At 45.1% G+C, this 115,343-nt stretch carries 92 protein-coding genes (1 of these 92 running past the window's edge); 44 read left to right on the forward strand and 48 right to left on the reverse strand.

What is annotated here, in order from left to right; translation table 11 throughout:
* Together P0M28_RS18860 and P0M28_RS18865 are read left to right on the forward strand one after the other, a co-directional pair.
* Positions 1 to 339, forward strand: partial view of an ABC transporter permease gene (locus P0M28_RS18860; protein ID WP_302204234.1) — the final stretch only. It extends 2,130 nt beyond the left edge of the window; the window shows 339 of its 2,469 coding nt (coding positions 2,131-2,469); its start codon lies off the left edge, out of view; its stop codon occupies positions 337 to 339.
* Between the two features lie 81 nt (positions 340 to 420).
* The gene (locus P0M28_RS18865; protein ID WP_302204236.1) at positions 421 to 2,871 is read left to right on the forward strand and encodes an ABC transporter permease; all 2,451 of its coding nucleotides are present in this window, start codon (positions 421 to 423) and stop codon (positions 2,869 to 2,871) included.
* A gap of 52 nt (positions 2,872 to 2,923) precedes the next feature.
* On the opposite strand, the gene P0M28_RS18870 is transcribed toward P0M28_RS18865, so the two are convergent.
* Positions 2,924 to 3,289, reverse strand: coding sequence for a four helix bundle protein (locus P0M28_RS18870; protein WP_302204237.1), 366 nt, complete (start codon positions 3,287 to 3,289; stop codon positions 2,924 to 2,926).
* Positions 3,290 to 3,374: 85 nt separating this feature from the next.
* On the opposite strand from P0M28_RS18870, the gene P0M28_RS18875 reads away from it, so the two are divergent.
* The gene (locus P0M28_RS18875; protein ID WP_302204239.1) at positions 3,375 to 5,771 is read left to right on the forward strand and encodes an ABC transporter permease; all 2,397 of its coding nucleotides are present in this window, start codon (positions 3,375 to 3,377) and stop codon (positions 5,769 to 5,771) included.
* Positions 5,772 to 5,804: 33 nt separating this feature from the next.
* Here the strand turns inward: P0M28_RS18875 and P0M28_RS18880 are convergent, their stop codons facing one another.
* Entirely contained in the window at positions 5,805 to 6,368 is a 564-nt protein-coding gene (locus P0M28_RS18880) for a transposase (protein WP_302204240.1), read from the reverse strand.
* A 157-nt stretch (positions 6,369 to 6,525) separates the two neighbouring features.
* On the opposite strand from P0M28_RS18880, the gene P0M28_RS18885 reads away from it, so the two are divergent.
* Both P0M28_RS18885 and P0M28_RS18890 read left to right on the forward strand, forming a co-directional pair.
* The gene (locus P0M28_RS18885; RefSeq protein WP_302204241.1) at positions 6,526 to 8,946 is read left to right on the forward strand and encodes an ABC transporter permease; all 2,421 of its coding nucleotides are present in this window, start codon (positions 6,526 to 6,528) and stop codon (positions 8,944 to 8,946) included.
* A 130-nt stretch (positions 8,947 to 9,076) separates the two neighbouring features.
* Positions 9,077 to 10,654 (forward strand): sulfatase family protein, encoded by a 1,578-nt coding sequence (locus P0M28_RS18890; protein ID WP_302204242.1) that lies wholly within the window; start codon positions 9,077 to 9,079, stop codon positions 10,652 to 10,654.
* 22 nt (positions 10,655 to 10,676) lie between these two features.
* Here the strand turns inward: P0M28_RS18890 and P0M28_RS18895 are convergent, their stop codons facing one another.
* Complete coding sequence (locus P0M28_RS18895) at positions 10,677 to 11,141, reverse strand: hypothetical protein (protein ID WP_302204243.1); 465 nt, start codon at positions 11,139 to 11,141, stop codon at positions 10,677 to 10,679.
* A gap of 208 nt (positions 11,142 to 11,349) precedes the next feature.
* Positions 11,350 to 11,703 carry a hypothetical protein gene (locus P0M28_RS18900; RefSeq protein ID WP_302204244.1) on the reverse strand — a complete coding sequence of 118 codons (354 nt, stop codon included), beginning with the start codon at positions 11,701 to 11,703 and terminating at the stop codon, positions 11,350 to 11,352.
* Between the two features lie 333 nt (positions 11,704 to 12,036).
* Here P0M28_RS18900 and abc-f point away from each other — a divergent pair, with 333 nt between their 5' ends.
* Positions 12,037 to 13,977: a ribosomal protection-like ABC-F family protein gene (gene abc-f / locus P0M28_RS18905; protein WP_302204245.1), complete on the forward strand. Its 1,941-nt coding sequence runs from the start codon at positions 12,037 to 12,039 to the stop codon at positions 13,975 to 13,977.
* 22 nt (positions 13,978 to 13,999) lie between these two features.
* Complete coding sequence (locus P0M28_RS18910; protein WP_302204246.1) at positions 14,000 to 15,334, forward strand: type IX secretion system plug protein; 1,335 nt, start codon at positions 14,000 to 14,002, stop codon at positions 15,332 to 15,334.
* Positions 15,335 to 15,337: 3 nt separating this feature from the next.
* On the opposite strand, the gene P0M28_RS18915 is transcribed toward P0M28_RS18910, so the two are convergent.
* From P0M28_RS18915 to P0M28_RS18930, 4 genes are all read right to left on the reverse strand, one after another.
* Complete coding sequence (locus P0M28_RS18915; protein WP_302204247.1) at positions 15,338 to 16,159, reverse strand: CRISPR-associated endoribonuclease Cas6; 822 nt, start codon at positions 16,157 to 16,159, stop codon at positions 15,338 to 15,340.
* 191 nt (positions 16,160 to 16,350) lie between these two features.
* On the reverse strand, positions 16,351 to 17,445 hold the full coding sequence (ychF, locus tag P0M28_RS18920) for a redox-regulated ATPase YchF (RefSeq protein ID WP_302204248.1): 1,095 nt from the start codon (positions 17,443 to 17,445) through the stop codon (positions 16,351 to 16,353).
* 178 nt (positions 17,446 to 17,623) lie between these two features.
* On the reverse strand, positions 17,624 to 18,712 hold the full coding sequence (locus P0M28_RS18925; RefSeq protein ID WP_302204249.1) for an AI-2E family transporter: 1,089 nt from the start codon (positions 18,710 to 18,712) through the stop codon (positions 17,624 to 17,626).
* Between the two features lie 101 nt (positions 18,713 to 18,813).
* Positions 18,814 to 19,182, reverse strand: a complete 369-nt coding sequence (locus P0M28_RS18930) for a DUF3276 family protein (RefSeq protein ID WP_302204250.1) — start codon at positions 19,180 to 19,182, stop codon at positions 18,814 to 18,816.
* 265 nt (positions 19,183 to 19,447) lie between these two features.
* Between P0M28_RS18930 and P0M28_RS18935 the strand changes: the two genes are divergently transcribed.
* Positions 19,448 to 20,350: a DUF58 domain-containing protein gene (locus tag P0M28_RS18935; RefSeq protein ID WP_302204251.1), complete on the forward strand. Its 903-nt coding sequence runs from the start codon at positions 19,448 to 19,450 to the stop codon at positions 20,348 to 20,350.
* A gap of 87 nt (positions 20,351 to 20,437) precedes the next feature.
* The gene (locus P0M28_RS18940) at positions 20,438 to 21,328 is read left to right on the forward strand and encodes a helix-turn-helix domain-containing protein (RefSeq protein WP_302204253.1); all 891 of its coding nucleotides are present in this window, start codon (positions 20,438 to 20,440) and stop codon (positions 21,326 to 21,328) included.
* A 75-nt stretch (positions 21,329 to 21,403) separates the two neighbouring features.
* Here the strand turns inward: P0M28_RS18940 and P0M28_RS18945 are convergent, their stop codons facing one another.
* The gene (locus P0M28_RS18945; RefSeq protein ID WP_302204254.1) at positions 21,404 to 22,141 is read right to left on the reverse strand and encodes an SDR family NAD(P)-dependent oxidoreductase; all 738 of its coding nucleotides are present in this window, start codon (positions 22,139 to 22,141) and stop codon (positions 21,404 to 21,406) included.
* 154 nt (positions 22,142 to 22,295) lie between these two features.
* On the opposite strand from P0M28_RS18945, the gene rsgA reads away from it, so the two are divergent.
* Together rsgA and P0M28_RS18955 are read left to right on the forward strand one after the other, a co-directional pair.
* Complete coding sequence (rsgA, locus tag P0M28_RS18950) at positions 22,296 to 23,363, forward strand: ribosome small subunit-dependent GTPase A (RefSeq protein ID WP_302204255.1); 1,068 nt, start codon at positions 22,296 to 22,298, stop codon at positions 23,361 to 23,363.
* Positions 23,364 to 23,378: 15 nt separating this feature from the next.
* On the forward strand, positions 23,379 to 24,605 hold the full coding sequence (locus P0M28_RS18955) for an effector binding domain-containing protein (RefSeq protein ID WP_302204256.1): 1,227 nt from the start codon (positions 23,379 to 23,381) through the stop codon (positions 24,603 to 24,605).
* Positions 24,606 to 24,887: 282 nt separating this feature from the next.
* Here P0M28_RS18955 and P0M28_RS18960 read toward each other — a convergent pair whose 3' ends face one another.
* From P0M28_RS18960 to rfbB, 6 genes are all read right to left on the reverse strand, one after another.
* Entirely contained in the window at positions 24,888 to 26,390 is a 1,503-nt protein-coding gene (locus P0M28_RS18960) for a glycine--tRNA ligase (protein WP_302204257.1), read from the reverse strand.
* Positions 26,391 to 26,488: 98 nt separating this feature from the next.
* The gene (locus tag P0M28_RS18965; protein ID WP_302204259.1) at positions 26,489 to 27,073 is read right to left on the reverse strand and encodes a Uma2 family endonuclease; all 585 of its coding nucleotides are present in this window, start codon (positions 27,071 to 27,073) and stop codon (positions 26,489 to 26,491) included.
* A 61-nt stretch (positions 27,074 to 27,134) separates the two neighbouring features.
* On the reverse strand, positions 27,135 to 27,302 hold the full coding sequence (locus P0M28_RS18970) for a hypothetical protein (RefSeq protein ID WP_302204260.1): 168 nt from the start codon (positions 27,300 to 27,302) through the stop codon (positions 27,135 to 27,137).
* Between the two features lie 5 nt (positions 27,303 to 27,307).
* Positions 27,308 to 27,511 (reverse strand): hypothetical protein, encoded by a 204-nt coding sequence (locus tag P0M28_RS18975; protein ID WP_302204261.1) that lies wholly within the window; start codon positions 27,509 to 27,511, stop codon positions 27,308 to 27,310.
* Positions 27,508 to 27,987: a hypothetical protein gene (locus tag P0M28_RS18980; RefSeq protein WP_302204262.1), complete on the reverse strand. Its 480-nt coding sequence runs from the start codon at positions 27,985 to 27,987 to the stop codon at positions 27,508 to 27,510. The genes P0M28_RS18975 and P0M28_RS18980 overlap by 4 nt, the downstream gene beginning before the upstream one ends.
* 55 nt (positions 27,988 to 28,042) lie before the next feature.
* The gene (rfbB, locus tag P0M28_RS18985; RefSeq protein ID WP_302204264.1) at positions 28,043 to 29,098 is read right to left on the reverse strand and encodes a dTDP-glucose 4,6-dehydratase; all 1,056 of its coding nucleotides are present in this window, start codon (positions 29,096 to 29,098) and stop codon (positions 28,043 to 28,045) included.
* A gap of 241 nt (positions 29,099 to 29,339) precedes the next feature.
* Here rfbB and gldD point away from each other — a divergent pair, with 241 nt between their 5' ends.
* From gldD to P0M28_RS19025, 8 genes are all read left to right on the forward strand, one after another.
* On the forward strand, positions 29,340 to 29,927 hold the full coding sequence (gldD, locus tag P0M28_RS18990) for a gliding motility lipoprotein GldD (RefSeq protein ID WP_302204266.1): 588 nt from the start codon (positions 29,340 to 29,342) through the stop codon (positions 29,925 to 29,927).
* A gap of 61 nt (positions 29,928 to 29,988) precedes the next feature.
* Positions 29,989 to 31,167: an XRE family transcriptional regulator gene (locus P0M28_RS18995; protein WP_302204267.1), complete on the forward strand. Its 1,179-nt coding sequence runs from the start codon at positions 29,989 to 29,991 to the stop codon at positions 31,165 to 31,167.
* Positions 31,168 to 31,170: 3 nt separating this feature from the next.
* On the forward strand, positions 31,171 to 31,668 hold the full coding sequence (locus tag P0M28_RS19000) for a DUF4411 family protein (protein ID WP_302204268.1): 498 nt from the start codon (positions 31,171 to 31,173) through the stop codon (positions 31,666 to 31,668).
* Position 31,669: 1 nt separating this feature from the next.
* Entirely contained in the window at positions 31,670 to 33,781 is a 2,112-nt protein-coding gene (recG, locus tag P0M28_RS19005; RefSeq protein WP_302204269.1) for an ATP-dependent DNA helicase RecG, read from the forward strand.
* Positions 33,782 to 34,209: 428 nt separating this feature from the next.
* Positions 34,210 to 38,748 (forward strand): glutamate synthase large subunit, encoded by a 4,539-nt coding sequence (gene gltB / locus P0M28_RS19010; RefSeq protein ID WP_302204270.1) that lies wholly within the window; start codon positions 34,210 to 34,212, stop codon positions 38,746 to 38,748.
* Positions 38,749 to 38,821: 73 nt separating this feature from the next.
* Positions 38,822 to 40,303, forward strand: coding sequence for a glutamate synthase subunit beta (locus P0M28_RS19015; RefSeq protein WP_302204271.1), 1,482 nt, complete (start codon positions 38,822 to 38,824; stop codon positions 40,301 to 40,303).
* A 67-nt stretch (positions 40,304 to 40,370) separates the two neighbouring features.
* Positions 40,371 to 41,504: a DinB family protein gene (locus P0M28_RS19020; RefSeq protein WP_302204273.1), complete on the forward strand. Its 1,134-nt coding sequence runs from the start codon at positions 40,371 to 40,373 to the stop codon at positions 41,502 to 41,504.
* A 160-nt stretch (positions 41,505 to 41,664) separates the two neighbouring features.
* Positions 41,665 to 44,193 carry a M14 family metallopeptidase gene (locus tag P0M28_RS19025; RefSeq protein WP_302204274.1) on the forward strand — a complete coding sequence of 843 codons (2,529 nt, stop codon included), beginning with the start codon at positions 41,665 to 41,667 and terminating at the stop codon, positions 44,191 to 44,193.
* 10 nt (positions 44,194 to 44,203) lie between these two features.
* On the opposite strand, the gene P0M28_RS19030 is transcribed toward P0M28_RS19025, so the two are convergent.
* The 11 genes from P0M28_RS19030 to P0M28_RS19080 all read right to left on the reverse strand — a co-directional run bounded on the left by P0M28_RS19030 (position 44,204) and on the right by P0M28_RS19080 (position 56,277).
* Positions 44,204 to 45,088, reverse strand: a complete 885-nt coding sequence (locus P0M28_RS19030; RefSeq protein WP_302204275.1) for an alpha/beta hydrolase — start codon at positions 45,086 to 45,088, stop codon at positions 44,204 to 44,206.
* Positions 45,089 to 45,143: 55 nt separating this feature from the next.
* A complete protein-coding gene (locus tag P0M28_RS19035) occupies positions 45,144 to 47,060 on the reverse strand; it encodes a D-apionate lactonase family protein (RefSeq protein ID WP_302204276.1) in 1,917 nt (638 codons plus the stop codon).
* A 314-nt stretch (positions 47,061 to 47,374) separates the two neighbouring features.
* On the reverse strand, positions 47,375 to 48,772 hold the full coding sequence (gene hemN / locus P0M28_RS19040; RefSeq protein ID WP_302204277.1) for an oxygen-independent coproporphyrinogen III oxidase: 1,398 nt from the start codon (positions 48,770 to 48,772) through the stop codon (positions 47,375 to 47,377).
* 30 nt (positions 48,773 to 48,802) lie between these two features.
* Positions 48,803 to 49,510 (reverse strand): sulfite exporter TauE/SafE family protein, encoded by a 708-nt coding sequence (locus P0M28_RS19045; protein WP_302204278.1) that lies wholly within the window; start codon positions 49,508 to 49,510, stop codon positions 48,803 to 48,805.
* Positions 49,510 to 49,944, reverse strand: a complete 435-nt coding sequence (locus tag P0M28_RS19050; RefSeq protein ID WP_302204279.1) for a FixH family protein — start codon at positions 49,942 to 49,944, stop codon at positions 49,510 to 49,512. Before P0M28_RS19050 ends, P0M28_RS19045 begins: the two co-directional genes overlap by 1 nt.
* 68 nt (positions 49,945 to 50,012) lie before the next feature.
* Entirely contained in the window at positions 50,013 to 51,431 is a 1,419-nt protein-coding gene (ccoG, locus tag P0M28_RS19055) for a cytochrome c oxidase accessory protein CcoG (protein ID WP_302204280.1), read from the reverse strand.
* A gap of 47 nt (positions 51,432 to 51,478) precedes the next feature.
* The gene (locus tag P0M28_RS19060) at positions 51,479 to 52,390 is read right to left on the reverse strand and encodes a cbb3-type cytochrome c oxidase N-terminal domain-containing protein (RefSeq protein WP_302204282.1); all 912 of its coding nucleotides are present in this window, start codon (positions 52,388 to 52,390) and stop codon (positions 51,479 to 51,481) included.
* Positions 52,387 to 52,575: a CcoQ/FixQ family Cbb3-type cytochrome c oxidase assembly chaperone gene (locus tag P0M28_RS19065; protein ID WP_302204283.1), complete on the reverse strand. Its 189-nt coding sequence runs from the start codon at positions 52,573 to 52,575 to the stop codon at positions 52,387 to 52,389. Before P0M28_RS19065 ends, P0M28_RS19060 begins: the two co-directional genes overlap by 4 nt.
* Before the next feature lie 86 nt (positions 52,576 to 52,661).
* Positions 52,662 to 54,836 carry a cytochrome-c oxidase, cbb3-type subunit I gene (ccoN, locus tag P0M28_RS19070; RefSeq protein WP_302204284.1) on the reverse strand — a complete coding sequence of 725 codons (2,175 nt, stop codon included), beginning with the start codon at positions 54,834 to 54,836 and terminating at the stop codon, positions 52,662 to 52,664.
* 3 nt (positions 54,837 to 54,839) lie between these two features.
* Positions 54,840 to 55,028, reverse strand: coding sequence for a cbb3-type cytochrome oxidase assembly protein CcoS (gene ccoS / locus P0M28_RS19075; protein ID WP_302204285.1), 189 nt, complete (start codon positions 55,026 to 55,028; stop codon positions 54,840 to 54,842).
* A 91-nt stretch (positions 55,029 to 55,119) separates the two neighbouring features.
* Positions 55,120 to 56,277: an ATP-binding protein gene (locus tag P0M28_RS19080; protein WP_302204286.1), complete on the reverse strand. Its 1,158-nt coding sequence runs from the start codon at positions 56,275 to 56,277 to the stop codon at positions 55,120 to 55,122.
* A 177-nt stretch (positions 56,278 to 56,454) separates the two neighbouring features.
* On the opposite strand from P0M28_RS19080, the gene P0M28_RS19085 reads away from it, so the two are divergent.
* Together P0M28_RS19085 and P0M28_RS19090 are read left to right on the forward strand one after the other, a co-directional pair.
* Positions 56,455 to 56,787, forward strand: a complete 333-nt coding sequence (locus P0M28_RS19085; RefSeq protein ID WP_302204287.1) for a PadR family transcriptional regulator — start codon at positions 56,455 to 56,457, stop codon at positions 56,785 to 56,787.
* 35 nt (positions 56,788 to 56,822) lie between these two features.
* A complete protein-coding gene (locus P0M28_RS19090) occupies positions 56,823 to 59,495 on the forward strand; it encodes an ABC transporter permease (RefSeq protein WP_302204288.1) in 2,673 nt (890 codons plus the stop codon).
* Between the two features lie 40 nt (positions 59,496 to 59,535).
* On the opposite strand, the gene P0M28_RS19095 is transcribed toward P0M28_RS19090, so the two are convergent.
* Together P0M28_RS19095 and P0M28_RS19100 are read right to left on the reverse strand one after the other, a co-directional pair.
* A complete protein-coding gene (locus tag P0M28_RS19095) occupies positions 59,536 to 60,306 on the reverse strand; it encodes a DUF2490 domain-containing protein (RefSeq protein ID WP_302204289.1) in 771 nt (256 codons plus the stop codon).
* Positions 60,307 to 60,378: 72 nt separating this feature from the next.
* On the reverse strand, positions 60,379 to 62,805 hold the full coding sequence (locus P0M28_RS19100) for a heavy metal translocating P-type ATPase (protein ID WP_302204290.1): 2,427 nt from the start codon (positions 62,803 to 62,805) through the stop codon (positions 60,379 to 60,381).
* Positions 62,806 to 62,966: 161 nt separating this feature from the next.
* On the opposite strand from P0M28_RS19100, the gene P0M28_RS19105 reads away from it, so the two are divergent.
* Both P0M28_RS19105 and P0M28_RS19110 read left to right on the forward strand, forming a co-directional pair.
* Complete coding sequence (locus tag P0M28_RS19105) at positions 62,967 to 63,683, forward strand: Crp/Fnr family transcriptional regulator (protein ID WP_302204292.1); 717 nt, start codon at positions 62,967 to 62,969, stop codon at positions 63,681 to 63,683.
* Between the two features lie 107 nt (positions 63,684 to 63,790).
* Positions 63,791 to 64,543 carry a hypothetical protein gene (locus P0M28_RS19110; protein ID WP_302204293.1) on the forward strand — a complete coding sequence of 251 codons (753 nt, stop codon included), beginning with the start codon at positions 63,791 to 63,793 and terminating at the stop codon, positions 64,541 to 64,543.
* Between the two features lie 83 nt (positions 64,544 to 64,626).
* Here P0M28_RS19110 and P0M28_RS19115 read toward each other — a convergent pair whose 3' ends face one another.
* Positions 64,627 to 65,499: a diacylglycerol/lipid kinase family protein gene (locus tag P0M28_RS19115; RefSeq protein WP_302204294.1), complete on the reverse strand. Its 873-nt coding sequence runs from the start codon at positions 65,497 to 65,499 to the stop codon at positions 64,627 to 64,629.
* A 36-nt stretch (positions 65,500 to 65,535) separates the two neighbouring features.
* On the opposite strand from P0M28_RS19115, the gene P0M28_RS19120 reads away from it, so the two are divergent.
* Positions 65,536 to 66,504, forward strand: a complete 969-nt coding sequence (locus tag P0M28_RS19120) for an App1 family protein phosphatidate phosphatase (protein ID WP_302204295.1) — start codon at positions 65,536 to 65,538, stop codon at positions 66,502 to 66,504.
* Between the two features lies 1 nt (position 66,505).
* Here P0M28_RS19120 and P0M28_RS19125 read toward each other — a convergent pair whose 3' ends face one another.
* From P0M28_RS19125 to P0M28_RS19135, 3 genes are read right to left on the reverse strand one after another with little or no spacing between them, the layout of a single operon-like run.
* Positions 66,506 to 67,390, reverse strand: a complete 885-nt coding sequence (locus P0M28_RS19125; protein ID WP_302204296.1) for a phytanoyl-CoA dioxygenase family protein — start codon at positions 67,388 to 67,390, stop codon at positions 66,506 to 66,508.
* Between the two features lie 47 nt (positions 67,391 to 67,437).
* Positions 67,438 to 68,883 (reverse strand): DUF1501 domain-containing protein, encoded by a 1,446-nt coding sequence (locus P0M28_RS19130; protein WP_302204298.1) that lies wholly within the window; start codon positions 68,881 to 68,883, stop codon positions 67,438 to 67,440.
* A 4-nt stretch (positions 68,884 to 68,887) separates the two neighbouring features.
* Positions 68,888 to 72,139: a DUF1553 domain-containing protein gene (locus P0M28_RS19135; RefSeq protein ID WP_302204299.1), complete on the reverse strand. Its 3,252-nt coding sequence runs from the start codon at positions 72,137 to 72,139 to the stop codon at positions 68,888 to 68,890.
* A gap of 162 nt (positions 72,140 to 72,301) precedes the next feature.
* On the opposite strand from P0M28_RS19135, the gene P0M28_RS19140 reads away from it, so the two are divergent.
* From P0M28_RS19140 to P0M28_RS19150, 3 genes are all read left to right on the forward strand, one after another.
* On the forward strand, positions 72,302 to 73,192 hold the full coding sequence (locus P0M28_RS19140) for a helix-turn-helix transcriptional regulator (protein WP_302204300.1): 891 nt from the start codon (positions 72,302 to 72,304) through the stop codon (positions 73,190 to 73,192).
* Positions 73,193 to 73,470: 278 nt separating this feature from the next.
* Entirely contained in the window at positions 73,471 to 73,863 is a 393-nt protein-coding gene (locus P0M28_RS19145; RefSeq protein WP_302204302.1) for a hypothetical protein, read from the forward strand.
* A 68-nt stretch (positions 73,864 to 73,931) separates the two neighbouring features.
* Entirely contained in the window at positions 73,932 to 76,532 is a 2,601-nt protein-coding gene (locus P0M28_RS19150; protein WP_302204303.1) for a DUF4132 domain-containing protein, read from the forward strand.
* Positions 76,533 to 76,596: 64 nt separating this feature from the next.
* Here P0M28_RS19150 and P0M28_RS19155 read toward each other — a convergent pair whose 3' ends face one another.
* Positions 76,597 to 78,045 (reverse strand): DUF1501 domain-containing protein, encoded by a 1,449-nt coding sequence (locus tag P0M28_RS19155; protein WP_302204304.1) that lies wholly within the window; start codon positions 78,043 to 78,045, stop codon positions 76,597 to 76,599.
* 3 nt (positions 78,046 to 78,048) lie between these two features.
* Complete coding sequence (locus P0M28_RS19160; protein ID WP_302204305.1) at positions 78,049 to 81,234, reverse strand: DUF1553 domain-containing protein; 3,186 nt, start codon at positions 81,232 to 81,234, stop codon at positions 78,049 to 78,051.
* Positions 81,235 to 81,375: 141 nt separating this feature from the next.
* Between P0M28_RS19160 and P0M28_RS19165 the strand changes: the two genes are divergently transcribed.
* The gene (locus tag P0M28_RS19165; protein ID WP_302204306.1) at positions 81,376 to 82,395 is read left to right on the forward strand and encodes a zinc-binding alcohol dehydrogenase family protein; all 1,020 of its coding nucleotides are present in this window, start codon (positions 81,376 to 81,378) and stop codon (positions 82,393 to 82,395) included.
* A gap of 118 nt (positions 82,396 to 82,513) precedes the next feature.
* Here P0M28_RS19165 and P0M28_RS19170 read toward each other — a convergent pair whose 3' ends face one another.
* Positions 82,514 to 82,852: a hypothetical protein gene (locus tag P0M28_RS19170; RefSeq protein ID WP_302204307.1), complete on the reverse strand. Its 339-nt coding sequence runs from the start codon at positions 82,850 to 82,852 to the stop codon at positions 82,514 to 82,516.
* Positions 82,853 to 83,008: 156 nt separating this feature from the next.
* Here P0M28_RS19170 and P0M28_RS19175 point away from each other — a divergent pair, with 156 nt between their 5' ends.
* Positions 83,009 to 84,697, forward strand: a complete 1,689-nt coding sequence (locus P0M28_RS19175; RefSeq protein ID WP_302204308.1) for an amidase — start codon at positions 83,009 to 83,011, stop codon at positions 84,695 to 84,697.
* Here the strand turns inward: P0M28_RS19175 and P0M28_RS19180 are convergent.
* The 3 genes from P0M28_RS19180 to P0M28_RS19190 all read right to left on the reverse strand — a co-directional run bounded on the left by P0M28_RS19180 (position 84,694) and on the right by P0M28_RS19190 (position 87,853).
* Positions 84,694 to 85,668 carry a glycoside hydrolase family protein gene (locus P0M28_RS19180; protein ID WP_302204309.1) on the reverse strand — a complete coding sequence of 325 codons (975 nt, stop codon included), beginning with the start codon at positions 85,666 to 85,668 and terminating at the stop codon, positions 84,694 to 84,696. The genes P0M28_RS19175 and P0M28_RS19180 overlap by 4 nt on opposite strands.
* A gap of 62 nt (positions 85,669 to 85,730) precedes the next feature.
* On the reverse strand, positions 85,731 to 86,618 hold the full coding sequence (locus tag P0M28_RS19185) for a hypothetical protein (RefSeq protein ID WP_302204310.1): 888 nt from the start codon (positions 86,616 to 86,618) through the stop codon (positions 85,731 to 85,733).
* 80 nt (positions 86,619 to 86,698) lie between these two features.
* Positions 86,699 to 87,853, reverse strand: coding sequence for a DUF819 family protein (locus P0M28_RS19190; protein WP_302204311.1), 1,155 nt, complete (start codon positions 87,851 to 87,853; stop codon positions 86,699 to 86,701).
* Between the two features lie 173 nt (positions 87,854 to 88,026).
* Here P0M28_RS19190 and P0M28_RS19195 point away from each other — a divergent pair, with 173 nt between their 5' ends.
* The 9 genes from P0M28_RS19195 (at position 88,027) to P0M28_RS19230 (ending at position 94,321) form a co-directional block, all read left to right on the forward strand.
* Positions 88,027 to 88,593, forward strand: coding sequence for a Crp/Fnr family transcriptional regulator (locus P0M28_RS19195; RefSeq protein ID WP_302204312.1), 567 nt, complete (start codon positions 88,027 to 88,029; stop codon positions 88,591 to 88,593).
* Positions 88,594 to 88,665: 72 nt separating this feature from the next.
* Positions 88,666 to 89,229, forward strand: a complete 564-nt coding sequence (locus P0M28_RS19200; protein WP_302204313.1) for a hypothetical protein — start codon at positions 88,666 to 88,668, stop codon at positions 89,227 to 89,229.
* A gap of 5 nt (positions 89,230 to 89,234) precedes the next feature.
* Complete coding sequence (locus P0M28_RS19205; RefSeq protein WP_302204315.1) at positions 89,235 to 90,332, forward strand: DUF418 domain-containing protein; 1,098 nt, start codon at positions 89,235 to 89,237, stop codon at positions 90,330 to 90,332.
* A 95-nt stretch (positions 90,333 to 90,427) separates the two neighbouring features.
* Complete coding sequence (gene trpB / locus P0M28_RS19210; protein WP_302204316.1) at positions 90,428 to 91,636, forward strand: tryptophan synthase subunit beta; 1,209 nt, start codon at positions 90,428 to 90,430, stop codon at positions 91,634 to 91,636.
* 83 nt (positions 91,637 to 91,719) lie between these two features.
* A complete protein-coding gene (locus P0M28_RS31120; RefSeq protein WP_367281876.1) occupies positions 91,720 to 91,878 on the forward strand; it encodes an AraC family transcriptional regulator in 159 nt (52 codons plus the stop codon).
* A gap of 47 nt (positions 91,879 to 91,925) precedes the next feature.
* Positions 91,926 to 92,393 (forward strand): GNAT family N-acetyltransferase, encoded by a 468-nt coding sequence (locus P0M28_RS19215; protein WP_302204318.1) that lies wholly within the window; start codon positions 91,926 to 91,928, stop codon positions 92,391 to 92,393.
* A gap of 52 nt (positions 92,394 to 92,445) precedes the next feature.
* Entirely contained in the window at positions 92,446 to 92,634 is a 189-nt protein-coding gene (locus P0M28_RS19220) for a type II toxin-antitoxin system VapB family antitoxin (RefSeq protein ID WP_302204319.1), read from the forward strand.
* Positions 92,635 to 92,742: 108 nt separating this feature from the next.
* Positions 92,743 to 93,360 carry a hypothetical protein gene (locus P0M28_RS19225; RefSeq protein WP_302204321.1) on the forward strand — a complete coding sequence of 206 codons (618 nt, stop codon included), beginning with the start codon at positions 92,743 to 92,745 and terminating at the stop codon, positions 93,358 to 93,360.
* Positions 93,320 to 94,321, forward strand: a complete 1,002-nt coding sequence (locus P0M28_RS19230) for a DNA-methyltransferase (protein ID WP_302204323.1) — start codon at positions 93,320 to 93,322, stop codon at positions 94,319 to 94,321. Before P0M28_RS19225 ends, P0M28_RS19230 begins: the two co-directional genes overlap by 41 nt.
* Positions 94,322 to 94,339: 18 nt before the next feature.
* Here the strand turns inward: P0M28_RS19230 and P0M28_RS19235 are convergent, their stop codons facing one another.
* On the reverse strand, positions 94,340 to 94,552 hold the full coding sequence (locus P0M28_RS19235; RefSeq protein WP_302204324.1) for a hypothetical protein: 213 nt from the start codon (positions 94,550 to 94,552) through the stop codon (positions 94,340 to 94,342).
* Between the two features lie 75 nt (positions 94,553 to 94,627).
* Between P0M28_RS19235 and P0M28_RS19240 the strand changes: the two genes are divergently transcribed.
* The 3 genes from P0M28_RS19240 to P0M28_RS19250 all read left to right on the forward strand — a co-directional run bounded on the left by P0M28_RS19240 (position 94,628) and on the right by P0M28_RS19250 (position 97,389).
* Positions 94,628 to 95,497: an ATP-grasp domain-containing protein gene (locus P0M28_RS19240; RefSeq protein ID WP_302204326.1), complete on the forward strand. Its 870-nt coding sequence runs from the start codon at positions 94,628 to 94,630 to the stop codon at positions 95,495 to 95,497.
* Between the two features lie 39 nt (positions 95,498 to 95,536).
* Complete coding sequence (trpA, locus tag P0M28_RS19245; RefSeq protein WP_302204327.1) at positions 95,537 to 96,322, forward strand: tryptophan synthase subunit alpha; 786 nt, start codon at positions 95,537 to 95,539, stop codon at positions 96,320 to 96,322.
* Between the two features lie 413 nt (positions 96,323 to 96,735).
* A complete protein-coding gene (locus tag P0M28_RS19250) occupies positions 96,736 to 97,389 on the forward strand; it encodes a hypothetical protein (RefSeq protein ID WP_302204328.1) in 654 nt (217 codons plus the stop codon).
* 6 nt (positions 97,390 to 97,395) lie between these two features.
* On the opposite strand, the gene P0M28_RS19255 is transcribed toward P0M28_RS19250, so the two are convergent.
* From P0M28_RS19255 to P0M28_RS19265, 3 genes are all read right to left on the reverse strand, one after another.
* Positions 97,396 to 98,742 carry an enolase C-terminal domain-like protein gene (locus P0M28_RS19255; protein ID WP_302204329.1) on the reverse strand — a complete coding sequence of 449 codons (1,347 nt, stop codon included), beginning with the start codon at positions 98,740 to 98,742 and terminating at the stop codon, positions 97,396 to 97,398.
* A 226-nt stretch (positions 98,743 to 98,968) separates the two neighbouring features.
* On the reverse strand, positions 98,969 to 99,592 hold the full coding sequence (locus P0M28_RS19260; protein WP_302204332.1) for a LysE family transporter: 624 nt from the start codon (positions 99,590 to 99,592) through the stop codon (positions 98,969 to 98,971).
* 111 nt (positions 99,593 to 99,703) lie between these two features.
* A complete protein-coding gene (locus P0M28_RS19265) occupies positions 99,704 to 102,457 on the reverse strand; it encodes an AAA domain-containing protein (RefSeq protein WP_302204333.1) in 2,754 nt (917 codons plus the stop codon).
* 144 nt (positions 102,458 to 102,601) lie between these two features.
* On the opposite strand from P0M28_RS19265, the gene P0M28_RS19270 reads away from it, so the two are divergent.
* On the forward strand, positions 102,602 to 106,129 hold the full coding sequence (locus P0M28_RS19270; protein WP_302204334.1) for a family 78 glycoside hydrolase catalytic domain: 3,528 nt from the start codon (positions 102,602 to 102,604) through the stop codon (positions 106,127 to 106,129).
* A gap of 266 nt (positions 106,130 to 106,395) precedes the next feature.
* On the opposite strand, the gene P0M28_RS19275 is transcribed toward P0M28_RS19270, so the two are convergent.
* Entirely contained in the window at positions 106,396 to 107,037 is a 642-nt protein-coding gene (locus P0M28_RS19275) for a phosphoribosylanthranilate isomerase (protein ID WP_302204336.1), read from the reverse strand.
* Positions 107,034 to 107,843, reverse strand: a complete 810-nt coding sequence (gene trpC / locus P0M28_RS19280) for an indole-3-glycerol phosphate synthase TrpC (RefSeq protein WP_302204338.1) — start codon at positions 107,841 to 107,843, stop codon at positions 107,034 to 107,036. Before trpC ends, P0M28_RS19275 begins: the two co-directional genes overlap by 4 nt.
* A gap of 115 nt (positions 107,844 to 107,958) precedes the next feature.
* On the opposite strand from trpC, the gene P0M28_RS19285 reads away from it, so the two are divergent.
* Both P0M28_RS19285 and ctlX read left to right on the forward strand, forming a co-directional pair.
* The gene (locus P0M28_RS19285) at positions 107,959 to 109,446 is read left to right on the forward strand and encodes an arginine deiminase family protein (RefSeq protein ID WP_302204340.1); all 1,488 of its coding nucleotides are present in this window, start codon (positions 107,959 to 107,961) and stop codon (positions 109,444 to 109,446) included.
* A gap of 250 nt (positions 109,447 to 109,696) precedes the next feature.
* On the forward strand, positions 109,697 to 110,644 hold the full coding sequence (gene ctlX / locus P0M28_RS19290) for a citrulline utilization hydrolase CtlX (protein ID WP_302204341.1): 948 nt from the start codon (positions 109,697 to 109,699) through the stop codon (positions 110,642 to 110,644).
* A 12-nt stretch (positions 110,645 to 110,656) separates the two neighbouring features.
* On the opposite strand, the gene P0M28_RS19295 is transcribed toward ctlX, so the two are convergent.
* The 4 genes from P0M28_RS19295 to P0M28_RS19310 all read right to left on the reverse strand — a co-directional run bounded on the left by P0M28_RS19295 (position 110,657) and on the right by P0M28_RS19310 (position 115,299).
* A complete protein-coding gene (locus P0M28_RS19295) occupies positions 110,657 to 112,894 on the reverse strand; it encodes a PAS domain-containing sensor histidine kinase (RefSeq protein WP_302204343.1) in 2,238 nt (745 codons plus the stop codon).
* 323 nt (positions 112,895 to 113,217) lie between these two features.
* Positions 113,218 to 113,883, reverse strand: a complete 666-nt coding sequence (aat, locus tag P0M28_RS19300) for a leucyl/phenylalanyl-tRNA--protein transferase (protein WP_302204344.1) — start codon at positions 113,881 to 113,883, stop codon at positions 113,218 to 113,220.
* The gene (gene trpD / locus P0M28_RS19305; RefSeq protein WP_302204345.1) at positions 113,883 to 114,884 is read right to left on the reverse strand and encodes an anthranilate phosphoribosyltransferase; all 1,002 of its coding nucleotides are present in this window, start codon (positions 114,882 to 114,884) and stop codon (positions 113,883 to 113,885) included. The genes aat and trpD overlap by 1 nt, the downstream gene beginning before the upstream one ends.
* Positions 114,885 to 114,915: 31 nt before the next feature.
* On the reverse strand, positions 114,916 to 115,299 hold the full coding sequence (locus P0M28_RS19310; RefSeq protein ID WP_302204346.1) for a four helix bundle protein: 384 nt from the start codon (positions 115,297 to 115,299) through the stop codon (positions 114,916 to 114,918).
* Positions 115,300 to 115,343 lie beyond the last annotated feature (44 nt).

Genomic DNA, 115,343 nt, shown 5'->3' on the forward strand with positions numbered 1-115,343 from the left:
GCTTGTTTGGGGCTATTTGGGCTGGCCTCCTTCGCTACCGAACAGCGTCGTAAAGAGATCGGTATTCGGAAAGTACTGGGTTCTACCAATGTAGGAATCATCCGCCTATTTTTTAAAGAGTATTTACAGATTATCGCGATAGCTAATCTAGTTGCCTGGCCGTTAGCGTACTTACTAACCAAAGAATATATGAGCAATTTCGTGTTCAGCACCCAAATTCAGTGGTTTATCTTTCTGGTCGCTGGAGGTCTAGTGCTGTCCATAGCCTTACTAACTGTTGGTGCTAAAGCAGTTAAAGCCGCAATGGCTAACCCAGTGAAGTCTTTAAGAAGCGAATAACTCTTAGTGATGAATGAGTAATGAATAATGATCAATGCCACTCATCACTTATTAATCATCAATCATTAGTCATTATTCATCATGATTAGAAACTACCTCATCACCACCCTGCGGAATTTCCGCCGTAATTCGTTCAGCACCGTCATCAATATTCTAGGTCTCACACTTAGCTTAGCTTGTTGTATTTCCATTTATGCCTTCATTAAGCATGAGCATAGCTTTGATACTTGGCATGAGAAAGCTGACCGTACCTTTCGGGTAGTTGGTCAGTATAAAGGAGAAAGTGGAATTAGCTATCAGGGTCACGTTGCTTTTCCAATGGCCGAAGCGCTTCGCGATGAGTTTGCTGAGATAGAAACAGCCACTCGGGTAGTGATGGGGCAAAACGTCAATGTGAAAATAGACAAAGAAAGCGGCACCCCCGCGATTTTTGAGGAAGATAACGCGGTGTTCGTAGATGAACACTTCTTACAGACCTTTGATTATGAGTTACTCGCTGGACAGACGACGAACTTACTTAGCCGACCAGATGAAGTAGTCCTCACTCGAGAATTAGCCGATAAGTTTTTTGGGAATGAGGTAAAAGGCGATTATCAGCAGCTACTGGGTAAAACCATCGTTATGGAGCAGCGTCCTTACCAGATTAGTGGTATACTGGAAAATGCCCCTCGTAACACCAATGTGACGTTCCGAATGCTGACGTCTATGCAAGACTACATTCAGCGTAGCGATAATTGGATCTACGATTGGAATCAGGGAAGTTCTGACTGGGCCACTTTTGTTACGTTACCCGAAGGGTATGATCCTACAGAACTGGAGGGTCGTTTGGGAATACTGGTAGAGAAAAATTATACTGAAGATAGAGCCGCTCGTCGTAGCTATCATCTCCAACCCTTGCCCGAAGTGCATACCGATGAACGCTACGGAGGTACTGATTATGCTACTCCTAGTATCCTCATTGTAGCCTTCATCACGATGGGAATTATCGTACTGCTTACGGCTTGTATCAATTTTATCAACTTATCAACTGCTCAGTCGGTGAAGCGGGCGAAAGAGATTGGCATTCGCAAAGCACTAGGTAGCCGCAAAAGGCAGATAGTGCTCCAGTTTATGGGCGAGACATTCATTATTACGGCAGTGGCCTCCCTGTTAGCGATGGTCATAGCCGGAGAGTTCGTTGATGCCTTTAATCAGTTTTTACTAGTAGTGTTAGACTATGGTTTGGCGTTGGACACCAGTGTTATTTATTTTTTAGTCGGGTTGGTACTGATGGTTACGCTAATGGCGGGCTATTATCCAGCTCGTATTTTAGCCGGGTTTAAACCAACGGAAGCACTTAAACAATCAATGACTGCCAAGAATACCGGGTTCGCTGGAAAGTTCTCGCTTCGTAAAACCTTGGTCGTTACCCAGTTCGTCATTTCTCAATTACTCATCATTGGTACTATCGTAGTGTCCAGTCAGATGAACTTCGTGCGAGAGAGTGATTTAGGATTTGCCAAAGAAGATATTGCGGTGGTGTTTATCCCACAAAAAGAAGAGCAAAATCTGGATACTTTCCGCGACAAAATTGTTGCTCAAGCTGCCGTAGCCGATGTATCGTTCTGCACTGGACCGCCCATGTCGGGTAGTAATAGTTGGACCGGCATTCGCAATCCGGCGCAAGGGGACGAGCGAGGATTTGGCATTGAGCGAAAACGGGTTGACCCGCAGTACTTATCGGTATTTGACATAGAATTAGTAGCCGGACGCAATTTGCGGGAAGAAGATCGAGTGTTGCCTGCTGATTCTTCAGATGAATACAATGTTCTGCTCAACAAAAAAGCCGTAGCCAAACTAGGTTTCACTAATATTGAAGACGCTTTGGGTGAAACCATGATTACCTACGGTGAGACTAAAGCAACCATTGTAGGGGTAGTAGAAGATTTTTTCAACGCCCCCCTTCAAGATGAAATTCACCCCGTGATGCTCCATAGCCAAGGTGAAAGTGTGTGGATGGCTGCCGTAAAGATGGCAACCCCTCAGCCCGTACAACAACTCACCGCCGTGGAAGAAAGCTGGAAAGAACTCTACCCCGATTACTACTATTCGGCCATGTCGCTGGATGAATACTTCGAGTACGGTGCTTTCTACGTGATTGAGGATGTAATGTACCAAGGCTTCCGTTTATTTGCCTTCCTTTCTATTATCATCGGCTGTCTGGGATTGTACGGATTGGTATCGTACCTAGCCTTGCAACGGCGGAAGGAGATTGGAGTACGTAAAACATTGGGTGCAACGGTCAGCCATATTCTCTATCTCTTCACCAAAGAATTTGCTTGGTTAGTGATACTAGCCTTTGTCATCGCTGCCCCGCTGGGCTACTTTGCCATGCAAGCCTGGCTAGAGACATTCGTGTACAAAATTCCGCTCGGTATTGGCTACTTTGTCCTAGCTCTAGTCGCATCCATGCTAATTGCCCTAGTAACCGTAGGCTACAAATCACTCCGAGCCGCCACTGCTAACCCAGTTGATTCACTTAGGAATGAATGATGATTGATGACTAATGATTAATGAAGGGCATTATTCATTCATTCATCATCAATCATTCTCTATTAATTCTGCCAGAAGATTTGAGAATAGAGAAAAGTATTTTACAGATAGACGTGCATTCTTCATACAGATCGTCAAACTCTGTTGAGCTAATAAATCTACTATCGTGCAAAAGGTTCAACCAGTAGCTTGTTTCCATTACCTCTTTGTAGGCGATGGACATCTTGGCCGAAAACTCAGCTTTGGAGATAGCCGCATCGGCTTCAGTAACATTTGCCCCAATAGAGGTGCCACTCCGCAATATCTGCTTAGAGAGTACGTATTCTTTTCTCTCCTTAGTAAGCAGCTTATAGAGCGTTATTATCTGAAGTGCAAAGCCATACGACTTTTCTTTAATAATATTCTTCTTCCCGTTCATAGTAGGTACAATCTACTTTCAAGATTTGTGCCTTACCTCTCATCACTACCGTCAATTCATCATTACTCACTAGTCATTAATTATTATGTTGAAGAATTATCTCAAAATCGCGTTACGAAATCTCGGTCGTTACAAAGTTTACTCCTTTATCAATGTGCTGAGTCTAGCGATTGGTATGGCGGCTTGTCTGGTTATTTTTCTTTTTATCTCGGATGAGCTAAGCTTTGATACTTTTCATCAGCAAAAAGAGCAAATTTACCGGCTCGACGAAGTGCAATCGTTTCCAGGAATGAGTCCGCAGAATGTGGCTTTGTCCATGCCAGGCATGGGGCCCAATCTGTTCAACGATATGCCCGAGATCACTAACTTCACCCGTTTCTGGATCTGGGGAGATCTTTTGTACGAGCGGAATGACTTACAACTGGTTATTAACCGTACGGCCGTAGTAGATTCTACCTTTCTGGAAATCTTCGATTTTGAGTTACTACAAGGCGACCCAAGTACCGTATTGGATAAACCCAATAGTATTGTACTTACTGAAACTACCGCCCAAAAGTTATTTAATGATGACGAAGCTCTGGGAAAACAACTTGTGATTGGCGATGATAACTATGCAGTTACTGGAGTGTTAGCCGATGTGCCGGAGAACTCTCACTTGCAGTATGAAGCCTTGATTTCTATCAATACGGTTACGCGAGAACGACCGGAGTTTAACGATCAGTGGGGAAGCAACTTCATGGTGACTTATTTGGTACTCGCTCCGCAAACTGATATTGAGCAGTTGGAGAGTAAGTTTCCCAAATTCTTGGAATCGCATATGAGCGAAGAGGCAACTACCTACTATACGCTTTTTCTTCAGCAACTTTCGGATGTACATCTAGGATCAATGAATATTGAGCACGACTATCAGAATTACCGCAAATTTGATGGTTCGTACATTAAAACATTTTCTATTCTGGCCTTCTTTGTCCTGATTATCGCCAGTATCAATTTCATGAATCTTTCGGTAGCGCGTTCTACCACCCGATCCAAAGAAGTTGGTATCCGCAAATCCATTGGAGCCTTGAAGCGACAGTTGGTTGGGCAATTCTTGGGTGAATCCGTGTTGCTTACTTTGATTGCGCTAGTATTATCACTGCTAATTGCTGCTGCCTTCATTCCTTATCTTAATGCTATCTCCAACCGTTCACTATCGTTGCTGACGATCCTCGATCATATGGAGGTAATAGTGGGAGTACTGATTGTGGCTTGTTTGGTAGGAGTATTATCTGGCTCATATCCCGCTCTGTTTCTATCCTCCTTTCAACCCGCTAAAGTGCTAAAGGGAAAACTGGAGAGCTTAAACCAGAAGTCGTTGCTGAGAAGTGGGTTAGTAGTGATACAATTTGCTACCGCTATTGCGCTGATTGTGGGTACGGTACTGGCTACCCAGCAACTCAATTTTATGAAGAGTAAAGACATTGGTTTTGATAAGGAGCAGATGATGCTAATTCCGATGAGCAATGAGGCCAACGAGCAGTACGAAGCGCTCCGTAACGAATTACTCGCTCACGCGGGAGTAGCCGGGGTAACTGCCTCGGGGCAACGGATTGGTAACAATTTTCATCAGACTGGAGGAAAAGTAAAAACCGATACCTCAATCCACGAACTAACCATTTCTCAGGTGAATGTCGACTATGACTACCTGGAGGTGTACGGCATTCAAGTGAAAGATGGACGGGCATTCTCTCGTGAGTATGCTGACGACGCAGGCTTTAGCTTTATTATCAATGAGTCTTTAGCTAAAGAATTGGGGTTGGAAGATCCCATTGGAGCGCAGTTTGGTTTTGGCTGGTACGATAATGATACGCTAGGCACTATTGTCGGTGTAACTCATGATTTCAACTACAACTCCCTTCACCATTCGGTAAACACGCTCGCTATCCACGTACACCCCGAGTGGGGATTCAGCGAGCTTTCGGTAAAGATACGTCCCGATAATCTTACCGAAACCATCACCGCTGTGCAAAGCACCTGGGAAACGCTGGTTCCTAACCGCCCCTTTGAATATTCCTTCCTGGATGAACATTTTGAGGAATTGTATCAGACTGATGAACAGATGAGCAAAGTGGTATCGGTAATTGCCGGATTAGCTATTATCATTGCCTGTTTAGGTTTATTTGGATTGGCTTCTATCGCTACGGAACAGCGAACCAAAGAAATTGGTATCCGCAAAGTGCTGGGGGCATCGCTGGTTCAACTGCTGGCTGTACTGTCCAAAAATTTCGTCAGCCTTATTCTGATTGCTTTTCTTATTTCTGTGCCTGTTACTTACTATCTGCTGCAAGGCTGGCTAGAAGGCTTTGCCTTCCGTATCAACATTGGTTGGTGGGTGTTCACCTTTGCCGGATTCTTATCGCTGCTGGTAGCTTTAGTGACGGTTAGCTTTCAAACTACTCGCGCTGCCCTAGCTAATCCAGTAGACGCACTAAGGAGCGAATAATATAGCGAGGGGCTAAGAGCGGGGTGCAGGGAGTCAGTTTTTGGCAAAAAATCTGTCTTCTGACCATTTTCGCGGATTATTCGTGATGTATCTCGAGATGTTACGAAACGATTTTTCGTTGCGGATTACATGATCGTGGTACCGGGATTGCCAGGTAAAATTTGGTTGAACCCGCCGCGCCGATTTGGTAACACCAATTTTAAATCCCCGGATAATGGATGCCAAATTTTGCGATTGTGGGCCAAATTTGTTTTTGGGTGTATTGGTCGACGATGCCCGTAGAAACGCAAGATTTTGCGTTTCTACCATTCGTTCATCATCCATTTTATCAATAATGATAATTCCATGCACGTGATTGGGCATGATGATGTGGTTCCCCAATTTAACAAATGGGAAATGTTCGGGGATGGCCTGCCAGCAGGTATCGGCCATTATACCAATTTCCGATAATTGCATTTCACCTTGTATTACCTGCCCAAAATAATGTATCCTATTTTTGGTGCAGATAGTTACAAAATAAGCTGCGTTGCTTCCATAATCCCACCAAGAAGCACGAGCAGAAACAGTACGGTATTTACCACGAAACTTTTCATCCATAACCAGACTAAAATACTTCCTTTCCACTACCTGAATAAATGTGTAACAGGTAACTCCTTACCCGTGCAACCTTTTCTAAGCATCGACATCTAACTTATACAGGACTCGTATCCCCGATGAAATTCCGTCTTTTTGCCAACCTTATGCTACCAGTATTATGATTAGGAACTATCTGAAAATTACCCTCCGCAATCTTGCTAACCAGAAACTGTATACATTTCTCAATGTACTGGGACTGAGTATTGGCATTGCCAGTTGCCTTATGATTTTACTCTACGTTCATCACGAGCTTAGTTATGATGCTTTCCACGAGAAAGCCGAGCGTATTTACCGGGTTGGACTTAACGGAAAAATTGCTGATCAGGAAGTATTTACTACGAATACTACTCCGCCACTGGCCTACACCGCAGTGGAAGAATTCCCCGAAGTAGAGAATGCTACTCGCATCTATACCCATTGGGGAAATCAGGTAATCCGCTACGGCGAAACCGTTATTTCTGAGGAAGATGTGTATATGGCCGATTCAACCTTCTTTGATGTATTCAGCTTTCCGCTACTTGCTGGCGATGCAGCTACTGCACTGGTTGACCCCACGAGCATTGTGATACCCGAAGATGTAGCCCGCAAATACTTTGGTGATGAACCACCCTTGGGCAAAACCTTATTATTGGGTAGCGATAAAACTCCGCATACCATCACAGGAGTATTGGAAAAGCTGCCTGATAATTCTCACGTTCACTTTAGCATGCTTCGTTCTATGAGCGCAGTAGAATACAGTCGCGACGACGGCTGGTTCAACAATAGTTTTCAAACCTATTTACTCTTGCATGAAGGAGCTTCATCTGAATCATTGGAGGCTAAGTTACCAGGGTTGGTAGCTAAATATGTAGGGCCAGAAGTTCAGCAGTTCTTAGGAGTTTCGTTAGAAGATTTTTTCGAGCAGGGAAATAAATATGGTTATTTTCTGCAACCGTTGCTAGATATTCATCTGCACTCCGATCTACAAGACGAACTAGAGCCTAATGGTGATATCACCTATATCTATATTTTTGCCGCTATCGGCTTTTTTATTATTCTGTTAGCTTGTATCAATTTCATGAATCTGGCCACGGCTCGTTCGGCCAATCGAGCTAAAGAAGTTGGAGTACGTAAAACACTAGGCTCCATGCGAGTTCACCTGATTCGTCAGTTTTTGAGCGAATCGGTGCTGCTCAGTCTTATTGCCACTGTGTTAGCTTTGGTAAGTGCAGGGTTGCTACTTTCTCCTTTCAACAATCTGGCTGGCAAAGAAATCTCTTCGGCACTCTTCGCCGAACCTTGGTTTCTGCTCAGCCTACTGAGCCTGATGCTCCTGGTAGGGTTACTAGCTGGCAGCTATCCGGCATTCTACCTGTCTTCGTTCCGTCCGGTAGAAGTGCTTAAGGGAAAATTGAAAGCGGGAATGAAGAGCAGTGGAGTTCGAAATGTTCTAGTGGTATTTCAGTTCTTCATCTCTATTACACTCATTATCTGTACTTTATTGGTCTATCAGCAGCTAGAGTACACGCGCACCAAGAATTTAGGGTTTGAAAAGGAAAATATGATCATCATTGACGGAGCCTGGCGTCTCGATAAGGGAAAGCAAGAGGCTCTACGGCAGGATTTAGCCAGTCAATCGGCTATTGTAGATGCTTCCATCTCTAACAATGTACCTCCGGGGGTAAACAATACGACTATCTTTCGCAAGAAGGGGGAAGAGCAGGATATTTTAGTTTCTACCTACGATGTAGATTATAATCATTTGCCCACCATGAAGATTGAACTATTGGAAGGGCGTAATTTCTCCCGTGATTTCCCGACTGATACAGCAGCTATACTGCTTAACGAAGCTGCGGTTCGAGAATTCGGACTCGATGATCCATTGAGTGAAGAGATTCGGTATTTCGGTGGAGGCGAGTATGGTTCACATTTGGATTTAAAGGTAGTAGGTGTTTTCAAAGATTTTAACTTCGAGACACTACGAAATAACATTCGCCCCTTAGCCTTAATGCTCACCACTCAAGGAAGTAAAATATCCGTGCGAACTGCTCCAGGCGATGTATCAGCTACACTTGCTACTGTTGAAGAACTCTGGGGTCAGTATGCTTCTGAAGAACCTTTCCAATACAGTTTCCTGGACGAAGATTTTGATGCGTTGTTCCGAGCTGAACAGCGATTAGGACAGGTTTTCTCGGTATTTACCGGACTAGCTATTTTAGTAGCCTGTTTGGGACTGTTAGGTTTGGCGGCGTTCATGGCTGAGCAACGTACCAAAGAGATTGGTATCCGAAAAGTGCTAGGCGCTTCAGTAGCCAATGTAGTAGTACTACTCTCTAAGGACTTCACTAAACTAGTGGTCGTTGCATTCATCATGGCCATTCCACTGGCTTACTTTATTATGCAATCCTGGTTAAAGGGCTTTGCTTTTAAAATTAGCATCGGTCCCGGCACTTTTATTTTAGCAGGAGGTGCCGCCTTACTAATTGCCTGGCTGACCGTAAGTTGGCAATCCATTAAAGCTGCTTCAGCTAATCCGGTGAAATCACTACGAAGTGAATAGATCACATGGTGAAGGGTTGAAGGTGGCAATTGTAGTACATAGCATATAAAACCTTCTACCCTTTGCCGTCTACCTTTCACCTTTCGTTTTCTTTTCTTTATCTTGCCAGACGACCTACGCTAAATTTTTTATGCTACGACCACTAGGCTACCTAGCTATCTTGGGAATCATCTTGGGTGCGTGTCAATCCGCCCCCACAGCTGAAGAAGTACCTCGCCCCAATATTTTGTTTGCTATTGCTGATGATGCTTCATTTCCCCACATGGGTGCTTATGGCTGCACCTGGGTAAACACTCCGGGCTTTGATCGGGTTGCAGAAAATGGCTTACTTTTTACGAACGCTTACACTCCTAATGCTAAATGTGCACCATCACGCTCTTGTATCTTGACCGGACGCAACTCCTGGCAATTGGAAGAAGCTGCGAATCATATCCCCTACTTCCCTGATAAGTTCACTACGTTCATGGAAAGTTTAGATGAGAATGGATACTTTGTGGGGCATACCGCCAAAGGCTGGGCACCTGGTCAGGTTGGTGAAATAAACGGAAAGAAACGGCAACTTACCGGCCCGGCTTTTAACGACAAAAAGACCGATCCTCCGGCCGAACATATTAGCAATAACGATTACGCCGAGAACTTTCGAGACTTTCTAACTGCCAAGCCTGATTCACTACCATTTTGTTTCTGGTATGGTTCCCTGGAGCCGCATCGCCGTTACGAATACGGAGTGGGAATTGAAAAAGGAGGAAAGCAACTGTCTGACATTGATGATATTCCCAATTTCTGGCCACAGAACGATACAGTTCGTACTGATATGTTAGATTATGCCTTCGAGATTGAGTACTTCGATCAGCATCTGGCTAACATGTTGGATATGTTGGAAGAAGCCGGTGAATTAGCAAACACTATTGTAATTGTCACTGCCGATAATGGAATGCCTTTTCCTCGGGTGAAAGGGCAAGCCTATGAACTTTCTAACCACCTTCCGTTTGCCATTATGTGGCCCGAAGGAATTCAACAATCTGGAAAGAAGGTAGAAGAATATATCAGCTTCATTGACATTGCGCCTACGTTGATGGAGTTAGCCCAAGTCTCAACGGAAGAAAGCGGAATGCAGGCGATGCAGGGGCGAAGTCTTTCTTACTTCTTTGAAGAACAATCTGCCGATAGTGCTACCTGGGATTATGTTCTCCTTGGCAAGGAACGCCACGATATTGGCCGTCCTAATGACTGGGGATACCCCATTCGGGGAATTGTCAAAAATGATTATCTGTACATTCGCAACTACGAACCTGACCGTTGGCCCGCCGGAAACCCTGAAACTGGATACTTAAACACCGATGGTAGCCCTACCAAAACATTCATTCTTAATAATCGCCAAACGCCGGGTATGGAGCAGTATTGGAAGATGAATTTTGGTCAACGTCCTACCGAAGAGTTTTACAATATTGGCAACGACCCAGATTGTGTACGCAATCTGGCCTTTGATCCGGAAGTAGCCCCTATTATGGAAGCTATGAAAACTCAGATGGTGGCTGAACTCAAAGCTCAGGGTGACCCCCGCATGTTTGGTCGAGGTGAAATCTTCGACGAATATGTCTACGCCAATGAAAGTACCCGAGGTTTTTACGAGCGTTATATGGATGGAGAAGAACTCAATGCCGGATGGGTAAACCCTACTGATTTTCAGGAGATAGAGATGGAGTAGCCTGCCTGAAGAGCAAAGACGACTACTGGGTAGGACTGCTTCCTGCTTTTTCGTATACTAAACCCGGACCATCGCACGCGCGCCAAGTGCCAATTAGCGTATTTTCAGATTCAACAAATAATAGCTCATTAGTTTCGCCAGAGCAGTTACCAATCAAGTTGTTTTCTGATGAGTAAGTCAGTTCCAGATATTCTCCGTCTGATAGTGTAACATACTCGTAGGTACCACTGGCTTCTTTGGTTTCACCATATTGCTCACGAACCTTTTTAAAGGTATTGTCTGATTGCAAAAGGTAAAATTCTTGCCAGCTCATGTTATCTCCCGTAGTAGGCGGTACATTCGCAATGTTTCCCGACATTTCTACCAATTGCCACTTCTGAACCTCTTGTTCAGAGTCTGACTCTTGGGCGGATGCTTCCAAATCAGCATCTTCTTGTGTTGAACAAGCAGTAAATAATAGCAACAGACTGAAAATAAAATATTTCATGTTTAATCGTTATTAGGGTTATTACCCAGACTCATTATTAGCTTGTTTGGTTGGCCTATTTCGCTATTTGCTGAGAAATTATACCTCTGGCTACTCGTAAAGCTAGTTATCCTTTGTGGTAAAAAACAAAAAGGTGATCTAACGACCACCTTCTGCATTAACGTTATTAACGTTTATGAATACTTTTATCCAGATGACTACTTACTAATTAGTGAGTTACCGTAATAGTATTATGATAGGTTACCGTACCATCCGCTTGCTGAACAGCCAATCGGTAAAATGATATACCTGCTTTCGGTTGCTTATCCTCAAACTGACCGTCTTTTACTTCTTCAGACTGACCAATGGTTTCAAACTGCATATCTATGCCAGCTCGCTGCACAAATATTTGCCCCTCTGCATCTTCATCAATGCTCCAGATAAGGGCTACATTTTCGTTCTGAATGCTATTTTCTAGGGTAACCGATGCTTTAGGAGTAATCGCAAAACCAGTATTAGTAATGCTAATGATAGCGAAAGTTAGTAAAAGAACTGTGATTTTGAAAGAAGCTAAAGTATTCATAATAGTATTTTTTCAATATTTCTATATCAATAATTGCATAATTAGTGCTAGGCTAATTTTTTTAGCATATTTATTTGTAAAATATTGATTATCAGTTTCTTACATAGAAAAGAAAAATCTTTCTTTTCGGGAAAGTGTCTCTGAATGGGAAATTACAGTAGCGATATTCCCAATCTGGGAAGGTGAAAAATATGATAACGTAGCTCATATTTACTCTGTTCTGATTCACTACCTAGCGCAGTATAATGTTTTCAACTTACTAGCCAATATTTATAAATATTTTCTGCCTAAGTGGTGTTATGTTGATCTGATGAATTTTATATTTTTGCGGATATGCTGGCAATCAATAATTTATCGTATCATATTGGAGGAAGGGCACTGTACGACGGAGCCAACTTGCACATTAAACCCAAAGACAAAATTGGACTGATTGGTTTGAACGGAACCGGAAAGTCTACCTTACTGCGCTTAATTGACGGTGAGTATCAACCCGATGGAGGTGAGATTACCAAAGCGAATGATTGTACCATCGGTTTCTTAAATCAAGACTTACTTTCTTTTCAGTCTGACGATAGTATTCTGAATGTGGCAATGCAGGCATTTGAGGAAGCTTTGGAGATTGAGCATAAAATAGAAAAGGTGCTCAAAAAGATGGAAACTGACTACGAAGATAAGTTAGTCAGCCAGCTTACTCGTTTACAAGAGCAGTTTGAAGTACTAGAAGGCTATACTTTACAAGCTCGGGCTGAAGAGATTTTAGAAGGAATTGGATTCAGCACTAACGACCTAAGGCGTCCGCTTCGGGAATTCTCAGGAGGTTGGCGAATGCGGGTAATGTTGGCGAAGCTACTGCTAGAAAAACCATCATTACTCATGCTAGATGAGCCGACCAACCACCTGGATCTGCCATCGATTCAGTGGGTAGAAGATTACCTACGCTCTTACGAAGGCGCGTTTATCATTGTATCTCACGATCAGCAGTTTTTGGATAATACAATTGATACTACAGTAGAAGTATCTCATGCCCAGTTAACTACTTACGCTGGTAACTACTCTTTCTATCTGGAAGAACGGGAGCTACGCCGGGAGATTCAAAAGAATGCCTTTGAGAATCAGCAACAGAAAATTAAGCAAACCGAACGCTTTATTGAGCGATTTCGCTCCAAAGCCACTAAGGCTAGGCAGGTACAATCTCGGGTGAAAATGCTTGACCGAATGGATAAGGTGAGCGACGTAGTGGATGAAAATGCTACCGTCAACTTTAAATTTACCTTCAATAAGCCCTCCGGACGACAGGTAGTAGCCATTAAAGATGCAACTAAACGTTACGGTGACCTAACTATCCTCCAGAATAGCCACTGCTCTATTGAGCGCGGTGATAAAATTGCACTTATTGGTGCCAATGGAAAAGGCAAATCAACGCTTTTGCGAATGGTTGCCGGAACCGAAGAGTTTAAAGGTGAACGAGACTGGGGCTACAATGTAGAAATGGCGTTTTACGCCCAACATCAGCTAGAGGCACTTAGCTTGGATAATGAGATTCTGGAAGAGCTCAAACAGGCTGGAAGCGAAAAAACCGAGCAGGAGCTTCGTAATGTGCTAGGTTGCTTTCTGTTTTTAGACGAAGATGTATTCAAAAAAATAAAGGTGCTCTCGGGAGGGGAAAAATCACGGGTGGCTTTAGCTCGTACGCTCATTAGTGAGTCTAATTTTCTGCTACTCGATGAGCCTACTAACCATCTCGATATTCAGTCGGTAAATATTTTGGTGCAGGCGTTACAGCAGTATCAGGGTACATTTTTAATTGTCTCTCACGACCGTCATTTTATCTCACGAGTAGCCAACAAAATCTGGTACATTGAAAGTAAGGAGGTAAAAGAATACCCGGGCACCTATCAGGAATACAGCTACTGGCAATCTCAACGGGAAGCGAGTCAGCCCACGGTTCTAGAAAAGAAGCCGCCTGCGCCTAAACCAAAAAAAGAACCTAGTTCGTCGCGCCTTTCTGATGTTCAGCGTAACCTTCAGCGAGACTTAAAGAAGTTGCAGCAAGAACTGGAAACGGTTGAAACAACGATTGGTAGTCTAGAGAAAGAGAAAAAGGCAGTAGAACAGCAGTTGGCCAACCCGTTGGTGTTTGGTAATGTAGAACGCCTAGCAGAAGAAACTGAGAAGTTTGAGCAAGTTGATCAGCAGCTAAGCGAAGCAAACCAACAGTGGGAAAACCTAGCATTGCAGGTAGAGGAAATAGAAGCCAAGTTGAACAACGATTAGTCATAGCCTACGTTACTCAGATATGATTCGCTACACTACTCAACTTTTTATCAGTCTTAGTTTTTTCATACTATCTACTCTTCCCGCCTGCGTTCCGATAGCTCCTACGGGCAACTCCACTGCTGCTAATACCGCTGCTTCATCACCCGACCAAATTTTCTACGACCAAGCTTTTCGCTCTAATGCCCGCTCCATTCGCTTGCTTTTGCCCGATGGCGTGCTGTGGTCGTCAGCCCTTCGTATTGGCGATCCTACTCCGTTAGTGTTAGCTTTCGATATTCTAGAATTAGGTGAAAATATTAGCACAGACTACCGGGCGAAACTTATTCACTGCAATGCTGACTGGCGCAAATCTAATTTGTCAAACATAGACTTTCTTTTTGAGTACAACGAGTTCCCTATTACTAACGAAGCATTTTCTTATAACACCAAAGTGCCGTATACCCAATACCGGATGTCCGTTCCTCGGGTAAAATTGCCGGGCAACTACATTATTTCGGTTTACGAAGATGGTAACGAAGCCAATGTAGTGCTTACTAAACGGCTGATGGTGTACGACCAGATGATGGGTGTAGGCGCGGAGGTAATACAGTCCAGCGGGGTCACTGAGCGAGTAACTAGCCATCAGATTGAATTTTTTGTCGATTACGGCAGTGTCGATATTCCTAATCCGCTGGAAGATATTTACGTAGTAGTCCGGCAGAATAACCGATGGTTTAATGCTATTGAGGGGTTGGAACCTACCTTTGTCCGTCAGGAACGACAACAGCTAGAGTACCAACACTTCGATTTACAAAACAACTTTTATGCGGGCAATGAGTACCGCTTTTTTGACTTACGAACGCTGAACGCGCTAGGGCAAAACGTAGGCGATATTCGTCGCGATCAGGTTCCGGTAGAAGCTTTCTTACTACCCGACCGTAATCGGAGCACAGAACTCTACAGCCAATACGAAGATTTGAACGGAGCTTACGTATTAGGTAACCTCGATATCCGGGGAGATGAACTGAGTGCCGATTATGTGCAAACCCAATTTCTTCTTGAGGCTAACCAGAAAATTGCGGGAGACGTATACGTAGTGGGCGCGTTCAACAATCGAGAACTAACTCCTGAAAATCGAATGGTCTACGACTCAACGCTGAAAAGCTATACTGCTGATTTGCTGCTAAAACAAGGATTCTACAATTACCAGTACTACGTAGTAGATAGCCAGGATGATTACCCTTATCCTTTTGAAGGGAGTTACTTTGAAGTAGAAAGTGAATACGATATTTTAGTGTATACCCGACCTATTGGTACTCGAGGTGATATTTTAGCGGGTTACACGCGCATATCTTCTCAACTAGGCGGACGCTAAGGTCTACTGCCCAGATGATTGAGCTAGGGAATTATCAAATTCGTATTTCTGGGTTTTTTTACCAGGATCAGCTCCAGCAATATCAAGCATACCAAACCCTTTGTGGGTGTACAGACCTAACCCGTTAGTAATAATGAACTTCTGCACCTCTGGAGCAGCATACAGTACAAACGGGAAAGTATACCCGCGCACCTCATATTTTACATCCTGATCGTAGAGGGGATAAATGCGCGCAAACTTTTTCTGCTGATCTTGAATACGAGCCAGATAGTCTTTATCGGGTACTAACTGAAATTTGTAAAATTGCTCTAGTTCTTCTGCTACAAACTGTCCCGACTTCTCCATGCGGATCATCAAAGACTCATATAACAGATCAGAAAACGTGTCGGTGGTAGGAAGGATAAACCGTTTACCCCGATCATCGTTAAAAGAAGGCTTTACCAAAACTAAAGGTGAGATACAAACGAACTTCATTACGTCGCCCAACTCTACCTCTCCTTCCATCTCTACACATTCCGGAATTAACATCATGCTCCCCACATCAATTTGCGGAAAAGAGAACAAATGCTTCAAAAAATAATCAATTAACTCCCGGTCGGTTGCTGAAAACACTAACGTAACCCGGCTTGAGTAGAAGTGCAAACCATTACGGCTAATCTTCGTCTGGCCTTTCAGCCCCGAAAAGTTATAAACATTAGTGTTGATAAAGTGCTCTTCCCCACCACGCACCATAATACCTTTGATTAATTGCGCTAACAAGTATTGATGGTGAAAGGGGACGTGAGATCCTTTATTCTTCAATATGAAAACGATACGAACCCTCAAAAATGCCTAGTTTTGATGTTGAAAAAAGTTAAAAAAAATGTGTATGGACTTATCCATTACTAGAAAATGGATGAGCGATGAAATTGTTTAACAATAACTAAAAAAAATGCGTATTTATACTCAATTTTACTCTAAAGTATAAAAAATAGAGGATTTGCCACGCTTTAAATCGCCTGTTTGTAAGACTTTTATTAGACATTAAACCGAAAATGCATAATATCGCCGTCTTGCACCGTATATTCTTTGCCTTCAATGGCCATTTTTCCGGCCTCCTTCACGGCTACTTCTGATTGGTACTGCTGGTAATCATCCAGCTTAATAACTTCAGCTTTAATAAACCCTTTTTCAAAGTCAGTATGAATAACCCCCGCTGCTTGGGGAGCTTTCCAGCCATCTACGATGGTCCAGGCTCGTACTTCTTTTTCACCTGCTGTAAAGTAGGTGATTAAATTCAGCAGATGGTACGAAGCCCGGATAAGCTGATCCAAACCAGACTCCTGTAGACCGTATTCTTCCAAAAATAAGCTTCGCTCTTCGGGATCGAGTTCGGCAATCTGCGATTCAATAGCCGCACTAATCAACAAAACGTCGGATTGTTCTTGTTGCACTGCCTCTTTTAGGGCATTCACGTACGCATTGCCAGAAGTGATGGAGGCTTCGTCTACGTTAGCTACGTAGATTACGGGTTTGGCCGTTAGCAAAAAAAGATCGGCTACCGCTTCTTTATCTTCCGCTGGCACGTCAATGGAGCGAGCATTTTTGCCGCTCTCCAAATGGGTCTTGTAGGTTTGTAGAGTAGCTAACTGCTTTCTTGCTTTGGCATCGCCGGACTTAGCAATTTTTTCTAGTCGGGTAATTTTCTTCTCTACGGATTCTACATCTTTTAATTGTAGTTCCGTATCAATCACCTCTTTATCGAACACCGGGTCGACACTGCCCGCCACATGCACCACATTATCGTCGGCAAAACACCGGATTACGTGAATGATAGCGTCTACTTCCCGAATATTAGCCAAAAACTTATTGCCCAGCCCTTCGCCCTTGCTGGCTCCTTTTACCAAGCCAGCAATATCCACAAATTCAATAGTTGTTGGGATTACTTTCTGGGGGTTTACTAAGCCTTCTAGTGTCTTGAGGCGAGAATCAGGTACGGTGACCACCCCTACATTGGGTTCAATCGTACAAAAAGGGAAATTGGCTGCCTCAGCTTTAGCACTAGACAAGGCATTAAATAAGGTTGACTTACCGACATTAGGCAGTCCTACAATACCACACTGTAAGCTCATATCTTCTTAAATTGCTAAAAGTTTATAGTCAATAGGCGACTGTCCACAGTCTTTTCTTTTTTTGGTCACTAGTCACGAAGATTCATAGGTTTCAAGATTCAGTAGATTACGAGAGTTGGCTTCTTAGTTTCGGTAGCGATTGATTCTAAATTTCGGTCTCGTTGTGTACTGTCTATTATTAACTTTTAAACACTCGGTATTGCTTGTAGCCGATGTAGAGTTCCATAGTAACCACACGTAAGATAGTATACACGGGGATGGCGACAATCATGCCGATGACACCCGCCACAGTAGCGCCCGCAAAAATAATAATAAAAATTTCTAAAGGATGGGCTTTCACGCTTTTAGAGAAAATAAGCGGTTGAAGTAGCAAATTATCTGTGAGTTGTACTACGGCAAACACCGATAAGATTTTAATAATCAACACCACTATTTGTTGAGTATTGCCATCGGCAACTATGGTAGATAGCCCTACAATAATACCAAAGGTAGCTCCTAGTATGGGCCCAGCGTAAGGAATCAGATTGGCGAGTGCGGCGAAAATTGCAATGGTGAAGGCGTACTTTACTCCTAAAATACTTAAGCCTAGTGAAGCGATGCAAAAAATAGCAAACACCTGAAAAGATAGTCCAATGAGGTAGTTGGAAAGCAATGTTTCAATCTTGTAGATTGCGGCAATAAATACCTCAAAGTACTGGTTAGGAATTAGCTTAATGACCTGGCGACGAACCAAGCCTTTTTCGTACATAAAAATGAAGGTGATAAATATTACCGCAAGGGTTCCTACAAAAAAGTTACCGGTAAAAGAAATTAGGCTATTGATAATATCCTGAAACTCAACTTTAGTAATGAAGCCTAGTAGACTATTCCGTAGGTCATCCACCAAAAAACCCGGAGATTTTTCAGTGATGTTTTTATCTCGTAAAAACTGCTCGAGGTTTTGTAAAGGTGCACTGGCGCGGGCATACAGACTTTCATAGTTAATCTTCGCAATAATTTCTGACTGATCTCTAATTAACGGAATAAATAACAGCACAAATAAGAATATCACCCCGAAGATAATGGTAAATGAAAGTAAGACTGCCAAAAAGCGGGGGAAGTGTACCCCGTAGAACTGAAACTGATGAATATAATTGGTGAGTGGGGAGAAGATAGTAGATAGCACTAAGCTAATCAACACGTACGAGAAGATGTCGGAGAATATCCAAGCAACCAAAACGGCTGCGATTAGTGCTAGTAAAAAATAGAGGAGCCTTCGGTTTAGCATGTCTGCAAGATATGCTAAAAAATACGATTAGACAGTTAAGGCAGCAGAAGAAAGAAGCCCGGCTGCGTACGGGCTTCAGTAAGAGATGCGTTATTGAAATACTAGTCCCATTTCAACTCTTCGTCTACGCTAGTAGTCGCGTGAGCCGGAGCTTCCTGGGTGGTAGTTACCTCTTCGTGATTGTTATTCTCGAACTGATCGAAATCATATTCGGGCATTAACTCTTCTTTTACGTGCCCTACAGTTTCTTGTAGTGCGGTCATAAACTTGTTAAAATCTTCCTTGTAGAGAAAAATTTTATGCTTCTCGTAAAAGTACCCGTCGTCCTTATAACGTCTTCGGCTTTCGGTAATGGTTAAATAATAGTCGTTAGAGCGCGTTGATTTCACATCGAAAAAGTACGTGCGCTTTCCGGCTCGTACCCGTTGAGAGTAAATTTCTGCTCGATCTTTTCCTTGATTGTCTTCCACAACGTCCAAAATTTAAGATGTAGGTAATCCGTTTTAAGTTATTATAAATAGTTCCAACACTAAACTGTCCTAAATATAGCATAAATGCAAGAAATGTTACAAGGAAAAAGAGCAAACAAAACAATTTTATTAAACTTTTGTTCTCGCACACCGGTATTACGGCCGAGTAATTTTCTCTATCAGGCAGAAAATAGGCCAATTAACCTTCCTATAATTTCCTTCGTTGTACCTTGCAAACATACATCCGTAAATCCACTCTTCGCTTATGCTTAATCTGTCCGAAATTAGAGAGTTTGGTAATATTGAACTACTAGCCAAGCAATTAGTAGAAGGATTTATTACCGGACTCCACAAATCACCCTACCACGGTTTTTCGGTAGAGTTTGCTGAGCACCGCCTCTACAATACGGGCGAAAGCACCCGGCATATTGATTGGAAAGTATACGCCAAAACGGGCCGTTTGTACACGAAACGATACGAGGAAGAAACTAACTTACGTTGCCAATTGGTGGTAGACAATTCGTCTTCTATGTATTATCCGCAGAAGAACAAGGGTAAAATCACGTTTAGTGTGATGGCTACCGCAGCCTTGGCTCATTTATTACAGAAACAGCGCGATGCGGTGGGGCTCTGCGTATTTTCTGAAGACATTGACCAACAAACCCAAGTAAAGTCTACGGCTTCACATTTGCATAAGCTTTTCTTGGTCTTAGAAAATCTGCTAAAAGAAGAATCCTCTTCCCGACAAACGTCGGTAGCCAATGTGCTGCACCAAGTGGCGGAGAAAATTCATAAGCGATCGCTGGTAATTATTTTCAGTGATATGTTTGAGAACCAGGAAGAAACCGATCAGATATTCGGAGCCTTGCAGCATTTGAAGCATAATCGGCATGAAGTGCTTCTCTTCCATGTAATCGATCATAAAACTGAGCTTGACTTTGATTTTGAAGAGCGACCTTACGAGTTTATTGATATGGAGCGGGGCGAACGGCTAAAGTTACAGCCTTCCCAAGTGAAAGATGCTTACCAAAAGTACGTGGCCGAATACTTCCGAGAACTAGAAATTCGCTGCGGACAAGCCAAGATTGATTTTGTAACTGCCGACATTAATCAGGGTTTTGATCAAGTTTTACGGAATTACTTGATCAAACGGGTTAGTATGAAGTAAGCATTTCTCTCTTACAAGATTGCCACCGAGAATGCTGAGTCTCTGGTTAGCAATAGCGTTAATTAATCAGCGAGTAACTACCAACTATTGAACGGAATACCCTTATACCAGGAGATTAATGATTTGCACCGATTAACGGGATCGCATCTCCGAACCCGTAACCCGCTTTTTCACTGCTTCAATATGGCGGAAGCAAATGAATTGGAACAAACCACCACCCAGCCCCACCGAACCAGTTTTTACACGCTAGCCCTTAACTTCGGAACTAAAAACTTGTCGTATTCCCTCAACGAAACTACGTTTGATCAGCCGGATAACTTTATTCTCTGCGTAGCCCCCGGGCAAATTGCCCAGTGGGAGAAACAGGGTGATTGGTTTGGGTTCTGTACGTTCTTCAAAAGCGAGTTTCTAGACTTTTCCGAACAGGTTAATTTTCTGCATCAGTATCCTTTTTTCAACATCAATGAGACCAACCTTATTTCGGTAGGGGCCGCTGACTTTGAGCCGCTGAAACTGCTGTTTCAACTTATTATTGAAGAGCAGGCTAGTGAGGAAAAATTTAGTCGAGAGGTTATCAAATCGCACTTCCAGGCCATACTTTGGAAAGTGCGACGAATCTACGAAATACACTCTGGCGATAATCCGCGTGATCGGGCCGGGGCGGTAATCACCGCTCAGTTTCAATACTTGGTAAACGAGCACTTTCTGACTAAAACCACCATTGAGGAGTACGCCGACTTGCTGAACATTTCGGCTAATCACTTGAGCCAGACGATTTCTAATAACCTGGGCAGAACGGCTAAGACCGTTATCAGTAAGAGAAGAGTGAAGGAGGCTCGGTACTTATTGGCGTACACCACCCAACCTATTTCGGCAATTGCTTTTCATCTGGGCTTCTCGGAACCTACCCATTTTACTAAATTTTTTAAAAAGCTGACGGAAGTCACTCCCCAAACGTACCGAGCCAACAATTCTTAAACTGTTGGTAATGGTTTACACAGAAGTTCTAGAATTAAAGCGAGTTACTCCCGTCAGCTATCGACGTAGAATGTGTTACCAGGGTAAAGGAGCTTTGTCTCGGAAGAATCCACCGCTAGGCCCATCGGGGGGCAAGGTAGCTGCCCAAATAATGCCGTCAACAGCTTCAGCCACCGGACGGGCACCCATTTCCGCCGTTCCGGGATAGGTCGCTACGAAGCCGGGACAGACTGAATTAATTTTGATTTTCTCACCCGCTTTCCGGAACTGACGATCTAGTTTTACCGTCAATCCGTTCAGTGCCAATTTAGATAAACCGTAGGAAGTAACTATTGCTGGGTGAACTCCCAGCCCGAATTGCGGATCGCCAAAAGAACCCGCTCCGCTAGAAATATTGACAATTCGGGGTTCGTCAGAAGCTTTTAGCATAGGATGAAATTGCTGAATCATTCGCCAGGCTCCAAAAAGGTTGGTCTCGAATATTTTCTTTGTACTGTCAAAGTCTGTTTCTAGCGGATGTACTCCAAAGTCAAATCCAGCTCCAGCATTATTAATGAGTACATCGAGCCGTTCGTAACGGGAGCGAATAAAGTCGGCTAGATTGCTTACACTTTCGGCGTTTTCTACATCTAATGCTTCGGCAACTACGTTCACACTACCGGTAGCGATCTTCTTAGATAAGGTTTCGGCTTTCTCCTGAGAACGGGCTGTGATGATAACGTCAAACCCTTGCTCGGCCATTTTCTTAGCTACCCCGTACCCAATTCCTTCTTCCCGGCTTACTCCAGTGATTAAGACAATTTTTTTGTTCATGGTTGTATCTTGGTTGATTTTATACAAACCTACCACTAATTACCAAGCGGTAGCTAACCCATCTTTTGGATTCAGTGGCCAAAATCTTGGAATGATCCAGAACAGCAATATCTTTCAATCCTTAGCTGATTCCACTATCTTGCCATGATATAAAATGGAACTCGCCCAATTAGGATTTACTGGAAAAATACGAAAACTCGTCGACCTGGCTGCTGAAGACGAATCAGCCATCGGTCGGGTGGTGGTAGAACATAAAGAACGCTACGTAGTACAAACTACCGAAGGGATCTTTAGCGCGGAGATTACCGGTAACTTGCGGTTTGTAGCCCAAAGTCGCCGAGACTTTCCCGCCGTGGGAGATTGGGTAAAAATAGCTCCAATGGATGCCAACTCGGTTGTGATACTAAAGATACTGCCTCGCACTAGCGTACTGGAACGGCAGGCAGTGGGTCAACACGGCGAAACTCAACTCATTGCTACCAATATTGACTACGCTTTTCTGGTACAGGCCACGGGGCATGACTTTAACCTGAAGCGACTAGAGCGTTACTTAACTATCTGTCATGCATCTCACATAAAGCCGATCATTATCCTTACTAAAATTGATCTGGTAGAAAATAAAGCTATCGAGCAGCTGATCAGTCAACTGAACGACCGGATTAAGGAGATTCCGATAATTGCGCTTAGCAGCGAAACTGGGGAAGGATTCGACCAACTTTTAGAAATTATGCAGCCTCACCAGAGCTATTGCTTTTTGGGATCTTCGGGAGTAGGTAAATCTACGATCGTTAATCGACTAAACGCTCAGCCAACCCTTAAAACCAGTGCTATTAGCTACAGCACAAACAAAGGACGGCATACTACCAGCCACCGAGAGCTACTACTGCTTCCTAATCAGAGCATTGTCATAGATACTCCTGGTATGCGCGAGGTAGGTATGACCGACCAAGCAACAGGTTTGGAGCAGACTTACGATGAGATTACCGACTTGGCTCGCAACTGCAGATTCAACAACTGCACTCACACTCACGAACAAGGTTGTGCAGTAACGGAAGCCGTAAGCGAAGGAAGCATTTCGGAAGAGGCTTACAACAATTACCTCAAACTTAAGCGTGAGCAAGAACATTTCTCAAGCACCGTTCGGGAGAAGCGACAGAAAGGTAAAGCGCAGGATAAACTCTATAAAGCCATTCAAACCGAACGGCGGAAAAACAAATACTAACCAGCAGCGTCAGAAATGACTGAAGACAATAAACCTCGCCTCGCTCGATTAACCACTTTAATCACTCAACTTCAAGCAGGCCGGATAATTACGGCTCGGGCTATGGCTCAACAGCACGGAGTGAGCATCCGCACCATTTACCGCGATATCCGAACGTTAGAGCAATCAGGTATTCCCATTGTAACAGAGGAAGGAAAAGGCTATTCGTTGGTAGATGGTTATAATCTCCCCCCGGTGATGTTCAGTGAGGAAGAAGCTAATGCGCTGATTACTGCCGAACAACTGATTGCCCGAAATCAAGATCAATCTTTAGCGGAGCAGTATCACCGAGCTATTACCAAAATCAAATCAGTACTCAAGCATACGCAGCAGGAGAAAACTGAGCTGCTGACTGCCCGCCTCCAGATTCGTTCTGATCGCCCGCTAGAAAAAGCGAGTCATCATCTTATGAACCTTCAGTCGGCCATTACCAATTATCAAGTGGCTGCGTTAGATTATAAGTCACTGTCCGACCAGCGTAGTCAGCGAACGGTAGAGCCTTTTGCATTGTACAGCACTCAGGGAAACTGGATACTAGTCGCTTTTTGCCGCTTAAGAAGCGATTTTCGGGCGTTTCGCCTGGATTGCATACAGTCATTACATGTTACCAACCAGTCATTTGAGCCACATCCTATTACCCTTCAGGAATATTTCGAGCAGTGTCGTAAAAAATGTTTACCCACCCCTGACATCCCCTTGTCATCTGCCTCCCCGAACTTAGCGGAAAATCAAAATCATCTGAATATGAAAACCGTAAAAATTGAACCGTTTCAACTTATTGGCATCTCGGTAAGAACCACCAACGAAAATGGGCAAGCCGCGCAAGATATTGGCCAACTATGGAGCAAATTCATGGCAGAAAACATGCTGAGTAAAATTCCCAACAAAGTTGATGATACCGTCTACTCGTTGTATACCGACTATGAGGGCGACCATACCCAGCCTTACACAACTATACTCGGTTGCAAGGTCAATAGCCTAGATGAAATTCCAGAGGAAATGGCCGGAAGATCATTTGATGGTGGTAATTATGTGAAAACTACTGCCAAAGGCGATCTGGCTCAAGGGCTAATTATCAACCACTGGTCAAAAATATGGGCTACAGAACTAGCCCGAAGGTATACCGCCGATTTTGAAGTATACGGTACAAAGGCGACGAACCCCAGCGATGCTGAGGTAGATATCTTAGTTGCGGTAGAATAGATTATACTACAATAACCATCTGTGAAGAGGGCCAGCTCAAGCTGGTTTTGCCCTTTCACGATTCACAAGAAGCCAGCTAAAAAGCGCAATATTCAAAATATTTGCGCTTTTCTGTTGGCGCAAGTTGAACCTAGACTATGAAAAGACCAGAAAAAACTCGAAAAGCATGGTCTATCTCGCTATACTACCCCTGATGATTAGGCGGCTAAACTAATTCTAAAACAGTTTCTAAGTCGCGTACCTAATTGTATAGGTGGGGAATTAGTAAATAGTTGAATTTAGCTACGAAACCAGTGTGCGGAGAACGTTTTGCAGAGAAAGTCGCTCTAGCAAGGTAGAACGAAGTTCACTTACCGGAATACGTTCTTGCTCGGTGCTGTCGCGTTCGCGGATGGTAACGGTATTATCTTCCAGCGTCTGGTGGTCTACCGCAATGCAGTAGGGCGTTCCAATTAAATCTTGCCGGGTGTAGCGTTTACCAATGGCGGCACTTTCTTCGTACACCACCTTCATATCCAGCTTTAGCGACTCGTAAATTTCTTTGGCTCTTTCAGGTAATCCATCTCTTTTGATTAAAGGTAGAATTGCAGCTTTTACTGGAGCCAAAGCCGGATGAATTTTTAGATAGACTCGTTTCTTCTCGTTGCCTTTAGCGTCTACGCCAGTATCTTCGGTGTAAGCTTCGCAGAGTGTCATCAAAAACAGGCGATCCGCTCCGATGGAGGTTTCAATCACGTAGGGCACGTAGCTTTCCGACACATCCGGGTCGTAGTACTGCTGCTTTTTCTTAGAAAGCTTCTGATGCTCGGTAAGGTCAAAATCCGTTCGCGAGTGAATTCCCTCAACTTCTTTGAACCCGAACGGAAACTGGTATTCAATATCGATGGCTGCATCCGCGTAGTGGGCCAGCTTTTCGTGCTCGTGAATACGAAACTTTTCAGTCGGAATACCCAATGTCTCGTGCCAGCGCATTCGGATTTTCTTCCAATGATCAAACCACTCCGCTTGAGTTCCGGGGCGAATGAAGAATTGCATTTCCATCTGCTCAAACTCTCGCATTCGGAAGATAAACTGTCGCGCCACAATCTCATTTCGAAAAGCTTTACCAATCTGGGCAATACCAAAAGGCACCTTCTGCCGGGCAGTTTTCTGCACATTCAAAAAGTTGACAAAGATACCCTGAGCGGTTTCAGGACGAAGGTATATTTTACTAGAATCTTCGGCTACCGAACCTACCTGAGTGGAAAACATTAGATTGAACTGTCGCACCTCGGTCCAGTTGGTTGTACCTGATTCGGGGCAAGTAATATCGTACTCAACAATTAAATCACGTACTCCGGCTAGGTCTTCGGCTTCCAGCAATTCATTCATGCGCTTTAGCAGCAACTGGGCGGTTTTGATCTCACCTTCGGCTTCTAGTTGGGCTGCTTTATCTTCAATCAGTGTATCAGCTCGGTACCTTTTGTTAGAATCTTTGTTATCGATCATCGGATCGTTGAAGCTATCTACGTGACCGGAGGCTTTCCAGGTCTGGGGCTGCATAAAGATGGCAGCATCCAGCCCGACAATGTTATCATTCAGACGCGTCATGGCCTGCCACCAGAATTGCTTGAGATTGTTTTTAAGCTCTACACCGTAAGGACCGTAGTCGTAGACGGCTTGCAAGCCATCGTAAATTTCGCTGGAAGGATATACAAAACCGTACTCTTTCGCGTGGGCGATTACTTGCTTGAGCGAACTTTCGGGTTCGTGCGGAGCTGCTTCTTTGGATTTATTCTTTGCCATAGCCGCAAAGATAGAAAAGCCCCGCACGGATTTATAACCAAAGGCTGGAATTATTGGTGGGAATTGATTCTACTCGATTAAAAGGAAAGAGAGTGTCGCTATGCTTTCTTCTCAAAATTCACTTTGGCGTAAATATCAGTCAGCGATAAAGTTAAATCGAGGGCAGGTAATTTAATGTTACTATCTAATCCACTTGCCTCAGTTAATTTCCACACATCTTGGGCTGAGTTGCGAGAAAATACTTCAATGTGAGGCTTTTCTTGAGAAACTAATACATATTCTCTCAAAGTATCTACGGTGCGGTAGGCTTCAAACTTATCCCCGCGATCGCGAGCCTCGGTGCTTTCCGATAGAACCTCTATGACGATTAGAGGGTTAGTAACGGTATCTTTCTGTTCATCAGTAACTGTTGGCTCACCCTGAACCACTACTACATCGGGGTATACATAGCGTTGAGTTTTAGGTACAAAAGTCCGTAGATCACTCGTATGCACGGTAAAGTCTTTTTCTCGGACAAAGTACCAAATCAAGGCATAGATATTTCCGCAAATAATTGTGTGAGGGATGCTGGCTCCAGACATAGGTATAATCGTTCCATCGTGGTACTCGTGTTTTTCTTCGCTCTGACGCTCCTGTTTCAGGTAGGCTTCGGCAGTAACTTTGGGTGGGGCTAGCGTTTCCATAGCAGTATTACTTTTTTACGTATTATCTAAACACAAAAAGAATTGTTTATGTCCACTCTATCTAACGTTTATCATAGGTTACCACCTTCTTCGGATAAGTAGCTAATATTAGGGTCATCATGTAGTCCCATCGCTCTTGTCCATTTAAGGCTAAATAAGCAAGTCTATCTTCCGTTTCTGGGTCTACGTCTGGGTTCCAGGAGATATTTCGCTTATATTTTTTAGTCATCACTTTTAGGTTTCATCGGGTTCTAGGTAGTAGATCGTGCGTTTGGTGGGAGAAGTGGTGACATCTATTCCTGCCAATGCGTAGTTACGAACGATGTGCTTACAATACTCAACGAACCGTTCTTCCATTGTTTTGCTCAATGCCCATTCTACCTCTTTTTCCAGATAGTCTTCATCAAGTTCAATATAGCTGATCTTCCGGGTGTTCATTTAAGTAGTCTTTCTAAACCGTCTTTCAAAGGGAAATATCCACATTGAAGGTAAAGATATATCCATAACATTCCATATATCAGTAAGCATGCGTTGAATAGTAAGTAGAATGATGGCATGAATAGTATCTGTTCAATAGAATTAATGACTACTCCTCCTTCATAAGTTTCTAGTAGTTCTATTTGATCGCCTACATTTTTCGGTTTTATGTACCCGAAGCTTGTATAGAATCTATCGCTTAGCTTTTTGTCTCTCAAATCATAATCCACAGTATAATAGTGACTAATACCGCCACTAGAGGATATCTCACTGCCATAGCCACTAATAGTTCCTGTTATGATATTCCCTTTGCCACCATATAATTCTAAAGCCTCATTGAAAGTGGAAATATTTGTAGGTAAACCAATAACTGCGAGGATGAAAATCAAAAAGCTGGAATAGAAAAATTCCTTAGTTATTAGTTTTCTCCTTCCCATTCAGTCTTTGCCGATTCTATATACTCTAACATTCAAGCACCCGAGCACCAAAAAATCACCCATATTGCCCTGTGTAGTACTTCTGATAATTCCCCGAAGTGACATTATCCAGCCAGTCTTCATTAGTTAAGTACCAGTCTACGGTTTTTTCGATGCCTTCTTCAAATTGCAAAGAGGGTTCCCAGCCGAGTTCATTCATGAGCTTGTGGGCATCGATAGCGTAGCGCAGGTCGTGCCCGGCTCGGTCGGTTACGAAAGTAATTAGCTTTTCGGAAGTACCTTCGGCACGATCTAGCTTCTTATCCATTACCTGGCAGAGTAGGCGTACAATATCAATGTTTTTCCATTCGTTAAAACCACCAATGTTGTAGGTTTCGCCTACTTTTCCCTGGTGAAAAATCGTGTCAATCGCTCGGGCGTGATCTTCTACGTAGAGCCAGTCGCGCACATTTTCGCCTTTACCGTAAATAGGAAGCGGCTTGTTGTGCTTGATATTATTGATGCAGAGCGGAATCAGCTTTTCGGGAAAGTGATTGGGACCGTAATTATTAGAACAGTTACTGATTACGACGGGCAAACCGTAGGTATTACGATACGCCCGCACAAAATGATCGGAGCTGGCTTTAGAAGCCGAGTAAGGTGACTTAGGGTCGTAAGAAGTAGTTTCCAAAAAATAGCCTCCGTCATCTAGCGAGCCGTATACCTCGTCAGTAGAAATATGGTAGAATAAATGATTATCCATGTCTTCTTTCCACAGTTCTTTAGCAGCATTCAGCAGATTTACCGTACCCATTACATTAGTGCGAATAAACGCCATCGGATCTTTAATGGAGCGGTCCACGTGTGATTCCGCTGCCAGATGCAGAACCGAATCGGGTTTGATTTCCTGAAATAGCTCAGTCATGGCAGCTTCATCAGTAATATCACCCTTCACGAAATGATAGTTGTCCTGCTCTTCAATATCTTTTAGGTTTTCCAAATTACCGGCGTAGGTAAGCGCATCCAGATTATAGATTTGGTAATCCGGATATTTAGTAACGAACAAGCGTACTACGTGCGAGCCAATGAAACCCGCTCCGCCCGTAATCAGAATTTTTTTATTTGCTGCCATATGTGGTTTGTTTTTGGGTATTGGTTAACTTTTTCGCGATTCACTACAATAATCGGTATGTTTGATGAGATATACTAAAGAGGTTTTTAAGAAAACTTACGGCATGGTGTAAGATTCAATAAATTGAAGTTGTTTTCTCATTTTTACACGAGCATCCTATTTCGTTTTGGTGTTCGTACTTCTGTGAATTGTAACTTTGAGGATTAAACCCTTCGCTCAGCCACATCGAAGTCTCATGATAATGAACGTAAAAAACAGTAGCTTCAGTGTAATAATTTTGGTGGGAATGCTGGCGTGTACTTCTCCCGACTACGTGCCTAAGCCCCAGGGCTACAATCGTATTGACCTACCGGAGCATAGCTACACCAGCTTACCCGACACTTTACCCTACGATTTTGAGTATTCATCCCACGCGACCATTCGTCCTGATACATCAGCAAATACGGATCGTTACTGGCTCAATATTTATTATCCCGATTTTGTGGCCGATGTGCAGCTTACTTATAAGCCCGTCAACCAAAGTGAACAGCGGTTGGAAACATTACTGGAAGATTCGTATCAACTGACCGCCAACCATCAGATTCGGGCATCCTCTATTGATGAAAGTGTCTTGGGTACCCCCAGCGGAAAGAAAGCATTAATTGCTGAACTTAGTGGCGAAGTACCCAGCCAGTTTCAGTTTTATATTACCGATTCTACCAATCATTTTTTACGAGGTGCGTTATACTTTCGTACTGCCACTCAGAATGATTCTTTAGCTCCAGTCATTGAGTTCATAAAAATTGATATGGTGCATCTGCTGAATACTTTGGAGTGGGAGGGGGAGTAGAGAAGGTTGATATCCTTCTTAATCAACTTTCCCAACATTCGTAAAATAAGTATATTGCAGTATGAAGGATAAGGCATACGTAACACCTGAACTTATTAAGTGGGCTCGTCTTACTTCTAAATTATCAATTGAAGAAGTAGCAAAGAAACTTGGGGTAAAAAGTGAAAAGATAGAATTATGGGAAAAAGGTGAAGATGCACCTACTATCAATCAAGCTGAGAAATTATCCAAGCATTACAGACGTCCTCTAGCAGTTTTCTATTTACCCGAGCCACCCGAAGATTTTCAAACACTAAGAGACTTTAGAAAAGAGCAAGATAAAAGAGAATATAGTACAGCGCTAACCTTCATGATCCGTGAGATACAAAATAAGCAAAACTGGCTAAGTAATTTTCTGGAGGATGAAGGTGAAGAAAGACTACCATTTATTGGAAAGTATTATGTGGCTTCTGAAGCTAAAGAGATTGCTCAGGATATTTTAGATGTTCTTAACGTTAGAAAAGACTATTTTACTAAAATCTCAGCTAATGAGAACATTCTGAATTATTGGATTAAGAAAATAGAAGATCAACGAATATTTGTTTCGCTAACAAGTAATATTCATAGTCATTTAACAATCAGTCGTGACGAGGTGAGAGGGTTTGCAATTAGTGATTCGTATGCACCTTTTATTTATGTGAACAGTGACGATACCAAGAATGGTCAATTATTTACTCTTATTCATGAGTTAGCTCATTTGTGGGTCGATTCGTCAGGTATTTCTGCTTTTGACTCTTTAGTTTTCAGAGACGAATATGACAAGTTTTCCCCTATCGAGAAATTATGTAACGAAGTTGCAGCTGAGATTTTAATGCCGAAAGATAAAATTACAAGAATCGTGAGTGATGTGAGTGTGGGGATTAATACAATCGAGATCACTGCAAAATACTTTCGTGTAAGCCCTTATGCTGTCGCAGTTCGCCTCCTCAACTTGAATAAAATACCGACCCAAAATTTTCAGCGTATCCAAAGAACTCTGAAAAAGAAATATGAAGAGTTTTTAGAATTAGAAGAAACAAAACCTAAACCGACCGGAGGGCCTAACTACTATGCCCTTCAAATAAGAAAAAATAGCAGGTTATTTACAGAGTATGTGTATTCCTTTTATAAGGGGGGAAGAATCTCTGGGTTTGATGCAAGTAGCCTTCTCGATATCAAGATTAGTAATTTCAATAAACTAGCCGAGAAGCTATATGTCTAGCCCATGGAAGTTTATTGTTTAGATACAAATTTTTTTATAGAGGGCTGGAATAAGTATTATTCTCCTAATTTCTGTAGTGATTATTGGGATGTTATCAAAGACCTAGGTGAGAACGGAACAATTTTCGTCCCACATGAGGTAAAAAAAGAGATTGATAAGGTCGATGATAGTCTGAAAGAGTGGTTTGTAGATAAAGATTTTTTGGTTAAACAAATTGATGCAAATGTTCAAAACTGCCTAAAACAGTTATACAGTAATAATAAAGCTCATCAGTATCTTGCCAATAATATAAAAGGGCGATCCTTAGCCGATCCTTGGGTAGTAGCTCATGCAATGGCCGAAAAAGCAATTGTAGTAACAAAAGAATTCTCTACCAGTAGCAAAGATCAACGCAAAGTTAAAATACCAGATGTTTGTAGGAATATGAATATTGAGTGTATTGATGATTTTGAGTTCATTAGAAGACTCAATATTCGCTTTAAGTGTGTGACAGAGAACTAATATGAACCGCTTCTTCGACACCAAGATTGATTACCTCAAGGGCGTAGGCGAACGCACCGGCAATCTGCTGCGCGAAGAACTGAGCATCCATACCTTCGGTGATCTCATTCAGCATTATCCTTTCCGGCACGAAGACCGTTCGCAGTTTCATAAGATTGCGGATATTCACGAAGAGATGCCTTATGTGCAGGTGGTGGGGCATATCCGTAAGGCGGAGATTATCGGTAATGGGCCGAAGAAACGGCTATCTGCCGTATTTGTCGACGATACGGGCGAGATGGAACTGGTTTGGTTTAAGGGAATTCAGTGGCTATCGGGTAAACTCAAACCTCAGGTGGATTATGTGGCTTTCGGTAAGCCCAGTCGCTTCGGGCAGAAGTTTAATATGGCGCATCCCGAAATGGAGCTGCTAGCAAGTATTGATCGGGAAAACGGACAACTCTTTCCAGTGTACCACACGACTGAGAAACTCAAACGAGGTCGAATTGATAGTCGGACTATTGCTCGTTTGCAAAAGCGTTTGCTGGAAAAAGCCTACTCGCACATTCCCGAAACCCTGCCCGAAGCATTGGCGGATCGTTACCGATTAATGGCTAAACCCGATGCCGTAAAAAGTATCCACTTTCCCGAGTCGATAAACTATCTGGAGAAAGCAACCTTTCGGCTAAAGTTTGAGGAGCTGTTTTATGTGCAGCTTCGCTTGCTCAAGCTCAAGCTTGCTCGTATTGATAAATTTCCCGGTCAGGTATTCGGTGATACTAAGCTAGTTCACAAGTTCTACGAAAGCCATTTGCCCTTTGAGCTAACCAATGCCCAAAAACGGGTTATCAAAGAAATTTACGCCGATCTACATTCGGGTAAGCAGATGAACCGATTATTGCAGGGTGACGTGGGTAGTGGAAAGACTATCGTATCCTTCATTTGTATGCTCATCGCTATTAGCAGCGGAACTCAGGCAGCCCTAATGGCACCTACCGAGATTCTGGCGGAGCAGCACTACCGCAGTCTTACTCCTTTTGCTAATGCGCTTGGTTTGGAAATTGCTCTGCTCACCGGCTCTACCCGACGAAAAGGGCGACGCATTATTGATGAAATGTTACAAATGGGTACGTTGCCTATCTTGGTGGGAACCCACGCGCTGCTAGAAGATCGGGTACAGTTTAAAAATCTGGGCTTGTCAGTAGTGGATGAGCAGCACCGCTTCGGGGTAGCTCAACGAGCCAAGCTCTGGAACAAGAATGCTGGTGGCCGGCATTCCGGTAAAACGTACCCGCACGTGCTGGTGATGACCGCTACGCCTATTCCCCGCACGCTGGCGATGACTCTCTACGGTGATTTGGATGTTTCGGTAATTGACGAATTGCCCAAGGGACGAAAGCCCATTAAAACACTGCATCGCTTTGAGAATAATCGTTTGCGGGTGTTTGGTTTTCTGAGGGAGCAAATTCAAGCTGGCCGACAGGTGTATATTGTGTATCCACTCATTGAAGAATCAGAAAAGTTAGACCTGAAGGACTTGGAAGACGGCTATGAATCCATTCGTCGCGCCTTTCCAGATGTTCCGGTAAGCTGCGTACACGGGAGGATGAGTGGTTCCGATAAAGACTACGAGATGCATCTTTTCGTTCAGGGTAAAACTAAAATTATGGTTGCTACCACCGTAATTGAGGTAGGAGTAGACGTACCCAACGCTACAGTGATGGTAGTAGAAAATGCTGACCGGTTCGGGTTAGCTCAATTGCATCAGTTGCGAGGCCGGGTAGGGCGCGGTGCTGAGCAATCGTACTGTATTCTAATGACTGACTACAAACTCAGCAAAGACAGTAAAGTGCGACTAGAAACACTGGTACGCACTACCAATGGTTTTGAGATTGCTGAAACTGATCTGAAGCTACGCGGCCCGGGCAACATTGAAGGCACCCAACAAAGCGGAGTGCTTGATCTACTAGTTGCTGATTTAGGCAAAGACGGTAAAATTCTTCAGGAGGCTCGCCTTTCAGCGGCTGAAATTCTCCAGGATGATCCAGAGCTACAGTTGCCGCAACATCAGCCAATACGAATGCACATTGATAAAATGCGAGAAAACACGTTTAATTGGAGTAGAATTAGCTAGAATTAGTAATAATTCAATTTTTTTTGAAAAAATTTTAATAAAACCAGTGTTTTGTGAAATTTAACAAAATGTTAATTTTGCATGTAAGATTTGGGCTACAGTTGTAAGATTATTAACAAATATATTTTACGGCAGCGAGATTTTCATCGTAATCGTCACTTCCTATCCGTATGGTGGCTAACATTTCATATTCTACCTAAGAGCTGGATTTAAGATGTGCTAAAAATTAAGTATATTGCTTATTCGCAGAATAAAATTTTGCGAAAAATCAACACCTAATACTTCGTGCGGTTAGTCAGTTATATTCTATCTGAAAGAGTATAATCAATATAATAAACTGCTTTAAAGTAAAATTCAGGAATTTTATTCTGAATTCCAAATATTAAACTATTATCTATTTGTCGAAGAGATATACTAAACATTTGCGGATGAGAAATAATGAATCCTCCTTATATGATTCCTCATTTGAACACGATGCTTGTGGTATCGGATTTGTAGCCCACTTACAAGGTAAGAAATCGCACAGTATTGTAGATGATGCAATTATTATGCTTCAGAATATGGAGCACCGAGGTGCGTGTGGTTGTGAACCGGATTCTGGCGACGGAGCCGGTATTTTAGTACAGAAACCTCATCGTTTCTTTAAAGAAAAAGGAGACATTGAGCTACCGGAATTTAACGAGTATGGCGTAGCTATGATATTTTTCCCGGCCAACACCAAACTGCGTGAAGAATGCCGGGAACGATTTAACCGAGCTATTGATAAACTCGGGTTAGAACTATTAGGGTATCGGCAGGTACCTACTAATAATCAAAGTCTGGGACGTTCGGCTAAGCAAGTAGAGCACCGTATTGAGCAAGCCTTCATCCGGTGGAAAGAGGCACACTCTGATGATCCTATGACGCTGGAAAGAAGGCTTTACGTATTCAAGCACTATGTTTTGCATACTGTGCATCGGGAAGTAGCCAATACGGTAGACACGTTCTACATTGCATCTTGCTCGTACAAAACCATTGTATATAAAGGGCAGCTTACCACCTTCCAGCTACGGCCCTACTACATTGACCTTCAGCACCCCTCATTTGATTCGGCTCTCGCTCTGGTGCATTCCCGTTTCTCGACCAACACTTTTCCTAAGTGGAAGCTGGCGCAGCCCTTCCGGTTTATTGCCCACAATGGCGAGATCAACACTATTCGGGGTAATGTAAACTGGATGCGCTCTAAAGAAGCCTTGCTAAAGTCTACGCTATTTACCGACGGAGAATTGGATATGCTGATGCCTATCTGTGACTCGGCTTTTTCGGATTCGGCGAATCTGGATTTGGCAGTAGAGCTATTGCACATGGGCGGACGTTCACTTCCTCACGTGATGATGATGCTCATTCCGGAGGCTTGGCAGAACAATGAGCTGATGGAAGAAAGCAAAAAAGCTTTCTACGAATACTACGCCTCCATGATGGAGCCCTGGGATGGTCCCGCTTCCATCTGCTTCACCGATGGCGATTTGGTAGGAGCTACTCTTGATCGTAACGGCCTTCGTCCCTCACGTTATCTGCTTACTGAAGATCAAAAATTAGTAATGTCGTCTGAAGCCGGAGCACTGCCGGTTGATGAATCTAAAGTACTACTTAAAGGTCGCCTGAAACCCGGACGAATGTTCGTAGCCGACCTATCTGAAGGGCGCATTATTAGCGATAAGGAAATTAAGGAGCGAATCTGCTCGGAGCAACCTTATCAAGATTGGCTCAATGAGCATCGGTACTTTCTAGATGAGTTACCCGAGCCATTGCATGTAAATGGGCAAGATACTCAACCATCGGATAGCCTTCCGGTACTTACTCGCCAGCAGGCAATGGGCTATACCAGCGAGGATTTAAAAGTTATTCTGGTGCCAATGGTAGACAAAGCCAAGGAGCCCATTGGTTCTATGGGAGCGGATACTCCCCTGGCGGCTCTCTCCAGCCAAAGCCAGCACATTGCTAACTACTTTAAGCAACTGTTTGCTCAGGTAAGTAATCCGCCAATTGATCCTATTCGGGAGAAACTGGTGATGTCACTGTTTACGCAACTCGGAGCTACTAAAAATATTTTAGATGAAACGCCCGAGCACTGCCAGCAGATTAAACTGAAGCACCCAGTGCTTACTAATCAGGAGCTTAAGCGAATTAAATACTTGCAACACCCGGCATTTAACGTTCACGTGCTAAAGGCGGTGTTCCCAGCAACGGGTAAAGCTGGTGTTTTAGAAAAAACTATTGAGCAACTGGTGGTTGAAGCTGAGCAGGCAGTGCAAGATGGAGCCAATATTTTGGTTATCTCTGATCGTGCCTTTAGCAAAGAGCAAGCACCTATTCCTTCCCTATTAGCAACCGGGGCAGTGCACCATCATCTGATCCGTAATAAACTACGGGCTAAAACTAGTCTAGTAGTAGAAGCCGGAGATGTACGGGAAACGCATCATTTAGCAACGCTGATTGGCTACGGTGCCCACGCCATTAATCCGTACTTGGCTTTTGCTAGTATTGCTGACTTACAGCAGCGCGGACTTGTCCACAGCGAAGAATCGCCAGATACGTTATACACTGCTTTTGCTAAAGCGGTGAATGCCGGACTTCTGAAGATATTCTCTAAAATGGGTATCTCCACTATTCAATCATACCACGGCGCCCAAATTTTTGAAGCATTAGGCATTAGTCAGTCGGTAGTGGATAAGTGTTTTGCCGGGACGGTTACCCGCATTGGCGGAGTGGATTTTGACGATTTAGCTGAGGAAGTATTAGTTCGTCATCGTTTGGCTTTTCCTCAAGAAGCAACTTCACATTCTCACCTGGAAACTGGTGGAGTGTACCAATGGAAGCGCCGGGGCGAATACCACATGCTGAATCCGCAAACCATTCATCTACTCCAGCAAGCCACCCGTAAGAATGATTATCAGCTATACAAGCAGTACGCTGACATCATTAACCAACGTTCGGGACAACTGGCTACTCTGCGGGGGCTGATGCAGTTTAAGAAGAGAAATTCGGTTCCACTAGAAGAAGTAGAACCGAAGGAAAGCATATTTAAGCGGTTTGCTACCGGGGCTATGTCTTTCGGATCACTTTCGCACGAAGCTCATTCTACCTTAGCCATTGCCATGAACCGCATTGGGGGCAAAAGTAATAGTGGCGAAGGTGGTGAAGACGAAATCCGCTTTGAACGCAAACCCAATGGCGACTGGGAACGGTCGGCTATTAAGCAAGTGGCTTCCGGTAGGTTTGGTGTAACCAGTAACTACCTGACCAATGCTAACGAGCTTCAGATCAAGATGGCTCAGGGGGCTAAACCGGGTGAAGGTGGGCAATTGCCGGGCCATAAAGTAGATGATTGGATTGGACGGGTACGAAACGCTACTCCCGGAGTAGGTTTAATTTCGCCACCGCCTCACCACGATATTTATTCTATTGAAGATTTAGCCCAGCTAATCTACGATTTAAAGAATGCCAATCGTGAAGCGCGCATCAATGTAAAACTAGTAGCCTCGGCCGGAGTAGGAACCATTGCGGCCGGAGTAGCCAAAGCCCACGCCGATGTAGTACTCATCTCTGGTCACGACGGTGGAACGGGAGCATCACCGCTTAGTTCAGTACGCCATGCGGGGGTAGCTTGGGAGCTTGGTTTATCCGAGACCCACCAGACTCTAGTAAAAAATAATCTCCGCAGCCGAATCACAGTGCAAACCGACGGTCAGATCAAGACTGGGCGCGATATTGCGATTGCCATTCTGCTGGGTGCCGAAGAGTTTGGCGTATCTACCGCAGCCTTGGTCACCGAAGGTTGCATTATGATGCGTAAGTGCCACCTGAATACCTGTCCGGTAGGAGTGGCGACGCAAGACCCTGAATTACGAGCACTATTTAGCGGAACGCCCGAGCACGTTATCAATCTGTTCACCTTCCTAGCCGAAGATTTACGGCAGATTATGGCCGAGTTGGGTTTCCGAACCATCAATGAGATGATCGGTCAGGTAGACGTGCTGGAAAAGCGCAGTGATATTGATCACTGGAAAGCCCAAAAAATTGATCTTTCTCGCATCTTGTACAAGCCCAAAACTGCCCCGAACGTAGGTATCTACAAGCAACAGGAGCAAGATCATGGTATTGATGAAGTACTGGACTGGGATTTAATTGAAGCAGCGATGCCCGCTTTGGAAGAACTAGAAGCCGTTCAGGCTGATTTCCGCTTAATTAATACCAACCGCTCGGTAGGAACGATGCTCTCGAACGAAGTTTCTAAGAAGTTTGGCAGTCCTGGTTTACCTCCGGGTACCATCCATTTTAAATTTAAGGGTTCCGCTGGTCAGAGCTTTGCGGCATTCACAGCTAAAGGTATTCGGTTCGAGCTAGAAGGCGAAGCCAATGATTATTTTGGGAAAGGTTTATCCGGCAGTGAGCTAATCATATACCCTCACCGTGAGTCGAAGTACGTGCCCGAAGAAAATATGATTATTGGTAATGTGGCGTTCTACGGGGCTACAGCGGGTGAAGCCTACATTCGCGGACAAGCTGGTGAGCGATTCTGTGTCCGTAACTCAGGAGTGAAAACGGTAGTAGAAGGCATTGGCGATCACGGTTGTGAATATATGACGGGTGGAACCGTGGTTGTGCTCGGGCGTACCGGACGCAACTTTGGTGCTGGTATGAGTGGCGGATTGGCATTTGTCTACGATCAAGAAGAAAGGTTCTCAAAGTACTGTAATCCTGAGCAAGTAGATTTAGAGCGTATGGATGAAGGTGATGCGCGCACGGTATACGCTATGCTTCAAAAGCATATTGAGTATACGGGCAGCATTGTTGCTCAACGCTTACTTCGCAATTGGGATAATATTCATCACCACTTTGTTAAAGTAATACCTCGGGAGTACAAAGCTGTGCTGATGAAGAAAAAGGCTCAGCAGGAAGTGACTGAAGAAAAAGTGAAAGTGTAAATCTGGGAGCTAGAATTTAGAGGATAGGCTCCCGCCTAATTCTCAAAGCCTAACACCCAAAACCTACTATACCATGGGAAAACCAACTGGATTTAAACAATACAATCGTGAGTTACCTTCAACCCGCGACCCGAAGGAGCGCGTTAAAGATTATAAGGAGTTATATCTCGATTTTGACGATAAAAAGACCAAAAAGCAGGCTGCTCGTTGTATGGACTGCGGTATTCCGTTCTGTCATAATGGCTGCCCGTTAGGCAATGTTATTCCTGAATTCAATGATGCCGTATACGAGGGAAATTGGGAGCTAGCCACTCAAATTCTGCACTCCACCAACAACTTTCCTGAATTTACTGGCCGAATTTGCCCGGCTCCTTGTGAGGCTTCTTGTGTACTGGGCATTATTAAACCTCCGGTGGCCATTGAGCATATTGAAAAAGCAATTGCTGAGAAAGCGTTTGAGCTAGGATTAATTCAACCTCAACTACCGGAAACCCGAACGGGCAAAAAAGTAGCCGTAATTGGTTCCGGTCCGGCCGGGTTAGCTGCTGCTGCTCAACTAAACCAAGCCGGTCATTGGGTAACTTTGTTTGAGAAAGATCAGCGCATTGGCGGACTACTGCGCTACGGTATTCCTGACTTCAAAATGGAAAAGTGGGTAATTGATCGCCGACTGAAGGTAATGGAGGAAGAAGGAGTGGTTTTCAAAACCGGAGTACACGTAGGAAAAGACATTACAGCCAAGCAACTAGAAGCAGCGTTCGACGCTATTGTAGTGAGTACTGGAGCGGGAGTGCCCCGCGACTTACCCATTCCCGGGCGTGAGCTGAAGGGAGTTCATTTTGCGATGGAGTTTCTCACTCAACAGAACCAGCGGGTTTCGGGCGACCGCCTAACTGACGATTCCGACATTTGGGCAACTGATAAGCACGTAGTAGTAATTGGTGGAGGCGATACTGGCTCCGACTGTGTAGGAACATCCAATCGCCACCAAGCTGCTTCAGTTACGCAAATAGAACTGATGCCCCAACCACCCACCGAACGAGGAGAAGATAACCCCTGGCCGCAGTGGCCCATGATTCTACGCACTTCCTCTTCGCATGAGGAAGGAGCCGAGCGTAACTGGTCGATCATGACGAAGGAGTTTACCAGCGACGATCAGGGTAATGTAAAAGGACTTAAACTAGCCAAGCTAGAGTGGAAGGTAAACGAAGAGGGGCGACCGTATTTCGATGAAATTCCTAATAGTGAATACGAGATTCCTTGTGATTTGGCTCTGTTGGCCATTGGCTTTTTGCATACCGAACGGCACGGATTGCTAGAAGACTTGGGAGTGGAGCTAAATGACCGAGGCAACATCAAAGCCCAGGAGGGTGACTATCAGACTAGCAAGCCGAATGTGTTTGCTGCCGGAGATGCTCGTCGGGGTCAATCGCTAGTAGTTTGGGCCATTGCTGAAGGGCGAGAAGCGGCCCGAGCGGTAGACATTTACCTGATGGGTGAATCTAAATTGGAGGCTCGCGATGAATCTATGCTACACGTGGCAAATGCGGGCTAACAGGTTTTTTATTTACTTTTAGTGTATCGTAATTTTTGTAAAACTATCTAATCTGTTCTATCTGATTATGAAAAGCTGGTGTTTGATTCTATGTATGGGCATGGCATCTACCTCCTATGCTCAAAATAAGGAAATATCTCGTGATTGGACATCTTTCTACCAAATTCTAGACGCTAACTTTACAGAAGAAACCAAGTTTAGACTAACTGCCTCTGTAAAGGTTGTCACCGACGATTCAACTGGGGCAGCATCCTTGTGGGCATACGTAGTAAACAAGAATGGGGAGGAAGGTTTTTTTGATAATATGTACAATCGCCCAATACAATCAGATGAGTGGTATACGTATGTGATAGAGGGTGAAGCCGATGAGAATGCCGATAAACTATATTTTGGCGGTATTTGCTTTCAGAACGGACAATTCTACTTTGATAATTTTGCACTTTATGTTGAGAATAAAGAAAAAGAAGGCGAGTTTGATCCAGTAGAAATAGAGAATGCCAGTTTTGAGCAAAAAATTGAAAATAATCAAATTTCTGATTGGACTGAAGGCGGGTACTCAGGAGACGTTAGGGTGAAGGAGTTTACCATCTCTTCCAGCGATAGTAGCTTTCATAAAAATCAATCGCTGCTGGTAGAAGGAAAGGGAATAGAGCCGGACACAACATATATGATTGGACCAGCTAATGGTTTTAGCCCTCAAATAGGAACACTGGTAACAATGCTTAATAACTTAAGTAGCCGGGTGGAGCAGACGGTTCAACTTTTAGATCAAGAAGAGACCGACTTTCTGCTAGATGACAAAGCCAATTCAATTGGTGCGCTAGTAATGCATCTGGCAGCGGCTGAAGCCTACTATCAGGTTTTTACCTTTGAGGGGCGAGGTTTTAATGAAGAAGAGAAAGAGAAGTGGCAAGTAGCTCTAAACCTAGGACAAAAAGTCCGAAATCAATTTAAAGGTAAAAGTATTGATTATTATTTAGGCATTTACAAAGAAGTACGTCAGAAAACAATTGAAGAACTACAGAAGCGAGATGATGCTTGGCTCAATAAAGCACAACCAGGACGCGGTACAAATAATCACTTTTCTTGGTTTCACGTAATGGAGCATCAATCTAGTCACTTAGGGCAAATTTTGATGCTCAAGAAACGGTTTCCCGAAGAAGATGGAATGGTTCAGCAGGAAATTGATACTGACCATTAAAGACTCTATTAGCTAAGCAGACATAATTTAAAATATAAAAGAAACGGTTGGCTACTGGCTAACCGTTTTTTGTGTTTTACAGCGGAATCTTCACAAAATTATAGCCTGACTTATCAGCAAAAAAACTAACTTTCTGACTTATTGGATTATTAAAGTACTCATGAGATATTCTATCGGACTACTACTTTCACTAACCACAAGCCTGTTGTTCGGTCAGATACCCACCCCAGCAGATTTTTTAGGATACGAACTAGGAAAGCGATTCACTCGCCACGCTCAGGTTATCAACTATTTTGAAAGAGTAGCAGAAACCGCAGATCAAGTATCACTGGTTACCTACGGCGAAACCTATGAGCACCGCCCGCTGGTGCTAACCTACGTAACTTCTCCCGAAAATACGGCTCAACTGGAAGCGATTCAGGCAGCTAACCTAGCCCGTGCCGGACTGCGCGAAGGTGACGATAAAGCGTTTGATAACGTGGCTATTGTGTGGCTCAGCTACAATGTACACGGAAACGAGGCGGTAGCTACTGAAGCCGCTATGCAGCTGCTGTACGAACTTAGCAGCGGAGACAACTCACAAGCGACAGAATGGCTGAAAAATACGGTAGTAATTATTGATCCCTGCATTAATCCCGATGGGCGCGACCGCTACGTGAATTGGTATAACCAAAAGGTGAATACGATTACGAATGTCCAGCCAGATTCTTGGGAGCACGATGAGCCTTGGCCCGGAGGCCGTATGAACCACTATCTCTTCGATCTAAACCGCGACTGGGCTTGGGCAACCCAAACAGAAACTCGCCAGCGATTAACGCTTTACAACCAATGGCTCCCGCACATTCATGCTGATTACCACGAGCAGGGCGTGAACAGTCCGTACTATTTTGCGCCTGCAGCCGAACCCTACCACGCGATTATCACCGAATGGCAGCGTGAGCTACAAACCATGATTGGGAAAAATAACGCTCGCTACTTTGATGAGGCTGGTTGGCTGTATTTTACCCGAGAGCGGTTCGATCTGCTGTACCCAAGCTACGGTGATACGTATCCTATGTTCAGTGGGGCGATTGGCATGACCTATGAGCAAGGTGGTTCGGGACGAGCGGGTTTGGCAGTGCTTACCGAAGAGGGCGATACCCTCACTTTAAAAGATCGTATCGCTCATCACGTGACCACGAGCCTGTCTACCATTGAAGTGGCTTCACAAAATGCCGAACGTATTGTGCGGGAGTTCTCAGATTTTTATCAGCAATCGCAGCAAGGTAAGATTGGAAACTACCAGAGCTATGTGGTGAAGGACAGTAATCCCGAAAAAATAGCAGCATTACGCTCGTTGCTGGACACCCACGAAATTCAGTACGGTGAAAGCACTACTTCGCGCAATTTGTCAGGGTTTAGCTATCAGCAGAATGGAGAGCGTGATTTTCGAGTAGAGCAAGGTGATTTGATTATTTCTACTAGTCAACCCAAGTCAGTACTACTGCAAACACTCTTTGAGCCAGAGGCGGAACTAACCGATTCTATCACCTACGATATTACGGCTTGGACCATTCCCTACGCCTACGACTTGGATGCTTATGCGCTGACGGCTGATATTAATTCTGCTCAAGAATTTCCCGAAGCTACTTTTACTCCCCAGTCGGTAGAAGAACCAGCCTACGCTTACGTGAGTAAGTGGGACGGCGTTCAAGATGCTCGATTTCTGTCTCAACTTATTCGGCAGGGTATTAAAGTCCGCTATTCCGCGCGCGATTTTTCGGTTGCTGGTCAAGCCTTTGATGCCGGAACCCTCATTATTACTCGAGCCAATAATCAAGCATTAGGTGAGGAGTTTGATCAAAAGGTTGTATTGCTCGCCAACAGTTTGCAACAGGAAGTTACTCCGATTCGGACAGGCTACGTAGAAAGTGGTTTTGATCTGGGGTCAGGTGAAATTCACTACATAGAACCACCTAAAGTGCTACTGGCGGCTGGCGAAGATGTATCGCCCTACGGACTAGGGGAAATATGGTATTTCTTTGAACAAGAGATTACGTATCCAGTATCGGTGATTAATGCGGAAAGTCTAAAAGAAGCGGATCTGTCAGATTATAATACACTGATTTTACCCGATGGACGCTACGCTCAAATACTAGAAAATATTGATTTAAAGAATTGGATTCAGCAGGGTGGAAAGGTAATTGCCCTGGAAAGTGCGCTAACCTCTTTTAAGAGAAAAGAAGAATACCAACTATCAGAGTATTCTAGCATTCAGGAGAAAGATAGATTAGAGCAACAGGGAGATGCTTACCAAGCGCAACACCAACTTTCACCCTACGAAGATCAGGAGCGTCGTAACATAAGCAACTATATCTCCGGCAGTATTTTTAAATTACGGCTTGACAACACCCACCCACTCGGTTTGGGTTACCCTGAGCACTACTTCACACTTAAGCGGGGGAGCAGTCGCTACGGCTACCTTGAGGAGGGAGAAAATGTGGCGACACTAGAAAGCATGGCAGCTCCAATAAGCGGGTTTGCCGGAGCCGAAATTCAGAAGAGGCTCCCCAACTCGCTGATCTTTGGCGTAGAAGAAGTGGGAGATGGCACTATAGTTTACCTAGTTGATAACCCACTGTTCCGGGCTTTTTGGCAAAATGGAAAACTGCTGTTCAGTAATGCATTGTTTCTGGTGGGGCAGGATTAAACCTTATCTCCTACGGATTTGACACCAGCAGCCCTCGCTCTAGCATCCAGGCTTCGCAGAGCTCAGGCCAAGCAGAGAATGCTGAGTAGCGACTGCCCATGCCTAAGCCATGACGGCCTTTCTCAAATACGTGTAACTCCGCTGGAATATTGTTCTCTCGCAGGGCTAAATAAAAGTAAATACTATTTTCCGGAGGTACTCCGGTATCTTCGTTGGTATGTACTAGGAAGGTCGGTGGCGTATCGGCTTTCACCTGCCGTTCGTTAGAAAGAGAAGCAATTAACTCAGCATCTGCGTTATCCCCCAATAGCGACCGTCGGGAACCCGCATGCTGATAATCTTCGGTAAAAGAAATTACCGGATATAGTAGAACCATAAAATCGGGGCGGCTGCTTTGCTGTTCAATCATATTGTTGGCACTGGCATCTCCGGCATCAAAGTGCGTACCAAGGGTAGAGGCCATATGCCCTCCGGCAGAAAAGCCCAGTACGCCAATTCGGTTGGGGTCAATACTCCATTTTTCGGCATGAGCCCGTACGGTACGAATAGCTCGTTTGCCATCGTTCATCGGGATAGGATGCTTATAGCCATTTTTTCCTAAACGGTAGGTCAGAATATAGGCTGAGACTCCAAAAGAATTGAGCCACTTAGCAATCTGGTGCCCTTCATGATCCATCGCTAACATGTTGTAACCACCACCGGGACAGACTACTACAGCGGCTCCAGTAGCTATTTCTTCAGGGGCTGGATAGCGAATGAGCGAGGGCTGATCTTTTGCTTCAGATCCGGTAGCTCCGGGAGCACTGTCGGACCACAGTTGCAAGGTATCCGGGGTAGATTGGGCGAAGGCATTTATGAGCATGAAGCAGCTTAGCAGAGTAAGAATAAGTTTCATCTAATAGGTTGTTTAAGGTAGTGTTTCAAGTACAACAGCAAATTTTTGCGGTATTTTACTTAGTAGTTTCTGTTGAGGTTAAAAATACTAAAGCATACGGAGGCAGTGAGATAGTATTATGGCATTTCTTGTAATCAGTCGCTAAAAACTCTTCGGGTTGCTGAGTGGCTACCTCAAAACTTGTTTCGTCTAGTAGTTTCATTCGGGTAAATAAATTTTTGGAAAGTTCTACATCCACTGCTTTGGGCTGAAGGTTCGCCAAAATAGCGCGGAACTCATTGCCACTGCGAAACGCTAGCACTTCTATCTGCCATGGGTTGCTCACCGTAGTCGGCAGTACCAAACAGTTTTCTCTTTCCAGTAAAAACCGAAATACTAAATACATTGAATAGACGGCACCCGGTTGGGCAGGAAATAACTCAGAAGAAGCCGTTACTTTGCTTAAAATACCTTTACGTCCAACAGTCTCGAAGTAAGTGATCGCCTCCGCGCCAGCCTGAATTAAATTACGTAAACTCCCCACTGTCCATCCCGCTCCAAATAAAGATAGTTGACGAGTGTCTACAGATGGTGGTAAAGCATCAGAGGCAGGCAGCGAAGTGGCATCGGTAGCGTTAGGGTTACGTCGCATCTTTAGCGTAATCGGAGATACTCTAATCGGAATGTTTTTGGCAAACTGCTTAGCACTGGCTATGGTATAAGCCTGAGCTTGCAGAGTTTCTACCAGTGATTGATTGTCGAAGTGATGCACTTGTGGATTGATCGAGTATGACAGGAAGTCCAGGTTGTCGGCTGATAACCGTTCCCGGTTCAATTCGGTAAAGAAATGATCGGTGCCGCTGCCGATTTTTGTAGTAGGGAAGTGCTGACGAAGCTTAGGTAGTACCTGATTAAGTATTTCTTGTGAAGTAACTTTACGCGACTGCTCAAAAATAAGAATGGCATCAATGGTGGCTGCCGTAGCTATTTCCACAAACTCTGAGATTTGCTCTGGAACGTCAATGTGAAGAGCTACCTCTAACGGCCATTTTAATGTACCTGCTTTAGCCACTGCCCGTCGCCATTTCTTCGGCCAATCAGGGTTGTACAACTGAAGATCTATCCGGTAGTGGTCAAAAGGTACTGCTTTTAGCAAATCAATATCCCGAGAGGCTAAGTCTTCAATCTCCGTTGATTGTCCGATGCCGATAGCAGGCAGTGGAATAAGCGTTTCTGATAGCGTGAAGTGCAATGGTTGCTTATCAACAATGATGCTGGGGAAAGTTTGTTCCAATCGTAGTACTACTTCCTGACGAATTTTCTCTCCGGTTTGTACCGTAACCGGAAAAGGTAAATCCAGTGGAGTACAGTAGGTTTTAAATGAATCATCTGTCCAGTTACGCTGGTCTTCCATCTCGAAAACATCTCCGGTAAACTCTAGCGAAGCAGTGATTTTATCAGCAGGTGACCACTGCATCTGGCGAATATTTCTGAACGGTTGATGAGGGCTGATGTTGGCAGGAAATCGCCCCTCAGATTTTGTGCCACCAGCGTGTTCAATTTGGCAAGCAGCTCCGGCTACACTGGCCGGATGTAATACGCAAAATCCTATCCGGTTGCGCTGAAAAGTGCTGAGTACTTCACCAGACATTGTAAAGCGTACGCTGCCGTCGGCGTTGCCTTGAATAGCGTACTGGGCTAAAAAATCAATCTCACCCTGTTGATAGCGGCAGGTATAAGTAACCGTGAAATGGTTATTATGATTTATAATCTTTTCCTGACTGATTACTGGGGCAATCGTATCCCAATTATGATCGCGCACCGCTGAGTAAATCATGCGTATTATTTCCGCATCGCCTATTCTGATGTACCGCAAATTTCCTTCTTCGTACTGGCACCCAACCTTACCTGCTACCAGTTCAACCGCCGTGGGAGGACGATGGGCTGCGCCGCCGTAATACATTACTTCTTGTAGCGAAGAAAAATAATACATAGCCTCGAAAGGTTGTTGTCAGTGGTAACTTACAAAATTTTGAGAAATTACGACCTACCTGACTCATTGCTTTTTGTCAGGCTTTCTAGCATTCAAACGGGGGAGAGAAATAACGGAAATAAAAAAAGTACCTATGAGAAATCGTAAGTGCTTAGTGGTTCGGAGATATGCTTAGCCATACCAATCATGAGGTGGCGGCTAATCTGAGCTGTAGATCATGAGAACATAAGCACTCTGATGGTGTGATGCTGTCCTAAGACGCTCGTCCGAAGCTACTTAAAGAAACAAATATTCCTACGGCTCCTCTTTCACATTTAAATAGTACTGCTAAACAAGTTAGTTTCGGGCCGTCGGCGCCATAGGCGAGCATCTAGCGACATACAGACGTTGCGGACGAAGGGTTTGCCTTCGGGAAGTACCAGGATGGTACCCTCGCCTAACTTCACCAAACCATCGCGCTCCATCTCCAGCAGGCGTTGCACACCTTGTTGAAGTACTTCCTGTTCAGCGCACTGCCGGTTCCACTGGGTACGGCCCCGGCACATCAGGTTGAGAATATGTTCACGCAACTGCAAATCTTCATCGGTCAGTACGTGGCCCCGCTGTACCGCCAGTGATTCTTTGGTGGATGCGATATAGGCCTCAACGATTTTAGCGTTCTGCCCGAAGGCTGTCCAGGTGTCGCTAATCGCTGAAGCACCCAGTCCAATGAGCAGGCGCGTAGCTTGGGTGGTGTAGCCCATAAAGTTGCGATGTAGTCTACCCGCTTGACTAGCTTGGCTTAGCGCATCGGTATCTAGCGCGAAGTGATCCATACCAATTTCCCGATAGTTGGCCGTTTGTAGCGTCTGTTTGCCCTGCTCGTATAGTTGTCGTTTCACGTCGGAGGAGGGCAAGTAGGGTTCCAGCGACCGTTGGGCGGGTTTCATCCAAGGCACGTGGGCGTAGCTGTAGAAGGCGATTCGGTCGGGCTGAATCTGTAAGGTTTTCTCGATCGTGTCCTGTACCGTCTCGATCGTTTGCTTGGGCAAGCCATAGATCAGATCAAAGTTTACTGATGTAAAACCAATGTGTCGAGCTAGGGTCACCACCTGCTCTACCTGCTGGTAGGTTTGCCGTCGGTTGATGATTTGTTGCACCTCCGGACCAAAATCTTGGATACCCAAGCTCAGCCGTCGGAAGCCCAGATCGTAGAGTGTCTGGAGATGTTGCGCGCTAGTACTGTTAGGATGAGCCTCCAAACTTAGTTCGGTCTTCTCATCCACTTGTCCGCTTTGCAGAATACTTAGTATGAGTTTACGTAGGTTCAACGGGCTGAAAAAGGTAGGAGTACCTCCGCCCAAGTGCAGCTCCCGAATAAGGGGCGGCTCGCCCAGCAGATCGCGGTACTGCTTCCATTCGCGCAATAGGGCTTCAATGTAGGGTGCCTCTACTCGGTGATTCACGGTGATGCGCGTAGTACAGCCGCAGTAGGTACATAGACTTTCGCAAAATGGCAAGTGTATGTACAGGCTGATACCTCGCTGCCGGGTTTTTTGGTAGGTCTGCTGCACCTGGGTGCGCCAGATTGCTTTGCTCGGCGGAGTTTCGTCCCAATAGGGCACGGTGGGGTAGCTGGTATAGCGGGGTCCCGGTACGTTGTATTTTCTGATTAGTTCTTGGTTCAATGGTTCAATGGTTCGATTGTTTTTTAGTCCATAGTCCGCAGTCATTACTCATTATTCATCAATCATTATCCATTATCAACGGCAGATGGTAATTATTTCACCTACGGTCATTTCTCCGGCTAGTACTGGGCTAACGTAGGGGATGTCGAGGGATAGGCCGCGTAGAATGAATAATATTCCTACAGCACTTACTAGCACGGGTACCGCTTTCCTCACTTTGTTGCGCAGTGGCACGCTGATCCACTGGCCTAAAAAGCTGACCCCTAGCATCATTGGTAATGTGCCTAGCCCAAAAGCAGCCATATACACGGCACCTTCGGTGGCGTAACCCGTGGCAATAGCGCCCGCCAAACCAACGTAAACTAAACCGCAGGGCAACAGGCCATTCAAGGTGCCTAGCCCAAACATAGCAGGGTAGGTGCGAACAGCAAATAACCGCTGCATTGATTTTTTTACCCGCCCAATCATTCGGGCGATGTAGTGATTCGGGCTTACTCGAAGTAGTAGCGTAGTGGGTAATGCTACGCCCAAAACAATCAGTATGCCTAACGCCACCGAAAGGGTTTGTTGCAAACCGGCCATCGCTAGGCTCTGTCCTAATAATCCGAATAGTCCACCGAGGAAAGCGTAGGTAGTGATGCGTCCTAAATTATACGCTAACCGGCCTAACCAGCGACGCAGACTTGCCTGATCTCGAACGGGTAAGGCTAGCGCAATGGGGCCACACATACCGAGACAGTGAAAGCTTCCTAATAATCCGATGGCGAAGGCGGTGACAATCATTACTGAATAAAAATAGATTCTTCGGTGAAGTAGGCCGCATCGCCACTTACCCAATCAACCTTGACCTTATAATAGCCTTTAGCTAGTTTATTCGTTGGAATAATCTGCTGCTGATCTGAATTTAGGGCGATCGCTACGGTGCGATCGTTTCGCATATCGGAAGGGCAGAATAGTTGAATGTTCCCTTCTACGTTAGCCGTTAGATCATCGGGAAACTGCACCACCAATTGTTGAGCCTGCTGAGCAAAAGTAAGCGGTGAGTCAAGGGACTGGCTATTAGCAATTTTATCAATTCGCTCTTGGTACCCTAACTCCTGCTGATAGTAATCTTCCGATACCAAGTCAATCGTTTGCTGAAAGCTACGAAATACCAGCACCCCGATAAAGATACCGAACAGACTAAATGCCACTACTATTTTCCATCCCCAGTTCATACCTTTATTATTTGATGATTAATGATTGATGAGTAATGATTAATTAGATGAGAATTAATCATTACTCATTATTGATTTGGTCCTAGAAACGAAGTTTCTACCGTTTCCAGTAGCTCATCTCCGGCGTATACTCCTACCTTTATATCGGTTTTCATCTGTTGAATATCGTCACGATTTAGTATGACAAACACCGCACTTTGAGCCGTGCCCTGCTGCGCTAACTCTAGATATTCCTGACCAACCATCCGCAGCTCGCCTCGCTCGTCCATCAGACGAAGGTGAATTGACAGGTCTTCATTCGTCTTGTTAATAATCTTTATGTTGTACAGATTGCTAATTTGGCCGTTGTCTTGCTCTTGGTACATCATGCCGGGAGTGCGGAGTATACTGGTTTCTACATCAGTACGTATTAGTAGTAAACTGGTCATGACTACCGTCAGTACGAACAGCACTACGGTGTAGGCGATACTTCGGGTAGTCCAGTGTAGTTTTTTGCCTTCGGCAATTCCTTCTTCCGAGGCGTAGCGCACCAGCCCCTTTGGCAGCCCTACTTTCTCCATAATGTCATCGCAGGCATCAATACAAGCGGTGCAGTTGATGCATTCCAGCTGGGTGCCATTGCGAATGTCAATTCCGGTGGGGCACACGTGAACGCACTGCTGGCACTCAATACAATCGCCTTTTCCAGCTTCGTCCCGATCTTCGTTTTTGCGGAACTTACCGCGAGGTTCGCCCCGCTGATGATCGTAAGCTACTACCACCGACTGCCGGTCAAGTAATACTCCCTGCAAGCGACCGTAGGGACAGATGCTGGTGCATACCTGCTCGCGTAGTCGGGCAAAAACAAAGTAGAAGACTGCGGTAAATATCAGAATAGCTCCTAAACCCGCCAAGTGCTCGCTAGGTGGATCAGTCACAATCTCAATCAACGCTTCGCTACCGATGATGTAGGCCAGAAAAGTGTTGGCAATGAGAAAAGAAATGGCGAAGAAAATTGAATGCTTGCCCACTCTCTTAATGATCTTGTCCTGATCCCAATCGCGACGGTCTAAGGCCCTTTGGGCGGTATAGTCTCCTTCAATCCAGTATTCTATTCGGCGAAAGACCATCTCCATAAAGATAGTTTGTGGGCACACCCAACCACAAAATAATCGTCCGTACACGGCGGTAAAGAGCACAATGAAAATTACGAGCGTGATCATAGCCAGCACGAACAGGTAAAAATCTTGGGGCCAGAACACCTGTCCAAAGATGACGAACTTTCGTTCTAATACATTGAGTAACAGCAGTGGCTCTCCGCCAATCCGTATAAATGGGCCAGCGAAGAGAAAAGCTAACAAAGCAACGCTAACCCAGATGCGAGCCGAGTAGAATTTCCCTTTCGGTTTTTTAGGATAAATCCAAATTCGCTTGCCCTGCTCGTCTACCGTGGATACTTTATCTCTGAATGACGGCTGGTCAGGTTCTATGGTTGTTTGATCGCTCATATTTTTAGCGGGGTTCTGGGGGCAAGGGGCAGGGTGTTCTGCTCCCTTTAGTTTAAGGCCAACTCTTCGTCTCGTTCGTACGGCTCGCCCTGAGGTTCTTTGGCATTCGGTGGCTCAGTGCCCTCCAGGGTAATAATGTAGCTAGATAAATCTTGCATCTCCACGGGACTCAACTGCGACTTCCAGGGAATCATACCTTTTTCTGGTACCCCATTCTTGATTATTCTGAAAATATCTTTCACGTCACCTCCGTGAATCCAGTAGGTATCAGTGAGATTGGGACCAACCCCGCCTTCGCCCGCCATACCGTGACAAGCCGAGCATTTTTGGGCGAACATTTTCTGTGCAGCATCCAGTCGGCCGGCATCACTGATGAAGGTTACATTAGTTTCATCTACACTGTTGCCCGCGGTGGCTAGGTAAGCGTCTACTTCTAGTTTAGCCTGCGCCATCTCCTGCTCATATTCCTCCTCCTGAAACGAGCCTAAACTAAATACGTGGAAGTAGAGCAGGTACACTACGGCAAATACAATGGTAACGTAAAACATGGCCTTCCACCAGGGCGGTAGGTTGTTGTCTAGTTCGTAGATACCGTCGTACTCGTGGGTAGTCATCACCTCCGCTTCCCGCTCAATCGGTACCGCATCGTTTACTTGGGTTAAAAACTTCTGATACCAAGGTTTGTCCGGTTCTACTAATTCACCACTCGGACTTACTTTCGAAGTAGGGAACAGTACATTGCTCATCATTTTGATGACTACCAATAAAATAACCACCACTATGAGTAGTACCACCTCCAGTCCCATCAGTCCCCAGACAATGTACTGCTCAATGTTGCTCATGCCCATGTTTGAAGCAGGAGCAGCCTCCTGAGCAGTAGCGATTACGGGCAAGAAAGGAAGCAATGCTCCAATTAGCCAGGGTAGTATTCTTTTACGATGGTTGATAAAACGCTTCATAGTGAGTCGGTCTGAGGTTCTTGGTCGAGAGGAAGTTGTTCTACTTCGGCAATGTATTCCTTACTAGAGCGGAATACCCAAATGAGCAGCACAACAAAGAAAGCAAAGAAGATAAGAAACGAGATCAGCGGAAAAATCTCAATCCCGGTAATCGTTTCCATATGGTGTTTAATGAATTTGAGCATAACTGTAATGATTGATGACTAATGATTGACGATTGATGAGTAATGACTGTTAGCTTAGTGGTTCATTAATCATTACTCACTATTCATCAGTCATTATTTTTTACTTGTATATCGGTTCCCAATCGTTGTAGGTAAGCAATTAGGGCGATTATTTCTTTTTCGGGGCTTACCTCAACTCCGCTTTCTTTCAGGCGCGCCACAATTTCTGCTGATTGTTGGTTCAGGTCAGCTAGGGCTTGATCTTCGTAACCCGGTTCGTAGGGAACGCCTAGCGTCCGCATGGCATTGATAATATCGGCGGTATTGCTAGCATCTAGGTCGTCTTCCAGCAGCCAGGGGTACGGTGGCATAATGGAGCCGGGCGACATGGATTCGGGATCGTACATATGGTGGTAGTGCCAAGAATCCGGGTATTTACCCCCTACGCGCAGCAAATCAGGGCCAGTACGTTTAGAACCCCACAAGAACGGATGATCGTACACAAACTCACCAGCTTTAGCGTATTCCCCATAACGCTCAGTCTCGGAGCGGAACGGACGAATCATCTGCGAATGGCAGTTGTTGCAGCCTTCACGAATGTACAGGTCACGCCCCTGAAGCTCTAGTGGAGTATAGGGTTGCACACTACTGATAGTTGGTACATTTGACTTCACCAGGAAGGTAGGAACCAGTTCAACTAGCCCTCCGATAAGAATAACGATCAGGCTGCCCACAAGCATAACTATCGGACGGTGCTCAAACAACTTGCGGTGCCAATGCTCGTTCTTCGGACTTTGGTATTTTTTAGTCAACGGCATAGCCTGAGCGGTCTCTTCTCGCTGGAAAGAACCACTGTAGGCCGTTTTAATCAGATTGTAGGCCATAATAAGTGCCCCAGTGATATACAAAGCACCGCCACCGGCTCGTAACATATACATGGGACGAATCTGCTCTACAGTTTCTAAGAAGTTAGGGTACGCTAGTAAACCTTCCTGAGTAAATTCTTTCCACATTAAGCTCTGGGTAAAACCGGCCCAGTACATTGGTAGGGCGTAAAAGATAATCCCCATCGTTCCCAGCCAGAAGTGCATATTGGCCAGCTTACTAGAATACAATTTAGTTTGGTACAGCCGGGGAATTAGGTAGTAGAGCATCCCGAAGGTTAAGAAACCGTTCCAGCCTAATCCACCAACGTGTACGTGGGCTACAATCCAGTCGGTGAAGTGAGCGATAGCATTCACGTTCTTCAGCGAGAGCATCGGGCCCTCAAAAGTGGCCATGCCGTAGCAGGTAATAGCGACTACCATAAATTTGAGTACCGCATCTTCGCGCACCCGATCCCAGGCACCGCGTAAGGTGAACAGACCGTTAAGCATTCCGCCCCAGGAGGGGGCAATCAGCATAATTGAGAAAACTACGCCCAGCGACTGCGCCCAGTTAGGTAATGTGTTGTAGAGTAAGTGGTGCGGCCCGGCCCAAATGTAGATAAAGATCAACGCCCAGAAGTGAATGATTGATAGGCGGTAGGAGTACACCGGGCGATTAGCCGCTTTAGGTACGAAGTAATACATCAGCCCCAGGTAGGGAGTGGTTAGAAAGAACGCTACGGCATTGTGGCCGTACCACCACTGCACTAGGGCATCTTGCACCCCGGCGTACCAAGAGTAGCTCTTGAACAGAGCAATCGGTAGCTCGAAGGAGTTAACAATGTGCAGTACCGCCACGGTAACGAAGGTGGCAATGTAGAACCAAATAGCCACGTACAGGTGTCGTTCGCGCCTTTTCAGGATAGTTCCGAACATATTCCAGCCAAATACTACCCACAGCAGCGTGATGGCGATATCGATGGGCCACTCTAGCTCAGCGTATTCCTTACTAGTAGTAATACCCAATGGCAGCGTAAGCACTGCCGACAGAATGATAAGTTGCCAACCCCAGAAGTTGATACGACTCAGGGTATCGCTAAACATGCGGGTTTTACAAAGTCGCTGTAGGGAGTAGTATACTCCGGCAAAAATACCATTGCCCACAAAAGCAAAGATCACCGCATTGGTATGCAGTGGTCGAATCCGTCCGAACGTTAGGAAAGGCAAATCAAAGCTCAGGGCGGGGTACACAAACTGCAACGCTACCAGTAGGCCGACAGTCATGCCAATAATGCCCCACACGGTGGTTGCAATTAAAAACAGCCGGACGATGGTGTTGTCGTAGCGAAACGTTTCTAGTTGTTGAGAAGGCTCTATCGGGGGGCGATCCGACGTCCGTACAGTAGTAGTAGACATAGGCTATTTCTTTGAAGGGGTAGGAGAACTGGATTTTTTTTGTTTGGTGGGTAAATTGTCGTCAAACAGCATTCGCACCGAAGGAGTGTAGTCGTCTTCGTACTGCCCGCTGGTGCTGGCCCACAAAAAAGCCAGCAAAAATACCAAGGCTACGGTCAAACTCACTCCGATCAATAGAATCAATACACTCATTCAGGCTGCATTTTCCCTACAAAGAAAGAGTAAGAAAGAGAGGCAGAGAATGATGCGGATCAGCTAAAAACTTGACTTTCGTCAGGTTTTTTTAGGAGAATAGATCAGTGCATTTGTTCCAGGGAAGTACAGTGTAGTTTGATCTGTTTTGCGAGGCATTGCCGCCGTAAATCAGGTATGAGGAAGCTTCGGTAGAGGCAATTTTTTGGTAGAAATCTAATCCTCGGAAAAATTCAGGACGAATGGTTTTGCCTGATTTTATTTCGGCGATTCTAACCCGCTCGCTATCTTCAGAAAGAAAGTCTACTTCATGGCCAGTGTTGTCGCGCCAAAAGTAGTCAGTAGGCCGTTGTCCTCGATTATACTGGTGCTTTTGCAGTTCAGCGATAATGAGAGACTCAAATAGTTCACCTTTCAGATAGTGACTACTTAGCTGATCAGAACTTTTAATTCCTAGTAATGAGCAAGCCAAGCCAGTATCGTAAAAGTAAATTTTGGGCGTTTTAACTAGTCGCTTCCCATAATTCCGGTAGTGCGGACGCAACAAGAAAACAATATAGCTGGCCTCTAATACAGACACCCACGACTTGATTGTTTTAGTATCAACTCCGGTTTCATTAGCTAGCGATGCCATATTAAGTAACTGTCCGGTACGTCCGGCGCATAATTTCAGAAAGATTTGAAATGTAGTAAGATCTTTCACTTGGGTAATCTGCCGTACATCTCGTTCCAGGTAGCTTTGGATATAGTCAGGAAGCCAATCCTGGGGGGCTAAATTCTGGTCGTATAAGCGAGGGTAGAAACCTTGGTATAGCCAAGGTAGATAGTCATCAACGGTGTAGCCTTCAGCTTGCAATTCATTTATTGACAGTGGTAACAAATGAAAGATCGCACTGCGCCCCGCTAAGCTCTGTGATACTGATTGGGCCAACGAAAAATTCTGTGACCCCGTGAGTACAAACTGTCCCGCCCTTTTTTCTTCATCCACCATTCCTTGCATGTATGATGTGAGGTTGGGCACGTGCTGTACTTCATCAATAATCATCCGCGGGGCTAATTGCAGAAATCCCCGGGGGTCAGTAGAGGCATATTCCCGGGTATCAGGATACTCCAGATTATAGTAGCTATGTTCGGAAAAAACTGACCGTACTAAGGTTGTTTTGCCCGACTGCCGGGGGCCGGTAACGGTAATTACCGGTAGCTTTTCTGCCGCTTTCTGTACTGCCTGCGATAATGTACGATGTATCATAGAGCAATATACGCTTTTCTTACAAATATGGAGTTGAATTCCATATTTGTAAATTACGTAAACGCTTTTGATCAATATGTTTTCATCAATTGAGAAGCTTAGTTGAAATGAATTTACTATAAAATAGGAAGTATAACTTGAGTTTTCTATATTATCGTCATTTACGAAACATATCTGATGAAAGGAACAAACCTTGGTGAATTTCAGGAACTGGTCATGCTCACGGTCGGACTATTGTACGACAAGGCGTACGGGGTGAGTATCAAAGATGAAGTAAAACGGCAAACTGGAAGAACGGTGACGCTCAGCACGGTACATGCGGCGCTGAATCGGCTGGAAGATAAAGGCTTTCTGGTTTCGTGGATGGGAGAAGCTACAGAAGAGCGAGGCGGGCGTCCCAAACGATTATTTAGAATTACTGCCTACGGCAAGCAAGCCCTAGAAGAAAGTCGCCAAGTACGCAACCGGATGTGGGAATTGATTCCGAAAGTAGCCTGGGACCACATTTAATTCGGTAGTAATCGTTCTAATCGACCAACCTAAGTATGAAGCAAAAGACACCTAAACCTCCTAAGTTTGCTAACCGGCTACTTGCCTGGTTTTGCCGAGCAGAACTGCTACCCGAAATTCAAGGCGATTTACATGAACTGTACGTGCGCTGGGTAAAGCGGTACGGTTTACGAAAAGCGCAAGCACTGTATTTTTTCAATATTCTATTTTTCTTCCGTCTGTTCGCTATCAAGCGGAAAGGCTATGTTTTACCCATTACTTCCCGAGCTATGCTTCGCAACTATTTTTTAACCGCCTGGCGTCAGGTACAAAAGAGTAAACTTCACACCGCCATTAACGTGTTCGGCCTAGCGGTAGGAATCGCTGCCTGTTTGGTCATTGCGCTAACTGTGCAACATGAGTTTAGCTACGATCGCCACCATCCTGACCTTGAGCGTATTTATCGGGTGACGACCCATACTAAATTTACCGACGAGTGGTTTCCGAATGGAGGAATACCGGCTCCGGTTCCTCAAGCTATCCGAGAGGATTTTTCGGGATGGGAAGCGTTAACTGCCGCTCATACCGTACACACTACTAACGTAAAACTTCCTGACGATAGCAGTCTGGGTGAGCAAAAGCATATCGTTATTGCCGAGCCAGACTATTTCAAAGTATTATCTGGCTATCAATGGAAGATAGGTAACCCTGAACAATCACTGACTAAACCTTACCAGGTGGTACTTACCGAAAGTCAGGCGAATAAATACTTTGGCCATCAAGAAGCAGTAGGAAAAACTGTCGTCTATTTTGATTCAATAGATTTTGTGGTATCAGGAATTTTAGAGGATAATTCGTCCAACACCGATCTTCCGTTTACCGACTATCTTTCTTACACCACACTATATTCCAACGAACAGTTGGCTGGAAACTACGGGCTGGAAAGTTGGCGAAGCACAAACAGTAGTTCCCTAGCCTTTTTAAAGCTTTCTGAAGAAACTTCTCCCCAAGATATTGAACAGAAATTTCCGTTACTAATCGAGAAATATATGATGAAAGAAGGGGATGATACTACGTGGAAGTTCGGTTTGCAACCCCTCACAGAAATGCACTTTGATGCGGACTATCGTCTTGATCAACAACAGATTGCACATAAACCCACGCTCTACGGATTAGCCTTAGTAGCACTGTTTTTATTGCTGATCGCTTCGGTGAATTTCATTAATCTGGAAACGGCTCGGTCGGTACTACGCTCTAGGGAGGTAGGAGTTCGAAAGGTGCTGGGTAGCAGTCGAGTACAGCTTGTTCAACAGTTTCTGGGCGAAACTTTTCTAATCACTTTGCTATCAGCAGTATTAGCTATTCTGGTAGCCAAATTAGGCATGAACTATTTCGCCGAAAGTTTACCCACTGACTTATCACTTAGCGTACTGTGGAAAGGTCAGGGATGGCTGGCGTTGTTAACAATTATTATCGTAGTAAGCTTTTTAGCCGGTACCTATCCGGCTTGGGTACTATCTGCTTATTCTCCGGTTTCAGCACTAAAAAGTCAGGTAGTTAGAACTTCCAGAGCAACCAGAAAAGCCTATTTTAGGAAAGCCCTGATTATTTTTCAGTTTGCCGTTGCCCAGGCATTTATTTTGGGAACGCTCATCATTGATAGTCAACTGCACTATCTGCTTAACAAAGACATGGGCTTCAAAAAAGATGCGGTCATCCATTATCGTCCGGAGAACTGGTGGCGAGATACTACGGAAAACCGCTTCTTAGTGGCCAATGAACTTCGTACACTTAGCAGTGTATCAGCAGTAAGTCTCAGTGGTCGCTTACCAGCCTCTACTGGTTGGAGCACCCGAACGGTTTCTTATGTTGATGATACGATAAAGACCGAGGTTAGCATCACTATCAAAGAAGCGGATACTAGTTTTCTTCGCGTATACGGCATCGATTTGTTAGCCGGGCGCAACTATTTTCCGAGTGACACGACCAATGAACTGCTGCTCAATGAGACTGCCGTTAAGGCTTTCGGGTTTGAGCATCCTAATGATGCAGTGGGTGAGCTAATCCGAATTAACGAAAATAAGGAGCTTCCGGTAGTGGGAATTGTACGAGATTTTCACGATGGGCCGTTGCATAAGAAGATTAGTCCGGTGATGATGGGTAGCAATCGGCATAACTCTGGAAGCACGAGCATTCTGTTGGCTACTAAGGGCAAAGATGCTTCAGATGTACAATATGCCTTAGCCCAGATTGAAGAAATCTACAGTAAGTTCTATCCCGATCAGTCGCTCAATTACGAGTTCTATGACGAAACAATCGCTAACTTCTATGCCACTGAACAGCGAACAGCCAAATTGATCAACGTAACCACTGGTCTTGCCATTTTTATTAGCTGTCTGGGTTTACTCGGCTTAGTTTCCTTTGCTACCCACCAGCGGGTGAAGGAAATTGGCATTCGGAAGGTGCTGGGTGCAACGGTTGCCCAGCTAATTGCTCTTTTCTCTCAGGAATTTGTGAAGCTGGTGTTAATCAGTTTTATCATTGCTGCACCTTTAGCTTGGTATTTTGCCCAGGAGTGGCTTGCGGGTTTTGCCTATCGTACCGACTTGGGAGTGTTCACTTTTCTGCTGACCATCCTTTCGGCGTTGGGCTTAGCCTTGCTTACCGTTGGCTTGCGGTCTTGGCGAGCGGCTATGGCTAATCCAGCTGATTCGTTGAGGAATGAGTAAGTAGAAATAACTTCAGTATCCGCTAGAAAACAAATGGCAGCTATTCCTCCGAGTGTCGTACGTAATCCAGCTTTTTCGATTTGTCTTTTCTGAAATCAAAGGTGCCGTAGAAGAATAGGCGAAACGTGTGATTGAGGTTATACTCAAAGCCGGAGTTTCGCTGCTGAAACACCATCATATAACCGGTGTCTAAGCTCCACTGAGGACTCATTCGGTACTTAATTCCGACGGTAAGGCGGTTTTGGTTGAAGGTGTTAAACACCACTTTTTTGCCGAAATTGAGGTGCATTTCATCAGCAAGCAAAAACTGGGTGCGTCCTCCTTCCCGAAAAGGAATGCTGGCGCTGAGGAGCATTCGTACCCGATGAATTATGTAGTGGTCGTTTAGTGATTCTCCGTTAACTCGAGTGTTGAAAATGCGCTGCTCGTTACGAACCCGAAACAGGGTGTTTACTCCTGGGTAACGGTGCGAGAAGCTCACTTGCTGGTAAATACGGTTTTCGTTGAGATAGTTTTCCCAAGGCTCTTCATTCAACGAAGCAAGCCACAGATGAGCGTAACCACCGGCCACTCGTAAGTTTCGCTTAATTGAGTATTGCACTCCCCCCCTTATAAAATAGAAGCTGGGAGCGCCGATAAAATTGGTGCGCCGAATGTGCGTATCGCTGAGTACTCCCCAACGATTGGTCAGTTGATAAAGGTTGTTCACCGATATCCAGGCATGGTCGTTCTGAATAATTTGCTTTTCGGTTTGCGCCTGAGCAACCAGACTTAACATTAAAAGACTGAGGGTGATAATAACTGCTTTCAAGATGGTAGGTTTGGTGGTATAACTTTTCACTAATCCGCGTAAGGCAATCGCCAAGTCGGTTGTTACCGAGTGTTAGCGACGTAGTATCATCTTCCCCCACCCGTTCACTGCCAAGGTAATGAAGCCCACTACAGTTACTGAGCTGAGTGGCATTAAAATAGCGGCAATCAGGGGGGTTAACAACCCACTTATCGCAAACGATAGACCGACTAGGTTATAAAGAAAAGATAGTACAAAGGCCCATTTTACGATTCGTAAACTAACCTGCGAAAAGCGTAGGAAGCGGCTGAGATTTGGCAATTGATTGGCATCCAGAATGGCATCACAAGCCGGAGAAAATTGATACACATTATCGGCTACCGCAATGCCCACGTGGCTTTGTTTGAGGGCACCGGCATCATTCAAACCGTCGCCTACCATTAGCGCGCGATTGTCGTTTTCTTCCAGCGTTTTTAGATAGTTTAGTTTGTCCATCGGCGACTGCTGAAAATGTAACTCCTGAAAGTACGGCGCCAGATTAGCTCGTTCTCGATCTTGATCGCCCGATAGTAAATGAGTAGGATACTGCTTTCGTAATTGCTGCATTAGTGCAGTAAAGCCCGGACGATAATGATTAGCAAAGCGATAATAACCGCGTATTTGGTTGCCAATGCGGACGTATACCTGAGTTGTGTTGGTATCTGCTTCTGATGAATGGCCGACCCAAGAAGCTGATCCAAGCCGTATTTCTACGCCAGCCACTTCGGCAGTTATTCCCTGCCCGGCTTGTTCTTGAAACTGGGTGAGAGGCTGTAGAGGCAAATGATTGGGCAAGCTGCGGTAGATCGCCTGGCTGAGCGGATGAGTGGAAGTACGCGCTACGGTGCGAATCCACGATTGCTCTTCTAAGCTGAGGGGTTCGCCGACAAACGGTATTTTTGAGGGCTGAGCTTGCGTAATTGTTCCGGTCTTATCAAAGACAACATGATCGATACTGGCTAACTTTTCTAACGTTTCAGTATTCTTTAGATACAATCCTCGCTTACCCAACAGACGTTGGGCGTGCCCGAAGGTGAATGGAATGGATAGTGCTAACGCACAGGGGCAGGCTACGATGAGTACGGAGGTTACTGCGTTCATCATCATGCTACTATCGTGAAGGTACCAGTACCCTGCCGTAGCTACACTGATTACTAGAATAACCCAAGTAAAGTACCTTCCTACCTGATTTGCCAGTGGGCTTAGACTGGCATTCATAGGTTGGGTAAACACTCGCTGGTTCCACAGATCAGTTAGGTAGCTGTTCGTAACGGGCTTGCGTAGCTCAATAGTCAGTGGGCCGCCCTGTTGCCTTCCTCCGGCGTACAGATAATCACCACTTACTTTCTCAACTGGTTCAGACTCACCCGTTACAAAGCTATAATCAATACGAGCCTCACCCCGAAGTAAAATAGCATCCGCCGGAATAAGCTCTTGGTGGCGAATTAGTAATTGGTCGCCCACTTCAATGCCTTTTAGCGGAGTAGTTACTTCCTGCTGATTAACTAGCCGAGTGACCGCAATGGGAAAATACGAGGCATAATCGCGGTCGTAAGACAGTGCCTGGTAGGTTTTGTTCTGGTACCATTTGCCGATGAGCAGAAAAAACACCAGCCCGGTAAGTGAATCAAAGTAGCCAGTGCCCGTCTGGGTAATCACTTCGTAACTACTTCGTCCGAAGAGGGTGAGCAATCCTAGCACAATCGGTACATCTAGCGTTAACATCCGGTGGCGTAGTCCCTTAGCGGCTCCAGAGAAATAAGAAGATGCGGAATAGAAAAAAACGGGTAAGGATAATAGGAGAGTCAAGTAGCTAAAGAGCGTGCGATAGGTCGGACTTAGTGAAAAGTCGGCATCCAGGTAATCGGGTAAGCTCAGCAGCATTACATTGCCGAAGCAAAACCCGGCAATCCCGATTTTTAAGATCAGATCGTTACGCGTACTTGCTTTTTTTTCGGTTGGTGCAGCTAACGAAATATCGGCGGTATATCCTACCGATTGCAGCAGCTCCACCAACGAGCGCAACGAAAGATCTTCGTGGCGAAAGGTGATGCTTACTTTTTTCTTCAGAAAGTGAACCCGAGCCTGCATAATATTAGCATTGAGCTGGGGTAAGCGTTCCAATAACCAAATACAGGCACTACAATGAATGGCTGGCAAGAACAGCGTAACTCGGCTAATTTCGCCCTCCTGAAAATCGAGCAGCGAAGTTTGTACTTCCGGCAAATCTAAAGAAGCCCATTGGGTAGACACTACTGACTGCTTTTGCGAAGCTCCAGGAGTGTTTTCTAAAGCATAGTAAGTATCCAGTCCGCTACTCTGAAGAATATCGTGAACCGTTTGGCAACCCCGGCAACAAAAACTTTTATTATCTTGTATAACAACCTCATCGGTGCAATCCTCTCCGCAGTGAAAACAGGCTGGGGATGCCTTAACCGGGGGCGCCTCAGCCGGGGGTGTCATACTTATTGTCTCTGCCATTTCTCAATGCCTTATGCGAAGTAAAATTGCATAAGAATTAGCGGTTACTGTGTGACGATAATCATACTAAAAATTGATTTATATCAGCTTTTGTAGGTAGTTTTCATCAACTTCGCTATCTTCTATTTCGTTTGATATAGTAGAAACTAACACTACTGACCATGAAAAATAATGCTCGTCATCCTTCTATCGCTTGTGAGGCTTGTGGTTCTCGAGGCAACTCTTTGTTTGGGGCACTATGCAGCCACCAACTCACTAATATATCCGATAATAAATCGTGTACGCTGTACAAAAAAGGGCAGGTGCTATTTCACGAAGGCACGCGCCCACTCGGGGTATTTTGTATTAACCGGGGCAAGGTAAAGGTTTATAAGCTGGGCTACGATGGCAAAGAACAGATTACTCACATTGCTAATGATGGTGGCTTGCTAGGTTACAAAGCGTTGTTGGCTGAAGAAACGTATCAGGTATCAGCCGAAACACTGGAAGATTGTACCATCTGCTTTCTGCCCAAATCTACTTTCTTACAAACACTGCAAGAATCTTCCGATTTTAATCAGCAGATTATGAAGCAGGTGTGTCACGAGTTAGGACTAATGACCGAAAACCTTACTAATCAGGCGCAACGCACGGTGCGGGAACGCTTGGCTATTACCCTGCTTAAACTCAAAGACACCTACGGAATGGATGCTCAGGACGATGGGCCAATTGAGATCAATCTCACCCGCGACGATTTAGCCAATATGGTAGGCACCGCCACCGAAACACTAATTCGCTTGCTGCACGAATTCAAGGAGGACGGTTTGGTCTCTACACAAGGACGTAAGATTCGGGTAGAAGATTCTCAAGGTTTGGTGCGAACCGCTAATTTGTACTAGGCGGTAAATCTTTGAAAAAGCTGGGTATTATCTGTCTTTAGTCTGACTTTCGTCATTTTTCGTAAGTAGCATTCTCGGTACTTTGGCAGAAGATTAAATTTTTTGCTATGAACCGAAAAAGAATTCTACTGTGCCGAAACCAGACTGAAGGCCTTGACCCTCTGCTAGGTTTTACCTCTTATTATTTCAACTCGAACAATAACATATTGGTAGATCTACGATTGAAGTCAAGTCCACTACTGTCGGAGGAAGTATCATCTACCGCCATTATTAGCCCTACACGCAGGCGCACTCGTTCGGTGGTAAGTCAAGCAACAAGATCTAAAAGTTCAATTCGAGGCTACGAGGCTACTTTTAGAGACATTCGGCGAGAGTCACTGTTCTCAGACGTACTGGTGATAGATGAATCTTATTATCACCAGCTCTACGATGAATATGGTACCAAAAAGTCAGCCTACTCATCCTTGTTTTCTTGCCCGGTTTTGGTTATTCCTACAGCGGAGGATCGAGTAGAGCAAGTTATTTTAGTAGACGATGGCGAACCTAGCACCTATCAGCAAATTAAGCGAATGGCCTGTTTTCTGCCTAGGCTTTGTTTAGCCACTCCTACCACTTTACTTATTGCTCGCTCGTCAGATAAGTATGTGTCTGCCCAGGAAGAAAAGCTCTGGATAGAATACTTAAAATTGCACTTTGCCCACCTAGCAGTTTACCGAGTCGATCACCAATCTATGCATATGCTACCAGTTATGGTAGACTACAGCAAAAATGCGTTACTAATAAGCCCAGCCAAGATGCCCTCAGCTTCCTTGTACCAAGCATTGGCTCCCATAACGCAGTTTAAGCTTATTGTTAATTAGAGCGTTTGAGCTGAAGGTTTCTCCAACTGCAACGGATGAAGTACGCGGAAGGTCGGTAAATGTGGGCGTAAGGTATATTATCTTCAAACGGCTATCTGCAAATGGTTAGGTAAAACGTAGGCTTCTACTTGGTCTACCTCACCGTAGTATTCCCCATCTATTTGAAACGGAATCGCCTGCTTGCAGCGTATCTTAACGCGAGTGGTAGCAACAAACTCCATAAAGTCAGCATCGGGTTCGTTTTCAGGCTGAAGAGTTTGGGCAATATCAATCACATCAAACTTTTTAAAGATTAAAACCTCAAATTTACCATCGTTGATCTTTCCATCGGGGTTTACCCGGGCTCCGGTGCCATAGTGCGAGGCATTAGCTATTCCTAACAGAATACCTTCTTGATGTATCGTTCCTTCATCGGTGGTTATCTCAAATGAGAAGGGCATTTTGCTGTTTATTAAGGTCGGAACCGCCTGGAGTGCGTAGCCTATTTTCCCCCGAATCTGGCCGTTTTCGTAGTTTTTAATCAGCTCAGCATTAAGACCTAAGTCGGCTATGTGCAGACAAAGATCATTGTCAATGCAAATGGCATCTATTTCTTGCAGCCTATCGCCTAAGGCGGTTTCAATGGCTTCGTCCAGTATTTCACTAATTCCCAAGTTATGCGCCAGACCATTAGCCGAGCCGGTGGGCAGAATACCAAGTGGAATGTTCTGGTCGCGCAAGGTTTCGGCTAACATTTTAATAGTACCATCGCCCCCTGCTACCAAAACCCGATGGGCCTCAAAGGAGTTAAGTAGTTCAGTAATCTTTTCCACGTCGCCCTTGCCGGTGGTATGGTACTTTTTAAGGTGGATGTTTTTCTGAGCCACACGGCTTTCTATTTTTTGAATGAGGTCGCCTTTATCAGTATTGCCAGAGATAGGGTTAACGACTAGTAATATGTTACTAAGTTGGTTCATAGTAAGTAAAAAATATTCACCTAACGATTAATAGCATTGAAAGAAATACAACTAAAGCTGTATCGCGGCTACGCCAACGACCAAGAGGTGATTGTCTTCGGTCATATTTTCCGCTCTCATACACCTACTACTTCTACAATGGAGAACGGCAAACTCAGCTACGCCTTGGCGATGATCCGTATGTTTCGTCTTAACCCCTTAAACAACGTAAAAGTTACGTTTGAGCTTAACGATTGGGAAGTTTCTTCTAAAACGACGAAGGACGGATATTTTCGGTTCAATCTCCCACTCAAAGAATCACTACCCAGCGGTTGGCATCCGTTTAAAATTTGTTGTCAAATAGATGGGCACCAGCTAGAAGAGCAGGGAGAGTTATTGAAACCCTATCCAAGTCAGCTTGGAATTATTTCGGATATTGACGATACCTTCTTGATCTCTTACAGCAATAAGGTTTTCAAAAAACTATACGTCATGTTGTTTCGCAATGTGAACCGCCGTAAAATCTTTGATGACGTAGTAGACCATTATCGAGCGTTGAGTAAAGCCGGACAAGATAGTGCAGAAGCGTCCAATGCTTTTTTTTATGTATCCAGTAGTGAATGGAATCTTTATTCGTTCATCACTCGCTTTGCGGAGATTCATCATCTACCCAAGGCTGTGATTAAACTGAAGAAAATTAAAACGAGTTTAACTGATTTTCTGATGACCGGCCGGGGTAACCACGATCATAAATTCATCAAGATTAAAGATATTATCACCTTTTACCCTCATCTGGATTACGTGCTATTGGGTGATGACTCTCAGCACGATCCTTATCTGTACGAGCGGGTGAGCAAGCATTTTCCACTGAATGTACGAGCCATCTACATTCGCCAAACGGGGCATCGCCCCAAGAAAAAGGTAGAGAAAGTGCTTGCTAACATTCAAGATTTAGACGTAGCAACTTGCTACTTCAAAAATAGCCAAGAGGCTATTGCTCACTCTAAAAAAATTGGAATCGTTTAAATTACGCTCGATAGAGCAAAGGAAAGAATTGGCTTTGCATCTTTTCCCCTTTCCTGACCGGAGGTACCCCGGCTAGTAATTCCTCGTCAGTATCTGACTGGGTGCCGTCGGCGAATACGTTCAGCACAAACGCTCGCCGAGATCTTTCCGAATGGTTAGCGTAGGAGCCATGTACTGTCAGTGGATGGTGGAACGAGCCATGACCTCGCTTCATCTCTATCGGCACTGGCTTAAATTCACCTTTCTGTTCTTCCGTGAGGTAATCCATCAAGCCCTCCATATCTCCGGCCAGCTCGGGTTTATCTAGTAGGCCCCAGCGATGACTACCCGGCACATAATATAAGCAACCGTTTTCAGTAGAAGCATCGTCCAGCCCTACCCAGCAGGTGAGATGTTGCATCGGAATGGTGCGGGTCCAGTAGGAATAATCCTGGTGCCAAGCTACCACTCCCCCGTGGCGGGCGGGCTTACAGAACAATTGATCGTGCCAGAAGCGCACTGAGTTGTTACCTAGCAATTGACTGGCGGTCATAACAAAAGCTGGGTTCCACAAAATATCGTGAAAACCTGGTTTGATTCGCCAGTGACCCAACGAATGAAACAGCGTGGTATTTGGGTCGGCCGATTCGTTAGAATGAAACTCGTAAAATAGCGAGTGCCCCGGATGATTGGGGTCGGTAAGCTCTTCCAGTTCATCCCTAAGCGCATCTACTTGCCAATCTTCTAGCAGTTTGATATTAGATAAATAGCCATTTTCCTGAAAGAACGCTACCTGCTCATCGCTCAACCGATACTGTTCCCACTCTTCGGGAGTTTGAGGCTGGTTGAATAGATCAGATACTAAATGGTGAACGTTAGATAGGTCTTGAACAGTAGTGGCTGGCATAGCATTGATTATTTATCAAGTTGAAGATACCAATACTTCCTAAGAAATCAAGCCAAAATATCTTTCACCACGTGTCCGTGAACGTCCGTTAGGCGATAACGTCGTCCCTGATGCTTAAAAGTAAGCTGTTCGTGGTCAATACCCATTAAGTGCAGTAGGGTAGCCTGGAAATCGTGGACATGAACGCCGTTGCTGGCTACGTTGTAGCTAAATTCATCGGTTTCGCCGTAGACCATTCCGGGTTTTACCCCAGCACCCGCCATCCACATGGTAAAGCAACCCGGATGGTGATCGCGCCCGTAGTTATCTTTGGTCAACCGCCCCTGCGAGAAGCTGGTTCGCCCAAATTCTCCTCCCCACACAACTAGGGTGTCTTCTAATAAACCACGCTGCTTTAAATCTTTAATTAATCCGGCGGTAGCCTGATCGGTACTTAACGCCTGACGTTTGATACCTTTCGGAAGTTCGCCATGTTGATCCCAGCCCATGTGGTAGAGCTGAATGAATTTCACATCTCGTTCGGCTAGTCGGCGCGCCAGAAGGCAGTTAGCGGCGTAGGTGCCGGGTTTACGCGCATCCTCTCCGTACAATTCGTAAACGTGATCGGGTTCCTTGCCTACTTCCACTGCTTCAGGTACCGAGGTTTGCATCCGATACGCCATTTCGTACTGAGTAATCTTGGAGTGGATCTCCGGGTCGCCCCATAGACCGTACTGATGCTCGTTCATCTCCTTAATGTAATCCAGTGCTCGGCGACGATCGTCTTGATGCACTCCGTAGGGATTGTTGAGATAAAGAACCGGGTCTTTACCCGAGCGAAACTGTACACCTTGGTGGTGAGAAGCCAAAAAACCATTGCCCCAGGCAGCCGAACTCAGCGGTTGGGCTCCGCCTCCCTTAGAAATAAGAACAATAAAGTGAGGCAGATTTTCATTATCTGAACCCAAACCGTAGCTTAGCCAGGAACCAATGCTGGGACGACCACTAAGCTGAGAACCCGTTTGCACAAACATGACCGCTGGCTCGTGATTAATGGCTTCGGTGTACATAGATTTGATAATGCACATCTCATCTACCACTTGCGAAGTGTACGGAAATAACTCACTCACCCAAGCTCCCGACTGACCGTACTGCTTAAAATCGTAGATTGATTTTACCAACGGAAAGGTAGACTGTCCAGTAACCATTCCCGAATTACGCTGAGTGCCTTTTACCGAATCGGGAATCTCCTGTCCGTGCCACTTGGCTAATTCTGGTTTATAGTCGAAAGTCTCAATTTGAGATGGTCCACCACTTTGAAACAGGTAGATCACCCGTTTGGCTTTCGCTGGAAAATGTGGCCCGGGAATGATGCCGCCGGAGGTAGCTGATTTAGCTAATGCGTCAGCGGGGTTTAATAAGTTTCCTAACGCTAGAGCACCAAACCCTAAGCTACCTTGCTTCAAAAAATCTCGGCGGGATTGCCGTTGTTGTATGCGCTTTATTTCTTCCATAATGCTATTGTCGGGTATACGCCTCGTTAGTATTCATAATAGCGTTAGAAACCGTAGCCAACGCTGCCACCTGAACGTTAGGTAAGGACTGGTTTCGCTCGTACTCTCCTATGCTCAAATAAGCCTGGGCATCCTGCGGATCATCTTCAAATCGGTTAACTTCCTTTTGGTAAAACTCCGTAAGCATACTCATTTCCTGCTCGTCGGGACTTCGTCCGGTAATTAGCCGGAATGCTTGCTCCAGTTGTTGGGTTGAGCCTTGCTGGTTCTTCTCGATCAATCGTTCGGCTAACACACGGGAGGCTTCTAAGTACTGAGGGGCATTTAGTAAAACCAAGGCTTGCAACGGAGTACTAGTGGTACGTCGACGTACCGTACAAACGCCGCGTTCGGGAGCATCAAAAATTAGCATGGACGGTGGCGGAGCTGTTCTCTTCCAAATAGTGTATAAGCTACGTCGGTATAGTCCGTCACCTGGTTCTTGTAAGTACTGATAGCGCCAACCTTTGTTGCTTAGCTCATCCCACAATCCGGCGGGTTGGTAAGGGTAGACGCTGGTGCCACCAATGGTATCTACCAATAGCCCACTAATTGCCAAAGCATTGTCGCGGATCATCTCGGCCGAAAGACGGAAGCGAGGACCTCGTGCCAGTAGTACGTTTTCTTTATCCATCTCAGCTAACTCAGGAGTGACGACCGAACTTTGACGGTAGGTTGATGACATCACTATCTGCTTGTGTAATGCTTTAGTATCCCAACCCGATTCCACAAAGGTGACCGCTAACCAGTCCAGTAGTTCTGGGTGAGAAGGCAAATCGCCCTGATTACCGAAGTCTTCAGCACTTTTAACTAGCCCCTGTCCAAAGTGCATTTGCCAGATACGATTTACGTACACCCGGGCAGTGAGCGGATTTTCTTCATCAAACAGCCACTTGGTAAGTCCCAGGCGATTTTTGGGAAACTCCTCATCGTAAGATAGTACCGCTTCGGGTATACCCGGTTCTACTTCGGTAGAGCGGGCATCGTATAACCCTCGATCCAAAATATAAGTGGGGCGAGGTTCTTCTAAGTCCCCCATTACCATAATCTCAGGGATCTCATTTACCACAGTGTTAATCCTCACTCGGTGTTGGTGCAAACTATCTCGCAGCATTTCGGCTTGCTCGTCTAACTGCGCCCAGTAGTATTCCTGCACAAGCGACTCTTCTTGATTTATCGCCTCCGTAGCATCATCAGGACTGTGCGAGTACAATACTTCCAGCCTGGTGAGTGCTCGATCGTACACTTTGATCTCATCAATACCGCCATTCTTGAAGGGAATAATGTGGGTTCGTTGTCCTAAAGTAAATCCATTAAAACCGTAAGTATGGATATTAGGCTCGTAGAGAATACCTTTGTACAGATTGTCTTGGTCAATACTGGCTGAAACAGGTTGTCCGTTTATGTAGAGATTAACTCCTTCCGCCTGACTGGAACCATCGTAAGTAATTGTTACCTGTGACCATTCTTTGGCGGGCAATGCCTCCTGAGTGGTGAGCTGAATGCTGTTGTAAGGCCAAGAGTGAGCCATGATAAATTGCAAGCGATTATCGGTCAGGTGAAGCGAGTAACCTTTGTAACCCAGCCGTAAATCTTCGCAGTGGTAGAACACTCCTATTTCTTTATAAGTCGTATCAGGATGTAGCCAAAGTGAGACAGAGAACGGCTCAGTGCGTTCGTACCAACCTACTTTTTCGCCTAGTTGTACGGAGTTATAATCACTGATGAAAAAAGCGTTTCCTTTTTTTCCTTCCTTGATGATAGGTTCTTTCAAAGTAGCGGGTTTACTTCTATCAACTAGGTTAGGCGAAGTGAATGCATCATCGTTGGGCTGAATCTGATCAAACGGATAGTGGGCTACTAAACCCTGATTAATTCGTCGCCGCAAGCCAGCTTTGGTGAGCTTAGTATTTGCTTTCCAGTTTTGGTACTGCTCGTCAGGCGATGTTTTTCGTTGATCCAATTTGGTCTCGAAGTGCTCAATTTTCTGGCTGACGAATTGAATGATGTCTTCTTGTTCTTCATTGCTAAGCAGTAACGAGGGACCAGGGGTTTGGTCAGGCCCATATACCGGAGTGCCGATCTCGCGGGTACTGTTAAAAAAACCTGAAACTTCGTAGAAGTCCTGCTGACTAATGGGGTCGTACTTGTGATCGTGGCAGCGGGCGCATTCCAGCGAAAGCCCCATAAAAACCTGCCCAACTGTTCCCACCCGGTCGGCAATATACTCCTGTCGGTATTCTTCAAATACAATGCCCGCCTCAGAGTTTTTCTTATGCAGACGGTTGAAGGCAGTAGCCAGAATACTTTCCTGCGTAGGATTGGGAATAAGGTCACCCGCCAATTGCCAGGTAGCAAACTGATTGTAAGGCATATTTTCGTTGAAGACTTTAATTACCCAATCGCGCCAGGGTGAAAAGTTCCGGTGCTTATCGTCTAGGTAGCCGTCGCTATCGGCGTAGCGGGCAGCATCCATCCAGTTGGCTGCCATTCGTTCTCCGTAAGCGGGTGATTGCAGTAGTCGGTCAACTACTTTTTCGTAGGAATCAGGCGAGTCGTCAGCCAGAAAATGGTCAATTTCTTCTAGCGTCGGTGGCAATCCAGTCAGGTCGAAGCTTAACCGTCGGATGAGTGTTTCTTTATCTGCTTTCTGAGATGGAGTAAGCTTCTCCCGCTCTAATCGAGCCAGCACAAAATGATCGATGGGGGAGCTAGGCCATTCTTCATTCTCAATAGTCGGTAGCTCCGGTTTCTCTGGTTTGATAAATGCCCAATGCGGTTTATAGTCGGCTCCCTGCTCAATCCACTTGGTAAGAATAGCTTTTTCCTCTATCGTAAGTTGTAGGTGAGATTCGGGAGGAGGCATTACAAAGTCGGGATCATCGGAAATGATACGGTGATAAACTGCACTTTTTCCCAGTTTGCCTGGTACAATCGCGTGTCCTTCGCCCGATGCCAAGGCAGCAAATGCTGCTTTGGGAGTATCTAGTCGTAAATCAGCTTCTTGATTTTCCTTGTCGGGGCCGTGGCAGGCGTAGCAACGGTCGGAAAGAATAGGTTTGACGTGAAAATTAAAATCAACTACATCTGGTAGTTTCCTCTCAGCCTCTACAATCTGCGCTGGCTTGTCCGCACCGCAGCGAACGAACAGCATCGCGAACAAGCCGAATGTGAGAAATAATAGTGGAGTATATAAACGTAGTTTGAGTAAGTGCATAGTCTTTCTTTCACCCTTGCAAAAAACGGGGTTACGCTAATATAATAAACTCTGATGGCAGATGGTAGGTTGAAAAAACCGTTTTATTAACTGTTAACAGAACGAACCTTTCATTTTACCTATTTGGTTGATTGGTTTTAGCTATTTTATGATATTGCAAGGGTGAATGAGCAACAACGCCTACTCCGATTACTCAAGCTGATTGCCCTGCTATCTTCCCCCTTGCGACGGACGGTGCGGCAGTATGCTGACCTACTGGAAGTAAATAAAACTACTATTTACCGCTACTTTCGCACGATTGAGGAAGCGGGCTACGCGCTGCTGTTAGACGATCAAAACCAATACTACTTAGATCGGAGTACAGTTCGCAGTCGTCATCCTGAATTACACTTTAGTGAAGAAGAGGCACAAGTACTGGGCGACTTAGTGCGGAGCTACGACTCGCCTATTCAGCAGGATTTGCTCAACAAGATTTACACGCACTCTACTTTAACCGAACTGGCTGATAGCCTAGCCGATGCTCAGCAATCGGTGCGTTACCGCATTCTCAAAGAAGCTATTCGGGAAGAACGGCAGGTAATTTTGCGGCAATACGTCTCCATGAATAGCCAGCAAATTGGTGACCGCCGGGTAGAGCCCATCGGCTTTCTGCATCGGGATACTTTGGTGGAAGCGTATGATGTGGAGAAAAAAGCAATGCGCCACTTTCGGATCGAACGAATTGCCGAAGTAAAGCGTTGCCAAACCTACTTCCAGCATAAAGGTGAGCACCGTCATAGTCAGACCGACCCTTTCCGGGTGGCTAACTTACAGTCTGTTGACGTTACCGTAAAACTTACTCCCACCGCTGCTCAGCAAATGAAGGAGCTATACCCGGCTACCGAGCCCTATTTACAGCAGCAAGGTGATTCAACCATTTTTTCAGCACCTGTCAATCGTGAATTCAAACTAATTGATCGCTTGCTTTTGAGCTTATGCGATGAAGTGCAAGTTGTATCCCCACCCCAGCTCCGCGAGCATTTGCAGACTTTCTGGAAGCGTAATACTATCTGAGGAGACCGGAGACCGGAGACCGGAGACCGGAGACCGGAGACCGGAGACCGGAGACCGGAGACCGGAGACCGGAATTTCAAGATTGAAAGCTAGAGGTCAAAATGATAGTAGATTTTTTTTGATTATGCTTCCTAGTATCATCCAATACGATACTCGAGTTCCTTAATTTCGGATTCCGGTTTCCCGTCTCCGGTCTCCATAAAAAGTTTTTTTCCAGTTGCAGAGGGTGCAACTCCGGGGTCGTATTCTTGTCATAGATTGATTTAACAGAACATATTATGCAGAAATTAACAATTTATGACCGCACATTTTTCGGAGAGCAGGTAGGAGAGGTTCAGATTATTGTAGGTAACAAAGTCACTACCGTGCGAGAGATTATCAACGCTCGGGTAGAAGCAGAAGTAAGTAGCTACAACCAACGCCAAGCCCATTATTTTCAGGGGTTAGTGCAGCCTACCGGAGCCGAGCAAACTCTTAACGGTTTTCGGCTTAAGAGATGTCAAAAAATTGACCCTGAACAGCATACCTATTTAGCGCTAGATAGCTTTCTGAAAAACCAGTACTTCGTTCTGATTGACGACGTACAGGCTGAATCGCTCGACCAGGAAGTTACCCTTCATTCCGAAACCAAGATTAGCTTTTTAAAACTGACTCCTTTAGTCGGCGGATAATTTTATAGAACACTGATAGACAGAGCTTTCTTCATTATCCACTATCCATTTTCAATTAAAAAAAAATCATGGCAATACAGACTTTACGTAAGATATTCTTTGGTAACTTTATACTTAAAGGCCACTCAGAACTACAATCATTACTGAATCAGATAGATCAGGAAAAGCGGACGAAGACTGATTACGGGTGGATGTGGATAGACCGAGATCTTTCAGAAACCTCTACTTATCAGCAGATAAAGGCGAAAAACCCGGCTGAGAAGCGAGAGTTAGTATTAGAACTAGTGGCTATGCTGCCTAAGCTGAAAAGCCGACTGGCCCGACGGAGCTCTTATAGATCTAGTGATCCGGATATTAGCTTGGAAAGGATGGGAAGTCTACTGCTAGAACGGCTTATCCGGCAGAAATTAGATTTACGGGAAGATGATTTTATCTTTCTACTTAATACCTACGCTAACGTTCCAGACCGAGCCTACTATCACTTGAATTGTTGGCCGGTAGGGTATACTGTAAAACAGTTAGAACGTTTCGCATCTAACAATCTACTCAGCCCTGACTTTCAAGCTTTCCTTACTCAATATATTCAGCAAGCGGATTTTGACCAAAAGCGGTACTACTGGGGGTCTAACTTACCGCAAGTTAAACTAAAGATAGAAACATTATTGCATCGAGCTCGAAGCGGTAATGCCACAGTTCCTCCATTAGTATTGAGCGAACAAGACAGCTTTGGGAGGTTAGTCAACCAATCGGTAAACAGCCTTTCTGGCAAAATGCGTCCCCACTATTACGAACTACTTCACTTGGCGGCGACGGCTTCGGGTGCTAAGCCTACCAAAAAATATAGTAAAGCGATAGAGAAAATTGTGGAAGCAACCGGGGCAATTCACCTTCGGGAGACAGTAAGAACGTGGCTGGCTTTTTTGATTAGCATGGATAATATTGAAGAAGAATATCATCAGACTTGGCAAAACCGAACATATACTTACACTACCCATATTTTTCTTCAGCACCAGAACGCTACCATTGCCAAAGGGCTGGTTTGGTCATTAGTACAAGTTAGCAATCCGATAACGTTGGTGACGATTGGGCAATTGGCTGAGCGGGCTTTTCGGAAGATACCGGGAGTCGGGGCAACGGCGATGGCGTTAGGTAATGCCTGCCTTTATCTGCTGGCGCATTCTGAAGGTACCGAAGGAGTAGCCTACCTTTCAGGCTTGAAGACTAAAATGTCACAAAATAATATCCGCCAACGGATACAGCAGTGTATTGAACAGAAATCAGTGCAGTTGGGAATTAGTCCGCATGAAGTAGAGGAAATGGTGGTGCCTCATTACGACCTTACAGCGGGTAGAAAAGAGATTATATTCGATGATTATACACTAGAGGTTTCTATTCAGGGCATTGGTAAGATTAACCAAGTTTGGCGGAAGTCTGATGGTTCAACGCAAAAATCAGTACCCAGTTTTGTGAAGCAATCTACAGTGCATCAGTCCCGCCTAACTGCCGTCCGGGCTGAAATCAAGGAAATCAAAAAGAATTTGACAACGCAGCGAGACCGGATTGATCGATCGTATGTGCAGAACCGGAGTTGGGCTTACGAAAAATTCTGCCAGTACTACCTTCACCACGGGTTAGTGGGTTGGCTAGCCCAACGACTTATTTGGTCATTTGAACTTGGCGAACAAACTATTCCGGCTATCTGGCGCAATAACCATTGGGAAGATGTGGATGGGAATCCATTGAACGGAATCAATGATATTACTCGGGTTACTCTTTGGCACCCAATTCAATCTAAAACGGAGGAGGTATTGGCGTGGCGTGAGCGACTGGAGCATTTAGAGATACAGCAGCCTCTGAAGCAGGCTTACCGAGAGATTTACTTGCTAACCGATGCTGAAGTAAATACCCGCTTCTACAGCAACCGGATGGCGGCGCATATTCTGAAGCAACACCAACTTAATGCCCTGGCGGGAGTTAGAGGTTGGAAGTACAGTTTAATGGGAGCTTTTGACGACGGGCGCGACCGGGCTGAAGTAGCTATTAATCTACCAGATCATAACCTGCAAGCTTCTTTCTGGATTAACGAAATGCTGAGTGAAGAGGCCATGAACGATACGGGAATCTGGCTTTACGTGGCTACCGATCAGGTACGCTTCACCCAAGATGATAAAGTGCTCAATCTCATTGATGTTCCTCCTTTGATCTTTTCCGAGATTATGCGGGATGTGGATTTATTCGTGGGGGTAACCAGCGTAGGTAATGATCCGCAGTGGCAAGACAATGGAGGTACTCCTCAGTTTCGCGAGTACTGGACAACCTATTCATTTGGTAACCTGAGTGAGGTAGCCAAAACCCGTAAGGCAGTTTTGGAGAAAGTATTACCTCGGTTGAAGATCAGTAAAGTAGCCAGCATTGATGGGAAGTTCTTGAAGGTAAAAGGAACGTATAAGACCTACAAAATTCACATTGGTAGCACCAATATTTTGATGGAGCCTAACGATCAGTATCTGTGCATTGTCCCGTCGCGTGGTTCGGCTTCCAGTGCTGATAAGTTGTTTTTACCCTTTGAAGGTGACCGAGGCTTCGCGATTTTACTCAGTAAGGCATTTTTACTAGCTGAAGATCATAAGATTACCGATCCGACGATCCTCAGCCAGTTAGGAAAATAAATACTGCCCCTCACTTCTTAATCAAGCCCTGCCTAAGGAATTAGACAGGGCTTTTCTCATTCTTTTAGGCTAAAATATCCTTTACTATGTGACCGTGAACATCGGTTAACCGAAATCTTCTTCCCTGATGTTTGAACGTTAAGCGCTCGTGGTCGATACCCATCAGGTGCAGCAGCGTAGCCTGAAAATCGTGCACGTGTACGGGATCTTTGACGATATTATAGCCAAACTCATCAGTTTCACCGTAGCTGAAACCAGATTTTACTCCGCCCCCGGCCATCCAGACAGTGAAGCAGCGCGGATGGTGATCGCGCCCGTAGTTGTCCTTGGTTAGTTTTCCTTGAGAGTAGTTGGTTCGTCCGAATTCACCGCCCCAAACCACCAGCGTATCTTCTAAGAGTCCTCGTTGTTTTAAGTCCTTCACCAGAGCGGCCGAAGCCTGATCGGTATTTTTACATTGATGCTTAATACCGCCCGGAAGGTTTCCGTGCTGGTCCCAACCCTGGTGGTAGAGTTGGACGAACTTGACATCGCGCTCAATTAGCCTTCTCGCCAACAGGCAGTTGGCGGCATACGTACCGGGGTCTCGAGCATCTGGGCCGTACATATCAAATACCCAATCAGGTTCATCGCGCATGTCGGTCACTTCCGGTACGGAGGTTTGCATCCGAAACGCCATTTCGTACTGGGCAATCCGATTAAGAATTTCGGGATCGCCGTAGGCTTCATACTGCAATTCGTTTAGCTGATGCAAATAGTCTAACATTTGCGCCCGATCTTGGTGATGAAATCCGTTAGGGTCGTTAAGAAACAATACCGGGTCTTTTCCCGAACGGAACTGTACCCCTTGGTGGGTTGACGGCAAAAAAGCATTGCCCCACAGTCGGGCGTACAGCGGTTGCCCCCCGGCATTTTTAGAAACTAGTACGATGAACGCCGGAAGGTTCTCATTATCGGACCCTAAACCGTAGCTCAGCCACGAACCAATACTGGGCCGTCCGGCCTGCTGCGAACCGGTCTGAAAAAAAGTAATAGCCGGATCGTGGTTGATGGCTTCGGTATGCAGCGACCGAATAAAACAAAGGTCGTCTACCACCTCCGCCGTATACGGCATCAGCTCACTTACGGGGGCACCGCTGTTGCCGTACTGAGAGAATGTAAATTGAGAACCAGCCAACGGGAGCGATGACTGTCCGGCACTCATCCCGGTGAGTCGCTGCCCTTTTCGCACGCTATCGGGCAATTCTTCACCATTCATCTTTTCTAGCAGTGGCTTATGGTCGAAGGTCTCAAACTGGGAGGGACCACCACTTTGAAAGAGGTAAATCACCCGCTTGGCTTTAGGCGCAAAATGGGGGGCACCCAACACTCCGCCCGAAACCTGCGGGGAAGCTGAGAAGCCACTCGTTGGGTTGAGCATCGCTCCTAAGGCGAAAGCACCCAATCCCATACCGGACTTGCGGAGAAACTCCCTTCGGTTAAAATGATCGGATATTTTATCTAAATGATTCATGGTTTATCGTTTCATAACGGTGGCATCCGCATTCATTACAGTACTCGCTACCACCGTATACGCTGCCAATGCTTGCTTATCGATGCATGGTTCCGCTTCAAACTCCCCGGTGGCTAGCCAGCCCGTCATTTTCTCAGGACTTTCCTGAAAATCGTTCTTCTGTTTGCGGTAGAAAGTGTTTAGCACGGTCAATTCTTGTTCGCTAGGAAACTTCGCCGTAAGGCTCCGGTATAGATTCGTAAGTCGGGTCTTGTGATTGCTTTCTGTCGTCAGCACCTTCGCAGCTAGTGCCCGGCTGGCTTCTACAAACTGCGGATCATTCAACAGTACTAATGATTGCAGCGGAGTGCTGGTTTTCTGGCGGGTAACTTCGCAGTAACTGCGGGTGGGAGCGTCAAAGGTGTTCATAGACGGTGGAGGTACGGTTCTCTTCCACAACGTATACAGGCTACGGCGGTACAGTTTCTCTCCGGTGTCGGGCACGTAGCTGGCTCCACTAATTTTCCATAGCCCATCGGGCTGATAAGGTTTTACGCTTTCTCCTCCGATTTTATCAACCAGCAAACCGCTAGCGTGTAGCACATTGTCGCGTAGCATTTCGGCGGTAAGCCGAAGAGAAGGCCCGCGGGATATAAGTTTATTGTCATAATCTTTCTCCAATAGCTCTTGTGGGGTTTGAGAAGATTGCCGATAGGTCGCTGATAGTACAATCATCTTCTGCATCGCCTTAATGTCCCAGCCCGATTCCACAAAACGAATAGCCAGCCAGTCGAGCAGTTCAGGATGGGTAGGCAGTTCGCCCTGATTACCAAAATCGGCTGCCGAGCTTACAATACCTCGGCCAAAGTAGGATTGCCAGTAGCGGTTTACAATTACCCGGGCGGTGAGCGGGTTGTGCTCAGAAAATAGCCATTGGGCTAATCCCAATCGGTTTTGGGGCAAAGTGTCAGGAAAAGTTAGTATGCTCTCGGGAGTTGCCGGGTGCACCTCTTCACTCGGAGCATCGTAGGCACCACGATCCAGGAGGAAAGTAGGGCGAGGCTCTTCTAACTCATCCATCACCATAATTTCGGGCACGGATTCTACCAACGCGTTTTGCTCAGTTCTCAACTTTTGCAGTTCCTTCTTCTTCTGCCAGTAACCCAGATTAGCGTGTACTGATGCCAGTGCTTGCTGGGTCTGCTGGTCTAGCTCCTTTTTTCCCGACCAAGCTGCAACTTCGGCGGGTAATAGTTCTCGGTCGTATACTTTGATTTCATCCAGCAAAGCGTTTTTAGTTCCGGTTCCGCGCCACAGTGCGCCGAAACTCAGGCCGGGTTCTTCATCTACCGCAGAAAGCAAAATATCTTTGTAAAGATTGTCTTTCTCTGCCTCCATTTCCATCGCTTCGCCGTTCAGGTATACTTTCAGTCCTTGGGCTTTACTGGAACCATCGTAAGTGAGAGCCAGATGAAACCATTCGTCCTTGGGTATTTCAATAGTAGAATGCTTGGAAATATTATTGTACGGCCAAGTGTGGGCCATTAACGCATCTATTTTATTGTCTTTAATCGACAGATAGTAGCCGCGAAAGTTATAGATAATTTTTCCTTGGCCTTTGTGGAAAATGGTACCATTTTTCAATGCAGTGGGTACTTGCATCCACAGGCCAATGGTGAAAGGCTGCGCCCGGTCAAAGGCACCAATAGAACCCAAAGAAAGGGGATCATCCCCGTTGGAAAGCAACGCCTGACCGAATTTTCCTTCTTCTAGACTGGGTTCTAATGCCTCCGGGTTTTTACGGGGTTCGGCTAAGATGATTTGTGCTTTCTGACTGGGGCGGGCTACGTTAGCAAATTGATTATTAACTGCGGTTTCAAAGTCAAAGTGGGCGATCAGTCCATCGTTCAAATACTTCTCGATGTTGACAGGCTGTTCAAATTTGATGCTTTCACTTTTGTGGGTTACCAGCGCACTGATTTCACGCTTTTTTTGATCAATTTGCTCGTCAAGAAACTGCATGATGCTGTCTTGCTTTTCATCGGTTAGCAGTAGAGTAGGTACGGGCATCGCATCGTCCCAAGAGATCTGCCCGGCTTCGTCTATGTTGTTGAAGAAGCTGAACATCTGAAAGTATTCCTTCTGGGAGATGGGGTCAAATTTATGATCGTGGCAGCGAGCGCATTCTAGAGTCATGGCCATTAGCGATTTTCCTAGGGTATTGGTGCGGTCAGCTACGTATTCTATTCGGAATTCTTCATTGACGATACCGCCTTCCATATTTTGAGCATGGTTTCGGTTGAAGGCCGTTGCCAGAATCTGCTCCCGAGTAGGCTCGGGCATCAAATCTCCGGCCAGTTGCCAAGTAACAAACTGGTTGAAGGGTTTATTTTCGTTAAAGGCTTTAATTACCCAATCGCGCCAAGGCCACATAGGGCGGTAACGGTCTACCGAGTAACCGTGGGTATCGGCGTAGCGGGAGGCATCCATCCAGTCGGTAGCCATCTTCTCGCCGTAGTGGGGCGAGGCTAGTAAACGATTAACTACTTTTTCGTAGGCACCTTCCGAATCATCTGTCAGGAAAGCATCTATTTCCTCCAGGGTAGGTGGTAGTCCGGTGAGATCAAAGCTTACTCGTCGGATTAGCGTTTCTTTGTCTGCCTCAGCCTGGGGTTGTAAATCATTTCGTTCCAGGGTACGGAAAATGAAATGGTCAATCTCATTCATCGCTTGGGTCTGATGAAAGGTTTCGGGTACTTCCGGCTTCTCGGGGGGAATAAACGCCCAATGCTTCTTGTATTCTGCTCCTTCTTCTACCCACCGAATTAGCACCGCTTTTTCGTAATCCGTTAGGGTCAGATTAGATTCGGGTGGAGGCATTAGTTCCTCTTTATCCTCCGAAAGAATACGGTGGACCAATTCGCTTCGGGCTGCTTCACCGGGAACAATGGCGGTGTTACCACTTTCTTCCAGAGCCGTAAAAGCTCCTTCGGGAGTATCTAATCGTAATCCGGCTTTTTGGTTAGCTAAATCCGGGCCGTGGCAGGCGTAACAACGATCCGAAAGGATAGGCTTAACGTGAAGGTTGAAGTCAACACTCTTGGGCAAAGACTTTTCGGCCTGAACAACTTCTTCTGGTTTATCTATTCCACAGCCAGATACCAGCAATCCTGATAATCCTAAAATAAGCCAAGCCGTTTTTGAATTCATGTAGAGAGATTCTAGATTTACCTATAAAAATAAGCATAATTATCAGTAAACGTACTGTACCATTAAGCTAAAGACGCTCACGTGTAATCTGGGCGAAACCCACGGGTACTATTTTTAATCTAAGAAGACTGATAGAATACTATGAAAACAATAGTGCTGGAAGAACCCGGTAGGTTTAAGTATGCTGATACCAACCCAGCTGAAAATTTGCAACCGAACGAAGCATTGGTGAAAGTACACCGAATTGGTATTTGTGGTACCGATTTTCATGCCTACCGGGGCAATCAGCCCTTTTTCACCTATCCACGAATATTAGGGCACGAACTGGGAGTAGAGGTACTGAGCGTGGGCGAGGAGGTAACCAACGTAGCCGTAGGTGATAAGTGTTCGGTAGAGCCTTATCTAAACAAAACGCAAGATCAGGCAGTACGCCGAGGGTATACTAACTGTGGCGAGAATTTATCCGTACTGGGTGTTCACCAAGATGGGGGAATGCGGGAGCGGTTTAAGTTACCAGCTAAGTACTTGCATACATCGGAAAAGCTTACTTATGAACAGTTGGCGGTGGTTGAACCTTTGGGCATCGGTTGCCACGCCGTAAACCGAGCTAATATTCAGTCGGATGATCTGGTATTGGTAGTAGGAGCCGGACCGATTGGCTTGGCAACAGTAATCTTCGCCACGGCGCAGGGAGCAAAAACCGTAGTGATGGATGTTAACCAAGACCGTCTCAGCTTTGCTCAAGAAGTCACCAACATTCACGGAACAGTGGTTGCCGGGCGTGATGATACCATTGATAAGTTACAAGAGCAATTTAACGGAGATTTACCAACGGTGGTGTTGGATGCTACCGGAAATCAGTATTCTATGGCGAAGGCACTAGAGTACGCCGCTCCGGCAGGACGAATTGTGTTCGTCGGTTTGTTCCGAGGGGATTTTTCTTTTCACGACCCCTACTTTCACAAGAAAGAACTTACGCTGATGGCTAGCCGTAATGCGCTATCGTCTGATTTTAAGCAGATTATCCGCATGATGGAAGAAGAGCAAATTGACGTGAGCCAATGGATTACCCACCGTAGCTCCTTCGAGGAAATGGTAAATGAGTTTGACGACTGGCTTAAACCTGAAACCGGAGTGATTAAAGCGGTGGTATCGTTTTAGGAGCGCGGAAGTTTGGAAACAATGAGCGACAGACAGTTGAGAACTGACAACTGAAAGTGGATAGTGACCAATGTCTAATTCATAGTACCCAATTCCAATGACCAGCGAATATTTAGCTTTATTGCGATTTTATCTGTCTCTCCAAGCTTTTCCAGGTACGTTTTAGATAGTTCTCCAACTGATTAGCGTCCTGACAGAACCCCAGCATTAGTACTAAGTCATCTCGTTCCCACGATTTCGCATCCTCTAGCTGGTCGAGTTGCTGACCGCGGCTGCCTGTTTCGTACTTACGCAGAAAAGCTCTCCCTCTTTGGTTACTCAGGGTAGTTGCCACCAGTTGCATAGCCTCTCGGAAGCGACAAAAACGATGCGACAAACCTTCTGGTGCTGAGTAGGGATAGTTCTGCTTGCTATCTAATTCAGTAATAATCTCAGTAAGTTCAGTGTATAGTGCCATATAGTAAAAGTACAAATATTTATTTAAAGTTTCTTAGCCCAAACTTCATCAAAATCACTTTTTTACTGGCTTTTGATGGGCGTATCTCCGCATAATTCCCAATAGATTGGGTAACTTGGAAAAAATTAGCGTTGCTACTATCTAATCTGTCTTTCTGTGAAATATTTGTTTATTGTTATTACTACAGCGGTCATTACCGCTTTAGTTTGTTTTCTTTGGTTTAAGGCGGTATCCGGAAAAATTTCAGATAACGATGTACAAGCAGCTCAAAAGCTACTGAGCCTTGATTTGACCGATCAAGAGATTGATACGCTACTGGCTGATGTTCAGGGAAATGCGGAGAACTACGCTCTTATGCATCAGTACACACTGAAGAATGAAGTCCCGCCTGCCCTATTATTTGATCCTGTTCCGCACAATTTCACAATTGACACAGCTTCTTTTTCACCTGAGTGGAATATTCCCGAAGATGTGGCCCTGCCGATCAACCAGGATGAACTAGCCTTCTACAGCGTGCTAGAACTAGCTTCCTTACTAAAAAATCAAAAAATTACGTCCACTGAGCTTACTCAGCTTTATTTGGATCGCATTCACCGCTACGATGACACGCTACTCAGTGTCATTACCGTCACCGAAGAATTAGCACTGGAGCAAGCTCGCCGAGCCGATGAAGAAATTCAGCAAGGAAAATACCGAGGACCTCTGCACGGTATTCCCTACGGCGTGAAGGACTTACTGGCGGTAGAAGGTTACAAAACCACCTGGGGAGCTAATTCTCACAAAAACCAAACGATTGACCAGACGGCTACCGTCGTAAAAAAACTGGAAGCAGCGGGAGCCGTGCTTATTGCCAAGCTCACTTCCGGGGCACTAGCCCGGGGCGATGTGTGGTTTGGTGGTACCACCAAAAGTCCGTGGGATTTGACACAGGGGGCGAGTGGTTCGTCAGCAGGTTCAGCTTCAGCCGTAGTGGCTGGACTGGTTGGTTTTGCGATTGGTACCGAAACAATGGGTTCGATCAGCTCGCCTTCTACCCGATGCGGAGCGAGTGGTTTGCGACCTACCTTCGGACGAGTGAGCCGCCACGGGGTAATGACTCTTAGCTGGAGTCTGGATAAAGCCGGTCCGATTTGCCGATCCGCCGAAGATGCTGCTTTAGTTTTTGATGCCATTCGCGGAGCTGATCCCAAAGATAGAACTACTGTAGAGGCTTCTTTCGACTACGACGGCAAAGTAGATGTATCCGCACTAAGCATTGGAATAGTAGAAAAATACTTTGAAGACGATACAACCAACCAGGAACATAATGAACAAACGCTAGAAGTACTAAGAAAGCTAGGCGCAAACTTTCAGCCTGTTAGTTTACCCGATAGTACTACGCTTCCGGTAAAGGTACTTTCCCTAATTATGTTTGCTGAAGCCGGAGCGGCATTTGATGATCTCACTCGCAGTAATCTCGATGATTCTTTAGTGCGCCAAGACGAACGCTCACGACCGAACGCCCTACGTCAGTCCCGCTTTATTCCAGCGGTGGAATATATTCAAGCTAATCGCTACCGCTACCAACTTATTCAGGCAATGGACTCGCTGATGCAACAGTACGACGTAATTGTAACCCCCACCCGAGGCGGTAATCAGTTGCTGATTACCAACATGACCGGTCATCCAGTGGTAGTTGTTCCGAATGGATTTGACGAAGATGGGCATCCCCAAAGTATCACCTTCATTGGTAATCTCTACGACGAAGCCTCCATCCTGGAAGTGGCCCACGCTTACCAGCAAGCCACCGAATTTGAAGATCAGCACCCGGATTTTTTCTTACCGAAGGCGGTTGCGGAGAACTAAGGCTGCGTCGCCCAACCTAACTTAGCTACGCGGATTCCTTGTAAATCTGGTAACAAAGCTGCAATGTGCCACTGTCCTTGATGCTGGAAAATTTCGGGAGCAGCAACGGGCAGGGTACCGACGAGGTACTGGTCATCATCCACACCGAAGTCATACAGGTTTTTAGAACGGTACACACTGGTTTTGGGTACAGTTTCGGTCACCCCATCTACTACTTTTCCGTAAGATTGGGTGCGGAACAGATAGTAATAACCCGAAGGATGTTTCACGACAAACGGGCATTCGGCTAGCCAGAATTTATCGCCGCCAGCTTGTCCACCGTAAGCTACTTTAGTAGATTCACTCCAGGTTGTAAGGTCGGTTGAAGTACGCAGATAAACCGCTCCAATCTGATTGGGATGAGCGGTGTAATAGACATAAAAAGTATCATTTTCGTGCAATACCATCGCATCGCGGGTATTGGTTTCTGCCGGATCGCCAAACAAAGCCGGGGAGCCATCGCGCAGTTTTCGTTCAAAAGTAATTCCGTCGGGACTGGTTGCCAGACAGATTCGGTTCCAGTCACCATAGAACATCTGATACATATTGTCAATACGGGTAACGTAAGGAGCTTGCATTCCGCCGGGCACTTCTCCTAAACTTGGATCAGCCTGCATCGCGATTCCCATCGGAGTCCAGTCCCGGTCAGTAAGGTTGGCGGCTTGCCAGCGATGAAATAAGCGAGTTTTACCCGGGGCTTTGGTTTTACGGATGCACGACCACAGTTGCCAAGTGCTATCCGCCGCTTGCCAGATACCGAAATCAACGGGTTGCTGCTCATCCGAAGTCAGTTCGCCCAAATCAGGGTTTCCAGCAATTGTCCACCAATCTCCCTCAATTACCGGAACTAGGGCTGGGTTGGGCTGAGAATTTACCACAGTAGCTAAGCTGATTAACCACAGAAAGAGAAAAATCTGAATAGAATTATTCATATACAAACGAATAGGTTTAGTGAGCATGTCCTTGCAAATCACCTTTAAGTTCATAGCTCAGATCATCTGCAATCATCAAGACGCTTATTGGCATAATTTACAGCTTCTTGCTCGAAAAAATTACACGAAGTTGAGTTTTCAATTGTGTAGGCAAGCCAAAATACTGGTCCGTTCAAATCTAAGTAAATGTACTTTGAAAGGCTCTTATAAAACGTTGAAGACTCTCGCCATTTTGTATCAATATTCTTCATCAGAGCATTTCCGCCAACTTTACGATCGTATTGCATGATGTGAGCTACTTCTTCGGCAAACGTATCATAGAATTCGGCACCTTCCAGGTCAGACCTTATACCTATAGAACTCACTTGACCCGTTGCTCGTCCACTGCCTATTGAAGAAGAAAATCTCCCATCGGATTCAAAATACATAATTCCTGATAATAAGGTCTTCCCCAAATCAAACCTCGCACCTTTTCCTACCACCAGCAATCCGTAAACAGAAGAAGTGAAGAGCCTTGCTTTGAATTTCTTCTGACTTTGATAAGGAAAAAATTCAAGCCTTGTCAGGTATAAGTTGAAGTGTAATCTCTCAAACATTCTCTTATCTTCGGCAGCATTTTGAATGATAGAACTGCCTAAGGAGTTAACCATTCTAACGGGCCAAGCTAGTGCCATACTCTGTTGCTTGTCTATTTGGTGAGCCATGGAAAGACCGATATGGCTGATGCCACCACCAATAGCACCTTTGTAAAACCCCCTCGCGAAAGTCCGAAAGTTAGCTTGACCATCATTGTTATTAATTAAACTTCCTACCCCGCCTATCAATCCGTTTAGACCAATATTGAATACGGCTAACTGCGCTCTTTGTGTTTTGAATTCACTTGATTGTGCAATAGAACTAGTTGCAATAAAAATGAATATTACAAAAACTAGTAGAGCTTTCTTACTCATAGAAAATGATAGTATTGAGAAATGCAATTACGAATGAATTAACATCAGTGCAAAGAGTAAATAGGAATACATCTGTATTGTTATGATAACCACCCGGCAATCAAAAAACCCAGATACGTACCTAATCCGTTGCCTAAAGCTCCGACTAGAATTCCCGGCAAATACAAATCCATCCGGTTCAAGCTCTTAGCTAAGGCGAGTGCCGATGAAGAACCCCCAATATTGGCTTGGGAGGCAACCGCCGCCACATCCCAATCCAATTTCCCAATAGCGGTTGTCCCGAATGTAAAAAGCCCGTGAACCAGTACGATAGTAACGACTAACACCAGTAACCGCCACGCCAAATCACCAATCTGACTGAGGGCAGCAAACTCGCAGTACGCTCCGATTACTGCCAGGAATAGATAGACGCTGAATAAACTCAGCAAATGCCCTCCGGGTAACTGGTGCAACGCTGAAATTTGCGCTAGCAGCAAGGCGATAGTCGTTAGAATAAGAATGGAGGGAATTACGATTCCCAATGTTGCTAACCACTCAGCTAATAGGTTGGAAATTAGCAAGCTAAAAAAGCCCAGGCTCAGTAAAATACTTAGTGATATGATGCCAACCGTTTCTTTCTCCCGTTCGGGATGAATGGTTTCAGTAGCTTGATTGGTGATATTTGTTACGGGACGATTAGCGTTCTTACGGAACAGCGTTGGAACCAGTAGGGTAACTACCATCCACAACGCGGTAATAATATTATCAACCGCCGCCATTCCGGCGTATAGCACTCCCTCTTCCATCACGTTGTAATGAAGAGCAATTGCGTTAAAGTTAACACTACCTCCGGTGTAGGTACCGACAAACATCCCGCTAATGGCTGGGTATAGCTCCCCAAACTGCTCGCTTCCGCCAATCAAGTACATCCCAGTCAGTACGCCCAACACTGTACCGACGATGCCTACTCCAAACAAAGTCAGCATCGGTGCTCCCGCCCGACGGATACTTTCCAAATTGATATCCAGTAGCAAAAAGAAAATTGATAGCGGTGCCACGTAAGTGAAAATACCTGAATAAACGGGTGAACCCTGTGAGGCCGAAGGCATAATTCCTAAGTTTGCCAGTAAAGCTACAAACAGAATAACCAACAAGGCCGTACTCAGATGTCTCAAGAAAGTGGTACGCACCAGCCACTCACAAATGAGCACACTCAGGCAAAGCATCGCTAGCACGTACAGCGGTTGGTCGGGCATTGTATAATTTTAGTCCGATGATAAAATAAGCAAAACTTAGCGAACGAGAGTCAGCCGACTGCTGATTGTTACCAATTCTGGAAGAAATCTAGTAAATGCTTAGTTTTACCAGTCGGCAACAAGGGGAATAAGTAACTATAAGCTACCCCCGGTATAAAAATACTTCTCCACCTATGCTTCAGCATTTTTCCAAGATCGAGCAGCTTATTAACTCGTTTGACAAGCCTACAAAACGGGTTTTAGAAGAAATAGCCGTGGTTAAGCATTTTAAAAAAGGGGATATTCTGCTTGCGGAGGGGGAAATATGCCGTAGGAGTTTTCATTTAACTCGCGGTATTGCCCGAAAGTACTACTTGAAGGATGGCAAAGAAGTAACTACAGAATTCTATTTTGAAGATGACCTGGCAGTGGCATTTAGTAGCTATGCCTTTCAAGAACCAAGTCGAGAGTATATCGATTGCTTGTCCGACCTTTCAGCGAGCGTGACCGACTACCGGGCATTTCAACAAGCAAAACAACGTTTTCCTAAGCTGATGGAGCTAGACTTACTGCTTACTGAGGTGTATGCCGGTTGGCTAGAAGAAAGCCTGTTTGACCATCACTCTCTTTCAGCCACCGAGCGGTACGAGAAGTTGCTAGAACAAACTCCTTATCTATTGCAACACATCAAGCTAACGCACATTGCATCTTATCTGGGTATTTCGTTGGAAACACTGAGTCGCATCCGGGCAAAAAAGTAATTATTTGACGTAGGTCAAATGTTTTGATTTCGCTTTGTAGGTACTTCGTGGTAAGCAAAATGCCTACCAGCGATGAAGCATATAAAAAGCAGTTCTGTTTTCCTGACCATTACCCTCGTTATTGCCCCCTTTTTAGCCAAAGCCCAAACGTCTTTGGATTCAGCGACGGTTGACAACATACACATGCTTACCTACACCAAAACTTTTAGTAAACACTACCAAGGGTGGTCTATCCAGTACCGGGAATTTGATGGTAGTACCGATGAGTTTGTCATTCCCATTACGCTCAGCTTTGGAAGTGCCCGTATTGACCAGGCCCTGCTGGAAAAGAAAGACATTGCCTCGCTAGATACCTATTCTTTAGGATTGGGTTTTGACGGGTATGAAAGATTGGGTAAAGGCACTTATTTGAATCTCGGACTGGGCACAATAGTCGGTCTAGAGTCTATCGAAACGACTAAGCAACAAAGGATAGATCGGTTTCTAATTGGTGGCACCTCAAAGATAGGCCTGCTGTTTGTCCCCTTCCAGGAACTAGGGTTGGTGTTTGGTGCCAACGCCCTAGGGCGACTCTCTAACTCCAGAGCCGTTCGTTATGATCTGGGACTGAGCCTAGAGGTAGGTGTCAACTTTTAATTATCATGGTGACGAATCAGACTTCAGCACGAAAAAGAATCATTGGTGTTGACCTTGCCCGGGCGTTAGCCGTTATCGGAATGATCATCGTTAACTTTAAATTAGTTTTCGGTGATGATGGAGCACCGTGGTTACAACGTACAGTAAGTGTATTGGATGGAAAAGCGGCGGCGACTTTTGTAGTATTGGCCGGGGTAGGAATGGCTTTTATGACTAATACTGCCTTACGAAACAACGATAAAGTAAGGCTGCGCGTAGCTCGCAAAAGGATCATGAAAAGAGCAGTCTTCTTATTCGTATTGGGCTTATCCTACTTGTTGATTTGGCCCGCGGATATTCTTCACTTTTACGGAGTATATATGCTTATCATCTTGTTACTATTGAGGAGTCGTGCGAGCATAATTTTATTCGTTAGTCTTTTACTCATTGTAGTTTACCCCTTGTTAATGATACTGTGGCCTTACGAGACTGGCTGGGACTTTAAAGCATTGGAGTACGAAGGGTTCTGGACATTCAGCGGGTTTATGCGAAACCTCTTTTTCAACGGGTTTCACCCAGTCATTCCTTGGGCATCCTTTATGCTGGTGGGCTACTGGTTGGGTAAGCAAGATTTACATAACGATAGAGTAGTCAAGAAGATATTTTGGATTTCTTTAGGCGTTTTCCTCGCTATTCAAGGCTTGTCCTACGGAGCGATCGCCGTACTCTCCGCGGGAACCCCGCAAGTAGCTCAAGAGTTAACCGAAATTATAGGCACCAGCCCGATGCCACCTTTACCAATATATATGTTCAATGGTATTGCCATTGCTTCCACTGTGATTTCAGGTTGTATCTTGCTGGCCAAATCTTATGAAAATAATAGGTTAGTGAAAGCATTAAGAAAAACGGGTAAACTAGCTTTAACGTTTTATGTTGCCCATGTGGTGGTAGGAATGGGAGTAGTGGAACTGGTCAATCCCGCTAAGATGGTACATTACTCGATGCTGTTTTCAATCATATACGCTATTTTATTCACTATAGGTTGCGTACTTTTTGCTGTTTATTGGCTGAAGTTTAATCAAACTGGGCCACTAGAGGGAGCAATGAGAAAGCTAACAGGTTGAAAAAAGCGAATTTTTAACTCTATCGTACATTGTTCATTGCGAACTGTTCATTATAAAAACGTTTTCGTAAATTTCAGGCTTAACTCAGAGGACTTATGAACGAGGTACAAGAACAGACAAAAACACTATTTCAAGTAAGCGATAATGGCTACTACGGCCAGTTTGGTGGAGCGTTTATTCCCGAAATGCTGCATCCGAATATCGAGGAGTTACGGGAAAACTATCTGGCCATTACACGAAGCGAAGAATTTCAGCAGGAATTTCAGCAGTTACTGAAAGATTTCGTAGGTCGACCAACCCCACTCTATTTTGCGGAGCGGCTTTCACAAGAATACGGGGCAAATATCTATTTAAAACGGGAGGATTTATGCCATACCGGAGCGCATAAAGTCAATAATACTATTGGGCAAATACTTTTAGCCAAGCGGCTGAATAAGAAGTACATCATTGCCGAAACCGGAGCGGGACAGCATGGTGTAGCCACGGCTACCGTTTGTGCCCTGATGGGGATGGAGTGCAAAGTATTTATGGGGGCACTAGATACTGAACGACAAAAACCCAACGTAGAGCGTATGCGGATTCTGGGTGCCGAAGTGGTTCCTGCCCACAGTGGTAGCAAAACGCTGAAGGATGCCACCAACGAAGCCATGCGTCACTGGATTAATAACCCCATTGATAGCCACTATATTATTGGTTCAGTTGTTGGTCCCCACCCCTACCCCGACATGGTAACTCGCTTCCAATCGGTCATTAGTGAGGAAACCAAGTGGCAACTCAAAGAAAAAACGGGATCGGAAGACCCGGATTACGTGGTAGCCTGTGTAGGTGGAGGCAGCAATGCAGCCGGGGCATATTACCATTATCTAGATCGACCTAATGTTGAACTGATTGCGGTAGAAGCGGGCGGATTAGGAGTTGCTTCAGGAAGGTCAGCCGCTACCACTGCGCTGGGGAAAGCCGGTATTTTGCACGGCAGCCGCTCGCTGGTGATGCAAACCGAAGACGGTCAGGTGGTAGAACCGCACTCTATATCGGCCGGACTGGATTACCCGGGCATTGGTCCGCTACACGCTCACTTGTTTGATAGCGGACGAGCTAAATTCTACAGTGTAACCGACGATGAAGCTATGCAAGCGGGTATTCAACTCAGCCGACTGGAAGGCATTATTCCGGCTATCGAAACGGCTCACGCCATCAGCGTTCTTGCCCAAATGGATCTAAAATCCAGCGATGTAGTTATTATCAATCTATCGGGTCGGGGTGACAAAGATTTGGAAACCTACATTAAGTGGGGAAAATATTAGGTTCAATGAGCAATGAGCAATGAGCAGATTGCAGTGAACAATTGAGCAGTGCTTGATAACCAGTTGGTAGAGGACAAGTAACGATGACGGTACGGGAGTTTGATACCTATCGTGGAATTTACAGCTTTTCAGCATCGCTAACTTGCGGATTTTATGACCAAGCCCACTTTAGCAAGACCTTCAAAGAAAGGTTAGGCATAAGTCCGTCCGAAGCGTATAATAGCAGAATGTTACAAGATTAGTTGAGTAAAAAGTAAGAATTTTGTGCAAACAAAAATACCTACTCCAGATGAACTCAACCATCAGAAACATTAGCCCAGCTGACGTACCAGGTTTGAAGGCAGTTATAGATTCTAGCGAACTATTTCCTTCGGAACTACTGGATGATATGATCGCCGATTACTTCAATACCCCATCATCAGAAGATATTTGGCTCACGAAAGATGAAGAAAACACTCCCGTGGCCGTAGCTTATTGCGCCCCCGAAAAAATGACGGAAGGAACGTATAATCTGTACTTAATTGCCGTTCGTAAAGAGTATCAGGGCAAGGGCATTGGTGCCGAAATGATGCGCTATATTGAAGAGCACCTGCGAACAAATGGGCACAGAGTATTGATTGTAGAAACTTCCGGCTTGCCCGAGTTCAAGCCTACTAGAAAATTTTACGATAACTGCGGTTACGTTCGGGAAGCCATCATTCGCGATTTTTATCAGGAAGGAGAAGATAAGGTGGTCTTTTGGAAGAAGTTAAACTGAGAAACTGAAGCGGTACAAAGTTCGTTTTTAGGAAAAATGGCTATCTTGGAATATGAGAACGAATATTGACATAGATGATACCCTGCTACGGCAGGCAATGAAATTTAGTAAGGCCAAATCCAAAAAGGCTGTTGTAGACGAAGCTTTGCGGATATACGTCAAACTATCTCAACAGAAAAGTATATTGGAACTTAAAGGAAAAATTTGCTGGGAAGGTGACCTAGATGAAATGCGCAGCTAAATTATGTTGATTGATACATCTGCATGGGCAGAATACTTTTTATTCTAAGCAACTCCTCAAATAAAGAAGCAAGCTTAGTTGTTAATAGATTTATCCTATTTGTTCATAATGGATCTCTTTGACAAAGGAAACTATAAAATCCCCCCTGATAATTTTACAACTTCTGGCGAAAAGGCATTAGATGAGCTTACTAAATTTCAAGAAGAGTTCGGAGAATACGATACGGACACTACTGTTAATACTATAAGAGACTCTATCGTAGCTAGATATTTAGGCTATGATTTGGTAAATTTTGATAAACATGGATTTGATGCTAGGAAAAGTTCAGATGAGCATTATTTAGAAGTTAAGCAGTGCTCTATACACTCTACCTCTTGGGGAGGCACTTGGAACGATACTAATGATGAAAAGGCACTAGCTTTCTCTGACAATAGGCTATACACAGCGATTGCTTTGTGGCGTGGAGCAAGCGATTTGCAGGCAATAGTATACGGACAAAATCCAAAACTTGGTGAATATCTAAAACGCCTGATGGACAATCGTCCTTCGGGAAGTAGGTCAACTCAGTCGATTTCTCTCTGGAAAATAATCACTGAATTTGGCTTTAATATTTACTGTCCACCGGACAAAACCAAAGAATTTATTGTAGATTTATTCGTAAATAAGAACAAGAGATTTAGAAGTTATGTCAACATCTACACAGTCAAAACCTTACAAGATTTATAACCAAAGTTGTTACGGATTAGAAGGTATCTCCGATGATAGTATTGATGCCATAATTACTGATCCTCCTTACGGAATTGGGTTTCAGGCGCATGAATGGGATAAAGCTTTACCTGAGCGTCAAATTTGGAAAGACTGCTATCGAGTATTGAAGCCGGGTGGTTATGCATTAGTTTTTTCTTCTATTCGTTTGATGCACCATTTGATGCTAGATCTAGAAAAATCTGGTTTTCGTATTAAAGATGTGTTGATGTGGGCGTTTCTGAACGGCATGCCTAAGAGTCGTGATGTAGGTCTGGATATTGATAAGGAATTAGAGGTAGAAAGCACTAAAGTTGGGACATACAACTACGTACAAGGTTATAAGAAAGGAGGCGCTGATAACTATTACGCAGGTAAAAAGAAGTATCGTTATGAACCTGCTAGTGAAGAAGGAAAGTACTATCAAGGTTGGGGAATGGGAATTAAACCTTGTTACGAACCGATCATTATGGTACAGAAGCCTCTACCCAACGGAGTAAATGTCGCCCAAAATATGCTGGAGCACGGTACCGGAGCATTAAATCTTGAAGACACTCGTATGCCCTACGAAGAAGGCGAAGGTAAAGTCGGTCACAACCCCCATTCCAAAGGTAGAGTTACGGGTAATGTACTTCGTACTTTTCCTTTTAAAGATGGCTATGATAAATTCTTTCTAGTCCCTAAAGTTCGTCAGCACGCTGAAGAATACAACTACCATCCAACTAAAAAACCGGTAGAGCTAATGGAGCATCTGATCAAGTTGATCACTCACGAAAAAAGTACAGTACTGGACCCCTTTACTGGTAGTGGTAGTACTGGAGTAGCTTGTGTTTACCTGCATCGCTCATTTGTTGGTTACGAGATGGACAAAGGTTACTCAGAAATAGCTAAGAATCGCCTTCTTGCAGCTTATAAAGGTGGGAAGCAGCAGGATATGTTTTAATTGCTATTACATGCACATCTATAATCGCTGGGTACTAGTTCTTACTACGGCCACTTCCTTGGCAATCTCTTCTAAAGAGGGGGTAGATTCAGACTTCTTACGTAGTCTTTCTATAACTTTCTGAAAATCTACCTTTTCATCCTTTTTTATAGCAATAAGTTCTAAAGCTTCCAAATCTTCCAGTAGCTTTTTGGCCTTAGGGTTTAATATATCAATTCGTATCGTATCCATACTTTAATGTAACGAATTTTCTCAGACTTGGATTATATTTACTCTAATCAACATTGATAATTGATGCAACTCGGAATGCCGAACCACTGCGTTTTTCTTACGATGGATAGCCTGGAAGGCTTCGTTAGCGACGATTCGCTCACCTACCAACCGCTGGCTGAACTAGGCTGGCAAGTACACCCAGTTTCCTGGCGCAGTACTAACACCGATTGGAGCATTTACGATGCCGTAATTATCCGCACTCCCTGGGACTATCAGCAGGCTCCGCAGCAGTTTCTGCGAGTTTTGGAAGATATAACTGCTTGCGGTGTTCCGCTGGAAAACAGCTTGGACTTGGTACGCTGGAATATTGATAAAACTTATTTGCGTGATTTGGAAGCGCGAAGTATCCGAGTTGTATCAACCCAGTGGAGTAAGGCATTTCAGCGCGAAACAATTGAAAGTTGGTGGCAAGACTGGAATACTCCCGAGCTGATTATTAAACCTACGGTCAGTGCCAATGCTGATGATACTTTCTGGCTTACTCATCAGACTAATGAAGAAGTCTGGGAAACCGTAGCTCAAACCTTTCAGCAGCGTTCGTTTATGGTGCAGCCCTTTATTCCGGCTATTTTGGAAGAAGGTGAGTATTCACTGTTCTTCTTTGGTGGATCGTATAGCCATACTATTGTCAAAATCCCGAAACCCAATGACTTCCGGGTGCAGGAAGAGCACGGTGGATTAATTCAAGCGGCTAAGCCATCGCCAGAATTGCTAAAAACAGCTCAACAGATTTACGAAGCGGTTCCGTACAACCCTCTCTACGCCCGCATTGATCTGGTTCGCTTATCGAACGATGAATTTGCGCTGATGGAAGTAGAATTGATCGAACCTTCGTTGTATTTTCGCACCGATGCTAAATCGCCCTACCGTTTTGCCCAAGCAATCCATGAGCGGTTTAGCTAATTCTGCTAATTGTTAATTGCACATTGTACACTGTTATTTATGATTCAAACTACTCACCGAATAGATCAGCTTTTTCAGCAGAAGAAAGAAAATATTTTATCGGTTTACTACACGGCCGGATTTCCTCAATTAGACGATACCGTTCGCGTTGCCGAATATCTGCAACAAGCCGGAGCGGACCTGATTGAGATTGGTATGCCCTATTCTGATCCTTTAGCCGATGGGCCGACCATTCAGGATAGTAGCCAGCAGGCACTGGACAATGGAATGAGTATTAAAGTACTGTTGCAGCAATTGCAAGATATTCGGAAAAAAGTAGACATACCACTGATTTTAATGGGTTATCTAAACCCAGTAATTCAGTACGGAGTAGAGAAGTTTTGTGAGCAATGTCAGAAAATTGGAATAGACGCACTCATTATTCCCGACCTACCCATGCAAGCCTATTTGGATGAATACAAAGCGATGTTTGAATCCTACGGGCTGTACAATATCTTTCTGATTACTCCCCAAACCTCCGAGAAGCGTATCCGGCTGATTGATGAGCATTCACACGGTTTTATCTACATGGTATCCTCAGCCAGCGTAACCGGGGCGAAAGGCAATATTACCGAGCAGCAGATTGCCTATTTCAATCGTATTCAGGCTATGCAGTTGCGCCACCCGCAGTTGATCGGCTTTGGTATTTCCAATCACGAAACCTTCAGTCAGGCTTGTAGGTACGCGCAGGGAGCGATTATCGGTAGTGCGTTCATTAAAACTCTAGCTAAGAGCAAAGATTTAGAGAAGGATATTGCTGGTTTTATCAATTCAATTACCGAATAGGTCAGTCCCCAAGATTCTAATTATTTCATTTTGCCTGGGATGACCCTGCCTTGACCGACTTACTATGACACAGCCTTCCGAGAAAATCAGCGCGTAAAATTGCCAAGGTTTTGTACAGACTATTTCTACGAAAAGGCTACGAATATGTCTATAAACGTCGGCGAAAATATAATGCTAATTTAGACGTTACAAATAAAGATATTGACCATTCTCAACCCATAATTTTCTGTTATTTCTTACGCCAGAATCAATGTATCTAAAAAGATGGGATGCTTAGAATGCGTAGTTTTTATTAAATTTACCTCAATCAACTGAACCTACGAATACGCTAGGCTGTTTTTTTGAATTGATAAGACTTACGCTACCTTTGTAGCCCTGTTACTGGCGTAATTAATTAACTGCGAGTATCTGCTATGAAAACAATTAACCTACGCAACATCTTTATTGCTGTTTCTTTTGTCGGAATTATGCTTTTTATTATTGGCTCGGCTGTGGCTCAGCAAGGGAATGGCACACCTACCAATCAGCCCTTACAGCAGCAGTTTAGCGAAATGGTTCAAGATTCCAATCCAGTAAAATCCAAGTCAGGAGCCGAATACCGAGTGGTGAGCCGGAATCGGCTGAATCGGTTCTGGGGTAATGCCAAGGACTCCTTAACTAATGTTCGACAGGATCTACAGCAAACCCAAGAAAGGGTGGCAACCCAGGAATCGGATCTTAACTCTATGAACACTAGTATCCGGGAGAAGGATGCCATTATTGCGGCGAGTGAACACGATAGTACTCATATTTCGGTGCTTGGCATTGATTTTCCGAAGGAAGGGTTTCTGAATTTCTTCTGGATTGCCGTGTTGGTATTGGTGCTGCTGCTCGGCGGAGCTATTTATCAGTATCGTAATAGCCAAAAGGTTACCTCCCGTACCCGCCAGGATTACCGAAAGCTTCAGCATGAGCTAGAAGAGTTCCGTAAGACCTCGCTAGAAAAAGAACGCCGTTTGCGCCGGGAGCTTCAGACTGAACGAAACCTAGTGGAAGAGCTAAGGGTAACGTCCTCACAAAAGCGGTAGTACGTGCTACGGGCGAACCGGAGTACCGTCTCCTTTGCGTAGTTGTGTCCAGTTGTAGTTGTTCTTCTCGGGTAGTGGGTATTTCAATGCTAACGCTTCATTTACATCTACTCCCAATCCCGGTACTTCATTCACGTACATATAGCCATCTTTCATCTCCGGTGCGCCCGGAAAAATCTCCCGCAGGGTATCGGAAAAACTTACTGCTTCTTGGATACCAAAATTCCATACGGCAAAATCAATATGGGCGTTAGCCGCATGACCTACCGGAGAAACATCGCCCGGACCGTGCCAAGCTGTCCGTACATTAAACCATTCGCCCAAACGAGCTACTTTTACTGCCGGAGTTATCCCGCCAATCTGCGAAATATGAATACGGATAAAGTCGAACAATCGCTCCGTCATCGGGTTCACCCACTCGTGCGGACTATTGTACAGCTCACCCATTGCAATAGGCACGGTAGTCTGCTGCCGTAGCATAGGAAAGTAGCCAATATTCTCCGGCGAAAAAGGGTCTTCAATAAAAAACGGACGGTGCTCTTCTAGCGATTTCACTAGATTAATCGCATCCAGCGGCTGTAGTCGCTCGTGTATATCGTGCAGCAGTTCTATCTCCTCACCGCAGGCTTTCCGCACTTCTTCAAACAGCTTAGGCACCGACTTCATATACAGGTACGGATTCATATAATTGTCGTCCTCCGTCCCAAAGCCCGCATTTTTAAAATCAGGCGTTTGATCTACCGTGTTGCCGTAGCCCCCCAGCATTTGCGCGGCTCCGTATCCTCCTAACTGAATGCGTACGTGGCGATACCCTTCTTCGGTAAAACGCTGCACATTTTCTACTACTTCTTCAATGGTCTTTCCACCCCCGTGGGCGTAGCAGTCTACCGCAAAGCGACACTTACCGCCTAACAATTGGTACACCGGCATACCCGCTCGCTTCCCTTTGATGTCCCACAAGGCTTGGTCCAGACCACTAAGCGCATTATTGAGCACCGGCCCATTGCGCCAGTAAGAACTCACGTAAGCCGTTTGCCAAATATCTTCAATATTGTCTACATCTTTTCCCCGGCAAAAGTCATCCAAATAATCATTAATAGCCGATACTACGGCGTGGGCTCGCTGCCGGAAGGTGGCGCAGCCTACCCCGTACAAGCCGGGTTCGCTGGTTTCTACCTTCACTACAATGAGTTCAATTCCGTGCGGGCAAGTAGGAATCGCTTTTACTTTGGTAATGGTGATCGGTTTCATGCCTCGGTTTAAGTTATGTGGGTGAGCCGTAGTGGTTTGCGCGGAAGCAGTAAGACCTAGTCCGGCCAGCCCTAGCCCCTTAAGCGCGTTTCTTCGGTGCATATTTGTGCGGTGTTAGGTTGGTTGAGCACCTAATCTACTGCAAAATACTCTTTAAAGCTAGAGTTGGCGTGTTCATGTATTCAGGTCGTCTTAAAACGGTGTTATGATATTTTAGCGTATAGTCTAGAATTTTGCGTTCAGGGTTCTGAGTTCAAAGTTTGCTGAGCGTAAACCTAGAACTTCGCACCATAAAACGCTAACGCTGGAATACTTAAACACAACATTGCTACCATACTTCAGCGAGCACTCGAAACGCCTGATACCCTCCGAGCGATAGAAGAATACCACCAGTAATTTTGTTGGTCCATTGGGTAAAGCGGGCTAATTGGGAAGAAAGCCACTGACCTGCTTGGGCGTATAGCAATAAAGAGAGAAACCGTCCTACCGATACTCCCAGCATTAGTCCCAAACAGTTGCTAAATTCCGATAGAAATACCCAGCCCTGTGATATTGTGTAAAGTAGTCCGAGGGTGATAAAGGGTAAACTCTGCGGATTAATAATACCAAATGCCAACCCTGTACTGAAAAACCCCCAGCTTCGTTGGGGAGATTGAGGCTTTTTCTTTTGCTGAGGAGAGGAAAACCAGAAATATAGACCCACCACAAGTAGAATTATCAGAGCGGTTACATCTATATAAATGTTATTAACCAACTCGCGGCCTACCCACTGGTTAAGCGTAATGGCTAAGTACGTGTAAAAAATTTCTACCAAAGCCGCTCCAAGAGCCATGAAAACTGCCGGACGAAGTGCTCGGGTAATAGCTGTATTTAGTACCACCATGTTGACCGTTCCGAAGGGAAGGTAACCAAAAAATGCCAGCGCAAATGCAATTAAAAAATGGGTTAGCACGGTATAGACCTTTTTTATCAGTAAATGTTACCGATGTTAAAAATAGTTAAGCAACTGATTTTAGGCGTTATGTAAGCAAAAGTAGTAAAGATGAATCGTAAAATCCAGTATTTAAGGGTACATGCTTTGGCCTGGACTACTTAAGAATCTTTTTAAATATTTGGTGGAGATTTCTTGATTAAAATACCAACGGCTGTATGATAGAGGGTAAGCTAAAATGCCAACTCGCTGAAGAATATTAAACTGCTCTACTGACATGGCCTCTTCCATTTCTCCCGGATAGCCAATTAGGTTGATACAGAAGGTAGTCTCTTGATGTACCAACACAATGTCAATTTCAATCCCAGCGATGGTATATTGTTGGTGAATTTCTTGATAGCCTTGCTCTCGCAACCATGCTACCACAGATGCCAGAAATGTATCATGATAGTATGATGTTACCCCTGACATAAGTCGTAAATCGGCTTGTTCAATATGATTAATGTACTTCTCTAGTTGAGATGCTGCTGCATAACCAGTTGGTTGATGTAAAGATGTGATGATCCACTGCTCGGAACGTGCCCGAGTAATACTGACGTTAAATACATCTTCCCGACTGAGAATTTGAAAGGTAGAAGGATGTACCTCTTCGTCTACGGCAAGCGATATGAGCATAATATCCCGTTCTTCCCCCTGAAAAGTATAAGGAGTACCAATTAGTATCTGGTGTCTATCCAGTAATTTAATGTCAATTTTTTCAGCAACCTGTTTCCGAAGGCAATCTACTTGTTGCCGAAAGGGGGATAAAATCCCAATACTTTGACAAGCGGCAGGCATTAAAGGCAATTCAGTATTAGCTATCTCGCTAATCTTAGCGAGTATAAAATTTATCTCTTCTTGGTTGTGACCAGCCTTATGGCGTTTGCCGGACAGCCGGATAAGATGAACATGCTGCACTCGCTCATTCTGGGGCTGAGCCGTCATAATACGTAGCTGATTCTGATAGAAATGCTGGTTGCTAAATTGAATAATTGACGGCTGGCTACGGTAATGCTCATTCAGAAACACGAGTGCAGACTGAGAAAGAAGGTTTCGGTTGGCAATATCCAGCAGACTATGATCTCTGAAATTATATTCCCCCGCTAGCAATGCAGATAACCCGTTTCTCTCAGCAAGCTGTTGCTGACGATGTTTAGCGAGAAAAGATACGTGCCGAAGCTGCTTAGGATCTCCGGCTACTACTACCTTTTTTCCCCGTTGCAAAATAGGTAGCACCGAAGCCATATCACACTGGGTAGCTTCATCCACAATCACCACATCAAACATTTCTTTTCTCATCGGCAGAATGTGGCTTATATCGGTGATACTCACCAGCCATACTGGAAAAGTCTGACTTAGGTGATTGAAGTTGATTTTGTTGAATAGGGCGATTTGCTTACTGCTAGTGCGGGCTCGGATGGCGGATAAAAATCTCTGAAGCTCTTTCCGGTGATAAAGTAGCGACTGATGTAGCCGATAGTTAAACTTTGATACTAGTAACTCTTTAATTTTCCGATGTTTAGTAGCTAACTGATCCTGATATACTACGGTGAAATTTCCGATGGACTGAGTACGTTTTATTCGCCACCCTATGAAACGCTTTCTGACAGAATACATCCAGGAGTTTTGCGGGGTGGTCAAAAATACTCCTTCGCGGTAAGCCTGTTTAGCCCGTTTAGTGTACTCGCGTTCCAGTTTATGAAGATTGTTACTAAGTTTGGCTACATTTTTTTCTAGTAGTTTGATAACCTTCTGGTCTACAGGTTCTACACTCATCCCATTCAGCCAGTTTTCTAATCGCTTCTTAAGCACACTTTTGTAGTCTCTGTTGCCTCCACCCCTTACGGCAATCTGCTCCAACTGAAATTCAGACTGGATTTTATTATGAACTACATCAACTGCTTGGTCATTAGCGGAGACGATTAGCACTGACTTCCCTTTGCTCATGCAGTCAATCGCCATTGAAGCGATAATAAAGGATTTTCCTGTGCCGGGTGGCCCGGTAATTTGCGTTAGCCAATTTTCTTCTATTGCAGCAAAAGCTTTAACCTGCGCTTGGCTTAAAACGGACGGAACTGTAGGAGGCTCTATAGGCATGGATATAGAAGTTGCCGAAACCGATTTGTCAAAAAGGGAGAGTAAAGCAGTGGAGTAATCATCAGTTTGACAGAGAGTCTCTAGTTCGCTTAAGATACCTAGCGTGGTGGTAGATTTACGCAAAACCCCCAGACCGGCAGCAGGTAAAAGGTAGTTCTTCTTCTTTTTCTTGAAGTTGAGAATTGCTTTCTTTTCCAGGAGTGAAGGGTACATCAACATCTCTTCGGTTTGCAAGTGAGGGACTTGCTTTGCCAAAACTTCTCGTAAGATGCCTATATCACCAAACCCAAACTTCTCTCTGGTAATCCAATTCTGTAAAACCGAAGCACTATCGGTATCTTCTTCTACTGTAGCATTAAGTAAGTTTACGGCAATGGGGTTCACTGAGGCATTTTCAGTAGAAGGTTTGATAAAGTAATTTTCGTCCCGTAATTCTAGGGTGGTTGGTATTAGGAAAAGTGGAGTGGCCACTGAGCTATTTCTACTACCTACAGAGAGTTGGGCAGTCAGAAAAATGTAGGCCATCATTAGTTCCTTTTCTTTCGCGTATACCTTGGTTGTTTTGGCTACTTTTTCACCCCATAATGGATCTACCGGATAGATAGGTAATTTCTCAGCTAAAATTTCGGCATCAGGTAATAGCCACTGATGTTCTACACTTTTGCCAAAGAAATTGGAGAGCCCAACTTCTCGATTATCAGCTTGGTAGCAATCCTTCAGATATTGAATAATGGTAGTGATGCTGCTCATTTGTTTCATGTTCTATCAAGCAGTAAGCCAAACTATGATAAGTAACCAGTCAAAATGCGAGGTATATTACACCGCATCAAATTTGAAAATCTCATCAATTAGTGAGAAGTTGTGGCACTTGATTTAATACGATACACAACCAACATGATCAAATCTATTTTACTATTGGGATTCTTCGTAGTCTTCGCTGCTCAGCCTTTTTTGTCTTTTGGGCAATCTACCCAGAATGCTACCAGTCCCAACATTATTTTTATTCTCACCGACGACCAGCGGTGGGATGCGCTGGGCTACGCGGGCAATGAGCTAATTCATACGCCTGAAATGGATAAATTGGCTAAACAGGGCACTTACTTCTCTCACGCGATGGTGACTACGCCCATTTGTGCGGGAAGCCGGGCGAGCATTTTGAGTGGGTTGTACGAGCGCACACATCGCTACAATTTCCAGTCGGGACCCATGCAGGAGCATTATATGCAGCAGGCGTACCCAAGACTACTAAAAGAAGCGGGCTACCGCACCGGGTTCTACGGTAAGTTTGGGGTAAACTACCCTGACTTGAATGCGCTGTTTGACGAATACGAATCCTACGACCGCAATAACAAGTTCAAAGATCGGCGGGGCTACTACTATAAGGCACTGGGTGAAGATACGGTTCATCTTACTCGCTACACCGGACAGCAAGCCCTGGACTTTATTGATCGGGCAGACTCAAGAACTCCCTTTTGCTTATCGCTTAGCTTCAGTGCGCCTCACGCCCACGACCCCGCCGAAGATCAGTACTTCTGGCAGTCGGAATCTGATAAGTTGCTGGCGAAAACCGAAATGCCCGAGCCAAATTTGGGTAACGATCGCTACTTTAACGAATTACCCGAACCCGTTCGAGAGGGGTTTAATCGCACGCGCTGGCATTGGCGCTACGATACGCCCGAGAAGTATCAGCATAGCGTGAAGGGCTACTATCGTATGATCTCAGATATTGATCGGGAGATTGCTAAAATCCGCCAACAACTGAAGAAAAAGAAACTGGATAAGAATACTGTCATCATTCTGATGGGTGATAACGGCTATTTTCTGGGCGAACGCCAACTGGCTGGTAAATGGTTGCTGTACGATAACTCGGTGCGCGTTCCCCTCATTGTTTTTGATCCCAGAGTTGATAAGCACCAAAGTAGCGATGAACTGGCACTTAACGTAGATGTGCCCGCTACGATGCTTGCTCTGGCCGGGGTTAACGTTCCCGATACTTATCAGGGGAAAAGTCTGCTGCCCATTGTTTCGGGAGAAACTACAGGCCTAGCTCGTGACACTGCGCTAATTGAACACCTGTGGGAGTTTGAGTATATTCCGCCTAGCGAGGGAGTACGAACCAAGCAATGGAAGTACTTTCGCTATGTAAACGACAAGTCCAGTGAAGAGCTGTATCACTTAACCGACGACCCTCAGGAGACTAATAACTTAGCTAAGGATCCGAATTATCAGGATGTATTGGCTGATTTATCCTCCGCTACCGATCGGCTAATCCGAGAACATAGCGATTCGCTCTCGATAGCTCCGCACGGGTTAATGGTAGAATTTATTCGCCCCTCCGGTACTTCTACGGTGAATGACCAATTGCCAGAATACAGTTGGACGGTGCCCCAGGGAGCGGTTCGGCAACAGGGCTATCAACTATTAGTAGCTTCTTCGGAAGAAAACTTAGCCGAAAATATCGGTGATGTGTGGAATAGCGGTCAAGTTAAAGCGAGTATATCGGCAAACGTAGAGCACGGAGGTAATCCACTGGCTCCCCAAACTAAGTACTTCTGGAAAGTTCGTATTTGGGATGAAGGCAATCGGGTGACCGATTACTCGGAAGCTCACTCCTTTCAAACTACGAACTTTCAGTCGGGTAATGCTCCGGGGCGAAGCTTCCAACTGGAAAGAATTCATCCGACAGTATTAGAGAAGACCAGCGAGAATAGTTACTTCGCTGATTTTGGGAAACATGCTTTCGGTAAGCTGAAGCTACGCTATCAAGCTCCAGCAGCGACTACCCTAACCGTTCGCTTGGGTGAAAAGCTGAAAGATGGTCAGATTGATCGGGAGCCAGGTGGCACCCTACGCTACCAAGAAGTAAGGGCACCCGTTAGCCCTGACCAACAGACCTACGAAATTGAGTTGGAACGTAACGAGCGTAACACGTTGCCCGTGGCAGTAGCCTTACCCGACTCCTTTGGTATTGTTATGCCCTTTCGCTACGCGGAAATAGAGGGCGTGCAAACCGAATTAAAACCTGACGATCTTACTCAACTGGCTTACTTCAACTACTGGAATGAAAACGAAAGTAGCTTCACCTCATCAGATACGTTGCTGAACCAAGTTTGGGATTTATGTAAGTATACCATGAAGGCGACTTCCTTTGCGGGAATATACGTAGATGGCGATCGGGAACGAATTCCCTACGAGGCGGATGCCTACATTAACCAACTAGGGCACTATACCACCGATCGGGAATACGCAATGGCGCAGCGAACCATTGAGTGGTTCATGAATAATCCTACTTGGCCTACCGAGTGGCTACTGCATACCGCCCTCATGATGTACCAAGATTATTACTACAGCGGGAACACCGAACTGATTGAAAAGTACTACGAACCGCTAAAAAGCAAAACCCTGATTGACTTAGCGCGAGAAGACGGACTAATTAGCTCTACCTCCGGCCAAGTGACCGGGCCATACATGGCGCAATTGGGCTTTGCCGATACTACCAATCGATTGAAAGACATTGTAGACTGGCCTCCGGCCCAGAAAGATACCGGCTGGAAACTCTCTACCGAAGAAGGTGAACGCGATGGCCACCAGATGCTACCCATCAACACCGTAGTGAACAGTTTCTTCTACCAAAATATGAAGATGATGGCTGAACTAGCCGAAGTGCTAGGTAAGTCAGAGGATGCAAGCCACTTTGCTCTGATGGCGGCCAAGGTGAAGCAAACAATTAATACTAAGTTGCTTGATAAAGAGCAAGGAATCTACCTGGATGGCGAAGGGGCTACGCACTCATCCTTGCATTCTAATATGATGCCACTGGCTTTCGGATTAGTACCACCCGAACATCAAAAAACGGTAGTAGAATTCATTAAGTCGCGCGGGATGGCCTGCAGTGTGTACGGTGCTCAGTTTTTACTGGAAGGCTTGTACGAAGCCGGAGCCAGTGACTACGCCCTGGAACTGATGACGGCTACTCACGACCGCAGTTGGTGGAATATGATTGCCGCCGGGTCTACCGTTGCCCTGGAAGCTTGGGACATGAAGTACAAGCCTAATCTGGACTGGAACCACGCCTGGGGTGCCACTCCGGCTAATATTATCCCCCGCTACCTCTGGGGCATCCAACCCAAAACTCCCGGCTTTGGCATCATCAGTATTGAACCGCAAATGAGCAAACTAAAGCACAGTAGCATTAAAATGCCCACCATTAAAGGTTCGATAACCGGAGAATACCAGTTTGTCAATAATCGCTTGCAACGCTATACCATTGAACTGCCGGGCAATACCGTCGCCGAGTTTACTCTTCCCAACATATCGGACGCAGCTATCAGCCTAAACGGTCAAGCGGTAAATCCCTTGTTTGGTTCTATCCACCTTGAACCCGGCGTGAACCAGATTGAGATACAGATAAACTCGTTTTGAGTAGACTGCAAACTAAATTCATGGGCTACTTACTTCACTGCGTCACGGCGAATCAGTAAATCGGACTTCCGAAGCAGTCATCTCGCGCTCCCGTGGGAATAAGTACATGTGTAAGTGCCCCACTCCGTGAAATGGCTTCGCAGAGCCTCGCCATGACGGTACTAATAAAACACTTTACCCCTTAGTTTACAGTGCGCTTCGCAACTGAACTGCCGCTTCGTAAATAGTTTGAAGATAGTGCTTTTGAGAACCGAAGAATGAGTCAATCATTCTTCTGAATGGGGGTTGCGTACTTTGTTCACTAGCTTTTTTAAGCGAGTGCTATCTTTATGTCCTGGTTCAATCTCGAAGCGACTGTTGACATCCAGGCCGATAAATTGATCGTGATTTAAGCTGAGAGCTTCCTCAAGATTGTCTAAACCAATGCCACCGCTGAGGAAGAACGGGGTAGTGAGTGTATACTCTTCTAGCTGTGACCAATCGAAAGTGTGGCCTGATCCGCCGTAGTTCGGCGTTTGGGTATCAAATAAGAAATAATCTACGTGAGCTTCGTAGGAGGCTAACTGAGTGAAATCAAAGTTTACACTCCCTAAGCGAAACACCTTGATGACAGTATAGTTAGCAGCTTTCAGTTCCCGACACTGCACGGGAGATTCGTCGCCGTGCAACTGCACTCCGTTTAAGCCAAAATGCTGGGCTTGCTGAAGTATGTATTCATTTATTGCATTTACAAATACTCCTATCTTCTGAATACGGTCAGGAATGGCCTTCACTTCTTCGGGAGCAAGGCAGTCTGCCATATAGCGAGGAGATTTCTCGTAAAAGATAAAACCCAGATAGTCTGGTTGTAATGTGGCAACCTCGCGTAAATTCTTAGCGTACTTCATTCCGCAAATCTTAAGCTTCATGTGGTGGGCGTGGTTACTTTCTGAATAAAATCATGGCAGGCTTCGCCTGGGTTCGGTTGCTTCATAAAATATTCACCAATTAAAAAGCCTTGGTAACCATGTTCCATTAGGGTGTGAATATTAGCTGGGTCGCTAATGCCGCTTTCGGAGATTTTTACGAGGTCTTGAGGCATCAGATTAGCTAACCGGATAGACGTTTCAATAGTAGTATTGAAAGTGTTTAGATCGCGATTGTTTACCCCGACTACATCAATGAAAGGAGTGATTGTCTCATTTAGAGCCGTTTGCCGAAGTTCATCTTCGTCGTGAACTTCCAAAAGAACTTCTAACCCTAACTGGTGGGCACGTTGGGCTATTGCTAGTACGCGAGGAGGGGGAAGGATAGCTGCAATCAACAAAATAGCATCAGCACCCAGTGCTTTCGCTTCGGTAACTTGGTATTCGTCAATCGTAAAGTCTTTCCGCAAAATCGGTATTTGATTATGCTCCCGGGCAATCCGTAGGTTTTCATCGCTACCGGCAAAAAAGTCAATATCGGTGAGTACCGAAAGGGCGGCTGCTCCGGCTTGTACGTAGCCCTGCGTAGTTTGCGCCACATCAGCCTGATCGTTAATAATTCCTTTGGAGGGCGACTTACGCTTAAACTCGGCAATAATACCCGGACTGGCATTTCGTAAGGCTTGCGAGAGCGAATACGTTTTTCGATCAAAAAGCGGGTTTTGCTCTAGTTCAGCTGCGCTTTTTAGCGATTTACGCTCGGCTATTTCCTCTTTTTTTCGGACGACAATTGTATCTAAAATGCTCATAATTTCATTTAAATTAACGTTGCAAAGATAGTAATAGAATAAGTGAATGATTAATGAACAATGAATTGCGGTCATTTGTCATCAGTCACTACCCATTAATCATTATCTTTACTATATGATCCACGATATTTATGTAAACTCGGAGATTGGCCGACTGAAACGTTTGCTTATTCATAGCCCCGACGCCGGTATCGGCAAAATCGTTCCCCGCATTAAAGACCAATTGCTGTACGATGATATTGTGTACCTGGAAAAGATGCAGCAGGAGTACAGTGAGTACTTACGTATCTTACTGTGTTTTCTTGATTCTGAGAGAATTCAGGGAAAAGCGAACGACCCTGATTACCAAGCTTCAGTAAAAAACAACTGGTTTGAGTCAGATAAAGTACTGAATGTGGAACGAATGCTAGTGCGAATCCTTCAGTACGAAGATATTAAATACCTGTTGGTTCCTTCGGTGTGTGCCATTGAAAAATGTGGGCTGCGAACGCAAAAGCAAATGCTGGGCATGTCGCCCGAAACATTGGCTTCGCTGCTGATTACCGGTATTTTGAAAGATGAACATGGTCAGGAGATTATTCTGTTTCCTCCGGTGCCCAACTTGATTTTCACCCGCGATATTGGCATTACCATCCATGATCACATTCTGCTGAGTAAGCCTTACGAAAACGCTCGCGACCGTGAAGCCCTGATTTTCAAGTATATCGCTCATTTTGAACTGCTAAGGCAAAAAACTAGTCAGGAGGCTGATGAACTAGCTCATCAGGTGATAGAACTACAAGAACCTAACTTGTTCTACATCTCTAGTGAAGAAGAAACCCAGCAGAAGGTAGTAACGGTTGAGGGCGGCGATGTGATGATGATAAGTCCTGGACACTTGTTGGTGGGACTGAGTGAACGCACCTCTTTACCGGCGGTAGAACAATTGGTAGAAAAACTGTTTCAGCGGAATCTAATTCAGAAGGTTTCGGTCGTTAAAATACCCCGCCGCCGGGCGTATATGCATATTGATACGGTTTTTACGCAGGTAAAGCGAGACACTTGGATTGTCTTTAGTCCGTTTACGAAACAAGAAATCAATCGGAACCGAGGCTTTAACGTGACTGGGGCTATTCAAGGGCAAAGAAACATAGAGTCGGTGCATGAAGTTGAAGTTATCCAATTTATTCGCCAGCAAGAAACCGAAGATACGTACAGCATCACGACCAACCGAATGGACTATCTAGATGATCTGTTGGAGCAGATTAGCCGACAAGATTTTGGGGCAAAACATTGCGAGATTATTCCGAGTGCTGGAGGTGAATTTCCCTACAGCGAACGAGAGCAGTGGACGGATGCTTGCAACTTTTTAGCAGTGCGTGAAGGAGTAATTATTGGCTATGATCGTAATATAAAAACTGAAAAAGAATTCAGAAAGCGGGGTTTTGCCGTGATGCGCTCTGCCGAAATTATTGAGCAGGTAGAGCAGGGGGAACCTATTGAAGAAGTAGTAACCGGAGATACCCTCATTTTATTACCTTCGGGCGAGCTTTCCCGGGCGCGGGGTGGCACCCACTGCATGAGTATGCCGCTATTGCGCGAGGAGGTGGATGTGTTGGTTTGACGGAGCACGGGATTTAAAATTGATCGCTTCCGAAAGCAAAGTAATTGTGACTGTCGTACGGATAAATAATGAATAATTTCCAAAACTTTTAACCCCGGACAGGTTCTGGAGCCTAAACCCAAAACTTTGTAACCTTGAACTTTCTAACCCGCGCGATGGTCGCCTGTAACCCAATGCCCACAGTTAACTATGGACTGTCGACTATTGACCGTGGACTAATTAGCCATTCAACAATCGAACAATTGAGCCATTGAAAGACAATCAGCAACTAACGGATACATTATTAATGATTCGCCCGGTAAAATTCGGGTACAATGTAGAGACCGCCATAAATAATCATTACCAGCGAGAATTAGGCGATGTGCTACCGGAGGAAATTCAGCATCGGGCATTAGCGGAGTTTAATCAGTTTGTAGATGTACTTAGGCAGCAAGGCGTTAACGTGATTACGGTAGATGATACCGCTGAAAAGGAAACTCCTGATTCAATATTTCCGAATAACTGGATTTCCTTTCATCAAGATGGTACTGTAGTAACGTATCCTATGTGGGCACCTAATCGTCGGAAAGAGCGGCGTGACGATATTCTATCTACCCTTATTAAGGAGCACCGTTACGCTATTCGCCGAAAAATTGACTACTCCTACTTTGAGGCGGAAGAAAAATTTCTGGAAGGAACCGGAAGCATGGTACTTGATCGGCAGAACCGGATTGCCTACGCTTGCGTATCACCCCGCACGCACTTACATCTTTTGTCGGAGTTTTGTCAGGAGTTTGGGTATCGTCCCATTGTATTCATCGCCTCGCAAATGATTAACGAAGGCTTTGCTGAAATCTATCATACCAACGTAATGATGAGTATTGGTGAAGACTTTGCTATATTCTGTGCCGATGCGCTGAAAAATACTTGGGAGCAAAAAGACATTGTGAAGATTATACGTGATACTGGTAAAGAAGTGATTTTTATTAGCGAAGAGCAGTGTAATCACTTTGCTGGTAACATGCTTCAGGTAAAAAATCAGCAAAACGAACAGCTACTGGTTATGTCGAGTCAAGCATACCGTTCGCTAACTAAAAATCAACTTAATCAGCTTGAGCAATACACTGATATTGTTCACAGCCCACTTAGTACCATAGAAGCCTGTGGGGGAGGCAGTGCCCGCTGTATGATGGCTGAAATATTCCTGCCTAAAAACTAACTAAAACTGCTTCTAGGATTTTAGAGGAAGTTGGGGAAGATGCAAGGTAAACTCAGTGCCCAGCTCGTGGCTAGAGCGCACTTTAATCGAGCCTTTTAGTTTTTCTATCGTTTCTTTAACAATATACAACCCCAGCCCTGACCCTGGTTTGTGGTCGTCGGCTCGGTAAAACATTTCAAAAATTTTGGACTGATGAGCACTAGGAATGCCTATGCCGTTATCTTCTACCCGAATTATTGCCTCTTCTTGATTGACCTCTATGCCTACCTTCACATAAGATTCTGCGTCGCGCCGATTCATGCGGTACTTCATGGCGTTAGAAATAATGTTACCTAAAACAATGTGCAGTCGGCTTTGATCGGTGAAGAAAGTAGTATGCTGATTAACCTCTAGCGAGGTTTTTACCGGAACTTCATGATCCATGAACTGGTACTGCTCAAATATTCCGCCAATAAGATCGTTAAAATCAATTGGTTCGGCTGTTACTTCCATGCGAGCATTGCGCGAGAAGTAAATGAGGTCTTTAATGAAAGCATCTAACCGATGAGCACTTTTCTTCATATGCTGAAGGTAGCCCTGCACTTCTTCTAAGCCATTTTCAGTTTCGGCCAGACTGATAAGGCCAAGTATTGAGGTGAGCGGAGCCCGAAGATCATGCGAAGCACTGTACACAAAGCGGTCTAGCTCCTGGTTTGCTTTGGTTAAGTGCTGATTACTTTCTAGCAAAAGTGCTTCGGCCTTCTTCTTATCGGTGATATCGGTTATTCTCACTACTCCGTAACCCATTTCGGGAAAAGTGGTAATTGCTAAGCTACCCCAGAAAACCCTGCTTTTAGTAGATACGAACTCAACTTCGCTGGTCCATAGTCCGGTTTCATCTATTGCCTTGCGAATGGAGGTAACCTCTTCTTTAGTAAAAGGATCCTTCTGAAAACTGGTGGCATCAACTCCTAGCACATCCTCTTTTTGATCAATCTCAAGAATACGTAACGCACTTTGGTTACAGTTAATAACTCTACGTTCCTGGTCAATAATGAATAATGCATCGGCCGTACTATTGAATACCGATTGGAAGAGCCATTCCCGGTGTTTAATTCGCTCTTTGGAAAGTTGCGACTCAGTAATATCCTGAATAACTCCGTAGGCTCGCACAAAATTACCGTGAACGCTCTCTCGCTGACCGATTACTCGCACCCACAGTTCCCGTCGTTGGGCAGTGTGTAATTTCAGGCTGAGGTCAAAAGGTTCGCCGTTACTGATTAGCTCCCGATACGCTCGCCGTATAATGGGTTGATGTTCTTCATGAAAAAACTGAATGACACGCCGCATGGAGATGCGCGTTCCCTCGGCAACATCATGAATGCGGTAGGTTTCAGGAGTCCAACTAACTTGCTTGGAGAAGCTACTAATTTCCCAACCACCAATGCGAGCCATCTGGCTGGTTTCACCCAACAGGTCGGCCATTCGCTTCTTCTGCGAAATATCGTGACCTACTGCCTGAATCTCCACTACGTCTCCGGTGTCGTCCGTAATGCCTACCAAATCCCAAGCGGTCCAAAAATACTCTCGTTTATTGTTGTAACACCGTATCTCAATATGACGGTAACTTCCCGGGTGGTCGATACAATAGGCAGCAGCCTTAATGCATGATATGGCGTACTTAGGATCAGTAAGGTAATTTAAAGATCGGAACACATCTTCATCTTCATCCTCTCGGTCAAATTGAACTCGAGCCGCTTGGTTGAGATACAAGAAATTTCCTTCTAGGTCGGTACGAATAATATAGTTCGTTTGGTGTTCGGGTACCGAGAGCAACCGGCTGGCCTGTCGAGAGGCTTTCAGCTCAGCATTAGTATTGGTAGTTACATCCACAAAAGTAACTACCGATCCCTGGTAATCATTTTCTTCCGAAAAGAGCGATTTCGCGTGAAAAGAGAGCCAAACCGTATTTTTCTTGAGAATAAGACCAATTCTTACTCCATTAATTGCCTCTTGATCTTGCGGTGAACTGACTAGTAGCTCTTCGGGAGCCTCCAAAACGCTATTATCGGTACGTATTAGTAACCAAGACCCTCGCAAAAAAGGACTCCCAATGAGATGCCCGGCCTCTTCTTCAAGTAATTCACAGACAAGTTGGTTGACTTGCGCTATTCTGCCTTCTGTATCTACTAATATGGTAGGCAGAGGTAAGCTATCCAGCATTAGGAGGGAAGGCGAATTAAATATATCTGCCTTGGAAACTATATCCATTCACTAAATAAGACTATTGCGGTTTGAACAGGGATAAATCTACAAAGTTAGTATCTGGGTTTGCGATACGTTTTAGGTAAAAGCTGTCGTAGGTAATATTTAGCCCCAAATCAGCGTGCAAAGAGTACAATTAGTATGGCAGCGTGAGCAATGAATTGATTGATAGTTGAAAACGGAGACCGGAGACCGGATGAATAATTCCCGAAACTTTGTAACCTTCAACCTTCTAACTCTGTAGTCCAATGACTGTGGACTGTGGACTGTGGACTGTGGACTGTGGACTGTGGACTGTGGACTGTGGACTGTGGACTGTGGACTATTGACTATTGACCATGCTCATCGGCAGATAGTGCTTTACTGAGTAACTTCATGTACTGCTGGCGGGGGACTTCTTCTGCTCCGAAGCGCTGTAGGTGGGGAGTGTGTACTTGGCAATCGATGAGCAAAAAATTCTTTTGTTTCAAATCTAAAACATGAGTAACAAAAGCGACTTTTGAGGCATTGCTTACCTGAGAAAACATAGATTCGCCGAAGAATATTTTTCCTAGTGAGATGCCGTATAGCCCACCTACCAGTTTTCCTTTTTGCCAAGCTTCTACCGAATGCGCGTGCCCCAGTGTATGTAATTCACAATATGCTTCCAACATTTCGTCGGTAATCCAGGTGCCGGGCTGGTCGGGGCGGTTTATCTGCTGGCAGTTGGCAATTACTTCCCGAAAGGCCTGATTGTAGGTGATCGTAAATTTTTTTTGGTTGAGCACCGGGCGCAAACTACGGGGAATATGTAGCTTATTTGGAAAGAGCACAAAGCGAGGGTCGGGAGCATGCCAGATAATGGGCTGATCTTCGTCGTACCAGGGAAAGATACCGGAGCGGTAGGCTAGTAATAAGCGTTCGGGGGAAAGGTCGCCGCCTAGAGCCAAACCACCCCAATCTTCGGCAAGCTCAACCAGGGGAAATACCAAATCATCGGTAAGCCAATAGAGCATCAGGCCGAAATGGGTTTGCCTACCATTTTTTGGAAGGCTTGCAGTGCATTGCCTGATGCTAATGATTCGTTTGCTTGTGTAATACTTTCTTCCAAGCTAAGTGAAGGGTTGCCGCAGTGAATTGCCATTCCTGCATTTGCCAGCACAACTTCTTGTTGGGCTTGAGTTCCTTTTCCCTTTAAAATATTCAGAAATACCTTGGCTGACTCTTCCACAGTTTCGCCTCCGTAAATGGCTTCTGGCGCATGTGTTTGAAACCCTAAGTCTTTTGGGCGTAACAGATATTCCCCAGCATTGGTAATCATGCGAAATGGTCCGGTTAAGGAAATTTCGTCGTAGCCATCTAAAGAATGCAGAATAACGAACTGCTTATCGCTCTTTTGAAACAGGTAAGCGTAAAGGCGAGCCAGTTCTAAGTTAAAGACTCCCACCAATTGCTTCTTCGGGAACGAAGGGTTCACCATTGGCCCCAGCATATTGAAAAAGGTCTTCATGCCCAGTTCGCGCCGCACCGGAGCCACGTTCTTCATAGCCGGGTGAAAGAGCGGGGCGTGCAAAAAGCAGATACCTGCTTGATCTAGGCTCTGTTTCAGTTGGTTGGTATCGTTGGTAAATTCGTAGCCAAAATGGGTTAGTAGGTTGGATGAACCGCAAACCGAAGATACTCCGTTGTTACCGTGTTTGGCAACATTCTGCCCAGCACCTGCTACCACAAACGAGGCGGTAGTAGAAATATTGAAAGTGTTTCTGCCATCGCCACCTGTGCCACACAGGTCAATGGCATCGTAATCAGCAATATTCAAGGGCACGCAGAGTTCTAGCATCGCTTCTTGGAAGCCTTCTAGTTCTTCCACCGTAATGCTTCGCATCAGAAATACGGTAAGAAAGGCCGCCATTTGGCTCTGATTAAACTCTCCTTGAGCCAGGCGGACCAGTATATCTTTAGCAGTTTGCTTATCCAGTGATTTATACTCGATGAGATTGTTGAGGATGTTTTTCATCAGTTGATTGTCGATTGATGGTTGTTGATTGTTAAGTTGATAGGTTTGTGTTGGTTACCTTGATAAGAGTATTGATCAATTTGGGCAGTCCTTTCAAATCGCTATAAATTTCTTGATATTGTTTCATGCCGACCAAATTACGGGTTTTAGCCTTTTCATTCCAATCTAGGGACTCATATGCTGAGCCTAGGGCATAGCGATAGAACTTGATCTTATCTTTTTTGCTATAGCGACCAAATCCTTCCGCTAAATTTGCAGATACTGAGTCTACTGAACGGACGAACTGAATGCCTACAGTATTTTTACTAAAGTGATCCCATTTTAGGACTAAATCCCATACCTTGTTGCTCAGGTGAAAGGCAGCTTTGTATGCCTCAATATCATTTAGTTGTAAATGCTTCTTGTTATTTATCACATCTCATTAATTTTAGCAACCAGCAACCAGCAACCAGCAACCAG

The sequence above is a fragment of the Tunicatimonas pelagia genome, assembly GCF_030506325.1.
GTDB classification, from domain to species: Bacteria; Bacteroidota; Bacteroidia; order Cytophagales; family Cyclobacteriaceae; genus Tunicatimonas; species Tunicatimonas pelagia.

What these genes read in the sequence shown, in the direction of transcription:
- P0M28_RS18865 (WP_302204236.1), top strand. Translation starts at nt 421, where the DNA reads ATGATTAGAAACTACCTCATCACCACCCTGCGGAATTTCCGCCGTAAT.
- P0M28_RS18870 (WP_302204237.1), bottom strand. Translation starts at nt 3,289, where the DNA reads ATGAACGGGAAGAAGAATATTATTAAAGAAAAGTCGTATGGCTTTGCA.
- P0M28_RS18875 (WP_302204239.1), top strand. Translation starts at nt 3,375, where the DNA reads ATGTTGAAGAATTATCTCAAAATCGCGTTACGAAATCTCGGTCGTTAC.
- P0M28_RS18880 (WP_302204240.1), bottom strand. Translation starts at nt 6,368, where the DNA reads ATGGATGAAAAGTTTCGTGGTAAATACCGTACTGTTTCTGCTCGTGCT.
- P0M28_RS18885 (WP_302204241.1), top strand. Translation starts at nt 6,526, where the DNA reads ATGATTAGGAACTATCTGAAAATTACCCTCCGCAATCTTGCTAACCAG.
- P0M28_RS18890 (WP_302204242.1), top strand. Translation starts at nt 9,077, where the DNA reads ATGCTACGACCACTAGGCTACCTAGCTATCTTGGGAATCATCTTGGGT.
- P0M28_RS18895 (WP_302204243.1), bottom strand. Translation starts at nt 11,141, where the DNA reads ATGAAATATTTTATTTTCAGTCTGTTGCTATTATTTACTGCTTGTTCA.
- P0M28_RS18900 (WP_302204244.1), bottom strand. Translation starts at nt 11,703, where the DNA reads ATGAATACTTTAGCTTCTTTCAAAATCACAGTTCTTTTACTAACTTTC.
- abc-f (WP_302204245.1), top strand. Translation starts at nt 12,037, where the DNA reads ATGCTGGCAATCAATAATTTATCGTATCATATTGGAGGAAGGGCACTG.
- P0M28_RS18910 (WP_302204246.1), top strand. Translation starts at nt 14,000, where the DNA reads ATGATTCGCTACACTACTCAACTTTTTATCAGTCTTAGTTTTTTCATA.
- ychF (WP_302204248.1), bottom strand. Translation starts at nt 17,445, where the DNA reads ATGAGCTTACAGTGTGGTATTGTAGGACTGCCTAATGTCGGTAAGTCA.
- P0M28_RS18925 (WP_302204249.1), bottom strand. Translation starts at nt 18,712, where the DNA reads ATGCTAAACCGAAGGCTCCTCTATTTTTTACTAGCACTAATCGCAGCC.
- P0M28_RS18935 (WP_302204251.1), top strand. Translation starts at nt 19,448, where the DNA reads ATGCTTAATCTGTCCGAAATTAGAGAGTTTGGTAATATTGAACTACTA.
- P0M28_RS18945 (WP_302204254.1), bottom strand. Translation starts at nt 22,141, where the DNA reads ATGAACAAAAAAATTGTCTTAATCACTGGAGTAAGCCGGGAAGAAGGA.
- rsgA (WP_302204255.1), top strand. Translation starts at nt 22,296, where the DNA reads ATGGAACTCGCCCAATTAGGATTTACTGGAAAAATACGAAAACTCGTC.
- P0M28_RS18955 (WP_302204256.1), top strand. Translation starts at nt 23,379, where the DNA reads ATGACTGAAGACAATAAACCTCGCCTCGCTCGATTAACCACTTTAATC.
- P0M28_RS18960 (WP_302204257.1), bottom strand. Translation starts at nt 26,390, where the DNA reads ATGGCAAAGAATAAATCCAAAGAAGCAGCTCCGCACGAACCCGAAAGT.
- P0M28_RS18965 (WP_302204259.1), bottom strand. Translation starts at nt 27,073, where the DNA reads ATGGAAACGCTAGCCCCACCCAAAGTTACTGCCGAAGCCTACCTGAAA.
- P0M28_RS18970 (WP_302204260.1), bottom strand. Translation starts at nt 27,302, where the DNA reads ATGACTAAAAAATATAAGCGAAATATCTCCTGGAACCCAGACGTAGAC.
- P0M28_RS18975 (WP_302204261.1), bottom strand. Translation starts at nt 27,511, where the DNA reads ATGAACACCCGGAAGATCAGCTATATTGAACTTGATGAAGACTATCTG.
- P0M28_RS18980 (WP_302204262.1), bottom strand. Translation starts at nt 27,987, where the DNA reads ATGGGAAGGAGAAAACTAATAACTAAGGAATTTTTCTATTCCAGCTTT.
- rfbB (WP_302204264.1), bottom strand. Translation starts at nt 29,098, where the DNA reads ATGGCAGCAAATAAAAAAATTCTGATTACGGGCGGAGCGGGTTTCATT.
- gldD (WP_302204266.1), top strand. Translation starts at nt 29,340, where the DNA reads ATGAACGTAAAAAACAGTAGCTTCAGTGTAATAATTTTGGTGGGAATG.
- P0M28_RS18995 (WP_302204267.1), top strand. Translation starts at nt 29,989, where the DNA reads ATGAAGGATAAGGCATACGTAACACCTGAACTTATTAAGTGGGCTCGT.
- P0M28_RS19000 (WP_302204268.1), top strand. Translation starts at nt 31,171, where the DNA reads ATGGAAGTTTATTGTTTAGATACAAATTTTTTTATAGAGGGCTGGAAT.
- recG (WP_302204269.1), top strand. Translation starts at nt 31,670, where the DNA reads ATGAACCGCTTCTTCGACACCAAGATTGATTACCTCAAGGGCGTAGGC.
- gltB (WP_302204270.1), top strand. Translation starts at nt 34,210, where the DNA reads ATGAGAAATAATGAATCCTCCTTATATGATTCCTCATTTGAACACGAT.
- P0M28_RS19015 (WP_302204271.1), top strand. Translation starts at nt 38,822, where the DNA reads ATGGGAAAACCAACTGGATTTAAACAATACAATCGTGAGTTACCTTCA.
- P0M28_RS19020 (WP_302204273.1), top strand. Translation starts at nt 40,371, where the DNA reads ATGAAAAGCTGGTGTTTGATTCTATGTATGGGCATGGCATCTACCTCC.
- P0M28_RS19025 (WP_302204274.1), top strand. Translation starts at nt 41,665, where the DNA reads ATGAGATATTCTATCGGACTACTACTTTCACTAACCACAAGCCTGTTG.
- P0M28_RS19030 (WP_302204275.1), bottom strand. Translation starts at nt 45,088, where the DNA reads ATGAAACTTATTCTTACTCTGCTAAGCTGCTTCATGCTCATAAATGCC.
- P0M28_RS19035 (WP_302204276.1), bottom strand. Translation starts at nt 47,060, where the DNA reads ATGTATTATTTTTCTTCGCTACAAGAAGTAATGTATTACGGCGGCGCA.
- hemN (WP_302204277.1), bottom strand. Translation starts at nt 48,772, where the DNA reads ATGACTGCGGACTATGGACTAAAAAACAATCGAACCATTGAACCATTG.
- P0M28_RS19045 (WP_302204278.1), bottom strand. Translation starts at nt 49,510, where the DNA reads ATGATTGTCACCGCCTTCGCCATCGGATTATTAGGAAGCTTTCACTGT.
- P0M28_RS19050 (WP_302204279.1), bottom strand. Translation starts at nt 49,944, where the DNA reads ATGAACTGGGGATGGAAAATAGTAGTGGCATTTAGTCTGTTCGGTATC.
- ccoG (WP_302204280.1), bottom strand. Translation starts at nt 51,431, where the DNA reads ATGAGCGATCAAACAACCATAGAACCTGACCAGCCGTCATTCAGAGAT.
- P0M28_RS19060 (WP_302204282.1), bottom strand. Translation starts at nt 52,390, where the DNA reads ATGAAGCGTTTTATCAACCATCGTAAAAGAATACTACCCTGGCTAATT.
- P0M28_RS19065 (WP_302204283.1), bottom strand. Translation starts at nt 52,575, where the DNA reads ATGCTCAAATTCATTAAACACCATATGGAAACGATTACCGGGATTGAG.
- ccoN (WP_302204284.1), bottom strand. Translation starts at nt 54,836, where the DNA reads ATGTCTACTACTACTGTACGGACGTCGGATCGCCCCCCGATAGAGCCT.
- ccoS (WP_302204285.1), bottom strand. Translation starts at nt 55,028, where the DNA reads ATGAGTGTATTGATTCTATTGATCGGAGTGAGTTTGACCGTAGCCTTG.
- P0M28_RS19080 (WP_302204286.1), bottom strand. Translation starts at nt 56,277, where the DNA reads ATGATACATCGTACATTATCGCAGGCAGTACAGAAAGCGGCAGAAAAG.
- P0M28_RS19085 (WP_302204287.1), top strand. Translation starts at nt 56,455, where the DNA reads ATGAAAGGAACAAACCTTGGTGAATTTCAGGAACTGGTCATGCTCACG.
- P0M28_RS19090 (WP_302204288.1), top strand. Translation starts at nt 56,823, where the DNA reads ATGAAGCAAAAGACACCTAAACCTCCTAAGTTTGCTAACCGGCTACTT.
- P0M28_RS19100 (WP_302204290.1), bottom strand. Translation starts at nt 62,805, where the DNA reads ATGGCAGAGACAATAAGTATGACACCCCCGGCTGAGGCGCCCCCGGTT.
- P0M28_RS19105 (WP_302204292.1), top strand. Translation starts at nt 62,967, where the DNA reads ATGAAAAATAATGCTCGTCATCCTTCTATCGCTTGTGAGGCTTGTGGT.
- P0M28_RS19110 (WP_302204293.1), top strand. Translation starts at nt 63,791, where the DNA reads ATGAACCGAAAAAGAATTCTACTGTGCCGAAACCAGACTGAAGGCCTT.
- P0M28_RS19115 (WP_302204294.1), bottom strand. Translation starts at nt 65,499, where the DNA reads ATGAACCAACTTAGTAACATATTACTAGTCGTTAACCCTATCTCTGGC.
- P0M28_RS19125 (WP_302204296.1), bottom strand. Translation starts at nt 67,390, where the DNA reads ATGCCAGCCACTACTGTTCAAGACCTATCTAACGTTCACCATTTAGTA.
- P0M28_RS19130 (WP_302204298.1), bottom strand. Translation starts at nt 68,883, where the DNA reads ATGGAAGAAATAAAGCGCATACAACAACGGCAATCCCGCCGAGATTTT.
- P0M28_RS19135 (WP_302204299.1), bottom strand. Translation starts at nt 72,139, where the DNA reads ATGCACTTACTCAAACTACGTTTATATACTCCACTATTATTTCTCACA.
- P0M28_RS19145 (WP_302204302.1), top strand. Translation starts at nt 73,471, where the DNA reads ATGCAGAAATTAACAATTTATGACCGCACATTTTTCGGAGAGCAGGTA.
- P0M28_RS19150 (WP_302204303.1), top strand. Translation starts at nt 73,932, where the DNA reads ATGGCAATACAGACTTTACGTAAGATATTCTTTGGTAACTTTATACTT.
- P0M28_RS19155 (WP_302204304.1), bottom strand. Translation starts at nt 78,045, where the DNA reads ATGAATCATTTAGATAAAATATCCGATCATTTTAACCGAAGGGAGTTT.
- P0M28_RS19160 (WP_302204305.1), bottom strand. Translation starts at nt 81,234, where the DNA reads ATGAATTCAAAAACGGCTTGGCTTATTTTAGGATTATCAGGATTGCTG.
- P0M28_RS19165 (WP_302204306.1), top strand. Translation starts at nt 81,376, where the DNA reads ATGAAAACAATAGTGCTGGAAGAACCCGGTAGGTTTAAGTATGCTGAT.
- P0M28_RS19170 (WP_302204307.1), bottom strand. Translation starts at nt 82,852, where the DNA reads ATGGCACTATACACTGAACTTACTGAGATTATTACTGAATTAGATAGC.
- P0M28_RS19180 (WP_302204309.1), bottom strand. Translation starts at nt 85,668, where the DNA reads ATGAATAATTCTATTCAGATTTTTCTCTTTCTGTGGTTAATCAGCTTA.
- P0M28_RS19185 (WP_302204310.1), bottom strand. Translation starts at nt 86,618, where the DNA reads ATGAGTAAGAAAGCTCTACTAGTTTTTGTAATATTCATTTTTATTGCA.
- P0M28_RS19190 (WP_302204311.1), bottom strand. Translation starts at nt 87,853, where the DNA reads ATGCCCGACCAACCGCTGTACGTGCTAGCGATGCTTTGCCTGAGTGTG.
- P0M28_RS19195 (WP_302204312.1), top strand. Translation starts at nt 88,027, where the DNA reads ATGCTTCAGCATTTTTCCAAGATCGAGCAGCTTATTAACTCGTTTGAC.
- P0M28_RS19200 (WP_302204313.1), top strand. Translation starts at nt 88,666, where the DNA reads ATGAAGCATATAAAAAGCAGTTCTGTTTTCCTGACCATTACCCTCGTT.
- P0M28_RS19205 (WP_302204315.1), top strand. Translation starts at nt 89,235, where the DNA reads ATGGTGACGAATCAGACTTCAGCACGAAAAAGAATCATTGGTGTTGAC.
- trpB (WP_302204316.1), top strand. Translation starts at nt 90,428, where the DNA reads ATGAACGAGGTACAAGAACAGACAAAAACACTATTTCAAGTAAGCGAT.
- P0M28_RS31120 (WP_367281876.1), top strand. Translation starts at nt 91,720, where the DNA reads ATGACGGTACGGGAGTTTGATACCTATCGTGGAATTTACAGCTTTTCA.
- P0M28_RS19215 (WP_302204318.1), top strand. Translation starts at nt 91,926, where the DNA reads ATGAACTCAACCATCAGAAACATTAGCCCAGCTGACGTACCAGGTTTG.
- P0M28_RS19220 (WP_302204319.1), top strand. Translation starts at nt 92,446, where the DNA reads ATGAGAACGAATATTGACATAGATGATACCCTGCTACGGCAGGCAATG.
- P0M28_RS19225 (WP_302204321.1), top strand. Translation starts at nt 92,743, where the DNA reads ATGGATCTCTTTGACAAAGGAAACTATAAAATCCCCCCTGATAATTTT.
- P0M28_RS19230 (WP_302204323.1), top strand. Translation starts at nt 93,320, where the DNA reads ATGTCAACATCTACACAGTCAAAACCTTACAAGATTTATAACCAAAGT.
- P0M28_RS19235 (WP_302204324.1), bottom strand. Translation starts at nt 94,552, where the DNA reads ATGGATACGATACGAATTGATATATTAAACCCTAAGGCCAAAAAGCTA.
- P0M28_RS19240 (WP_302204326.1), top strand. Translation starts at nt 94,628, where the DNA reads ATGCCGAACCACTGCGTTTTTCTTACGATGGATAGCCTGGAAGGCTTC.
- trpA (WP_302204327.1), top strand. Translation starts at nt 95,537, where the DNA reads ATGATTCAAACTACTCACCGAATAGATCAGCTTTTTCAGCAGAAGAAA.
- P0M28_RS19250 (WP_302204328.1), top strand. Translation starts at nt 96,736, where the DNA reads ATGAAAACAATTAACCTACGCAACATCTTTATTGCTGTTTCTTTTGTC.
- P0M28_RS19255 (WP_302204329.1), bottom strand. Translation starts at nt 98,742, where the DNA reads ATGCACCGAAGAAACGCGCTTAAGGGGCTAGGGCTGGCCGGACTAGGT.
- P0M28_RS19265 (WP_302204333.1), bottom strand. Translation starts at nt 102,457, where the DNA reads ATGAGCAGCATCACTACCATTATTCAATATCTGAAGGATTGCTACCAA.
- P0M28_RS19270 (WP_302204334.1), top strand. Translation starts at nt 102,602, where the DNA reads ATGATCAAATCTATTTTACTATTGGGATTCTTCGTAGTCTTCGCTGCT.
- P0M28_RS19275 (WP_302204336.1), bottom strand. Translation starts at nt 107,037, where the DNA reads ATGAAGCTTAAGATTTGCGGAATGAAGTACGCTAAGAATTTACGCGAG.
- trpC (WP_302204338.1), bottom strand. Translation starts at nt 107,843, where the DNA reads ATGAGCATTTTAGATACAATTGTCGTCCGAAAAAAAGAGGAAATAGCC.
- P0M28_RS19285 (WP_302204340.1), top strand. Translation starts at nt 107,959, where the DNA reads ATGATCCACGATATTTATGTAAACTCGGAGATTGGCCGACTGAAACGT.
- P0M28_RS19295 (WP_302204343.1), bottom strand. Translation starts at nt 112,894, where the DNA reads ATGGATATAGTTTCCAAGGCAGATATATTTAATTCGCCTTCCCTCCTA.
- aat (WP_302204344.1), bottom strand. Translation starts at nt 113,883, where the DNA reads ATGCTCTATTGGCTTACCGATGATTTGGTATTTCCCCTGGTTGAGCTT.
- trpD (WP_302204345.1), bottom strand. Translation starts at nt 114,884, where the DNA reads ATGAAAAACATCCTCAACAATCTCATCGAGTATAAATCACTGGATAAG.